Here is a 113,340-nt window from a genome sequence, read left to right on the forward strand (position 1 = left end):
CGCGGCAATACGCGGACCACCTATGCCGGCGACGATCTCTTCCTCTCGATCGCGCGCCCGGCCGACGTGACCGTGACCAAGGCGATCCGGCGCCTCGACATCCGCGCGCTTTGCACCAACCGAGATCTGCCGATCCTGGATGACAGCCCGAAGCTTTCCCTGGAAACCGGCGACCCTGTCGGCCGGATCGAACTAATCGCGCCCTTCTGCCGGCCGCGTGCTTCGGTCGCCTCGGCACTGCCGAACGTGGTCTCGGGCGGAGAAAGCCAGCTGGACGATCTCGCCTGGCGGCTGGTGGCGCAGCTCTCGCTCAACCACCTTTCGCTCGCCGAACCGGGACAGGAAGCCGGACCCCTGCGCGCCATGCTCGACCTCTACGCCGGGCGCGGTGATCCCGCGATGGCCCGCCACGCAAGATCGATCACCCAGGTCCGCTCGCGTCAGGTTGTCGAACGCCTGGGCATCCCTGGCCCAATCTGCTTTGGCCATGGCGTCGAGGTCACGCTTGACGTGGACGAAAACACCCTGGCGGGAGGCTCCACACTCCTCCTCTCCGCGCTGCTGAACCAGCTCTTCGCCCGCCACGCCGCGATCAATTCCTTCGTGCGCACGAAAACCCATCTCATGCAAAGACAGGAGGACGTGTCGTGGCCGATGACGCCGGGCAACCGCGCCCTGATCTGACCGGGGATGTGCCTTCACCCGAAACGATGAGCTTCTTCGAGCTTCTGCGTCGGCTCGAACGCGACGAGATGCGCTTTGGCCGGTCGGGCGGGCCATCGAAGGAACCCGCCCGCCTGGGCCAGCGCGCCCGGTTGACTTTCGGCACCCGCGATGTCGCGGGCTTCCACCCCGGCAGCCCACCCAAGGTGGATGTAGAGGTCATTGGGCTTCTCGGCCCCGAAGGTGCGCTGCCGTTGCACCTGACCCGCTGGGTCATGGGCCGCTTGTCGGACCGCTGGTTCACCGAAGGCAGCGATGCGGCCTCGGACACCACGTTCCTCGATTTCTGCAACCTCCTGCAGCATCGGATGATGGCGCTTTACTGGCGCGGCTGGGCCGATGCCCGGCCCGAGGTTCAGATCGAACACGGTCCTGCGGGCCGCGTGCAAGCCGTGGTCGAGGCGCTGGCTGGCGTCGCCCTTCCGGGAACCAGACCAAAGGCCCCCGATGCCCGGACCAGCCTGAAGATGCGCCACGCAACCGCGATTGGCCGCCAAGTCCATGGCGTCGAACGCCTGACCGCTTACCTGTCCGACGTGCTGGAAGCTCCGGTGTCTCTTGTCGAGTTCCTTGGCACCTGGACCGAGATCCCGCCCCGGCTGCAATCCCGCCTCGGCCAGCAGCATGCCAGGCTTGGCCGGTCCGCCGTGGTCGGCGCCCGCAGCTTCCAGCGCCAGACCCTGGTAGAACTCCGCGTTGGACCTTTGTCTCTGGCCCGCTTCACCGGCTTTCTCGCCGACGTCAAACTCATCTCCCGTCTCCGCCATGCAATCCGCCACGCGATGGGCCGCGAAATGGAGTTCAACCTGCGCCTCATCCTTGCCAAGGAGGACATCCCGGACACCCGTCTGGGCCACAGCCAGCTCGGCCGCACCGCTTGGCTCGCCCCGAAACGTCAGGAGGATGCCGACGACCTCCGCCTTTACCACATCGCGCAGGTGGAGGCCGCATGACCCTCCGCCTGACTATTGAACACAGCCCCCACCCCCAGGACCTCCGCGAGATGCGGCACCCGGGCGGCGAATTCTCGATCGGTCGCGGGGCCGAATGCTCCTGGCAGATCAACGACCCTGACATGTATGTCTCGCGCAAGCATTGCGTGATCACCGGCGAGGCCGGGCAGTTCATCGTCACCGACGCAAGCCGCGGCGGCCTGTTCATTGACGGCAAGGACCAGCCCCTCGGCCCGGGCAACGCAGTCCGGCTGGAATCCGGGATGCGCCTGCGTCTCGGCGATACGGTGATACGGGTGGAACTCGAGGCCGCTGCACCCGTCGCTACGCCTCGAACGCAAGGCCCGACGCGGCGCCAGATGACGCATGACGATTTCTTCTCATCCCCCGTCACGCCGCCGTCGCCCGTATCGCGCCCGCAGGGCCTGCCGCAGCCCTTCGACACCGGCCCCACGGATGCCCGCCGCCGTGACACGACGCCGTATCGCCCCGCGCCGCCCCCCCTTTTCGACGATCCCTTCACGCTTGACCGCTCCGTCGCGGCCCGCCCTACAGGCAGCGTGCCCGAACCGATCGCGCCGCGTAAGGACGACTTCGGCTTCGGCTCCTTTTTTGACGAGCCCGCAAAGCCCCGCACGCCCGATCCGCCGCCCGTTGAGCCCGTCACAGCCCCTGCGGCAGACGACTGGTGGTCCATTCCACCCCCCGTCGCCGCACCGGAACCTCCTTCGCCCGCCCCCGCACCAACCGGCCCCGCGTCGCCCGCCCCCGCATCGCCCGTGCCGGAACCGCTCCAACTGGTCCCGGACGCGCCCGTCGCCGCGTCAGTCGCAGCCCACAGCGTACCCCCCGTCGTCGACGAGGAGAACCGCACCCGCCAGCGCGGTGAACCGGCGCCACCCCCGGCGGCGCAGACCATCGCCTCCGACGCAGCACTGCGCGATGCCTTCTTCCGCGGCCTGGGGCTGGACCCATCCGCCACACCAGACGCCGAGGCCGAGATGGAGGCCTTGGGCCAGCGCTTCCGTCTGCTCGTCGAGGGTCTGATGCTCATGCTCCGAACCCGGGCGAAGGAAAAGCAGAACGCCCGGGTCGCGCAGACGGTGATCAGCAACACCGATGTCAACCCGCTCAAGTTCCTTGCCACCACCAATGAGGCCATCGCCGCCCTCGTCTCCCCGAAGGGCCCCGGCTACCTTGACCCCGAAACCGCGATCAACGGCGCTTTTCGCGATCTCGCTGACCACCAGGTCCGCTCCTGGGTCGCCATTCAGTCCGCGCTCAGGCGGATGATCGACCGCTTCGATCCCGCGTCGGTGGAAACGGACCTGGAAGACCTGGGGATGCTGGAAAGCCTTCTTTCGGGCGGGCGGAACGCCAAGCTCTGGAAGGCCTATACCGACCGTTACAAGGACATTGCCCGCGCCGCCGAGGACCGGTTCCTCGGCGAAGTGGGCGCCGATTTCCGCGACGCATACGAAGGCAACAGGGAGAAGACCAATGACCCATGAGTTTCCACGCCGTGCCTTTTTGATCGGCGGCAGCGCCGTCCTTCTCGTGGCCTGCGCCCCCGCCGGCCCCGGATCGGTGACCATCGTCGCGCAAGGGGCAGCGGGCATGAATCCAGGCCCCGATGGTGCCGACCGCCCGCTGATCCTGCAAGTCCTGCAACTGCGGGGCGCGGGGGCATTCGACGGTGCAGATTTCTTCGGCCTCCAGAAAGCTTCCGCCACTCTTGGCGGCGATCTCGTCAAGGCCGACGCCATCACGCTTGCCCCCGGCGGCAAAGCCACCAAGACCGTGGCACTCGAGGCCACGACCGCCCTCATCGCGGTCGTCGCCGGCTACAGGGACCCGGCGGGAAAGCAATTCCGTGCCAAGTCCTCGGTCTCGCCGACCGATGCGGTCACCTTCGCGCTTGACGTGACCGCCGGCGGGATCAAGCTGACCCCGATGTGATCCCTCGCCAGTGTGCGGAACAGGACGAAAGAATGAGTGACAAGAACAAGGTCGTCTGGTCCGAAGGGTTGTTCCTGCGCACCCAGCACCTGCAGCAGCAGGACCGCTATACCGAAGGCCTGGTGCGCGGCGCGCTTCAGGCCGCCCCAATGCAGGCCTGGGGGTTCCGGTCGCTGACGCTGGACGAACCTGCGCTGGACGCAGGCCGGGTCGCCATCGCCTCAGCCTCCGGCATCTTCCCCGACGGCACCCCTTTCGCAATCCCCGACACGATGTCCTCCCCCGCCCCGGTGCCGATCAAGGCCGACATGGCGGGCCATGTGTCGCTGGCGATCCCCATCGAACGCCCCGGGGCGGCCACCATCGACCCCGCCCATGCCGAACCCGCAGGCTCGCGCTACCACGGCGTGATCCAGACCGTCCGTGACGCCATCCGCGGCGGCGCTGAACCCGAAGAGCTGGAGGTGGCCCGCCTGTCGGCCCGGCTGATCCTGCCGGGAGAGGACGCGGCTGGCTATGTCGCCCTTCCCGTCGCCCGGGTCGAAGGGTTGCGCGCCGACGGCTCGGTCGCGGTGTCCGAGGGCACCCTTGCCCCGGCCCTGTGCCTGTCGGCCAACCCCTGGTACGCAGGCCTTGCGCAAGAGGTCGTCACCGGCCTGGACCGCATCGCCGAAGCGCATGGCAAGCTGGTCCTGGGCGGGGCCGGTCGGTCGATTGAAAACCTCCTCCTTCTGGAACTCGCCAACTCTGCCCGCCCGCGGGTGGCGCACATGCTGGCGCAGAACCTGCACCACCCGTCCGAGTTCTTCATGGAACTCGCGGGTCTTGCAGGGCGGATGGCGACCTACGGCTCCTCCTCCCGCCGCCTCTCCGACCTCCCCGCCTACGAACATCTCGACCCGCAACCCGCATTTGCCGCACTCGCCGACACGCTGCGATCGCTGATGCTGTCGCTGCGCCATGTGGAACCCAAATCCCGCGCGCTTCAGGTCGCAAGACATGCCCAGAACATCTGGAAGGTCCGCATCGACAACCCAGACCTTCTGAAAACCAGCCGCATCGTCCTGCGGATCGGTTCGGACATGTCTGACGAAAGCCTGCGGCGCATCTTCGTCAGCCAGGCCACCGTTGGGGCCGCCGACGCCTTCGAGAAGCTGTGGAAATCCCGCCTGCCTGGCATTCCGCTGAAGCCGCTGCACTCCCAGCCGCGCGAGATACCCTATGACGGGGAACGTCTGTGCCTTGAGCTTGACCAGAAGTCCGAACATTTTGCCCAGCTCACCGACGCGCCCGGCTTTGTGATTGGCGTCTCGGGCGCGCTGGACCGCGAACCCGAAATCGACTGCTACGCCGTGAACCGATGAGCAACGAAGACGACCCCTTCGGCCTTTCCAACGACGCCGGACGCACCCGCATCCGGCCGGTAAAGTCGAACGCGCCTGCCACCACGCCGCAGCCCCCGACCTACGGCGCTGAACGCCCCGCGCCTCCGGCGCAGCCTTTCGGAGGACAAGGCTTCAGCGGGCAATCCTACGGCCAACCCCACGGCACACCACCGCAAGACCTGGGCGGTCGCGGTCCGAAACCCCGCCTCACCCGCGCGCATCCGAACCCGCTGATCGTCGCCTTCGCCTCGCTTCTGGAACTCGCGCCCGAACTGGAGCGCGCCATGCCCCCGGCCAATGCGGAAGCCCTGCGCCTGCGGGTTCAGGAAAACCTGATCGACGCCCGCGACAGTGCCGTCGGTATGGGTGTCCCGATGACGCGCGCCAACCAGGCCGCCTGGTTCGTCGCAGCACTTGTCGATGACATCGCCCTCAACACCCCTTGGGGAGGCCATTCCAGTTGGCCCCGTCAACCGCTCGTCGTCGGACTGTCCGGAGAGGTCGACGCTGGCACCAAGTTCTTCGACCGGCTGGAGGAACTCCTCCGTTACCCCAACCGCGACCCGGAAATGCTGGAACTGGGTTTCCACTGCCTGAATCTCGGCTTTCGCGGCAAGTATCGGGTCGAGGGGCGCACCGGCGATGCTGCCCTCCTCGCGATGCGGTCCGCCATCGCCCGCGCCATCCGCAACCCCGAAGCCGAGGCGGCCGAGCTTTCCCCGCACTGGAAGGGCGTCATTGCCCCCGACGAGAAGCCCCGCTTCGCTGTGCCCTTGTGGACCATCGGCCTTGCAGCCGTCGCCGTCATCACCGCCATTTACGTCGGCCTTGGCATTCAACTGTCGAACAAGGCGACCCAGCTTTACGCCCTCGCGCGACTGCTTCCACCCGCCGAACGGGCCGAGATCTTCCGCCCTGTTCGCACCAACGCCGAACCCGCCGCGCCCGAGATCAAGATCGATCCGGTGGTGATCGAGCTTGTCCCCTCTTGCCTTGCCAACGCCCCGCAGGACACCGCCGTCGCCCTATCCGGCAAGGACGATGTCAGCTTTGCTTACCTCACCCTGCGCGGGTCGAACCCCGAGGTTTTTCGCAGCGCCAAGGCCGACATCAACGATGTCTACGGCCCGCTCGTGACCGGGCTTGCGGAGTGCATCAAGGAAAACATCGAGGTCATCGGCAAGGTCACGATCATCGGCCATACCGACAGTGTGCCCGTCCAGGCTTCGAACCCCTTCGCCTCGAACCAGGGCCTGTCCGAGGCACGCGCAAAGACCATAGCCGACCTTCTGACCGACGCCGGGGTGCCGCCCGAGCTTCTGGTCTCCGTGGGCCGCGCCGACAGCGAACCCGTGGGCGACAACGGCACCAAGGCAGGTCGGGCCGACAACCGCCGCATCGAGATCAAGATCGAGAAGAAACTCTAGATGAAAGTCCTCAAGGCCATCTTTCGGTTCCTCTTCTCCCGCCGCCTGTGGACCTTCATCGGCGTAGCCCTTCTTTGCGCGCTGATCTGGCTTTTCGGTCCACTGGTGTCGGTTGGGGACATGGTTCCGCTGGCCGACGACCTCGTTCGGATGATTGTCATCGCCGTCATCCTCGTCCTGTGGCTTTTCTCCCTCCTCCTCGCGCAATTGCGGGCCGCGAAGAAGAACCAGCTCTTTGTGACCGAGCTTGCGGCGCCCGAAAGGCCCGGGGTCTCGCTTCCCGGCGAGGCCAACGTCGCCGAGATCAACACGAAGTTTGCCTCGGTCCTGACCGAGATGAAAAGGTCAAAGCTCGGCGGCAAGAAGTTCCTCCGCGACATGCCGTGGTACGTGATCATCGGCCCCCCCGGTAGCGGCAAGACCACGGCGCTGCGCCAGTCGGGACTCCACTTTCCCGTCGACCTCTCCGACGACCTGAAAGGCGTCGGCGGCACCCGCAACTGCGACTGGTTCTTTACCGAGGATGCCGTCCTGGTCGACACAGCCGGTCGCTACGTCCAGCAACAAAGCGACCCCGAAATCGACTCCGCCGAATGGCTCGGCTTCCTCGACATGCTGAAGAAGCACCGTGGCAAACGAGCGTTGAACGGGGTGATCCTGACCCTTAGCCTCAAGGAACTTCTGGCCGGGGAAGCCGCGGTTCGCGAACATGGCCGCGAGATCCGCAAGCGCCTCGCCGAGCTGCGCGAGCGTCTTCAAATCCATCTTCCGGTCTACCTGATGCTGACCAAGGTCGATCTCGTTCCCGGCTTCGAGGCGTTCTTCGGGACCCTTCCCACCAAGGACCGCGAGCAGGTTTGGGGGGCCACGTTGCCCACCGACGCCCGCATCGACCGCACCACCATCGAGCGCGAGACGAAGGCGCTGCTGGCGAACCTGGAAACGCGTCTAGCCTCGCGCATGGCCGAGGATGTGCCGCTGGAGCAGCGGGCCGAAGTCTTCCGCTTCCCCTCGCAGGTCGAACGCCTGGAAGCGCCGCTCAAGCTTCTGATCGACACCGTCTTCGGCGAAAGCAAGTATGAGGAAAGTCCGTGGCTGCGCGGCTTCTACCTGACCTCGGCCACCCAGGAAGGCTCGCCCATAGACCGGCTGGTCGGTGAACTTGCAGGGTCCTTCGGCCTGAACGCCGAAGCAGCCCCGCGCCGGGCCTTTGGTGAGAAGCGGTCCTACTTCCTGCGCAGCATGTTGACCGACCTCATCTTCCCGGAGGCCGGCCTTGGCACTTTCGATGCCGCCGCCGAAGAGCGCCGCAAGTGGATCTGGCGCGGCTCCATCGCCGGGGCCTCGTTGGCGACCCTGATCGCCGGCCTCGTGTTCCTGTTCAGCTTCCTACGCTACTCCGGCGGCATCGATGACCAGGAACGCCTGCTCGCCGATCTTTCCGGCCGCCTTGCCAACGTCGCCGCGCGCCAGGCCCCAACGGATCCCCTTGACCTCGAACTCGCCCTGGAAGGCGTTACCGAGGTCAAGGCCGCAGCCACCGAAGTCCCAACGTCGCCGCTCACCTACATCGGCCCAACTGCCCAGTCGGAACTGACCGAAGCACAGCGCATCGCCTATGACCGGGGCCTGCGCAACATCCTGGAGCCCCGCATGGTCGCGATGCTGGAGGCCACGATGTGGCGCCAGATCCGCGATCCGGAGTATCTCCTGGGCGCGCTCAAGATCTACTACATGATGACCGGCCTTGCGCCCTATGACCGCGAGTTCGCTGCCCAGTGGTGGCAGGACCAGTTGCCCCTGAACGCGCCCACCGACCCCTTTCCGACCGAAGCCGCGCTGGAACATCAGCTGGCCGCCATCGACCGCATGGGCTCGGAGGAACAGAAGATCGCGCCTGACAATGCTCTTGTCCAACAGGCGCTCCAGTCGATCTGCACGATACCTTTGGCAGCCCGCGCCTACAGCGCCCTGATCTCCGACCCCACCGTCAGCGCGTTACCTGAATGGGTCCCGGCGGAAAAGGCGGGACCCAATGCCACCCGCGTTCTGACCCGGATCTCGGAGAAGACCCTGCGAGTCGGCCTGCCCGGCGCCTTCACCTATGACGGCTTCCACACCACCGTGCTGCCCCTGATCCCAGAGGTCGCCGCCACCGCTGCCCTTGATCAGGCCGTCTTCGCCGGGGGATGCGCCGAAAGCTCCGACGCTTCGGTCGCCACGCTTGAGACCGACATCCTCAAGCTCTATCAGGACGACTTCATCGCCCAGTGGAACGGCTTCTTGCGCGATATCCGGCTTGCCCCGATCACCGATCTGCCTACCGCCACTGCGAATATGAAGGATCTGGCAAGCCCTGACTCGACCCTCCGACGCCTGGTCCGTGCCGTGGTGGACGAGGTCGACCTGACCCGCGTCATCCCCGAAGAGGAAGGCAGCGCCGCGACCGACGGCGTGGTCAAGAAGGCAACCGCCAAGCTTGGCAAGGTCGGCAAGCTTCTGAAAGCGGGCAACAAGCTTGCCACTTCGACCGGCGGGATTGAAGGCCCGCCCCCCGGCACCGACATCGCCCTGCACTTCGCCCCCCTGAAAGCGGCGATCGAGGAGGTCGACGGTCTTCCCCCCCTCCTTGACGACGTTGGCCTGCAACTCGACGGCCTCGCCAAGGAACTTGCCAGCGCAATGAACTCGCCCGACCCCGAGGCGACCCTCCTTGCGCGTGGCGGTTTGGGAGAACTGACCGGCGCCGTCGCCAATGCCGCCAGAGCGCTTCCCGACCCGCTGGACGACTGGGTCGCGGGCATCGCAGGCGACACCATCGCCGTGACCAGGGATGCTGTGATCTCCCAGCTCAACGACCGCTGGCGCGCTGACGTCTACGACTTCTGCGTGAAGGCGACCGAGGGGCGCTACCCCTTCGACGAAGCCTCCGCCATCGACGTCAATGTCGCAGACTTCCGCGAGCTGTTTGCGCCCGGTGCCCGGATTGACAAGTTCGTCACTGACAACCTTCTGACTTACATCGACACCACCGTGAAACCATGGGCCTGGCGCGCCGACTTCGGCCTCGACGGGTCGCTCCTTGCCCCGTTCGAACGCGCCCGCTCGATACGCGATGGCCTTTTCCCGGGCGGCTCGGGCCCGGTGATGGCCTTCACGCTGGAAGCGAAGGACCTGACGCCCAACGCCGCCTCGGTCACCCTCAACGTTGACGGCCAAGCCCTGACCTACCTCAACGCCGCCACCCGCCCGATGCCGATGACCTGGCCCGGCCCCGACGGCACGAACCTGATCTCCCTCTCCTTCCAGCCCGCCGACGGCACCGGAGAGCTGTTGACCTCGGAAACCGGCTCCTGGGCCTGGCTGCGGCTGATCCGGAAAGGACGCCTGTCGGCGACCGACCTGCCTGAGGTCTTCAGACTTAGCCTCGGCCTCTCCGGCTTCTCCGCCAACTTCGAACTCCGTGCGGCATCGGTCGATAACCCGTTTGACCTGAAGATGTTCGGCAACTTCAAATGCCCGACGAAGTTCTGACGCCGCAGAAGTTGGGGGATGATGACCGCCGCCCGGTGGCCGGTGTCTTCGGTAAGATGCCGACCACGGGCGATTTCGTCTGGCGCGGGCTGCCGGATGCGTTCCGGAAACACTGGGACTTCTGGCTTACCCGGCACATCGCCCCTCTGGGCCGCGCGGGGGCCGTCTTCCCGCCCGGGGGGCTGCGGTTCAGCCTGCCGTCGGGCGGGCGTCTGGCGGCCGGGGTTGTGTTCCCAAGCCACGACAGCGCCGGTCGGCACTTCCCGCTGTCGCTGCTTCTGATTGCCGATGGCATCCTGAGCCAAGACCAGATCGATCCCTGGTGCGATGCGGCGCTGGCGCTTCGCCCGGACGGCCTGTCGCCGGACGCGCTTTGGGTCGCTCTCGACGCCCTACCCGCGCCCATGCCGGGCGGCGAACCCGCCTCGGGCGCGATGCTGCTCTGGACATGCGGCGGCCCCTCCATCGCCACGGACCCCGCGGACCCCGGCGATGCGCTGCAAAGACTGCTTCTGAGCTGACTCAGTTCTGGTGGATGTTCGACCCCTTCATCTTGATGTCACCACCTGCCTTGACGTTGATCTTGCCCGACCCGTCCAGCGCGATGTCCTTGCCCTTGATTGTGATCGTGCCGTCCTTCTTCATCGTTATTTCGGCATCGCCACATTTGAGGGTGATCTCGTCGGCGACGGTCAGCATGAACTTCTTGCCGACAGTCACTCCCATGTCCTTGCCAACACTCAGGCTTTCAGCCCCAGCGATGTTCGCGCCACGGTCCTTCCCAACCGAGACCGACACACCACCCCCCACGCTTTCCGACTGGTCACCGCCAATCGAAATGCCCTCTTTCCCGCCAACCGAAACCGTCCTGTCCGAGCCGATGGTCCAGCTGTCGTTCGATCCGATGGAATGACTCTCTGAGGCGCCAACGGTCACATCGCGGGAAGCACCGATGGTCATCGACTGTGCGGCCCCCACGGTCCGCGTCTCGGAGGCCCCCACGCTGTCCACCCGCGCAGCACCAACGGTGATCGTCTGGGCCACAGCGACGGTCTGGGTATGGTTAAGTCCGATCGTCTCGCTGGAACTCGACCCGACAGAGATCGTTTCGTTCGACCCCACCGTCAGCACCCGGTCCACCCCCACCGTCTCGGTGTCGTTGTTGCCGATGCTGGTGGTCTGGTCATGGCCCACGGTGACCGACTTGTCGTTGCCCACGGTCTCGGTCCGGTCGTGGCCGATGTCCTGCGTGGCGTCGTGGCCTACATCCTCGGCGAAGTCGTTGCCGATGGTGCGGGTCTCGTTGTTCTTGATCAGCTCGTTGTGGTCCTTCTCGGCCTGGAAGTAGACCTCCTCCGACCCCTTCTTGTCCTCGAATCGCATCTCGTTCCAGCCGCCGCCGCCGGGCGAGGAGTTCGACTTCCACCCCGACTGCGTGGCATTTGCAGGAAGTCCGTAGGGCGGCATCTGGGCGGCGTTGTATACCCGCCCGGTGACGATCGGCGCATCCGGGTTGCCTTCCAGGAAGTCGACGATCACCTCCTGTCCGATCCGGGGAATCTGGATGAACCCCCAGCCCGACCCGGCCCAGGCCGAGCTGACACGGACAAAGCAACTCGAGTTCTCGTCCTTGCCCCCAAGCCGGTCCCAATGGAACTGCACCTTCACCCGGCTGTACTCGTCGGTGAAGATTTCCTCACCCGAGGGGCCCACCACCACCGCCGTCTGCGGTCCCGACATCAGCGGCTTCGGCGTGCGGCGCTCTGGGCGGAAGGTCAGGCTCAGGGGCTGCAGTTGCAGCCGTACCCTGAACCCGTCGCCTTCCTGCTGCATCCCGGCGCGGTACTGGTCGTCCCACATCTCGTACTCTGACCGCAGCACCAGATACTTGACGTTGTCCGCCTCTCGCGGGAACTCCTCCAACTTGAAACTGACGCCCGACCAAAGACCGCGGACGTTCCCCTGTGCCTCGATGCGGACATGCGCGGCTTGGACTTCTTCCAGCCGGATCGCGGCAAGGGGTTCACCTGCGCCGACCTCGATGTAGGCCCCCGGGTAATGGTAAAGCTCGCCCTTTGCCGCCTCGTGCGACTTTGGCGCGTCCGACTTCGTCATCAGATCGGTGGCCGGCTTCTTGAAATCATAGTCGGTGTGGACATAGACCCCTGACCGAACCGAAGCCTGCGGCAGAAAGGCGGTGATCACGTCTTCCTCTCCGGCCGCTGTTCCGACCTCGCCGCGGAACTTCACGGACCCGAAGTCCTCGGCGTCCTTCACGCTTGCGTTTGCATCGGCCAGAACCAGCGTGTGCTCGCCGTCGGCATGGTCGAAGTGATAGAAGATCCCCTCGTGCTCCATCAGCCGCTGCACGAAGTCCAGGTCGCTTTCGCCGTACTGCACGCAATAGTCCCGCGGGGGATAGGACTTCTTCAGCCGCTTTTCGACCTTCACATGGGCATAGGGTTTCCAGACCTCCTCGATGATCTCGACCACACTCTTTTTCTGGAAGATGCGGTTGTCGCTGCGATTGGTCAGGAACCATAGCCACGGCCGCAAAACGACGCGATAACACGCGTAATCCTCGCGGAACCCCTGGAACGCGAATTCGGCGACGATGCCGTGGAAGAACCGCTTTGCACTGTCCGTCCGGACCAGGATTGTCGCCGGCGTACCAAGAATGTCCTCTGCCTTGACGTCGATATCCTTGCCGACCAGACCAAGTTCGTAGCGGAAACACTGGCTGATCTCGTCCGAACCCTCCATCTGCGAGAACACCAACTTGTCGCCCAGGGCCGTGCTGACCGTGATGTTGCGACCGTCAGCCATGCTGATCTCTCCTGTCCGAAAGCCGTTTCAAATCGCGTCGGGGCAAATGCACCATCACTCTAGCCGAAAATCGCGGCTGTGGGGCAAAAAGGGATCAAAGCGCGGTGGGGCAAGCCAGACCCTTCAGCAGGCGCCATCGCGACAGGGGGTTGGCTTCGGCCATGACTGTCATCTCCATAAAAAGCCGCGCATCGCCGGACTTCAGGTCGATCAGGAAACGCTTGCCGCCGTCACGTTCGCGCAGCCGGATACCGTCAAGGATGCGGAAGAGGCCCCATTCTCCGGGCTGCGCCAAGGTCACGTTTCCCGCCGTGGTTGTGAAACGCACCTCCGCTCCTGCCGTGGGGTTCGGGCCCGGCCAGGTCAGCTTTAGAGGCGCTGCCGTGGTCTCCACCGGCCCGCCCTGTCCCCCGATTGCCACGAATGTCCTGCCGCGTTCCGCCAGCGCCGCCAGTGTCAGTTCGGTGTCCTGTGATGAGAACCCGGCCGCGATGGCTTGGGTGCGTTGCAGGAACTCTGCGCTTTTCGGGTCAAGGCCGGCAAATCGCGCGTCCGGTTTCCAGCGCCACGGGGTGCTTGAGGTGTCGATAAAGGGCTCTGCCCGGGTGCGATAGAAGCGGTCGATGGCCCCACCGGCCCCCAGCAGCGCCGCGACCTCCGGCAACGTCGCATCAGCCCCTTCGGTAAAGGGATAGCGCGCTTCGGTCACCTGCTTGCACAGCGACAGGACTTCGGTCTGCCAGGCCTTCGTCAGCGGGTTTGACAAAGGGTCGGCCTGTGCCGCACTGGTTTCGGCCAGCACATCTTCGACGATCTGCACCACCATCGGCGGCGCGGTCCGCAGGGCGACGAGCGTGGCCCCGCGCGACTTCGCGGTCATCAGCCGCTGGAGACCGCGCGGCTCGTCCCGGTCCATCGCCCCAAGCGCAACGTTGAGGCTGGCGAAAAGCGCGGCGATCTCCTCCATCCGGTCATCTTCGGAATACTGGATCAGCGCTGCAAAGTCCGAGGCAATGCGCAGTTGCATGGCATGAGGGCGCTGCCGGTCCAAGCCACCGACCTGCGTCCAGACTTCAGGCAGCAGTCTGGCCAACGGCGAGTCCGGCGCGGCAAGACGGCCCGAGACGAGCACCGCGTTTTCCGGGTCGCTGAAGGGGCGCACTTTTACATCCGCCAAGAACTCTTTCCACCGTGCCAGCGTCTCGCGCTGGAGGATGTCCAGCACCTGGTCCGGGCTGTCGTTCTGTGTCGCCGGTGGCGCAGGGAACAGCCGCGCCGCTTCGGTCCGCGCGGTCTGCACCGCCAGTCCCGCCCCGACGTTGCGGGCATAGTCCCAGCCCGCTTGAGTAAAAAGGCCGGGCAGCGGACTGTCCATCGCGCCGCCCGACCGGCGTTGCAAGACGACCGAGATCCCCGGCACCGCCGTCTCGGGGACCCAAGGCAAAAGGTCGGAAGCGCCTTGCGAGCGCAAAAGCTCCAGATAGGCCCGCGCGGGCTCCCCGGCCTCGGCCGCATAGTTCCGCGCCTGAGCCAGAAGTTCGGGATCAGGTTGCGGAAGTGCCTCGGTCGGCGGGCGCAGCCGGTCGATGTGCGGGACAAGCGGTTGCAGGTCCGGCATCACCCCGACCCGGTCGGCAAGCCACCCTGCCAGATAGGCGGGCGACCAGTCGGCCTGCCCCGACAACACCGACCAGGCTCGAATTGTATCGTAGAGCGGCAGGCTTTCGCCCTCGCCAACCAGTGCCGCATCAACGGCCCGCGCAAGGGCTCCCGGCAGGTGCTTTTGCACCGCAATGTCATAGACCTCATCGGCATGGACCGCCGCATCGAACCCCAGCGGCGCTGCAAAAAGCCGGATGGGCGCCTTGTCAGCGGACCTGGCCACGTCCTGGGACGCGTCGCCAAGCCGCATCAGCCGCTGCGGCAGGTCCGGCAGCACCCCGTCGCGATCCAGCCCGATGTCCAGCGTCTTGGCATCGAAAAGCCGGGTCAGGTCGCGGTGGAAGCGCCATTCCACGAACCCCGCCCAGCCTGCCACCATAAGGACGAAGGCCAGGATCAGGACCAGCGTGATTCCCGTCCAGCCCGCACCGAGGTTTCGGTCAAAGGCCGTACGACTGCCCTCGAGCACCGCAAGCCGCCGCTCCATGAAGGTCTTTACGCCCCCGAAGTCCGGCCCCGCGAGGTCCGCCTTGCGGATGAATTCGCGCAAGATGGTCGCAGAAATGTCCCGCCCGTCGAAGATCAACCGATGCGCCCCGGCGCCCCAAAGCGCCACATCCACTGCCCGGTTCTTCCGCGCCGCCTGATCGAGAACAAGCCCCAGCGCATAGCGCGCCGGCTGGATCGTCGAAGGCGTGACCCCCGCCCGCTCGAGATCGGCATCGAAGCGGTCCAGCGCCTCGGCCGCGCGTTGAACGAGGGCCTGAGCCTCCACCCCCCGGATCGTCGCCAGCTGCTCGACCATCCGCAGCACCGCCCCGGCCGCCTGTTCATAGACCTCCGGGTCGGACCGCCGTGCCCCGCGCCGTGGCGGCAAGACCGTGCGCGGGTTGTTCAGGTCGGCGCTCATTGCGAGGGGATCAGGCCTTCATCAACCCATTTCTTCAGGGTCTCCTCACCCACCTCGAAATGCATTCCGTCCTCGCGATTGTAGCCGCCGCCCCAATACCAGCCTTCGGCGTTGAAATGCTCGGCGAGGATGACAAGACCGATCTGCATGGTGCCGTCGGCGAAGGGGTCAAGCTCGCCCTGCAGGGTGATGTCTATCGCCGTTCCGAAGGAGTGGTTCGAGACCGAAGAGTTCGACCCCCTGATCAGCCGAACACAAAGCGCGCCGGCCGTGCCCAGCTTGGCGGCGATGTCGGGCTCGTCCTCCTGCAGCTTGGCGACGATGCGCTCCAGGCTGTCCAGCGCCGGTTTCAGCATGGTGGCCTTGATCGTTCCGATCTGCCGCGTCTCGACGAGCGACTTCAGCCTCGGATTGCTGATCCCGCGGCAATCGGTGCCCAGATCCTCGCGCGGGCGGCCGAGAAGCGCCAGCATCGTCTTGTTGCGCGGCTGGGTGATGCCCTTGTTGAACCGGTCCCGCGCCGCGCGCATCTGTTCGGTCAGCGCTTCGGTCTCGGGTTGGTGCTGCCCGTCTTCGCCCGCCGACAGCCCGTCGGCGTCCACCGTGGGTGCCTCGACGGCCGACGGCTCGACCGGCGCGCGGTTGGCCAGCAGGCTCATGTCGTCGCGAAGCCGCGCGAGGTCGGCCTTCAGCGTGCCGATCTCGGCCTCAAGCCGCGCACGCTGCGCGGCTTCGGCATCGAAGGCCTCTTCCAGACTGGTCAGACGCAGATCGGCTGCACTGTCTGCCGATTCCAGAAGCGTCGTGACCATCGCAAAGGCCACCGCCGCGATGATGACTCCGATGGCGACGATGATGGGCGCAATCAGATTGTTCGACTGCATTCAGTCCTCGCAGATCTGAACAGTGATCGCCGACACATTGTCCGGAGCGCCGTTCTCCAGGGCCTCGCGCACCAGCCGTTGGCAGGCATCCTCCGGCCCGGCAGCCTCGCGCAACAGGGCTTCGACGGTCTGCTCGTAAACACAGCGCGTCAGCCCGTCGCTGCAGAGAAGGAGCCGGTCCCCCACCGCCAGCGGCACGCTGACCAGGTCGACCTCCAAGTCTTCGGCCCCGCCCACCGCTCGCGTCACCATATGCGATTCCGGATGGCTCTCCGCATCCTCGGGCGACAGTTCGCCCCGGTCCACCATCTCCTGCACCACCGAATGATCGCGGGTCAGCGGTCGCAGGTGCCCACCGCGGAGCAGATATGCCCGGCTGTCCCCGGCCCAGGCGACATGCGCCACCGCACGCGATACCAGCATGGCCACGACGGTCGAGCCCATCCGACTCATCCCCGGTGCCCGCTGGCGTTCCAGCACCAACTGGTTCGCCTCTTTCAGTCGGGCCACCAGGGCCGGGCCGGGGTCGGCTTCGTCGGGGATCTTCGCCAGACAGTCGATCACGATGTCGGACGCGACATCGCCGTTGCCATAGCCCCCCATCCCGTCGGCCACGGCCCACAACACCCCGGTCGGATCAGTCAGGATTGAATCCTCATTACGTTCCCGCACCACGCCTCGGTTCGTAAGCCCCGCCCCGACGGCCACCGGCATCGCGGGCGACAACCCCGGGACCACGGTGATCGGCGCGGTCATGGCCAGACCTCGTCCAAGAACTGACACGTCGGAAAACCGGTAGAGACATGGAGCATGGCAGGGGCCCGCCAAAAGGTGTGAATTGAATGCATCGCCATCATAGCCTAGACTTTCGCCAGTCATAAATCCGTTTTTTGGAAGGTGCTTCGAATATGCGCAACGTGCTTGCTGGCCTTGCATTCTGTGCCGCTCTCGTTCCCGCCGGGGCTTGGTCACAGGACCTTTCGGAACAAGAGCTTCTGGAGCTGTTTCTGGCGCAGCGTGACGCCTACAAGGCCGCGGTCGAGGGTAACACCAGCCTGACGCGCGGGTTGAAGCTTGTCACCGCCGACGATGTCGTGATCGCGACCGAAGTGGAAAAGACGGACACCGGCGCGACCGATAGCTCTACAGCGACATCGGAAAGCACCGAGGTCGCCGTGGCCCAGCCTGCGACCGAAACCGTGGTCAAGGAAACGGAAACCGCCACTCTGGTGAAGATGCCAGAGGACCTGGGCGTCAACATTCGCATCGAGTTTGCCTTTGACAGCGCCGCGCTTGACGATGCGCAGAAGCCCAAGCTTTCGAAGCTCTGCAATGTGATGAAGACCGCCGACATCCAGCTCTTCCGCATCATCGGCCATACTGATGCCTCGGGAACGGACGATTACAACGAGCGTCTGTCGCGTCTCCGCGCCGAAGAGGTGCAGCGCTTCTTCGTCAACGATTGCGGCATCGAGGCGTCCCGGCTCGAGGCCGTGGGCCTGGGCGAGCGCTTCCTCCTGGAAAACGCCGATCCCGACTCGGACGAGAACCGTCGGGTAGAGTTCCAGGCGCTCAGCTAATCCCGTCACGCCGAGCCGCCGTTGCCTGGATGGCAGGACTGTGGCATCATTCTTGCACTGTTTATGCCATTCTCGTTCCTTGCGACCCGCTCCCGCATTAGCAAATGGGTTCGTCATGCTTGCATCCTGGTCTCGCTGCCTTCTCCTGCTCTCCGCCATTGGCCTTCTCGGCGCCTGTGAAGAACTGACGCCTCCGCCACAGCAAGAGGCACCTGTCGTCGCCACACCGGTCAAGAAGGTCGCCCCCGTGGCAACTCCCGCTCCGGTCAAGACAAAGCCGAAGCCCGTCGTGATCGACTTCGACGACGGCGGTTCCGGTGGCGGCGGCTGGAGCGGCTAATGACCTCCCTCCGCGCTCTGGCGGGAAGCGCGGCTGCGGGGCTATTCATAGCTACCGTTGCCTCGGTCGCAGTGGCGCAGGACAGCGCGCTTGGACCCTTCCCGGATGGCCATATCTCCGCAAGCATGCGCAAGCTGGCCGAGCCGTCCGGCCCGCGTCAGAAGTATGCGATCGTCATCGGCAACCAGAGCTACGCCCATGCGCCGCAACTGCCGAATGCATGGAACGATGCGCTGGACGTGGCCGATCTCCTCGCCGACCAGGGGTATGACGTCACGCTGATGAAGGATGCCTCGAAGCGCGACTTTGAGGCGCTGATGCAGCGTGTGCTCTTCGACGTCGACCGCAATACAGAGGTCCTTTTCTATTACGCCGGCCACGGGGTGCAGATCGGGTCCGAAAACTATCTCATCCCCACCGACGCGGAGCTTGACCAGGTCGACGACCTTCCGTTCGAGACCATCTCAGTCGGCAGTCTCGTCTCGATCGTGGGGTCGCGAGCACGGCTGCAGATCATCATCCTCGACAGCTGCCGCAACAACCCCTTCGCCGGCGTCAAGCTGCAGGATTCCCTCGGTCCTGACGTCCGCGAGGTCGAAACGGGCTTCGCTTCGCTGGCGGCTCCGGTGAATTCCTACGTGGTCTTCTCGACCTCTCCCGGGGAGGTCGCCCTGGACGGGGCGGGCGAGAACAGCCCCTTCGCCAGCGCCTTCCTGCAGGCGGCGGCGCTAGGCGCAGTTCCGGTCACGGACGTATTCGAAGAGGTGCGCCGCAAGGTGTTTGTCGAAACCCAGGGGGTCCAGGTTCCGTGGGACAGCTCGACCATGGTGGAAGGGGCGACGATCTCACAGGTCAGCGCCACAACGGACACTGCCGCGCCAGAGGAAGCGACAGGCACCTCGGTTGCGCGCGGCCTGACGCTCTTCGCCAGTTCGGCCGAGCTTTTTCAAGCCGAAAGCATCCTGCCTACGCCCGACATCAGCATCGCCGCCCAACTGGCACCCGCCGTTCCCATCGGTGCGACACTGGTTCAGGACTTGGGCCTTGGCCCGTCGGACAAGGTGGGTCTGACCGAGCCTCCGCGCGGCGGCCGCCTAGTGCTGCTGGACGACCAGGGCCTGCAGTCCGCGCCAGTCTTCCCGCTGTCCGGTACAGACCTTGACCGTCTCGCCTTCGCCTATGTCAGCGGACCGGTGGTGCAGTTCGGTCAGGACCCGGTGCTGAAGGTCCAGTTCAAGATCGACCAGGGCGGCGCGCCGACGGTGGTGCAGGTCGACCTGACCCCCGACCCCTGCGACATGGCCGCAGCCGACCACCTCGATCCGGATGGCGTTGGCCTGGCGCGTTTTGCCAACGAAATTGCGCCCGAAGCTGCGGTGCAGGCCTGTCAGGCCGCTGTTGAACGCGAACCGCAGAACGCCCGCTTCCACTATCAGCTAAGCCGCGCGCTGACGGCACTGCGCCGTCACGACGAAGCGCGCGCTGCGCTGGATACCGCACGCAAGCTGGGCCATTCCCGAGCCTCGTATGCCATCGGCAATGCCATTCTGAACGAGGCGCGGGAAACCGGCGGTTCAGCGGTCGAGGCTGCTCCGGAAGAAGCGCTGACCTACTACCGCGAAGGTGTGGAGCTCGGGGACCCTTATGCATTCTACGCCTTGGGTCGTCAGTTTGTGCGGTTCGGCGAAACCTCTCAGGATCGCTTGCGCGGTTATGACCTCATGATGCGGGCGCTTGAGGTCGGGCACACCTACGCAATGAACGAACTGGGATATCTCTACCTTGATGCCGACAGCGAGTACTACGATCCGACCCGCGGGCTGCGCTATCTGAACGAAAGCGCGGCGCGGGGGGATATCTACGGCTACAACAACCTTGGCCTCGTCTACATGAACGGCCTTGGTGGGCAGGAGAAGGACGTCAAGGTCGCGCTGGACTGGTTCACCAAGGCGGCAGATGGCGGGCACCCGAATGCGCCGGGCAACATCGGTCAGTTGATCGCCTCGGGCGCGCTTGGCAAGGCGTCGGATCTCGGCCAGGCCGTCGAATGGTTCGACAAGGGCCTGGACCGCGGTGATGCAAATGCCGGGGCCTATGCCGCCTACCTGATCCTGACCGAAGGCGCCGGCGGCTTGTCCCCCACGGACGCTGCCCACCGCGCCGGCCGGGCCGCCGCCCTGCGAGACGCGAAGTCGGTCGAACGCGCCCGCAAGGTGCTGGACGCGCTCCCTGCCGAAGCCGTGAACGAGGCCGCGCAGCGCCTCTTGCAAACCCTTGGCGCCGACATCACCCCGGATGGTGCCTTCGGCGCGGGCAGCACGGCTGCTTATCAGGCCATTGCCGCCGACCATGGTGACACGTCAATCGAGACGAACCCAATCGAGCGGCTAGTCGACATCGCCCGCATCCACTGGTCGACCACGCCTTTCCGGGTGGATCTCTACTGATCAGAACTCCAGCGCGACTGCGACGCTGGCCTTTCGCGTGTCAAACCCGCTGCTGATCCGGTAGTCGCTCTGCGAATACTCGAAGTCCACCGAGACATTTTCGCGCGCCTGCCATGAGGCGAATACTGCTTGGGCCGTGCCTTCAAATACTCTATCCCCAAGCGGCCCTGGGGTCTGCGATGAATGGCCGAAGCCAAGGGTCAGATCTCTGAAATCATAAGACAGCGACAGGCCTTTGAAGGTCGTGTCATAGGCCCCCGTAATGCCGCTGTTAATGACCAGAGGTGCGCGATTAATTCGGTTCAGGACGACATTGAACCCGCCGCTCGTCAGGCCGAAACTGAACGATCGGAACCGGTCATCCTGTCCTTCGTCATAGCCCGCGGCAACGAACAAGACGGTATTCTCCAATTCACGTCGCCAGATTGCACCCAATGCGTCAACTTCAACCACTCTGCCCGCAGTGGTCTCTGCCTTGGACCGCGAGGCCGAAAACGTGACCTCACCAAACTGCAAATCCAGTCGCAGCGTCCGAAAGTCCAGACCTACAGCAGGACCTTCAAATGGGTAGGTCCGCACTCCGGTACTGCCAGCAGCATCGCCGATATTCATCCAGACCGCGTTTCCGCCGTCCACAAGTGAACTTCCTTGCTCGATCTCCCGCGTCGCCAGATCGAAGGCGGTTTCCATGTTGCCATAGCTTAGCGTCACACTCGGCAGCGCAGCGTAGACAGCCAGGTCAATCTCGGACCCGCCAAACTCTGATCCGCTCCCCCCCGTCGTGCTGCCTCCAAGCGTCAGATCGAAATTTGACTGGTTGCCCCGCAGATACGAGATGCGCCCCAGTGCGCCAAAGCGCAAATCCTCCATGGCCAGAATCTCAGCTCGTCCCGTCAGTTCGACTTTCGCCACCGGACCCACGTATTGATACCCGGCAGAAAGTGGTCGAGCCGTCTCCTCACTCAAATACCCCAATCCCACGCGCCCATTGAAACTGTAGGTCAGTGCATCCTGCGCCATAACAGCAGAGCCCGCCGTCGTGCCAATCAAAACGTACATCATCAAACTACGCATAGCCCGTCCCCGCGCTATCAAGTTGCGGAAGCTGACCACAAATACCGCTCTGCTTCAATCTATATGGGTCCCGCCCGATCATTGCCGACGGCTTTGTTGCCACACCGCACCAGGAACGGGTTGAACGTCTCTTTCCCACTACCATCGCTTAGTGATTATCCGCGGCCTCACAGCCGCAAACACGCGCAGCAAGATCATTGCCAACAGGTCTCGAAGCCAGCATCGTTGGCATGTCCGCCCAATGCACTGTCGAAGATCGGAAAAGGACCAGATCATGCCAGTAGCAATGAACTACGGCGAGATATCCGCAAGGCTGAAGGACTCGCAGGACTGAGGAAAGTATGTCACCGATGGCAATCGTTGTGCCCTAGTGGTCGGCGCAGCCCTAAGGTTGAAGCCCTATCCCCATCACAGAAGCTTCCGGGGACAACCCTCGGCCAATCCCGACCTTCGCACGATGCCCTTTCTTGAACGCTTGTTCCTGAAGGCGGCCGACGTCACCGATGTGATCCAGAAGACTTATGGGATGCCGGATCTAACCTCTTCTGGCGCCGACCTGGTTTCCTATGCCCGCTTGAAGACCATCCCAGAGCTTGTGACATTCTCGGACGCAACCGGAGATCACATCGACTTGTGGGACGGCCAATGTCTGGAGATATACCGCGAGAAAGGACGCAATGCCGTGATTACCGGGCTGATTGCAAATGCACGCAGAATACTTTTCTGGTCCGCCTTTTAGGGTCAGAACCCATTGAGTATGCCTTGGCAGCGTGATTCAGGCTCAGCAAGGACACATAACGCTGTGCAACCGCTGCGCGCGCCAGCCCATCGAAATTCATGATATACCGCTCCCAGCGGGGATGCCACGGGCGAAATGTCGACGGCAAGGGTCCGCAAGCGTCACATCTCCAATGAGACCGATTGAGGCGGCATGGCGAGAACGTCACATTGCGCGTCTTTCAGGACCTGTTGGGCCACGCTGCCCAGAACCATGCGGGCGACTGCACCTTTCCCTTGGGTCGCAACGACGATCAGGTCTGCGTTCAACTCCAGCGCCGCCTTGAGGATTTCGTTGGCGACAGTCGTTTCTTCCGGCCGCACGACCTTTTCCGCCGGTCCGATCCCGAGCCGCGCCGTGAACGCCGCCAGAGACTGAAGCGCTTCGGCGCGCAGGTCGTTCAGGTAATTCTCCCGTCCTGCCTTTCCGATGCTGTCGGACATCGCAAGGCGCAGGGCGGGGGCGTCGAAAACCGTCAGCACGGATGATCGCCCTCCGGCGCCAAGACCCAAACCGGTGAAACGCTTGAGGGCCTTCTCTGCAGTCTCAGAGAGGTCCGTTGTCTGAAGCACGTGGCGCCAAGGTCCGACGGGCGGGCCGTTCACCATCAGCACCGGGCATGACACCGCGCGGATCGTGCGTTCAGCCGTGGTGCCGACAAAGACATCCCGGAGGATCTGCCGGCGATGCGGCCCGATGACCAGAAGGTCGGGGCTCGCTTTGGCAACCTCCTTGACGATCCCGGCAAAAGGATCGTCCAGAACTATCTGCGTGCTGCAGGACACACCGTCCAGATCATTCAGGCTGCGGGTGAGTTCGCTCAGCAGTTGGCGTGCATCGTTCACTTCATGATCGACGATCCGGCGTGGTCGGTCGTCATCGACCACATGCACAATGTCCAGAACAGCATCATGCGCCCGGGAAAGGATGACCGCGCGTCTGAGCGCCCGATCGGACCGCTCGGAGAAATCGGTCGCGAGCATGATCTTTTTCATGGTCTGCCCTCCTGTCCTGAGACTGGAGGCAAGTAAGACATCAGGATCGTCTCGTGGATTGATGCAGGTCAATCAAAAGCGACAATCCTTCGCTATTCTTCACAAAACCTCACGAGAAACAGAAGGCCATGCCGCAGGACCAGTATCAAACCGTCAAGGAAGTCGCGGACCGCCTGAAGGTGGCCGAGGCGACCGTGCGCCATTGGATCAAGGTCGGCCAGTTGCGCGCGATCGACATCGGCAAGGGCTGGCGCATTGCCAATGCCGATTTGAACGAATTTCTGCGGCAGCATCAGACAGCCCCGAGGCAGCACAGCGATGGACCGAACGGTCTTGATGCAGAAGGGAAGCCCTAATGCCGATGCTGCCCCCCTTTGCCGAAGTGGCCCTGCTTCTGGTCATGGCGGCCGGGATCGGGCTGGTCGGCACGTTGGCGCGGCAACCCCTGATCGTCAGCTTCATCGCTGTCGGTCTGATCGCAGGTCCATCGGCGCTGGATGTCGTCCACTCGGACGCGCAAATCGACTTGTTGTCCGAGCTTGGCATCGCCGTCCTGCTGTTCCTAGTTGGCATCAAGCTGGACGTGCAGCTGATCCGATCGCTGGGCGTGGTGTCGGTAATGACCGGGCTTGGGCAGGTCATCTTTACCGCGTTCTTCGGCTATCTGATCGGTCTGGCGCTGGGGCTTGGTCACATCACCAGCCTTTACGTCGCGGTCGCCCTGACGTTTTCTTCGACCATCATCATCGTCAAATTGCTGTCCGACAAGCGCGAGATCGATGCGCTGCATGGCCAGATCTCGCTGGGGTTTCTCATCGTCCAGGACCTTGTCGTCGTGCTTGCGATGATCGTGCTGTCGGCCATCGGCATCGGCGCTGCGGATGCCGGGCATGGCGGCGGGTCGGTGGCGATGGTGCTGGCCTCCGGGCTGGCACTGGTGGCGGCGGTGGTCTTGTTCGTGCGCTACGTCGCCGATCCCTTGACGGAACGGCTGGCCCGCGCCCCCGAGCTTCTGGTGATCTTCGCCATCGCCCTGGCCGCGATGTTTGCCGCGGTCGGCGATTTTGTCGGCTTGGGAAAGGAGGTCGGTGGCCTGATGGCGGGCGTGGCGCTGGCCTCTACCCCCTACCGCGAGACCATCGCCGCCCGGCTGGCACCCCTGCGCGATTTCCTGCTTCTGTTCTTCTTCCTCGCCCTTGGGGCCACGCTTGACCTGTCGCTTCTGGGCACGCATGTCACCGGGGCGATCCTGTTCTCGCTGTTCGTGCTGATCGGCAACCCGTTGATCGTGCTGTCGATCATGGGGGCGATGGGCTACCGCAAGCGCACCGGTTTCCTCGCCGGGCTGACGGTGGCGCAGATCAGCGAGTTCTCGTTGATCTTCGTCGCGATGGGCGTGTCGATCGGGCATGTGACTGAAGACGCGCTTGGTCTTGTCACCATGGTTGGCCTCGTGACCATCGCGGCCTCGACCTACATGATCACCTATTCGCATCAGCTTTACGCGCTGTTCGAGCCGCTGCTTGGCGTCTTCGAACGCAAGAACACCCCGCGCGAGCCGTCCGAGGCTGGGGCACATGCGGCCGAGAGCTACAGGATCATCCTCTTTGGTCTGGGCCGCTTTGGCACCGCCATCGGGCTACGGCTCCACAAACGCGGCATCCGGGTGCTGGGTGTGGACTTCAACCCGCAGGCGGTGCGGCGCTGGCGCGATCTTGGGCTTGAGGCCGACTTTGGCGACGCAAGCGATCCCGAATTCGTCGCCGAACTGCCGTTTCGGGGGGCCGAGTGGATGGTCTCGACCGTGCCGATCCACCCGAGCGGCCTTAGCCACGAAGATACCCGCCGGACACTGATCCAACTGGCGCGCTCGGCAGGGTTCTCTGGCCGTATCGCCGCCGCCTCGCACAGCAGCGGTGACAGCGAGGCTCTGTTCGGCGCGGGCGTCGATCTGGTGCTGGAGCCCTTTCAGGACGCGGCCGACCGGGCGGTGGAACTCTTGTCCGGCGCCGTGACCGAGGAACGAACCGACTTCCCCGAAATCGCGGCCGAGGGCCGGGCAACGGGGTAACGCGAAGACTTCAACCCAGCACCGAAAGGACGACTGCCATGAACCGACTTGCAGGCAAGACCGCCATCGTGACCGGGGGTGCCGTCGGCATCGGCCGCGCCTGTGTCATCCGCATGGCTGAGGAAGGTGCCAATGTCGCCATCCTTGACATGCTTGAGGCCGAGGGCAAGGCGCTGGCCGCCGACCTGACGGCAAAGGGCCATGCGGTCGGCTTCTGGCAGGTCGATGTTGTGGACGAGGCCGGCATGAAAGCCGCCATCGACGCCGCAGCCGCCCGGTTCGGCGGCTTGCATGTGCTGGTGAACAACGCCGGCATTTCCGGCAGCCCCAAGCCCACCGATCAGGTGACTGAGGCGGAGTGGGACCGGGTGCAGGCGGTGAACGTGAAGGGCGTGCTCTTCGGCACCAAGCACGCGATCCCGCATCTGCGCGCGGCCGGGAAGGGGTCGATCATCAACCTTTCGTCCATCGCGGGGCTGATCGGTATCGGTGGCATCGCGCCCTATCATGCCTCAAAGGGTGCGGTGCGTCTGATGACCAAGAACGACGCCATCACCTATGCGGCCGAGAAGATCCGGGTGAACTCGATCCACCCCGCCTATATCTGGACCCCGATGGTGGAAAACCACCTGCGCGCCACCGCCCCGGACCTGGAGGCGGCAAAGGCGGCGGCAGGGGCCGCGCATCCCATCGGCACGATGGGCGAACCCGACGACATCGCCTGGGCGGTGGTCTGGCTGGCCTCGGACGAGGCGAAGTTCGTCACCGGCACCGAGATCGTCATCGACGGCGGCTATACGGCGCGATGATGGACCTGACCAATCTGCACGCTACCCCCGCCGCCGATTGCCTTGCCAGCCTTGCCGCAACGCCTGATGGCCTGACCGCCACCGAGGCGGTGCGGCGGCTGGCTGAGCATGGGCCTAACCGCTTGCCGGATGTGCGGGCGCGGGGGCCGGTCGTCCGCTTTCTGCGGCAGTTCCACAATGTGCTGATCTATGTGCTGATCGGTGCGGCGGTGGTGACGGGGGCGCTGCAGCACTGGGTCGATACCGGGGTGATCCTTGCCGTGGTGCTGGCCAACGCGGTCATCGGCTTCATCCAGGAGGGCAAGGCCGAGTCCGCGATGGCCGCGATCCGGGGCATGCTGGCACCAAAGGCTGCTGTGTTGCGCGACGGGCACCGGGTTTCGGTCGATGGTGCCGACCTCGTGCCCGGCGACATCGTTCTGTTGGAGGCGGGCGACAAGGTTCCCGCCGACCTGCGGGTGATCGAGGCACGTGGCCTTGCGGCGCAAGAGGCGATCCTGACCGGCGAGTCGGTGCCGGTCGAAAAGGACCAGACCCCGGTCGCCGCCGATGCCGCCCTTGGCGACCGCCGGTCGATGCTGTGGTCGGGCACGCTGGTCACCCAAGGCACGGCGCGCGGGCTGGTGGTGGCGACAGGCAAGACGACCGAGATCGGGCGCATCGGCGGGCTTCTGGCGGGTGTCGAGCAACTGACTACCCCACTGGTCGCGCAGATCGACCATTTCGCGCGCTGGCTCTCGTTTCTGATCCTGCTGGTGGCGGGGCTCTTACTCGTCTGGGGCTACTACGTCGGCCACATGCCCTTTGCCGATCTTTTCATGGCTGTGGTCGGCGTCGCCGTGGCCGCGATCCCCGAAGGACTGCCAGCGGTGATGACGATCACCCTGGCCATCGGCGTGCAGGCGATGGCGCGGCGCAACGCCATCGTTCGCCGCCTGCCTGCGATCGAGGCCATCGGCTCGGTCTCGGTCATCTGCACCGACAAGACCGGCACCTTGACCCGCAACGAGATGGTGGTGGCGGCGGCGGAGACAGCGGACGGCGCTTTTGTCGTCGGTGGCGAGGGCTATGCGCCCGAAGGGGCGATCACGCCAGCGGGCGACCTGACGCGGCTCGCCTGGGCGGCAGTCTTGTGCAACGACGCGAGCCTGCATCGCAAGGAAGGGGTCTGGACGGTCGAAGGCGACCCGATGGAGGGCGCGCTTCTGGCCTTTGCGGGCAAGGTCGGCGGCAATCCCGCCGCGCGCCGTCTGGACGCAATCCCCTTCGACAGCCGCCACCGCTTCATGGCGGTGCTGACCGAGGGGCCGCAGGGACGTGTGACCCATGTGAAGGGCGCGCCGGAGCGCGTTCTGCGAATGTGCGGCGGCATTGATCTACACCACTGGCACGACCGGGCCGAAGCACTTGCCCGCCAGGGCCTGCGGGTGCTGGCGCTGGCGGAGCGGGCCGAGACGGGTGACGCGATAGACCCGAAGTCGCTCGAAAGCGGGCTGACCTTCCTTGGCCTTGTCGGCCTGATCGACCCGCCACGCCCCGAGGCAATTGCCGCCGTGGCCGAATGCCGAGCGGCGGGCATCCGGGTCAAGATGATCACCGGCGATCATGCCGGAACCGCCGCCGCCATCGGCGCGCAGATCGGGCTGGCAAACCCCCTCCGGGTGCTGACGGGGGCCGATCTGGACAAGCTGGACGATGCGCAACTGGCGCTGGAGGTGGCGGATGTCGACATCTTTGCCCGCACCAGCCCCGAGCACAAACTTCGCCTTGTGACCGCGCTGCAGGCGCATGGCCTGTCGGTCGCGATGACAGGCGACGGGGTGAACGACGCGCCAGCCCTCAAACGCGCCGATGCCGGCATTGCGATGGGCCTGAAGGGGTCGGAAGCCGCGAAGGAGGCCGCTGATCTCGTGTTGGCCGACGACAACTTCGCGAGCATCGCCGCGGCGGTGCGCGAGGGCCGCACGGTCTATGACAACCTCAAGAAGGTGATCAGCTGGACCCTGCCCACCAATGCGGGCGAATCCATGGTTGTGGTGCTGGCGCTGCTGGTCGGAATGGCGCTGCCGGTGACCGCGGTCCAGATCCTCTGGGTCAACCTGATCACCGCCATCACGCTGGGCCTTGCTTTGGCCTTCGAGCCGACCGAGACCGGGACCATGGCCCGCCCACCGCGCGCCCGCCATGCGCCCATTCTATCGGGCAGTCTGGTCTGGCATGTCATTCTGGTCGCAACGCTGTTTCTGGCGGCGGTCTTCGGCATCTTCACCTATGCCATCGACAAGGGCTATCCACTTGCGCTTGCCCAGACCATGGCGATGAACACGCTGGTTGTGCTGGAAATCTTCCACCTGTTCTTCATCCGCAATATCCACAGCACGTCGCTGACATGGGCTGCAGCGCGCGGTACTCGCGTGGTCTGGACAGTGGTTCTCATCATCACCGGGGCGCAATTCGCTGTCACCTACCTGCCACCCTTGCAGGCAGTGCTGGGCACAAGCCCCGTCCCGCTGATGGACGGCCTGTTGATCGTGGCAATCGGCGCCGCGTTCTTCGCGCTGATCGAAATCGAAAAACAGATCCGGCTGGGGCTGAGGGGATGACCTGTGACAAGGCGAAGATGATCAGGTTGCGTTAGGATTTCCATTCTCAAGCGCAGCGTCCAGAAGGAACGAGGCCAAGATGACCGGAACCAGGAAGAAGCCGAAACCTTCCCCCCTTTCTCCGGCGGTGGTCACCGGGCTACCGGCAGTGATCGATCCGCCGCAACAAATCGAGCATCCGCACCAGAACTTCGACCGCGCGGCCCGGGCCGCCGTGGCCCGGCTTTCGGGCGGCGTCTCCACCCATGCCTTCATCGAAGCCTGGAGCGACTGGGGGCAGCACCTTGCCCGCGCGCCGGGCCGTCAGCTGGAACTGGCAGAACACGCGCAGCGCAGTCTGTTGAAGCTGATGGCTCTGGCCACCAGCCCCGGCGGCGCCCCGCCCTTCGTTCCCAAACCCTACGACCACCGCTTTGACCATGAGGGCTGGCAAAAGCCACCCTTCCAGATGTGGCAGCAGGGGTTTCTGGCGATGCAGGACTGGTGGGACCACGCCACCGAACCGATGCGCGGACTGCGTTCCGACGACGCCGAGCGCACCCGATTTCTGGCCCGGCAGACGCTGGATGTCCTGTCGCCCTCGAACCAGCCGCTTCTGAACCCCGAGATCATCGCCGAAACGGTCAAATCCGGGGGCCGCAACCTGGCCGAGGGTGCCGCGCATTTCGCCCACGACGCGCTGAAAACCCTGACCGGTCAACGCGACCCGGCCCCGGAGGGTTACCAGATCGGCAAGGATCTGGCCTGCACCCCCGGTCAGGTCATCTATCGCAACGACCTGATGGAGCTGATCCAATACACACCGCAAACGCCGAAAGTCCACGCCCGCCCGATCCTGATCGTTCCGGCCTGGATCATGAAATACTACATCCTCGATCTCTCGCCCGAGAATTCGATGGTGCGCTATCTGGTCGGGCAGGGTTTCACCGTCTTTATGATCTCATGGACCAACCCGACCTCCGATCAGCGCGACCTGTCGCTGGAGGATTACCGCACGCGCGGGGTCATGGCGGCCCTTGATGCCGTGACAACTATTGTGCCCGACACGCCGGTTCAGGCCGTGGGCTACTGCCTTGGCGGCACCATTCTGGCGATAGCAGCGGCGACGATGGCGCGCGACGGCGATAACCGGCTTGCCTCGGTTACGCTGATGGCGGCACAGGTGGATTTCGCCGAAGCGGGCGAGCTTCTCCTGTTCCTCGACGAAAGCCAGGTGGCATTTCTGGAGGATCTGATGTGGGAACAGGGCTATCTGGACCGCCCGCAGATGGCCCGCGCCTTTGCCGCGATCCGCGCCGAAGACCTGATCTGGACCCGTGCCGTACAGCGCTATTTTCTCGGGCGCGAAGATGTGCCGACCGACATCAGCGTCTGGCTGTCGGACACCACAAGGATGCCCGCACGGATGCATTCACAATACCTTCGCGGCCTGTTTCTGGAAAACCGGCTAACGGCGGGTCGCTTTGCGGTCGAGGGCCGGGTGATCGCGCTGAAGGACCTGTCGGTGCCGCTGTTCGTAATCGGCACCGAGACAGACCACATCGCGCCCTGGCGGTCGGTCTACAAGACCAAGCTGTTCACCTATTGTGACCTGACTTTCGTGCTGACCAAAGGCGGCCACAACAGCGGCATCCTCAGCGAACCTGGCCACACGGGGCGGCACTACCGCGTCTCGCACCGCCCGGCTGGGGCGCATTATGTCGGCCCTGACGCTTGGCTGGCAGAGACCGAGTCAAAGCCCGGCTCGTGGTGGCCAGCTTGGACTGACTGGCTGGCAGCGCAGGGTGGAGGTCTGGTGAAAGTCCCTGCAATAGGTGCGCCGGAGCGGGGTCTTGCCCCGCTTTGCCCCGCGCCCGGAAGCTTCGTGATGCAGCCCTGAAACCTGGAACCAAAGACAGGATGACACGATGCGCCGCCCGTACACGACGACATGGCTCGACCTGCCGCAAAGGGCAGTCCGCTGATCGTTGCCTCTGTAACCGCGCATTCGAAGCACAAAGCAGAAGGGGTCGGTCCACTTAATGCACCGTAGCGATTGGGTGCTTACACGGATTGCCGGACAAACTCAGTGCACACGTCGCCAAACCGTGCCATCCGAACTCCATCGAGATTGATTTTTTGATCTGGAGATGCAACGATTACGTGTATTTTGTTGTGTCCATTCTCACACGGGAATTGCCCCATGAGATTTGTCCAGCGTCCAGACGCGCCGTCTGAATCCCTTTCCGATCCCCAGTTTCAGAGAATGCGACAGGCCTATCTGGATTTCCTGGCACTTGACCCGCGCCGCCGCGCCCAGACGCGCCCGCCGGACCGGCACCTTCCGACGTCGGCCCCTGATCTGGACACTGCGATCCGACGCCTGTTTCATGAAAAATGTGCGTTCTGCGAACGTCGTGTGACCGTGACCACTTACCGGTTTCGCCCGACCTCGGAAGCGTTGCCCATTCTGGATCGCGAAGGGTCGCTGGCCTATGGCTGGCTGGCTGATGCCTGGCAGAATCTTTATACGATCTGCAATGAATGCCGTCCGTCGCGGATGAGCTATTTCCCCGTAACCGGCGCCCGGGTGCCCGTACCGACCGCCAAGGTCTATGAGGAGTATGTCACGGCCGGGAACGGACGCTGGCCCTATCCGATAGATGTGGCACCGTGGGCTGGGGGCATCGAAGAGGGACCGCAACTCCTTGACCCCTGCATCGATTCCGATCTCAGGGAACATCTGTTTGCAAGACCTGATGGGTCTTGGGCCAGCACAACCCCGCAAGGCGAAGAGACGATTCTGCATTTTCGGCTGAACCGGCCCGAACTGATCGCAAGCCGCCATGCCGCCGCCCAAGGCGAAAGCAACCGGTTTCAAGAGGCGCGAGGGTCCCTGACGGCGGATGGTTTCGCGGATTTGTCCGACATCTTTCCCCACCAGATGGAACATGGCGGTTTTCTGGAGAGCCTCGCTCGCAGGATGGTTGCGGATCGGGGCGCGCAGAACTTGCCGAAGGCTGCGAAGCCACGAACCACCGACTTGCCCGATTACTCCGACCCTCCCACCCTTACCCGGGTGGCCATCCGGGGTTTCAAGGGGATTGAGGACCTGGTCGTTACGCTGCCTGCCCTTGCCGGACCGACCGATCCCGCCCCGGCCCTGCTGATCCTGGGCGAAAACGCTGCGGGGAAGTCGTCGATCCTCGAGGCCATCGCCCTCACGCTCGGCTCGGCCAAGGCGCGTGACGAACTGATATCGCAACCTGCCGACCTGCTTCTTGATCCCGTCTTCATGGGTGGCAAGGAGGCACGTCACTCACACGGCATGGTGCGTCTCACCTTTCGGCGGCGCGACGGGAAAACCAGCACGCGCACCCTGCGCCTCAACAGCGCCGGCCTGTCCGGTCCCAGAACCGCCCGGGCCGATCTGCCGGTCTTTGCCTACGGGGCGTATCGCCACTACCTCAAGGATTTCCGCGACTGGACACCCGAGCGGGGTATCGTCAGCCTGTTTCGCAGCGACAATCTGCTTTCCAACCCCGAACAGTGGCTGCTTTCGCTGGAAACAACCCCTTTCAACGATGTCATCGCTGCGCTGCGATCCATCTTCGGGGCGGGCGGTGGCTTTGAACGGATCGACCGGCTGAACAACCGCTGCATGGTCGTGACTCTGCCCGACGGCAAGGGCGGGGCCGAGGCGATGACGCCGCTTTCGTCGGTATCGTCCGGGTTTCGAACCATCCTTGCCTTGACCTGCGATGTGATGCGCTGGTTGACCGATACACAGCGCAGCTGGTCCTTTCCAACGTTGAAGCAGGCACGAGGCATCGTTCTGATCGACGAGGTGGAGGCGCATCTGCACCCGCGCTGGAAGGTGCGGATCATGCGGGGGTTGCGCAAGGCATTGCCGCAGGTGACCTTCATCGCCACAACGCATGACCCGCTCTGCCTGCGCGGCATGCGGAACGGCGAGGTGATGGTCCTGCAACGCGTTCCCCGCGCCAAGGGGGCCGACGGGCTGCCCGTCAAGGTGGAACAACTGACCCACTTGCCGGATGTCACCAACCTGACCGTCGAGCAGCTTTTGACCTCGGATTTCTTCAGCGTCTTCGACCCCGACGATCCCAAACGCGGCGATGCTCTGGCCGAACTGACCGACGCGCTGGCGAAGATCGACGCCAGCAGCTCCGAGGGCCAGGCTCTGCGCGTCCGGCTGATCGGCACAATCGCCGACGATGTCGTGCATGCCCTGCCGGTGGGACGCGGCGAAGTTGCAATGTTGGTGCAGGAAGCGGTGGCCGACTATCTGATGCAGCGTGGACGCACCGCCGGGGCCGACCGCTTGGGCCTGCGCGATGCGACCCGCACCCGCATCGTCCGCATCCTGACCGAAGGCCGCGATCTTCCACAGGCGACAGCCGGGGGGCAAAATGCGCCGCGTTGATCGCAACAGCGTTCCGGTGCCCAAGTCGTTCAGCGGCCCCGAAAGCGCCGCGGCCAGGGAACGCTCCAAGGCAAAGGCCTACATTCAGGCCGCGAAAGAAACGGTGGAACAGGGCGGCAAACGCCCCAAGGCCTACGGCTTCTCGATCTACAAGGACGAGGCTTGTCGACTGGCGCTCGAGGCCCTTTTTCACGGCAAGTGCGCCTATTGCGAAACCTACTATGCTTCGCAGGGGCCGGTGGACATCGAACACTACCGGCCAAAGGGCGGTGTCGAGGATGACCCCGATCACTGGGGCTACTGGTGGCTGGCGGCGGATTGGAAGAACCTTCTGCCGTCCTGCATCGACTGCAACCGCCGCAGGTATCAGGTGCTGCCAACCCCCGATACGGCCAGCCTCATCGACCTGCGCGCTTTGGGCAGGCCGATCTGGCAAACCGGCAAGGAAAACGCCTTTCCGGTCAAGGAAGGCACCCGGGCCTTTGGGCTTGGCGATGATCCCGACACCGAGGTTTTGACCGAAAAGCCCTATCTCCTTAACCCATGCGACAGCGACGCCGATCCGGCCCAGCATCTCGAGTTTCTGGTGGACTCGCCGGTCCCCTTCGGCCTGATCCTGCCCCGTCGGCTTGATGATGCACATCCGGACGCCCCGACCCTTTCCACCACCGGAGCCAACATCAATCCCGCCGAAATACCCTCGCATCTCTCGGCCCGTGGCGCGGTGTCGATCCAGGTCTATGGCCTGAATCGCCTTGGTCTGGTGCAGGCCCGCACCCGCGTGCTGCGCCAGCTTGAAGCGTTGCGCATCATGATCGCCGAAGCCGACACTCTGGCCCGCAAGCTGGAAAAAAGCCGCAGCACTGCGGCACGGGACGCGGTGCCGGTGCTCGACGGGCTGATTGACCGTCTGGTCGAAGAAATCCGCCGCATGGGCGAAGCCGACCAGCCCTTTTCCGCCATGGTCGACCAATGGACGAAGCGGTGGCTGCACCACCTTACTGCACCCACCCCCGCTTGAAGGAGGCCACGATGACTGCCACCGCGCCCGCCCCAGCCCACCGCTGCGACCTCGTTATGAAGGGGGGCATCACATCCGGCGTGGTCTACCCGCGCGCGGTGGTGGCCTTGTCCCGGAAATACCGGTTCGAGAATATCGGCGGCACCTCGGCGGGGGCAATCGCAGCGGTGGTGACCGCCGCGGCGGAATACGGCCGCATGACAGGCGGCTTCGCCAAGGTCGAGGCGTTGCCGCAGGACCTGTCGAAGACGCTCCTGGAAAAGTTCCAGCCCACACCGCATCTGGCCCCGCTCTTCGGGCTGGCGCTTGCGGCCCTGTCTGGCAAACCCTTGGCCCTGCTGCGCGCCCTTCTGCAAGGCTACCCGCTTGCCGCCGCCGGCGCTGCCCTGCCCGGCGTCGTGATCGCGGTTCTGGCCGTAGCGCCAAACGGACCCACTGACTGGGGTTTTCTGGTGCTGGGAATCCTTTTAACCATTGCAGGGATCCTGATTGGCCCAATGCTTGTGGCCAAACGCCAGATCGAGCGTTATCTGCCTTTGCAAGATTACGGCCTTTGCACCGGTCTTACCCAGCCCGGTCAGAGCGGACCAGCGCTGACCAACTGGCTGTGCACCACAATAGACGATGTCGCAGGTCTTGCTCTCGGTGAAGGCCCACTTACGATAGGCCAACTCAAGGCGCGCGGCATTAATGTCCAGACCGTCACGACCGACATCACCACCCGACGCCCCTATGCCCTGCCGATGGGCAACAACCTGCACGCTTTTCACGAGGATGAATTCCGGCGCCTATTCCCGGGCGAGGTGGTTGATCACATGATCAAGCACTCCCGCCAAGTTCCTCCAGATTGGGGCGACCTTTCGGGCAAGCTGCATTATTTCCAGTCCGACGATCTGCCGCTAGTAGTTCTGGCGCGGATGAGCCTTTCCTTCCCAGGCCTGATCACCGCTGTGCCGCTCTACCGGATCGACTACACGCTTGAACGGCTTAACCCTGCGCAAAAGACGCGCCGCTGCCTCTTCTCCGATGGAGGCATCTCGTCGAACTTTCCGGTCCACTTCTTTGATCGCTTCCTTCCGCAAACCCCGACATTCGGCATTGCCCTTGCGGCTTACGACATTGCCCGCACAAGGGTGGGGGCCGAAGATGACCGCATCACCCTGCCCACTGCTCCGGATGGGGCGGGCCGCCTGCTGCCAACCCAGAACTTCAAAGGTGTGACGGGCTTTGTCATGGCGCTATTCGACAGCGCCAAAGATTGGCAGGACTCTCTGCAATCGGTTCTCACAGGTTACCGCGAACGCATCGTGACCGTGGCATTGAAACCAGAAGAAGGCGGAATGAACCTCGACATGCCTGCGTCAGTAATTGACATCCTGACTGACCTTGGCGCACAGGCTGGCGAAACCGTGCTGGATGAGTTCGATCTGAAGGAACACCGGTGGCGACGCTTCCTGACCGAACTGCCCCTGATTGAGGATCTTCTGATCTCCTATGCCCGCCACTGGGACGCGCCGGAACCAGGACCCGAGGACCTCAGCTACCCCGAGTTGCTGGCCGATGCGTCCAACCGCAAAGCCTATGCGCTGAAAGAAGCCACCCTGCGTCAGCAGGTGCTGCAGCGCGCCGAACGGTTGGCCGAACTTGGCCGCATCCTGACCGCTGACCCAATGCCCTCTGGTCTTGCCAGCGCATTACCGCTGCGCCGTGCGAGGCTTCGGGTGGTCGCCAACATGGATGACGCAGTCGCGAGACCGGCGACCGTGGCGGGAGCCAAGATCGAGCCAAATCCCGACAACCGCTGATTGCTGCAATATCCAAGAAGGTCTAGGCGAATTGACAAAACACGAAGCCAGATGCCGATTCATGTGATGCGCATGATGTAGAGAAAGCTCTCTTCAGTGATGTTGTCGCGGTCGCGATAAGGCGGGCAGGCGTCGGCCTGTCGAAGGAGAGCCGAATGAAACCAGCACGAAGGGTCGGTTAAGCAGAGCCGCGTCGGTGAACTCAATCCAGTCCGAATGGCTTCTTCTGGGCCGAAAGCGGACGCGCCGACCTCCCCGTCGTCTCTCCCGACTATCCCGGAGCATTCAGTTTCATGGGTGGCGCCGGGGGATGCGCGTCGGGCGCCACCGGGCACTTCTCGAGACGGCTTTATTTGCATCGGCATTCCTGATACGAACCGATCATTCGAACTGGCGTGCTGTCATGACCAACCAGATTCTCGTTGTTGACCCTCTCGAGCGGCCGGATATCCTGCGAAGCCTCGCCAGCGAGGTCCGGGTTCGTATCCTTGAGCATCTGACCCGACGGGGGCCGCGCAACGTCAACCAGGTTTCCGAAGAACTGGACCTGCCGCAGTCGACGGTTTCGTCGAACATCCAGATCCTCGTCGATGCGGGCCTGGTGCAGACCCGGTCCGAAAAGGGTCGCAAGGGCAGCCAGAAGATCTGCAATTCCACGTTCACGGAAATGCTGATCGCCTTCAAGGAACCGAGCCCGGCCCAGAATTCGAACGCGATCGAGGTCTCGATGCCCATCGGGCTTTACACCCGCTGCGAGGTCAGTGCGCCTTGCGGCTTGTGTTCACCCGAAGGGATCATCGGTCTACTGGACGTGCCGGACACTTTCCTGGACCCCGACCGGATGCGTGCCGGGTTGTTGTGGTTCAACCACGGCTTCGTCGAATACCAGTTTCCCAACAACGCAAAGCTTGCCGGTGCGTCGATCAAGGCGGTCGAGTTGACGATGGAACTGTCCTCGGAAGTTCCCGGAACTTCGAAGGACTGGCCTTCGGACATCACGGTGGCCATCAACGGACATGAAATCGGGACCTGGACCTCGCCGGGCGACTATGGCGACAAGCGCGGCAAGTTCACTCCGGACTGGTGGAAGCTGGCGGGGTCGCAGTACGGCGACCTGAAACGGTGGGAGGTCACCGAATCCGGGACCTTCCTGGATGGCGTCAGGTTTTCCGACTGCTGTCTGGGCGACCTGGAGCTGAACGCCCATCGGTCCATTCGGGTCAGGATCGGCGTGAAGGAAGACGCCCGCCACCCTGGCGGGATGAATATCTTCGGCCGCGGCTTCGGCAACCATGACCGGGACATCGCCCTGCGGCTGATCCGCGCCTGACCTGAACCATTTCGCTTGACCCGCGCCCGGTCATGGCAAACTATACCCATACTTCCGGTATGAACCGGATTGACGGATTCTCATGATCCGGTTGGGAGGATGCAATGAAGGCACGGGTTACGGCGCACAGCGCCTATACGATCGCGGACATCGACAAACGGTTGTATGGGTCGTTTCTGGAACATCTCGGACGGGCGGTCTACACTGGGATCTACGAGCCCGGCCACCCGACTGCCGATGCTCAAGGCATGCGCCGCGACGTGATCGACCTCGTCCGTGCCATCGACACGCCGATCTGCCGCTATCCCGGCGGCAACTTCGTTTCGGCCTACAACTGGGAAGATGGGATCGGCCCTAAGGATCAGCGGCCGAAACGTCTGGACCTTGCTTGGCGCACGACCGAAACGAACCAGGTCGGCATTCACGAATTCGCCGACTGGGCCGAAAAGGCCGGGACCGAGATGATGCTGGCCGTCAACCTGGGCTCGCGCGGCCTGGATGAGGCGCGGGCCTTCGTCGAATACGTCAACCACAAGGGCGGGACCTACTGGTCGGACCTGCGGGCGAAGAACGGGCGGAAAGAGCCCTGGAACTGCCGCCTCTGGTGCCTTGGCAACGAGATGGACGGCCCCTGGCAGGTCGGCCACAAGACCGCCGGTGAATACGGCCACCTCGCCAACGAGACCGCCAAGGCCCTACGCGGCCTTGACCCGACGCTGGAGCTTGTGGTCTGCGGCTCGTCGCATTCCAACATGCCGACCTACCCCCAGTGGGAGGCCACGGTGCTGGAAGAAACCTACGACCAAGTCGACCACATCAGCCTGCACATGTACTTCGAGAATTACGAGAAGAATTCTAACGAATTCCTAGCTTTGCCTCAGAAGCTGGATAATTACATCGGCACGATCTCGGGTGTGATCGACTATGTGAAGGCCAAGCGGCGGTCGAAAAAGAACGTCACGATTTCCTTTGACGAATGGAACGTCTGGTACCACGAGCGCAAGGCCGACGCCGAACGGATGCGGACCTGGGACTGGCCGGAAGCTCCGGTTCTGCTGGAAGATCAGTACAACTTCGAAGACGTCCTTCAGGTCGGCTGCATCCTGAACACCTTCATCCGCCGGGCCGATGTCGTGAAGATCGCCTGCATCGCCCAGCTTGTGAACGTGATCGCCCCGATCATGACCGAACCCGGCGGTGCGGCCTGGCGCCAGACGATCTACTGGCCGTTCCTCTTCGCCTCGAAGCACGGGCGCGGCACTGCGATGCAGCTCGCGGTCGAAGTTCCAACCTACGATGCCGATGCCGCTGCCGGTGTTCCGTGGCTGGATATTGCGGGCGTGCGCGACGACGACGCGGGCACGATCACATTCTTTGCGATCAACCGCTCGGGCACCGAGCCGATGGAGGTCGACGTTGCGCTGGATGGCTTCAGCGCGCGGACAGTCGAGCACACGCTAATCAAGCACACCGATCTTGAGGCGCGCAACAGCAAGGCCAATCCGGACAATGTCGCGCCGCAGAAAGGCAGCGGGGCCAAGTTGGCGGGAAAGGGCCTGCATCTGACCTTGCCGCCACATTCCTACTCGATGGTCCGGGTGGGACTTTAGTATCCGGCTTCCGGATACGTATCAGGTTTTCGTTGATCGAATCGGGAAAGGCGATACGCTTTTCCCAGGAGACGCGGCGAACCACGCCGCCATGAGGGAGGAAAAGATGACCATAAGTGGAATGCTGAAGGCCGCCATCGTTGCAACCATCGGCTTCGCCGGGGTTGCGCGTGCGGAAGAAACCGTTGTCTGGTGGGACTTTCTGGGCGGCGGCGACGGCGTACGGATGAAGAAACTGATCGAGGACTTCAACGCCGCCCATGCGGGCCAGATCAAGATCGACGCAACCACGCTGGAGTGGGGCGTTCCCTTCTATGCCAAGGTCCAGACCTCCGCCGCCGTGGGAGAGGCGCCGGACGTCATGACCTACCACGCCAGCCGTATCCCGCTGGCAGTGCAGCAAGGCGTTCTGCAGGAAATCACAGCAGATGACTGGACGGCGATGGGCGTTTCGTCGGCTGATTTTGCGCCTGCAACCTGGGATGCAGTAACGATTGACGGCAAGCAGTATGCGGTGCCGCTGGATACCCACCCGATCGTTCTTTACTACAACAAGGACCTTCTGGAAAAAGCCGGGATGCTGGACGAAAACGGCAAGCCCAAGGGCATGGACAGCCGCGAAGGCTTTACCGCCACGCTGCAGGCGCTGAAGGACAGCGGCGTCAAGTTCCCGCTCGGCTCGGTCACCGCCGACGGTAACTTCATGTTCCGCACCGTCTATTCGCTGATGGGTCAGCAAAGCGGCGAGCTGATGACCGACGGCGAATTCCTGGCCGGCGAAAACGGCGAAAAGCTTGCCAATGCCCTGTCCGTGCTGGCGGAATGGACCACTGCGGGTCTGCAATCGACCTACACCGACTACCCGGCGACGGTCGCGCTCTTCACCTCGGGCGAAGCCGCGATGATGATCAACGGCGTCTGGGAAGTCCCGACGATGACCGACCTCAATTCTCAGGGCAAACTCTTCAACTGGGGCGCCGTGGAACTGCCGGTGATCTTCGACAAGCCGGCGACCTATGCCGACAGCCACAGCTTCGCGATCCCCGCGAACAAGGACAAGGAGATGACCCCCGAGAAGCGCGCCGCCGTGCTTGAGGTGATCTCCTGGATCGAGAAGAACTCGCTGCTCTGGGCCACCGCCGGCCATATCCCGGCTTACGGCCCGATCACCGCTTCGGCCGAATACAAGGCGATGGAGCCCAATGCGACCTATTCGTCGCTGACGGCCAACATGATCTTCGACCCGAAATCCCCGCTTGCGGGCGTGGCCGGGCCGATGTTCGACGTCATGTCGACCTACTTCGTCCCGACCCTGAACGGCGAGATGGACCCGGCGGAAGCCGTGGAGTCGATCAAGGAAGAGCTGAACGCTCTTTAAGCTGACAGTACAGCGGGCCGTCCGACACCGGGCGGCCCCGACTTATTCCGGGGATGCAGGATGCTGACCAATCGCCGCAAGGATGCCTGGATCGCCGCCGTTCTGGTGGCTCCGTTTCTGGCGATCTACCTTCTGGTCTTCGTCTGGCCCACGATCCAGATGTTCGGAATTTCGTTCACCGACGCCCCGCTGATCGGCAGCGGTGACTGGGTCGGCACCGAGAACTACGAACGACTGCCGAAAGACCCGCGGTTCCGCACCGCCGCCTGGAACACGGCCTACTTCGTCGTGCTGACCGTCCTGCCGGGAACCCTGATCGCGCTGCTGATCGGAATGGGAATTTCGCGGCTGAAAGGTCGCTTGCAGGCTGCCGTGCTGGCGCTTTTCTTCCTGCCCTACATTCTGCCCGTGTCGGTCGTCTATTTCATCTGGGACTGGCTGCTGAACTTCCAGTTCGGCCTCCTGATGCATATCCTTGATCTCTTCGGCCTTGACCGCATTCCGATCATGAAAACGCGCGATTGGTTCATGCCCGCCGTCGCCGTGGTGACGATCTGGTGGACCGCAGGCTTCTCGATCCTGCTGTTCCTTGCCGGCCTTCGCGCCATACCGCCCGAGATTTATGAAGCCGCCGCGCTGGACAATGCCAGCCGCTGGACGACCTTCCGCCGCATCACATGGCCGCTCCTCTGGCCCGTGACCTCGCTGGTCTTCACCATCCAGCTCATCTCGCAACTGAAGATCTTCGACCAGGTCTATCTGTTTTCGGTCGGTGGACGCCCGAACGACAACATGGTGCTGGTCTATTATGTCTTCCAGCGCGCCTTTCAACAGGACCAGGGCGGCCGCGCCGCCGCCGTCGCCGTCACGCTATTCGTGCTGGTCGTCGTGGTCTCGGTGATGCAATTCCAACTGCTGCGGATGGCGGGGAACCGGAAATGACCAGACCACGCCTTCAGACCGTGAACTTGTGGGGCGGTATCATCACCGTCCTGACCGTGCTGGCCGCGGTCCTCTGGGCCTTCCCGCTGTACTGGGGGGTGATCTCCTCGCTCAAGCCTGAAGACGAGGTCGTGCGCCCCTATATCGAGCTTTGGCCCGAGAACCTGACCTTCGACCACTACATCACCGCCATCACCACCACGCAGATCGGCAGCTGGTATCTCAACTCTGTCGTCGTCGCGGTAGGTGTGACGGTGATCACCGTCGCGTCGTCCATGCTGTGCGGCTACGCCTTGTCGCAGCTCAGCTTTCCCGGCCGCAAGGCGCTCTGGTGGCTCATCCTTGCCAGCTTCATGGTGCCGACGCAGGCCCTGATCATCAACCACTTCGTCCTGGTGTCACAGCTTGGGCTGATCAACACCTGGGCCGGGATCATGCTGCCGCAGCTGATCCATCCGGTCATCATCATCGTCTACAAGCAGTTCTTCGACCAGGTCCCCAAGGACTTCCGCGAAGCCGCAGTGATGGACAACGCGGGCGAGTTTGCGATCCTGTTCAAGATCTACCTGCCGATGAACTGGGGGGTTACGACGGCGCTGTCCATCGTCTGCTTCATCTGGACCTGGAATGCGTTTCTCTGGCCGTTCCTGTCTGTCACGCGGACCGAGATGATGACCATGCCGGTGGGGATCACCCAGGTGAACGATGCCTTCGGCGTCTACTACGCGCGCCAGTTGGCGGCGGCAGTGCTGGCGGGCCTGCCGGTCGCTTTGGCCTATCTTCTGTTCCAGCGCAGGGTAACCGAGGCAATCACCCTGTCGGCCGGGATCAAGGGCTGACGTCCGGTCCCCCGAACGAAAGCAACAATCGCACCCAAGCTTTCAATGCAAACGACGCGGAGTCCTGAAGACTCCGCGTCGCACTGTTTCAGCAGATTTCGATACGGGCTGTCAGCCCCGGACCGCCCTGCCCTGCCCGTCGAAAAGGTGCAACTCGGCTGTGTCGAAGCTTAGGTCGACGCTGTCCCCGGCCTTCACCTGCGACTTGCCGCCATCCTGCGCGACGACCTGGGTGCCGTCCGACAGTTTCGCATAGACAAGCGTCCGGTCGCCCAGCCGTTCCACGACCGTAGCGGTGGCCTTGGTCAGCCCGTTCGCCACCACCGTCAGCGCTTCGGGCCGGATGCCCAGTTCCCAGGGACCCTCGCCCTTCGGCGTCGTGGCAAGCGGCACGATCGCCCCATCCCCAAGCCGCGCCGCCGCACGATCGCCCTGGCCGGTCAGTGTGACCGGCAGCAGGTTCATGGCCGGCGACCCGATGAAGCTTGCCACGAAGCGCGAGGCCGGACGCGTGTAGACCTCGATCGGCGTGCCGACCTGCTCGATCTGGCAGTTGTTCAGGATCACGATCCGGTCCGCCAGCGTCATCGCCTCGGTCTGGTCGTGGGTCACGTAGATCATCGTCGAGCCGAGCCGCTGGTGCAGTTCGGCCAGTTCCACCCGCGTCCTGACGCGCAGTGCCGCATCCAGGTTGGACAGAGGTTCGTCGAAGAGGAACGCCTTCGGCTCCTTCACGATGGCCCGCCCGATGGCGACTCGCTGCCGCTGCCCGCCCGATAGTTCCGCCGGCCGCCGGGCCAGCAGTTTCTCCATCTCGAGCATGCGCGCGGCTTCCGCCACGCGGGCCTTGATCGTGCCCTCCGGCAGACCGATGTTGCGCAAACCGAAGGCCATGTTTTCGGCCACCGTCATGTGCGGATAGAGCGCGTAGTTCTGGAACACCATCGCCACGTTCCGCTGACCTGGGGCCAACCCCTCGGACCGCACCCCGTCGATGGTCAGCCCGCCAGCGTCGATGCTTTCCAATCCGGCTATCATCCGCAGCAGCGTGGTCTTTCCCGATCCCGAAGGGCCAAGAAAGACCACGAATTCGCCTGCGGCTATCTCAAGGCTGACGTCGCGGATAACCTCGACCGAACCGAACGTCTTTGACACCTTTTCCAAGGCGATTCCGGCCATCTTATCCTCCCGAAGCTTTAGATCATAGTTTCGGGTATATATCCGATGTGTCAAGCCAAAGCAGGCCGTTTCCGTGCAGATCCGCTTTTTCCGGACCCATATTGCGGCAACCATTCCGCCTGGGCCGCCAGCATCTCGTCCACCATATCCCAAACCTCCTGCGGCGTGCAGACCGCTCCGACCAGGGGGTCGTGCAGCACGGCAAGCTTCAGCAGCTCCACATCCCCCGTCACCGCCGCCTGGACCGCCATCCGCTGCACGTTGACCGAGGCCTGGCAGGTGGCGGCACAGGCCAGAGGAAGGGTCACGCCTTCCACCATGTTGATCCCGAACCGGTCGACCCAGCCGGGGCTTTCGATGATGCAATCCTCGGGCAGGTTCTTGATCGTGCCGCCGTTCTTCACGTTGAAATGCCCGCGGTAAGGACGGCCGGTCTCCAAAGCCTCGATGATGTGGCTGGCATGTTCGTCCGTGCGTTTCCAGGACGACAGGGGCTTGTCTGCTTCGGCAAGAAGGGTGGGGAATTCGGTTTCGAACCAGTTGCGGGTTTCGCGGGTGTGCCGCAGGTAGCCCCCGGTTTCGCCGTGAATCCAGTCGTCGGTGCTGATCCAGTTCGGAATGTCCTCGCGGCGCTTCCTGTACCACGGCAGGTATTCGCTGAGATGCCCGTTGGATTCCGTCGAGTAGAAGCCGAACCGCCGCATCACGTCGATCCGCACCTTTTCCTGGCGCGAAAAGACTGGGTGGCGTTCGAAAGCCGCCAGAAGCTCATCCTTCTCGATCTTCCGGCCCTTGTGACGGATGTCGAGATACCAGGTCTGGTGGTTGATGCCCGAGCAGACGATGTCGACCTCGCTGAACGGCACTCCCAGCGCGGCAGCGATCTGACGATGGCCGTTCTGCACACCGTGACACAGCCCCACGGTATTGATCCCGCCATGGTCAATCGCGGCCCAGGTCATCATCGCCATCGGATTGGCGTAGTTCAAAAGCAGGTGGTCCGACGTCGCCACCTCGCGGATGTCCTTGCAGAAGTCCAGCATCGCCGAGATCCCGCGCTGACCGTACAGGATGCCGCCGGCGCAGATCGTATCGCCGACGCATTGATCGACGCCGTATTTCAGCGGGATGGAGATGTCCGTGGCAAAGGCCTCGACCCCGCCGATGCGGACCGTGTTCATCACGTATTTCGCGCCCTCGAGCGCGCGACGGCGGTCGGTCGTGGCGGTGATCTTCGTCTTCAGCCCGCTCACCTGCACCATCTTCCGCAGGATCTGGGCGATCATGTCCAGGTTCGTCTGACTGATATCGGTCAGGGCGATCTCGATCCCTTCGAACTCGGGCACCGACAGGATGTCCGAGCAGAGTTTACGGGTGAAACCGACACTTCCTGCGCCGATGATGCAAAGCTTGAATGGCATGGTTGGACCCTCCTCCAGTTGGGAAAAGGCTAGGCGCATGGGCGTCACGGGTGTAGAGAAATCTTGTGCCAACCCGGGTAACTTCATGCTGTCCAGTCTTCTGGCCCATGGCCACGACATCCGCGTGCTGTCCTCCCGCGGGTCCGTGCCGACCCTCGGGGTCCTGACCGAAGCCGCAGGCTATGAACAGCGCCGGAACGAGCTGTACAGCTGGGACGGGCTGAAGCGCGGAACCGAACCCTTTCTGGTCATCCAGCACACCATCCTTGGCGAGGGGCGACTGGATTTCGGCGGCGCGCCGCATCGGCTTGGCGTGGGTCAAACCATGCTGGTGACCATGCCGCACGCCCATCGTTACTGGCTGGAACGCGGGGGGCACTGGGAATACTTCTGGTTCATCCTCTTCGGCCGCGAGGCGTTGCGCATGGCGCGCGAGATCCTTGCCGTCGCGGGGCCAGTCCTGCGACCCGGCGACCACGGCTCCGCCCAACTGGCCGAGGCCTGCCACGCCCTGCTGACCCGCCCGTTGACCCCCGCACAGGCCTCGGTCCTGGGGTATCAGGCGCTGGCCGTCCTGCATGACGCGGCCTTCGCGGGCGCGGGGCCACGGCCAATGCTCGCGCCGGAAATCTCCCGTGTGCTCGCCCATGTCGAGATGAACCTCGGCGGCGATCTCAGGGTGGACAGGCTGGCCCAGGTCGCTGGCCTGAGCCGGGCGCATTTCGTCCGGCGCTTTGCGGCCGAGGCAGGTCTTCCCCCGTCAGACCACGTCTTCGCCCGTAGGATGGACCGGGTGGAGCGTCTTTTGACTGCCTCCGAGATGAAGATTGCCGACATCGCCAGCGCGACCGGGTTTGCCGATGCGAACTACCTGGCGAAAGCCTTTCGCCGCCATCGCGGGATGTCCCCGATGGATTTTCGGGCCATGCGGGACGAGGCGGTTTGATGGGACGCCTCGTGCGCCCAAGCGAGGAGAAGCCGAAGGCGCACGACGAGCGGCTCACGCCGGTTCGTGCAGTCCCTGCAAGAACGCGCGGTGCGGAATAGCCTGCCGCGCGGCCAGCCGGTATTCGGTCGCCAGCGACCGCGCCGACCGCCGCGCATTGGCACGCAGCTTCGGGTGATCGGCCAGCCAGTCCTTCGCGGCCTGCGGGTTCAGCAGCCCCAGACCATCCAGCATGGGGACATGCAGGTGGTGGTCGGTGTGCGGCAGGCCCATCGGGAAGGGCTGGAAGTCCTCCGGCCCCGGGACTTTCTGCTGCCAAAGCGCAAGGCGTTCGGCCAGCCGGTCGGGCAGCAACCCCGCGACGTCCTGCCAGAACGGCGTGTCCCGACGTTCGCTGACGTAATGCAGCCGGATGAAGTCGCGGAAGTCGTCCACCTGGCGGGCAGCAGAGGCATTGAAGGCAAGCCGCGCGCGGTCGTCGGGATTCGGCAGGACCGAAGACAGAAGCATAAGCTGGACGACGGTGCCGTGGATCGACGTCGCCTCCAGCGGCTCAAGGAAACTTGACGAAAGTCCCAGCGCCACGCAGTTGCCGATCCACTGCTGTTCAAGCCGACCAGCATCGATCCTGATGTCGTTCCGGACTTCGATGGGGTGACCGAGGACGCCTTCGATCTCGGCCTGGGCCTGGTCTGGCGTCACATGCGCGTCCGAGAAGACATAGCCGCAGCCATAGCGGCCCTGCGTCGGGATCTTCCACATCCAGCCCGCGCCTTGCGCCCAAGCGAGGGTGCAGGGCTCGATCTCCTCACCGTCCGGGATGTCCAGCCAGAACGGGATCGCCCGGTTGACGGGCAGAGTGCCCCGGTAGCTGACCCAGTTGCCCCCCATCGGCCCGATCAGGGCGCGGCGAAAACCCGTGCAGTCGACGAAAAGGTCGGCCTCAATCCGCGTGCCGCCCTCCAGTCCCAGCGAGAGGATGTTTCCGGTCTCTGCGTGCCGCTCCACCGTCTTGACCTGGTCGTCGATGGTTGCGATGGCCTTTGCCTTCGACCGCAGCCATTTCCCCGCCAGCGCCTGATCGAAGTGGTAGGCGTGGTGATAAGGGCCGACCGGAACCCGCCGCCCGCCCACCATCGCAAAGGGGCTGCGATTGCCGTTCAGAAGGTGCTGGAAAAGATGCGTCTCGCCGACACTCTCGCCCTGGCTCACCTGATAGACGTCCAGCGCGTTGACCTCGAACCCCGCGACCCGGTGCGGGTCGTCGATCGGGCCGTCGTAGCTATGACCCTTCCGCCGCCAGTCGCGATGGCGGATGCCGAACTTGATCGTGGCCCCGGTGGCCGCCAGGAATTCGGCCTCGTCGAGGCCAAAGTGTTGAAGCATCTGGCGGAAGACGGCGGTGGTCCCCTCCCCCACCCCGATGGTCCCGATCTTGGACGACTCGATCACCGTCACTTCGCAGGCATGGCCCCCGCGTCGGGCGCTGTCGCCCAGCATCATCGCGGCCAGCCAACCGGCCGTGCCGCCGCCCACCACACAGATGCGCCGGGGCCACATGCGCCTATCCCGCCTCCCGCACCGGCACCCGCGCCCATTCGGGCAGCCAATCACCGTGGGCCTCCAGAAGCTCGGTCGTAAGTTGCCAGATCTGGTCGAGGTCCAGTTCCGCCCCGGTGTGCGGGTCCAGCATGGCGGCATGGTAGATGTGTTCGGGGTTCTCGGTCAGCAGCGCCTGCACCGTGAGGTCCTGCACGTTGATGTTGGTCCGCATCAGGGCAATCAGCTGCGGCGGGATGTCGTGGACCACCGTCGGCTGCAGGCCGCTGCTGTCGACCAGCACCGGCACTTCGACCGCACAGCCTTCCGGCAGTTGCGGGATGAAACCGCGGTTGCCGATGTTGCCGTAGATCACTGAGGGCTCGCCCGTCATGACCGAATTCACGATCTCGGAGGCGTATTCATGGCTTTCCTTGACCTCCACCGTGTTCGCCGATTTCAGCGCCTCGGCCTCTTTCTTCCAGCGCGCGATCTGTTCGATACAGCGCTTGGGGTATTCGTCCAGCGGGATGCCGAAGCGTTCGATCAGGTCCGGCCGGTCGCGCTTGATGAACCACGGGGTATACTCGGCGAAATGCTCCGAGGATTCCGTCACGAAATACCCCAGCCGCGTCAGCATCTCATAACGCACCTTGTTCGGGCAGCGCGGATTCCAGTGGCTGGGCTTCGGGAAGCGCCCCTCGCGGTAGCCTTTCACCAGGTCGGGATAGAGGTTCTTGTACGACCCGTCCGCCTGCCGACGCTCGAAGGTCAGGTAGAAGGCCATGTGGTTGATGCCCGCCGCCCGATACCGGATCTCCTCGACCGGCAGGTCAAGGTCGCGCGCCAGCTCGTAGGCCGTGCCCTGAACCGAATGGCAGAGGCCGACCTGCCGGATCTTCGGAAACTTCGCCGCGATGGCCCAGGTGTTGATCGCCATCGGGTTCACATATTGCAGCATGATCGCGTCGGGTGCGACCTCGGTCAGATCCTCGCAGATCGACCACAGATGCGGGACCGTCCGGATGCCACGCATGATGCCGCCGATGCCCAGCGTGTCGGCGATGGTCTGGCGCAGCCCGAACTTCTTCGGCACCTCGAAGTCGGTGATCGTGCAGGGGTCATAGCCGCCGACCTGGAAGCAGCAGACGACGAAATCCGCCCCGGTCAGGGCGCGGCGCTGGTCGGTATAGGTCTTGATCTTCGCCTTGCCGCCCAAGGTCTGCGCCAGCTTGCCGACGATGATCTCGGATTCCTCCAACCTTTGCGGGTTGATGTCCATCAGCCGGATTTCCGCCCCCGCCAGTGCAGGCCGGGACAGGATGTCCCCGGCGATGTTCTTGGTGAAGACGGCCGATCCGGCGCCGATGAAGGTGATGACGGGGGTGGGCATTTCGGTTCCTCAGGCTGCGATTTCGAAGGCCGCCTCGACCAGGCGGCGGGTGTAGTCGGTTGTGGGGCGTTCCAGCACGGCGTCGACCGGTCCCTGTTCGACGATCCGGCCGTTCTGCATGACGATGACGCGGTGGCAAAGCGCACGGACGACCTTCAGGTCGTGGCTGATGAACAGGTAGCTCAGCCCCTTGTCGCGCTGCAATCCGCGCAGAAGCTCGATAATCTGCGCCTGCACGGAAAGGTCGAGCGCACTGGTCGGCTCGTCCAGAAGGATGAATTCCGGTTCCAGCGCGATGGCACGGGCGATGGCAAGACGCTGGCGCTGCCCGCCGGAGAATTCATGCGGAAAGCGCGACAGGATCGTATCGGGCAGCCCGGAGTCTCGCAGGGCCTGCTTGACCCGCTCCTCGCGTTCAGCACGGGTTCGGCCAAGGCCATTGACGATCAGCCCCTCCTCGATGATCTGGCGGACCGACATGCGCGGGTTCAGGCTGGCAAACGGGTCCTGGAAGACAACCTGCATCCGCTTGCGGAAAGGGTTCATCGCGCGGCGGTCCAGCCCGTCGATCCGGGTCCCCATGAACTCCACCGCGCCTTCTGTCAGCGTATTCAACCGCAGCAGCGCCTGACCGAAGGTGGTCTTGCCGCTTCCGCTTTCCCCGACCAGCCCCAAAGTCTCGCCCCGTTTCAGCTCCAGCGACAGACCGTCGACAGCCTGCAGGTCCGCCCATGTTCCGCGGAAAGCCCCACCCTTGCGCAGCCGGTAGGTGACGCGGATGTCGCGGCCGCTCAGAACGGTTTCGGTCCCCACCTGCGCCGGATCGGCCTGGCCTTTCGGCTCGGACCCCAGAAGCCTGCGGGTGTAGGGATGCTGGGGGTTGGTGAACAGCGCCTCGGTCGGCCCCGCCTCGCGCACTTCGCCGTGCTGCATGACATAGACATGGTCGGCGAACTGCCGGACCACGGTCAGATCGTGGGTGATCAGGATCACCGCCAACCCGGTCCTGTCCTTCAACGCCTTGATCAGGTTCAGGATCTCTGCCTGTACCGTCACGTCCAGTGCCGTGGTGGGTTCATCGGCAATCAGCACATCGGGGTTGTTCGCCAGCGCCATCGCGATCATCACCCGCTGTCGCTGCCCGCCGGAAAGCTGGTGCGGATACTGGTCCAGCCGTGCCTCCGGTTCCGGGATCTGGACATCCTTCAGCAGGGCCAGCGCCTTCGCCATCGCCTCGGCCTTCGACATCCGGTTGTGGATGCGCAGCACCTCGGCGATCTGGTTGCCGACGGTATAGACCGGGTTCAACGAGGACATCGGTTCCTGGAAGATCATCGACAGCCGGTTGCCGCGCAGCCGCCGCATCTCGGTCGGTGAGAGCGTCGCCATGTTGCGGCCGGCATACAGGATTTCGGTCTGCGGGTTGACCGTGGCCCGCTTCGACAGAAGCCGCATGATCGCCCGCGCTGTCACCGACTTGCCGCTACCGGATTCCCCGACCAACGCGATGGTCTGGCCTTTCTTCAGCGTGAAGGAGACGTCCTTCACGGCCTCGATCTCGCCGCCGTCGACCTTGAAGGTGACGCCGATCTTGCGGGCCTCGATGACGATGTCGTCGGTCATGTGCGCCCCCTCAATAAGGATCAATGGCATCGCGCAAGCCGTCGCCCAGCGCGTTGAAGGCGAAAACCGCCAGCAGGATGAAGCCCACCGGCGACAGGATCCACGGGTAGGACCCGATAACCGAGAAGGTCGAGGCGTCCTGCAGCATCAGCCCCCAGGAGATCAACGGCGGCTTCACCGCAAAGCCGAGGTAGCCCAGGAACGACTCCAGCAGAACGATGGCCGGAATGCCCAGGGTGATCGAGACGATCACATGGCTCATCACGTTCGGAAGAATGTGTCGCGTGACGATCCGGGCGTCCGAGGCCCCCACGGCCTGCGCCGCCCGCACATAGTCGATCCTCGCCATCGACATGGTCTTCGACCGCACCTCGCGCGACAGCTGCGCCCAGCCAAGACCCGCGATGACCAGGATCACGAAGCCGATGAAGACCGGCGACGGAGCCGTGACCGGGATCAGCGTGGTCAGCGTCAGGTACAAAGGCAGCTGCGGGAAGGCGAGCACGATCTCGACAAAGCGCTGGAACCACATGTCGAAGCGCCCGCCGATATAGCCCGACGTGATCCCAAGCAGCGTTCCGGTGATGGTGATCAGCGTGATCGAGGTCAGCGCGATGACCAGGGTGATCCGGCTGCCGATGATCCCGCGGGAAAGGATGTCGCGGCCCAGCTTGTCGGTTCCCAAGAGCCGGAGCGGCGTGCCATCCGACAGCCCGATGAAATGCGTATTCATCGGAATGAAGCCCAGATAGTTGTACTCCCAGCCGTCCACGAAAAAGGCCAGCGGACGCGGATTGTCGAGGTCCGGCCCCATCAGCGGCTGGAAGGTGATCGGGTCCAACTCCTCGCTTTCGGTGATGGCATAGACCACCGGCCAGAGGGTGAAACCGTCTTTGGTGAAGAAGCTGATCTGATCCGGCGGCGCGAATGAGGCACCATTGGCATTGGGGTTCTGCGGCGAGAAGAACTCGGCAAATATCGACATGATGAACAGCGTGGAGACGAGGACCAGCCCCAGCATCCCCGGCACCGACTTGCGGAACCGGCGCCACACCAGCGCGCGATAGCTTTGCGAGGTGGTCGAGACGGTGGACAGCCGCCCGTCTGCGGCTTCGCCTTCGTGGATCAGGGTCATTTGTCACCCCCCACCCGGATGCGCGGATCAAGCAGCGCCAGCAAGAGGTCGGCGATGATGTTGCCAATGATCAGCGTGGCGCCCAGGACCAGCATCAGCGTCGCGGTGACATAGACATCCCCGATCGCCATCGACCCCACGATCGCCGGGCCGATGGTCGCCAGGCCAAAGACGATGGCCACCTCGATCTCGCCGGTCAGCATGTAGGGCAGCACCACGCCCTGATAGGCCACCAGCGGATGGAGCGCGTTTGGCACCGCGTGGCGCATGATGACCGCGCCTTCGCCCAGACCCTTGGCCCGCGCGGTTTCGATGTATTGGGCGTTCAGTGTGTCCAGCAGGTTCGCCCGCATCACCCGCATGTTGTAGGCAAGGCCCCCGAAGGTCGCCACGGCGATCACTGGCCAGACATGCTGGATCAGGTTCCACAGCTTGCCCCAGTTGAAGTCGAGGAACCCTTCCCAATAGGGCTGCCCGCCATAGCGCGAGGAATAGAACGACCCGATCTCCTGCACGTTCAGCTTGAAGACGAGGATGTACAGAATGATCAGCGCCAGAAGGAAGCGCGGGATGGTCATGCCCATGAAGGACACGAAGGACAGAACCGTGTCGACCCAGGTGTATTGCCGGGTGGCGGCAAGGATGCCGAAACCAATGCCGATCACCGTCGCCAAAAGGTGGCAGACCAGTGCGATGGCAATGGTCGGGGGCAGGCGCTGCGCCAGGATCTCGGAGACCGGCTTGTTGTAGGCGTAGGACTGGCCGAAGTCGCCCTCGGTCACGATCCCCCAGATCCAGTAGCCGTATTGCATCAGCAACGGATCGTTCAGCCCGTGCTTCTCGCGGTATTCTTCGGCCGCTGCGGACGCGGCCTCGGGCGTGGCACCGCCCTGCACGATCATGTTGGTGCGGATGAAGTCGCCATAGTCGCCCGGTGGAGCCTGGATGATCATGAAGGTGATGAAGCTCATCACGATCAGGACCGGCACCGATTGCATCAGGCGGACGCCTAGGAAGCCCAGCATCGCGGGTCACCTGCAAGTGAAGGGGGGAAATCAGAGGGTGCCCGGGGGCGGCGGTCGTCTGCCGCCCCCGGACTTCGGGAGGAAACCCTTAGTTCGCCGCGATCGGCCCGGCCGAGCCCGGAGCGCCCGGCAGCGTCTGCGGATGCAGTTCGGCGCCGATCTGCTGGTCTGCCGGCACGAACACCCGTTCCCGGATGATGTTGTCCTCAGCCCAGTTGTACATGAAGATCGGAGCCCCCGCCGGGATGTTCGCGAAGCGCTTGTTGATGATCAGCGCCCCCGGATACGAGGTCAGGCCGACGGCCGTCACGTTTTCGGTGAAGGTCTTCTGCCAGGTCTTCATCGCCTCGATCCGGGCGGCCGGATCGCGGGTGCCGATGAAGGCCTTGATCGCATCCACAAGCTGCTGCTCGTAGGGCTGCAGATCCATCTCGCCCGCGCCGTTCGCACGATGCCAGACGGCAGTCATCGGCCCAATGGGCGCAAGGTTCGCCGTGCCCTGCACAGCCGAGACGTACTCCTGGTTGTTGCGCAGGACCAACCAGTCCCAGGCCCCGGCGTCGCGGGCGTTGTCGAAGTCCTTGCCGGTCAGGCTGTTGAGCGTGACCTTGATGCCGACATCGGACATCATCGCCACCACGCCCTCGGCCAGGTTGCCGTCCGTGGCATAGTCCGAGTTCACCAGCAGCGTCACGGTCAGGTCTTCGCCTCCAGCCACGTTGACCACGCCGTTTCCGTCTGTGTCGGACAGACCCGCCGCCTCAAGCGCCCCTTTCGCGCTGGCCTCGTCGAACGAATAGAACACGGTCGAGCCCGCATCATAGAAGCTGGTCGAGGTCAGCAGACCCCCGGCATAGGGTGCCGTGAACGGACCCTTCACCAGGCTGTCGCCAAGCCGCTGCCGGTCCATCGCGTAAGTGACGGCCTTGCGGAAATCGAGATTCCGGTTCAGCTCGCGCACCGCCTGGCCCCGGGCATCGGGTTCGCCCCAGCCGTTCGCGGACTGGTTGAAGAACAGCTGATAGCCGATGGACCGCGGTCCGAAGGCCAGCCGCGCCGGGCTTGCCGGATCGGCTGCCTTCTTCAGGCTTTCGACATAGTTTTCCGGCTGTTCGAGGTTCGAGAAGTCGCCCGTCCCCGCCACCGCCTGCACGTCGCGGTCACCCCAGGTGGACAGACGGAAGTGCATCTCGTCCAGGTAGGGAAGCTGCTGGCCGGTCTCGTCGACCTTCCAGTAATAGGGGTTGCGGCGCTTCACCACGATGTCATCGGGGCGGTGTTCCACCACGACCCAGGCGCCCATCGTCGGGAAGTTCATGAAGTCCGACGGGAAGGCGTTGAGGAAGGTTTCATAGCTTTCGCCGCCATGCTTCGGATGCTTCGGCTTCAGCACATGCGCCGGGCCGGGGCAGAAGTTGCCGTAGGCCATCGCGTAAAGCACCTGCTCGGGGAAGGCGTCCGGGAAGGTCAGCGTGAAGGTATAGGGGTCCACCACCGCGAAGGTCGCGTTGTTGTAGGTTGCAGGGCTTGCCCCCATCAGCGGAGTGACGTTCTCGTCCATGATCACGTCATTCCAGTAGAACTCGATGTCCTCGACGTCGAAGGCGTCGCCGTCCGACCACTTGGCACCCTCGATCAGCTTGATCGTCAGGGTCTTGCCGTCCTCGGACCATTCCCAGCTTTTCGCCAGGTTCGGCAGCGGTTGCAGGTCTTCCGAGTTCACGGTGAACAGGGGACCGGTCCGCGTCAGGCATTCGACCAGACCGATGTCGATCCCGCCCCAGCCATAGCTTTGTCCGGCCCAGAAGTTCCAGCCTTCGGGCCGCCCGCCGATTACATGGCGCATCACGTCGCCATAGACGCCCGGCCCGTCCGGCATGTTCGCGGCCTTGTAGATCAGCGGCTCCTTCGGCAGGCGCTCGGCCACCGGAGGCAGCTTGCCCGCATCGACAAAGGCCGTGACCCAGGCCGGTTCGGAATAGGCCGGCAGGGCCTTGAACTCGAAAATGTCCGAGCGGTTCACGTAGACCGGTTCGGTCTGCGCCTCGAACTTCGGCGGCTCTGGCGGAGCGGTCGGTGCGGCCATCTCGGCTTGCACTGCCCCCGCAGATACCCCCAACAACAGCGCCGCCATAGCGGCGCTACGGACCTGGAACGTCATGTGTCCTCCCTTGGCCAACACGTGTAGTCGGTTGATCATTATGCTGTGGCTGCCGGGCAGAGATATCCTCCCCCCTGACCGGCACAGTCCAAGGTTGCGGAATTGGCCGCCGTTCAGCAATATCGGTTTGTCAGATAGTTTTCCGGTTTTCTAAGATTGGATGGGATGAGGATGGACGACCCCCAGGCCAGAGCGCGCGCGCGGCGCAATCCGATGCCGGTGCCCAGCCACGACCGGCACTTCTATTCACACCTCCGCGCCTTCGGCCGTTTTGGCATCCGTATCTTTGAACCCGTGGTGATGCCCCAGCCGCATTGGCACGGGCATATCGAGTTGAATTTCGCCGCAAATTTCCGGATGGCCTACGATATCGACGGCACCCGGCTGATCCTGCCCGAGAACCGGCTGATCCTGTTCTGGGCAGGCGTGCCGCACCAGTTGACCGCCATCCAGCCGGTGGACGAGGGTCCGATCAAGCTGGCCAACATTTACCTGCCGCTCGACAGCTTCCTGCAGATGCGCCACATCATGGCGTTGCAGGCCGCCATGATCGGGCGCGGAATGGTCATGCTGCCCGAATCGCTGTGCGACGCAGGGTTGATGCAACGCTGGTATCTCGACTACCGCTCGGGGGATTTCGAGCGGGCCGAGATCGTCAAGATGGAGCTGAACGCCCTTTTCCGCCGCGCCTCGATCACCGGCTTCGACTTCCTCCGCCCGCCGCAGCACGAGATCGGCACCGACCGGAACCTCAGCTCTGCCCACGTCCGCCATGTGATCGACATGGTCCGCTTCGTACTGGAAAATCTCGACAAGCCACTTCTGAACGCCCAGGTGACGCAGGTCACGGGCCTCCACGAGAACTATGCCCTGACGCTGTTTTCCCGGACGATGCAGGTGCCCTTGAAGATGTTCATCAACCGGATGCGCCTGATGCGCGCGCGCGCGCTTCTGGTGGAAAGCTCGATTGCGGTGTCCGAAGTGGCCGAGCAATGCGGCTTCAGTTCGCTCACCCAGTTCTATGCGCAGTTCCGTGCCGGGTACGGCATGCCGCCCGCCGCCTTGCGGCAGCATTACGTGCAGATGGATCTGCGCTGATCCTACGGCGTCAGGCCTCGGCCGGGGCGATCAGTTCGGGCCCCGAGGCTTTGTTCGAATTCACTGCAACGCCGACGCGGAAGGGTCTGCTCATTACCCCTGCCTCCGATGCCTTCATCAGCACCGCAGCCCCATGCCCGCCCTCGCCAAGCCACAGCGGCCAGTCCGACTTTTCCAGCACGACCGGCTCGCGGTGGTGGATCTCGCCCATGCCCGGCCCCGCCTCGGTCGAGACGATCGCCACGGTGTCCATCTCGCCCCAGTGCTGCCAGACTCCGGCCAAAGCGATTGGTTCGCCATCCAGGCGGGTGAAGTACCAGGGCAGTCGCGCACCCTTCTCCCCCTCGTTCCATTCATAGAAGCCGGAAGCCGGGACGATGCAGCGCCGCGACCGGATGGCCTCGCGGAAGGCAGGTTTGGTCGCAACGGTGTCGGACCGGGCGTTGATGATCAGGGGGCCGTCGTTGGGAGCCTTGTACCAATACGGCAGGAACCCCCAGCGCATCGCGCGCAATCGCCGCACCCCGCTATCCGACGTCACCACGGCCACCGTGTTCGTCGGGCAGACGTTGTAGTTGGGAACCGGCGGCAGGTCATTGCCCTGCACGGCGTCGAACAGGGCGGCCAGCGCCTCGTTCGGGTGGGTGATGGTGAAGCGACCGCACATGGCTGCAACCTATCCCACCACAGCGGGGGTGCAACCCGCCACGACTTCGTTCAGTATACGATCGCAGACCGGAGGTGCCCATGCTTGCAGGCCCACCCAGCCAGATCGCCCGCCGGGTCGAAAATCTTGACCGCGCCCGACGCTTCTGGCGCGACACGCTGGGCCTGACCGAGCTTTACAGCTTTCCCGGCCTCGCTTTCTTCGACCTTGGCCCCACCCGCCTGATGCTGCGCGAGACCGGCACCCGCAATGAGGCCGACCTGCTATACCTGCCCACGCAGGACATCGTCGGCACCCACGCCGCTCTTGGACAACGGGGCGCCCAGTTGACCGGCACACCGCACATGATTCACAGGCATCCCGACGGCGCCGAAGAATGGATGGCATTCTTCAAGGACGACGAAGGCCGCGACCTGGCCCTGCATTCGGTCCGCCAGCCCTGACCTCGCGGGTTGACGCCGCCTCTCTCATGACAGGAGTGACGGCGCCTGCGCACAACTCCCTCGCGCCTACTGGCCCAGCTTCTTGATCCGCCCCTCGACGGCGATGTTCACCGTGCCCAGCTTTTCGACATAGGCCATCACGTCATTGGCCACGAGCTGGCCGGTCGGTCCATCGGTCAGGATGCGCCCCCCGCCCAGCGCGTCAAAACCGTCGCCACCACCGACGATGTAGTCATTGACCGCCACCTTGTAGAGCTTGTCCGCCTCCAGCGGGGCGCCACCGACCATGACCTCGCTGACCCGCGATCCCGCCGGAGCCGACGCGTCATATGCGAATGTCACCCCCGAGACCTGGGCAAACCGCCCCGCCCCCTTCTCGACCTGGCTGACCCCGTTCTCCAGCGCCAGCAGCACCTGGGACCCCGGCAGTTCCGTCACCACCGTGGTATTCCCGAAGGGCAGCTCGGTCAGGATGTCCCGCCGCGTCAGCTTGCGCCCCGCCTCATAGGTCGTGTCGCCCCGGATGCCGCCGCCGTTCATGATCGCGATATCGGCCCCCGTCGCGTCGCGCAACGCGTCGGTGATCAGGTTGCCCATCGTCGATTCCTCGGCGCGCACCACGTTCCGGCGGCTGTCCAGCGGCCCTTCGACCGTGCCGATCTCGACATTCAGGTTCTCGTCCATCGTCGCCCGCAGCTTGTCCGCCATCGCCACCGACTCCGGGTCCGGCGTCACTGCGGCGGTGTCGATGAAGCGGAACGCCGGGACCCAACTGATCTCGCGCTTGCCGTCTTCGGCCGTCTCGACCTCGACCGTCAGATCCACCGGCGACAGGAACTGTCCGTCGATCGAGGTTTCGACATAGGCCGTCCGCCCGTCATAGGCCGTGGCATAGGAATGGTCGTCTCCCGACAAGATCACGTCGAAGGCCCCGCTGGCCATCAGCGCCCGGTCGTTCTCCATGTTGGTCTGCACGACCCCGACGACGATATCCGCGCCCTCCTCCCGCGCCTTCTCGGCCGCGGCAACCCCCGTCTCGACCGTCGACAGGAACTTCAGGCTGCCGGTCGAACTGACCTCGGGCGAGGTATCCTGCGCCACCGGGATCAGCGCGACCTTCAGACCGCCGACCTCCTTCACCATGACACCGCCCAGCCCCTCGATGGCCGACCCGTCGCCGTTCGTGATGTTGATCGCCGCCCAGGGGTACTTCGATGCCTTCATCTTCTCGATGAAATTCTCCGGCCCGAAGTCGAACTCATGGTTCCCCGGCACCGCCAGGTCGAAGGGCACCAGGTTGGTGAAATCGATGGTATTCTGGCCCTTGTCGAAGCCCGACGCCAGCGAGGGTGACAGCATGTCCCCGTTGAACAGGTACAGCGTGTTCGGGTTGGCCGCCCGTTCCGCCTTGGCCACCGCGTTCAGCCGCGCAAAGCCGCCACGGCCGTCTTCTTCCTCGAAGTTGTAGACGTCGCCGACGCCAAGAAGGGTCAGCTTGACGGTCTCTGCTTCGGCGGTCGTCGCAACCAGGGCGGCGGCAATTGCCAGTCTCGAAATCATGCGCATCGCGAGTCTCCTGTGACGGGTTGGACCCCAAGACTGCGCCCAAGGCCGGGCCGCTGTCAAAGGCACAGCGGCCGGCGCGCAGACACTTGCCATGATTCGGCCACGATACAACCTGTGGTGAGTGCCTCTCACTTTGGACACAAATTCATCTTTCGTTAACCGTGAATTCGTCCCGCCGGAAACATGTCAAGCGCGCAAAAGGATAGCGGAAGCTTTCGAAAGGCATAAAAAATGAGACCCCTCCTGCTTGCATGCGCTTTCGTAACGATTGCCCCGGTTGCCAGTGCGGACACGAAAACTGTCGTTGAGTGCGAGTTTCGCGAAATCCGAAACCTAGAGGTCTTCAAGCGAACAATGCCCGGATGCTCGCTTGGGGCAGCCAAATCTGACGGCGCGGGCAAGTGGCTCACCCCGCCGAAGGCCGAGGCGGAACCGCCGGAAGTCATCGCGGAACTCCCGCCGGAAGCCCTGCCACCGGTCGTGAAGCCCGAGCCCGAGTCGACGCCGCCGGTCACCAATTCGGACCCGGAACCCACTCCGCCGGTCATCGATCCACTGCCGGTGCCCACGCCTCCCGTCGTGGAACCCGAGCCGGTACCGACCCCCACGCCGCAGCCGGAACCCACCCCGGTGGATGACGGCAACAACGGCCACGGCGACGACGAGGGCGGCATCGACTCCAGCAACCCCGGCAACGGTCCGAAGAACGGCACTGAACCGGAACCCACCCCGCCGGTCGTCGATCCGCTGCCGGTGCCCACGCCTCCCGTCGTGGCACCCGAGCCGGTACCGACCCCCACGCCGCAGCCGGAACCCACCCCGGTGGATGACGGCAACAACGGTCACGGCAATGACGACGGCGGCATCGACTCCAGCAACCCCGGCAACGGCCCGCAGGGTGGCGGCCAGACCGACCATGACGACAACGGCCACGGAAACGATGTTGGCGGCGTTGACTCGAGCAACCCCAGCCAAGGCGGCGGCGACACCGGCGGTTCCCAGAGTGGCAGCCAAGGCGGCGGTGACACCGGCAGCTCGCAAGGCGGCGGCCAGGGTGGCGGCTCCAGCCAGGGCGGTGGCGACACCGGCGGCTCGCAGGGCGGCGGCCAGGGTGGCGGCTCCAGCCAGGGCGGCGGTGACACCGGCGGCTCGCAGGGTGGCGGCCAGAGTGGCGGCTCCAGCCAAGGCGGCGGTGACACCGGCGGCTCGCAGGGCGGCGGCCAAGGCGGCGGCTCCAGCCAAGGCGGCGGTGACACCGGCGGCTCGCAGGGCGGCGACCAAGGTGGCGGCTCCAGCCAGGGCGGTGGCGACACCGGCGGCGGCCAAGGCGGCGGCCAGGGCCAGAGCAAGACCAAGTAACCGGCCTCACCAACCGACCTGACAACCGACACGGCGCGTTCCCCGCGCCGTGTCTTTTCCTTCCTGATACCAGCCAGTCGCGGCGGACCATTGCCAGACCCGTCAAGCTTCGCTATTCGCGCGTCATGCTGATCCTCAAGATCTTCCGTCGCTCCGAATGGGATGCCTTCCGCGCTGCCGGCGAGACTCGTGGCGCGCCCGTCGACCTCGCCGACGGCTACATCCATTTCTCCACCGCTGCCCAGGTTGCCGAAACCGCCGCCAAGTGGTTCGCCACCGAAAGCGACCTTGTCCTTGTTGCCTTCGACCCCGACAAGCTGGGCCCCCAGCTGAAATGGGAGCCTTCGCGCGGCGGCCAGCTTTTCCCGCACCTCTACCGACCCTTGCGGATCGCTGATGTCATCTGGGACAAGTCCCTCCCCCTTGGTGCCACCGGCCACATCTTCCCCGAGGGGCTCTGGTGACGATCGTCGAGCGGCTGGGCCTGACCCTGCTTCACCGCTTCGATCCCGAACGGGCGCATGGTCTGTCGCTGCTGGCCCTCCGTGCGGGTCTTGTCCCGCTGTCGGGCCCGGTCGATCTGCCCCGCCTGCACACCACCCTCGCCGGGATGCCGCTGCTGAACCCCGTGGGCCTGGCCGCCGGCTACGACAAGAACGCCGAGGCCGTGGCCCCGCTTTCCAGAGCAGGCTTCGGGTTCATCGAGGTCGGTGCCGCAACCCCGCTTCCCCAGCCGGGCAATGACAAGCCGCGCCTCTTCCGCCTGACCGAGGACCGCGCCGCGATCAACCGCTTCGGCTTCAACAACCAGGGAATGACTGCAGTCGGCGCCCGCCTCGCCGCCCGCGTCCGGGGACCGGTCCCCGTCGGGCTGAACCTCGGTGCCAACAAGACGGCGCAGAACCGCGCCGCTGATTTCGGCACGGTGCTTGCCCATTGCGGCGCGCATGTCGACTTCGCCACGGTCAACGTCAGCTCGCCCAACACCGAACGTCTGCGGGACCTGCAGGGCACCGCCGCCCTGACCGAGCTTCTGCGCCGCGTGATGGAAGCCCGGGCCGGACTGGCCCGACCGATACCGGTCTTCCTGAAGATCGCCCCCGATCTCTCCCCGGCCGAGCTTGAGGATATCGTCGAGGTCGCACTGAATGCGCAACTTTCCGGTATCATCGCCACGAACACCACGCTGTCGCGCGAAGGTTTGAATTCTGCAAGCCGTTCGGAAAGCGGCGGTCTTTCTGGCGTACCTTTGTTTGAAAAGTCCACGCGCGTGCTGGCGCAACTCTCCCGCCTGACCCAAGGTCTCATGCCCCTGGTCGGAGTGGGCGGCGTCAGTTCCGCCGAAGAAGCCTACCAGAAAATCCGCGCCGGCGCCTCGGCGGTGCAGCTTTACACGGCGATGGTCTACCAGGGCCTTGCGATGGTGCCCGATGTGGCCCACGGCCTTGACGCGCTTCTTGCCCGCGACGGTTATGCCAATGTCGCTATGGCGGTGGGCACCGGGCGCAGCGCCTGGCTCTGACCTTTCATCTTTGCGCAAGTATCCCGGGGTCCGGCGCAGCGCCCCGGGGCGTCCAACCTCAGAACGCCTTGAAGGTCATCGTCGTCAGTGTCCGCTGAATGCCCGGAATATCGAACAGCTTCGACGACAGGTAGTGCCCGGTATCCGCATCCTCGGGGATATAGACCTTGGCGATCAGGTCATAATCGCCGCTGGTCGAGTAAAGCTCGCTCACCACCTCGCGGTCCCATATCGCATTGGCCACCTCGTAGGTCTGACCAGGGGTGCAGCGGAACTGGACGAAAACCAAAGCCATCAGGGCCTCCTTGCTTGGCACGAATCCTACCCCGCCCGGCGGGGAAGGAAAAGCCTCACTCCTCGCCCAGGGCCAGGGGCGCGGGCGCGCGCTTCAAGTCGTCGATGGACAATGGCTCCGTCGGCCGTGCCAGCCGGTTGCGCACCACCCAATACAGCCGCGTCTGCGCCCGGGTGATCGCCACATAGGCCAGACGCTTCCACAAGGGCACCCCAGCCTCGGACCGTCCCGAAAAGGCGGCCGCCTGCAGATCGGGCGCAAAGACCTGGACCTCTTCCCACTGCGACCCTTGCGCCTTGTGGATCGTCACCGCCGCCCCGTGCAGGAACGTCGCCCCCATCCGGGCGGCGTGGGGAATGAACGGCTCCTCCTCGTCCGGCTTCTCGATCTTTATGATCGATGCCGCGCTGACCTGAGGCTCCTCGGCCCCGACAACGTGCAGCCGGGCAAACCCGTCACGGGTCCCGTCGCCCAGGTAGATCACCTGAGCGCCCTTGATCAGCCCCCGCGCCTCCAGGTCGATGCGCTTCTTGCGGTGCTTCAGGGGCAGCTCGATTCCGTCGCAGATCAAGGGCTCGCCCGGCAGCAGTGCATCCTCGGGCGCGCCATATGCGTTGCGGAAGGCCTGGATCAGCCTAACCCGCGTCGCATTGCGCCAGACAAGCACCGGCGACCGCGCCATCAGGGCCGCCTCGACGCGCTCTGCCACCACCACCCGTCCATCGACCCGCGCCTTTTCCTGCACCAGGGCCTCGAAGTCCGCGAAGCCCAGCCGCTCGTCGCCCAGCGCATGCGCCAAGTCCAGAATCGGGTTGTCCTGGGTCTGCCGGTGAATGCGGCTCAGTACCAACCGCCGCGTCTCGGGCAGCTTGTCGAAGACCATCTCGCCGGACAGGCCGACAGGAGCCAACTGTGCAGGGTCGCCGAACAGGACCAGCGTCGGGAAGATTTCCTTCAGGTCCTCGAACTGACGCTCGTCCAGCATCGAGGATTCGTCCACGAACCCCACATCCAGCGGCTCCTCCCGCCGCTTCCAGCCCTTGATGAAGTCACTGCCCTTCAACCCGGCCGCCGCCAGCGCACCCGGAATTGATGCGACCTGTTGGTAGAACGCATGCGCGCGATCCAGCGCGATCTCGGTCATTCCTGGAATGGCCAGACTGTCCACCACCGGGCGTGTCCCCGTACCCGCCAGCCATTCGGCGATCTTCTCGAATTCCGGGTCATAGACCGGCGTGTACAGGATCCGGTGGATCGTCGTCGCCGGGACACCCCGCAGACGCAGCACCGAAGCCGCCTTGTTTGTCGGTGCCAGGATCGCAAGCGTCCGACGGTCCTTGCGCTTCTTGCCCTCGTAATCGCCCGAAACGATGTCGACCCCGGCCGCCTTCATACCGCGGTAAAGCTGCGCCAGCAGCATGGTCTTGCCAGAACCCGCCTTGCCCACCACGGCCAAGACCGAGGTCCGACCTTCCGCCATCGGCGAAAGCTCGCCCTCGACAAGGTCGATCCCCGCCCCCAGGAATGCGGCGGCAAGTCGGTCATAGGCCTCGGCCTGATCGTCGGAAAAGGTCAGCGCGGTTGACTGCATCCTGCGATCATAACCGCAGCGAGCCCCAAGCGGTAGGGTCAGTGCATGCGTCGCCGTTTCGGCGCTGGCGATTGCGGCGGCTCTTCCGGACTCTCGCCCGCGGCAGCAATCTCGCTGCGCGCCTCGTCGATGGTTTCGGACACCTTGGCCGCCAGCCGGGGCAAACCGTTCTGGGTCGCGTAGGTAAGAAGATCCGACAGAACGTCGAAGACCCAGTCGTGGCGCATGCAATCCCTCGGCCAGAAACCTGTGCCGCCTTGGGTCTCCGTTGCCTGCAGCAGACAACAGAGCCCACTGCGACTCACTTAAGCACAGATATCCGGGCGAAGGGTGAATTCGTTGTTAAAGGTTGACTTCAACTCGCTTTGCTCGCCTCTAACGTGTCCTCCAGCGTCCGAAGACCGGTGCGAGGCGCCTGCACCAGAACCGCCATGTTCCCGGGCTTGTGCTGGTTCTTCCACATCAGCGTATGGGCCCGCGGGATCTCGGCCCAAGGGAAGACCTCGGACATGCAGGGGTCCAGTCGGCGCTCGACCATCAGCTTGTTGGCGGCGGCCGCTTGCTTCAGATGCGCAAAGTGGCTGCCCTGCAGGCGCTTCTGGTGCATCCACATGTAGCGGACGTCGAAGGTGCAGTTGAACCCCGTCGTCCCGGCGCAGATCACCACCATGCCGCCCTTCTTCACCACCAGGCTGGAGACGGGAAACGTCGCCTCGCCCGGATGCTCGAAGACCATGTCCACCGATACGCCCTTGCCTGTAATGTCCCAGATCGCCTTGCCGAAGCGCCGTGCTTCCTTGAGCCAGTCGTTGTATTCCGGGGTGTTGACCCTAGGGAGCTGCCCCCAGCACTTGAACTCGTTGCGGTTGATGACACCCTTCGCGCCCAGAGCCATGACAAAATCGCGCTTCGATTCGTCACTGATGACCCCGATCGCATTCGCTCCCGCCGTGTTGATCAGCTGGATCGCATAGGACCCAAGGCCGCCCGAGGCCCCCCAGACCAGCACGTTTTGCCCGGGCTTCAGGTCATGAGGTTCATGCCCGAAAAGCATCCGGTAGGCGGTGGCAAGCGTCAGCGTGTAGCAGGCCGATTCCTCCCAGGTCAGGTGCTTTGGCCGAGGCATCAGCTGCTGTGACTGCACCCGCGTGAACTGCGCGAAAGACCCGTCATGCGTCTCGTAGCCCCAGATCCGCTGAGAGGGCGAGAACATCGGATCGCCCCCGTTGCATTCCTCGTCGTCGCCGTCGTCCTGGTTGCAGTGGATCACCACCTCGTCCCCGACCTTCCAGCGCTTGACCTTGTCGCCCACCGCCCAGACGATCCCTGCGGCGTCCGAGCCCAGCACCGCATAGGGCTGCTTGTGGCCGTCGAAAACCGAGATCGGCTCGCCCAAAGCGGCCCAGACGCCGTTGTAATTGACGCCCGCAGCCATCACCATCACCAGCACCTCGTTGCTGTCGATGGACCAGGTGTCGACCACCTCCTGCAGCATCGCGCTTTCCGGGGCGCCATGCCGCTCGCGCCGGATGGTCCAGGCGTACATCTGCTTGGGCACATGCCCCAGGGGCGGCATCTCGCCCAGCTCGTACAGGTCCTTTTTCGGTGCGTCGTAGATCACGGGTGCGTTTTGCGTATCCAAAGCCACCACTGCCTCCAGTCAGATGCCGCGCCGCAGAATCGCCGCGCCCTTAGGGGCAGATGACAGTCTTGCGCGCAACTTTGCAATAGTATGATTGGGTATTCTTGAAATTTTATGTCTGCGGCGGCGCAGCAACGCCGACATCCGGCACCGAGGCCGCGTAGAAATCCAAGAGCGCCCGCTCGGCAGGCACCGGCTTCAGGTCCGCCGATACCAGCCCGCGCCGGATCAAGGGTTCCAGCCCCTCGTCCAGCACCGAGGCGCCGCCCATCGGTGGCAATTTCAGCACCGCACCGGCCGCTTGCAGCTGCCGGATCAACGCCTTCACCCGCAGGTCAAGCTCTTCCCGGCTGGCTGCCCCGTCCCCCAATGCGCGGGCCACCAGCGGCACCGGCAGCACCGGTACGACCGCCGCGATCGCTGCCATCAGCCGGTCGCCCAGCCCCTCGACAGTCCCGCCCGAGGCCAGATGCGCCCGCAAGGACACCGGTGCGCCAAAACCCGCCGCCGCCGTCCCGAAGCCCTTCGTGCGCCCCCGGAACCGCGCCCAGAGGAAGCGCACTGCATTTACCGCGACCTGGAAGGGCCGGTTGCGAAACCGTCGCGTCCCCGCCGCCGCCGCCTCGACCAGCACCCGGTCCTCCAGCACGCGGTCATAGCCAAGCCCCACCGGGACAAACACCACATCGCGAGCGTCGGGTGCCCAACCTTCGACGATATAACTGATCAGCCCCAGCTTTGGCGGCCCGACACGCCCGTCCAGGCTCAGTCCTCCCTCGGGGAAAATCGCCTGCGTCGTTCCCTCCTCGGTCGCCATCTGCACGTAGCGCGCCAGCACCTTGCGATACAGCGCGTTGCGGCTGCCGCGCCGGATGAAATAGGCGCCCATCGACCGGATCAGCGCGCTCAGGGGCCAGATCCGCGCCCATTCGCCGACCGCGTAACTGACCGCCGACCTGTCCGCGACCAGCCAGGTGACCAGCACGTAATCCAGGTTCGACCGGTGGTTCATGACAAACACCACCGCCGCTTTCGGATCGATCTGCCGCAGGGCCTGGTCCACCTTGCCGACCCGGACCCGGAACAACAGGCGGCTAAGCCACTTCGCCGCGCGCGTGCCAAAGCCGAAGTACACCGTGGCGGAAAACCCCGGAACGATCTCGCGGGCATAGCGCCGCGCCTCCTCGAACGTCACCTCGGCCGGCACTCCGGTCTCGGCCGCCTGCTGCATCGCGGCTTCCACGACCCTCTGGTCGTAGGCCAGCCGCGCCACCATGTCCGACCTCTGCGCCAGCTTGAAAAGGTCGATCTTGCGGTCCAGCCGCGCGTTCAGCCGCGTCAGCGCCCGCTCTGCCCTGCGGCGGAAGAACCAGCGTACCGAGGGGAACAGGAAATGCGTGGCGAAGCTGATCGCGGCGAAGCCAAGGATCAGGACCAGCAACCAGATGGGAACCGCGACGGTGCCGAACATGCGCCCACCCTGCCCGAAAGCGGAAACCTCGTCGATGACTTCGTCACTCCTCGAAAGGTCCGTCCCCGCGACGAGAAGCCGAAGGCGCACGAAGAGCGACGCCGCACCGCAGCGATTGACATCGGCATGATCTTTCTCGTATCCCATCCTGAGCGCAATAAAATTACCCGCCAGAACCGCACGCGAGGCCCCATGTCCGAGAAACCCTGGCTCTTCCGCACCTACGCCGGCCACTCCACCGCTTCGGCCTCGAACGCGCTTTATCGGGGCAACCTGGCCAAAGGTCAGACCGGTCTTTCCGTTGCCTTCGACCTGCCGACCCAGACCGGCTACGACAGCGATGATCCCCGCAGCCGGGGTGAGGTCGGCAAGGTCGGCGTCCCCGTCGCCCACCTTGGCGACATGCGGGCCCTGTTCCAGGACATCCCGCTGGACCAGATGAACACCTCGATGACGATCAACGCCACGGCTCCCTGGCTTCTGGCCCTCTACATCGCGGTGGCAGAAGAACAGGGCGCCGACATCGCCGCGCTGCAGGGCACCGTGCAGAACGACATCATCAAGGAATACCTCTCGCGCGGCACCTACATCCTGCCGCCGCAGCCCTCGCTCCGCCTGATCACGGACGTCGCGGCCTACACCGGCAAGCACCTGCCCAAATGGAACCCGATGAACGTCTGCAGCTACCACCTGCAGGAAGCAGGGGCCACGCCAGAGCAGGAACTGGCCTTCGCCCTCGCCACCGCCTGCGCGGTGCTCGATGATTTAAAAGTGAAAGTCCTCGCCGCGGATTTCCCCGCAATGGCCGGCAGAATGTCGTTTTTTGTAAACGCCGGCATCCGCTTCGTGACCGAGCTTTGCAAGATGCGCGCCTTCACCGCGCTTTGGGACGAGCTGCTGGAGACCCGCTACGGCATCACCGACCCCAAGTTCCGCCGCTTCCGCTATGGCGTCCAGGTCAACTCCCTTGGGCTCACCGAACAGCAGCCGGAAAACAACGTCTACCGCATCCTGATCGAGATGCTGGCCGTGACCCTGTCGAAGAACGCCCGCGCCCGCGCCGTGCAGCTTCCCGCCTGGAACGAAGCCCTCGGCCTTCCGCGCCCCTTCGACCAGCAATGGTCGCTTCGCATGCAGCAGATCCTGGCCTACGAGACCGATCTTCTGGAATACGACGACCTCTTCGACGGCAACCCCGCCATCGACCGAAAGGTCGCCGAACTCAAGTCCCAGGCCCTGGAAGAACTCGCGCAGATCGACGCGATGGGCGGGGCCGTCGCCGCCATCGCCTACATGAAGGGCCGTCTCGTCGAAGCCAACGCCGAACGGCTGGCCCGGATCGAAACCGGTGCCACCACCGTCGTGGGCGTCAACAAGTTCACCACCACCGAACCTTCCCCCCTTGCGACCGGCGAGGGCGCGATCATGCAGGCCGATCCGCAGGCCGAAGCCGACCAATGCGAACGCCTCGCCCGCTGGCGCAAGCAGCGCGACGCACATCGCGTGGCCGAAGCCCTTGCCGCGCTGCGGCAGGCCGCCCAGTCCGGCGAGAACATCATGCCCGCCTCAATCCTCTGCGCCAAAGCCGGCGTGACCACCGGCGAATGGGCCGGCGCCATGCGCGCGCTTTACGGCGAATACCGCGCCCCGACCGGCGTCAGCCAGAACCCGTCCAACCGCACCGAAGGCCTTGAACCCGTCCGCGACGCCGTCGCCGCCGTCGCCACAAAGCTTGGCCACCCGCTGCGCCTTCTCCTGGGCAAGCCCGGCCTCGACGGCCACTCGAACGGGGCCGAGCAGATCGCCACCCGTGCCCGCGACTGCGGGATCGAGATCACCTATGACGGCATCCGTCTGACGCCGCAGGAAATCGTCACCGCCGCGACCGAGAAACAGCCCGACGTTATCGGTCTTTCCATTCTCTCCGGCAGTCACATCCCCCTGATCCGCGAAACCCTCGATCTGATGCAGAAGGCGGGCCTCACCCAACCTCTCGTCGTCGGCGGCATCATTCCGGACGACGATGCGAAGACGCTGAAGGCGATGGGCGTGGCGCAAGTCTACACACCCAAGGATTTCCAGTTGAACCGCATCATGCTGGACCTCGTGGCCCTGGCCGACCCAGCACCGGTCGCGGCCCAAAAGGCACCTTGGTCCGTCCGCCATTCCGCCATGGCTAGCCCTTGATGCAAATCAAGGCGATACCGCCCGCCCGGCCCTATCCAGAAGGCCACACAGCCGTCTGGAGTCCCCAATGTTCGACCGTATCCGCGCCCTCATCCATCGCCTGCACGAGATGCAGGAGGTCAACGCGCTTTCCGACCGTGATCTCGACGACCTTGGCATGACCCGCGACCAGGTTCTGGACTTCCTGCGCATGCCCCGGGACATCGACCAGCGTGTAACCGCGATGGGTGCCATCTTCGGCCTCTCCGAAGCCGAGCTGAAGCGCGATCATGGCCTCTGGGTCGAGATCCTGTCGACCTGCGGCCACTGTACCGACCGTACCGCTTGCGCGAAGTTTCTGGCCAAGGGCAGCCAGGGCCAGACCTCCGAGGCGACCTTCTGCGGCAACCGCGAAGCCTTCGCCGACCTTAGGACCTACGCGGCCTGATCATGTTTCTGGCGCCTCTGGCGGTGCGGGCTCGGCCTGCCGCCAGACCGACGCGCCGTTCTCATACAGCTTGACGAGCCCCTGCGCCGCCCGGGCCTCGCGCCCGATGTCGACGATCAACTCGCGCCGCGTCGTCCCGCGCAGGAAGATGCAGCGCCTCGGCAGGGCATGCGCCTCCAGCTCCGGGTTGATCTGCCGGAAGAACTGCTTTTCCGGGTCCAGCCCCGGCCTCATCCGCCGCGCTGCCTCGCGCAGAAAATTGCCCTCGAACACCCCGGGCGACGTGGAAAAGGCGTTGACCAGGGTATCCTCGACGATCCGCCGCCCTTGCTTCACCACCCGGCGCGAGGTCTGGTAGGCCAGCCCCCGCGTGTGCTTGGTCAGGCACATGAAGGTCACCGCGCCCACGTCTGGCTCGAACAGCGGCTCGATCCGGTCCGGTCCAAGCGGCTCCAGCGCCAGCCAGTCATCCTCCAGATGCAGCACGCGCGGGGCCGTGGTCGCCGACCACGCCCGGATAACGGCAGAGGCAAAGTCAGGCGTCTCCGGCCTGAAGATCAGCGCATCGGGGAAATGCCGCCGGATCAGCGCCTCGCAGCGGTCCCCCTCGGCCCGGTCGCCCATGAAGGGGTCCAGATTGGCAATAAACCGGCGGACAGGAAAGTTCGGAAAGACATCCCTGGCAAAGGACTCCAGCGTCCGCTCCAGCAGGGCCTCGCGGTGGCCGGCAATCAGCGTGATGTCATAGTCCAAGCCTGGGGCCCCTTCCTTGCCTGTCCTCCGGATACCATGCCTCGGCCCTCCGCCTATCCGATTTTTCCGCTCTTGCCGCATCAACTGCGGCACCGCATTAATGGCGCGTCCGCGGGCGACGACGGACGCAGAAAAACCACGGGGACATGACCCCGGGCCGAGGGAAAGCTGACATGACCGTTCACATTGGCGCCAAGCCGGGCGACATCGCCGAAACCGTGCTTCTGCCCGGTGACCCCTACCGCGCCCGCTGGGCCGCGCAGACCTACCTCAAGGACCCGGTCCTGGTGAACGAGGTCCGGGGGATGCTCGGCTACACCGGCACCTGGAACGGCCACCGCGTCACCATCCACGGCTCGGGCATGGGGATGCCCTCCCTGTCGATCTACGCCAACGAGCTTGTCCGCGACTACGGTGCCAAGACGCTGATCCGCGTCGGCTCCGCTGGCGCCCTGCCCACCCACGTCAAGGTCCGCGACGTGATTCTGGCGCAGACCTGCTCCACCCTCGGCTCGCCCTCGCGGTCGATCTTCAAAGAGCTGAACTTCGCTCCCTGCGCCGATTTCGGCCTTCTGTCCAAGGCCTACGCCGCCGCCACCGCCGACGGCACCCCCGTCCATGTCGGTGGCATCTACTCCTCGGACACCTTTTACGACGAACGCCCCGACCTGTCAGAGCAGCTGCTCCGCCACGGCTGCCTCGGGGTCGAGATGGAGGCCGCCGAGCTCTACACCCTCGCCGCCCGCCACGGCGCCCGCGCGCTTGCGATCCTGACCGTCTCTGACCACATCACGACCGGCGAAGCCCTGCCGTCGGACCAACGCGAACGCAGCTTCGGCGCGATGATCGAGATCGCGCTCAAGGCCGCCTTCGCCTGATGCCTTCGCGCCGCTCTCTGCTCGTGACCATCGCGGCGCTTGCGTTCCGCCCCGGCACCGCGATGGCCGAAACGAGCCTCGACGCCGAAACCGCCTTCAAGCGGGCCGAGGCCGGAGATCTCCTCCTCATCGACATCCGCCAGCCCGAGGAGTGGGCCGAGACCGGGAGCGCCAAGGGCGCAACACGCCTGGACCTGCGCAGCCCGGATTTTCTTGACGCGCTGGCAGCCCTGTCCGGCGGGGACCGCAACCGACCGATTGCCCTGATCTGCGCCAGCGGCGGCCGCTCGGCGCGGATGGCCCGCGCTCTGACCGAGGCGGGATTCACCTCCGTCCTCGACGTGTCGGAAGGCATGCTCGGCTCCTCCGCCGGCCCCGGCTGGATCGCCCGCGGCCTGCCGGTCGTCACCGACTGAGCCGCGCTTCCGGCTTGCATCGGGCGGTGCGCACGGCTTTTCTCTCCCGACCTGATCGGAGTCGCCCATGCCCCACCTCATCTCCCGCCCCTGGGTCCCCGCCGCCTGCGAGACCTACATCCAGCGTCTTGCCACCGACGCGGGCCAAGCGTCGTCCAAGGTCGCCAACCGCCTAGACCACCTCATCGCGCGGAACCGCGAAATCCACGATCAGGACTGCTTCAACCTGAACCCGGCAACCAACGTGATGAACCCAAGGGCCGAAGCCGCGCTGGCCTCCGGCATCGGCTCGCGCCCCTCGCTTGGCTACCCCGGCGACAAGTACGAGATGGGGCTGGAAGCCATCGAAGAAATCGAAGTCATCGCCGCCGAACTCGCAGCAGAAATCTTCCACGCAAATTACGCCGAAATCCGCGTGGGGTCCGGCGCGCTGGCCAACCTCTACGGCTTCATGGCGCTAACAAAGCCGGGCGACAGCAGCATCGCACCCCCTGGCACCATCGGCGGCCATGTCACCCACCACAGCGCCGGCTGCGCGGGCCTTTACGGCCTCATGACCCACCCCGCCCCCATCGACGCCGACGGCTATACGCTTGATCTGAAAGGCCTCGCAGACCTTGCCCATGCCGTTCGCCCCAAGATCATCAGCGTCGGCGGCAGCCTGAACCTCTTCCCGCACCCGGTGGCCGAGGTCCGCAAGATCGCCGATCAGGTCGGGGCCAAGGTCCTTTTCGACGCGGCCCACCAATGCGGAATGATTGCAGGCGGCACCTTCCCCGACCCGCTCAAGGAAGGCGCGCATCTGATGACGATGTCGACCTACAAATCCCTCGGCGGCCCCGCCGGGGGCCTGATCGTCACCAACGATGCCACCATAGCGGAACGTCTGGACGCCATCGCCTTTCCCGGCCTCACCGCCAACTTCGACGCCGCGAAATCCGCCGCCCTCGCCTACACCCTCCTCGACTGGCGCGACCACGGCGCGGCCTACGCCAGGGCGATGATCGACCTCGCCCGTGCCCTCGCGGCAGAACTCGCGACCCTCGGCCTCCCCGTCTTCGCCGCCGACCGCGGAGCCACCACCTCGCACCAGTTCGCCATCGAGGCCGCCGCGTTCGGTGGGGGCCAAGCCGCCTCGAAAACCCTTCGCAAGGCCGGATTTCTCGCCTGCGGCATCGGCCTTCCCATCGCTGACGTCCCCGGCGACATGAACGGCCTACGCATCGGCACGCCCGAGCTTGTCCGCCGCGGCGTGACCCCCGCCGACGCCCCCGCCCTCGCCGCCCTGATCGCCGAGGGCCTCCGCTCCAACGCCCCGGAAAGCGTCGCCCCCCGGACCAAGACCCTTCGCGCCAGGTTCCAGGGCCTCCATTACGTCACCGCTTGACCATCCCCGCCCGGTCCCGTCTTCTGCCGCCAACAGGCAGGAGACGGCGATGAAACAGCGACACCTCGGCACCAACGGCCCTCTCGTATCGGCCATCGGCCTTGGCTGCCTGTCCTTCGGCGGTACCTTCGGCCCGACCACCGAAGCCGACAGCCTTGCCACCCTCGACGCCGCCTGGGAGTCCGGGATCACCCTTTTCGACACCGCAAACAAATATGGCGAGGGGATCAGCGAAACCGTCATCGGCACCTGGCTGAAGCACACGGGCCACCGCCCTTACATCGCCACCAAGGCCGCGTTTACCGACGACCCCAATCGCCGCATCGACAACCGACCTGAATACCTGCGCGCGGAACTGGAAGGCTCGCTGACGCGCCTTGGGGTCGATCACGTCACCCTTTTCTACGCACACCGCCACGACCCGCAAATCCCGGCCGAGGATCTGGCGGGCACCATGCAGCGCTTTGTCCAGGAAGGGAAAATCCTGGGCTACGGCCTTTCCGAAATCGGCCCCTACACCTTGGAACGTTGCCACGCCGTCCATCCGGTCATGGCGGTGCAGAACGAATACTCGCTCTGGACCCGCACGCCCGAGCTTGGCCTGATCCAGCGCTGCGCCCAGCTTGGCGTCGCCTTCGTGCCCTTCTCCCCCCTTGCGCGCGGCGTCTTCGGCACGCCGATGGCCGACCCGGCAAACTTCGCCCCGGGCGAATTCCGCAGCCGCATCCCGCGCTTCCATCCCGAAAACTGGCCCCACAACCGCGCCATCCTGGAAGCATTCCACCGGATGGCCCAGGACAGGGGCTTCACCCCCTCCGCCCTCGCCCTCGCCTGGCTTCTGGACCGCGCGTCGCACATCCTGCCGATCCCCGGCACCCGCACGCCCGACCACCTGCGCGCCTGGGCCAAGGCGACCGAGATCGACCTGACCGACGACGACCGCGAAGAGATCGACCGCATGCTTCCCGTCGGCTGGGCCTGGGGCGACCGCTACGACGACCTGCAGGCCCAGACGGTGGAACGCTACTCCTGACCGTGGCTCCGGTCGTAAGCGTTCGGCCCTGACGGAGCCCAGCCGACGGGCGGGGCTTTGGGCTGGAACACCTGCACCAGCAGGGGATGGCAGACTGCCACGTCGGACGAATGTTCGGCCGAACAATCGCCCCCCGGACAGGCCGAAAGCACACCCAGAAGGTCAATTTCAGCCATGAACTCCAAGTAGTCGCCGGGCCGGACTGGGCTGGCCTTCATGAAATACTGCCCGGTGTCCCGCGTGAACCCCGTGCACATGAAGACGTTCAGCACGTCATGCACATGCAACTCCGCCGCCTTGGCGGGCAGGCCCCAATGGTCGGCAACGGCGCGCGTCAGGTTGGAATGGCAGCAGTGGTGATACTGCTCGCCCCCCGACAAAAGCGCGTGGGTGTAGGGATCGCAGCGTGTGCCGATCACGTCGTGAACGCTGGCGCCGAAAGCATCGAACCCGTACCAGTCCAGAGTGTCCTCCGTCACCGTCGCCATCGGGCGCAGATAGGGCAGGCAGGACCACATCCGGTCGCCCGTGCTAAGGTGCGTCCCATGCAGCGCCCGTGTCTTGCCGCTGAAGAACCGCTCGCCCAGGTTCTCGGCCGCAAAGAGGTTCAGGTCGCCGACCTGCGGCCCCTCGACGCTGACGATCCGGAAAAACCCGCCCGCCGGCACCTCGAAGGTCCGCGCCTCGCGGGGTGGCACCAGCACCTCGGAGGTCAGGCTCCACCGCTCCCGCGCGGCGCGGTAGGCGGCCAGGTCCGGGCGCGGCAGGCCCTCGACCGGGTAGCATATGACAGGGCGGATGGCCTTGCGGGCAGCGCCATCGGCGGGGGCGGGGTGTTCGGGATGATCCAGCTTCATGCCGCCAAGGCTTGCCGGAAACCGTCGCCACTGCAACCCTCGTCAAGCACTTCGTGCACTCCCGGAAGGACCACAGCGAGGAGTGCTCGACGAGCGTCGCCTACCGCGGCCCGCGCAGACAATCCCTCGGCTCCGGACCCCGGGCCACCGCACCACAGGCCACGCAATGCCAGTGATCTGGAGCGACATTGCGGTCCAGCCGCCAGCGACAGTTCCGCGTCAGCGTCGAGTTTCGCCGGGTGATCCACAGATACAGGAACACCGACACCGCCAGGACCAGCAACAACAGCGGCATCAGCGCACCAGCCGGTCCCGCAGCCGCGCCAGCAGGGCATCGACCTGCTCCGCATCGTCCAGCCGCGCCTTATGGTGGGCGTCGCCGAAATCGGCGATGACGGCCGGATCGTTCGGCGCCGCCCGAAACTCCTCGCCCAAGGCAGACAGAAGCTGCGCCACGTGCCAGGCATAACCGGACTCGTCCATCCAGACCCGGTTCTTCGCATGCAGCTTTGCCGCCAATCCGGACATCAGCTGGGCGAATTCCTCACCCGATCCGAAGTCCGGAATGGCCAGAGGATCAGACAACCCGCTCGACCATCATCTTCTTGATCTCGGCAATCGCCTTTGCCGGGTTCAGCCCCTTCGGGCAGGTCTTGGCGCAGTTCATGATCGTGTGGCAGCGGTACAGCTTGAACGGGTCTTCCAGATCGTCCAGCCGCTCCCCCGTCGCCTCATCGCGGCTGTCGATGATCCAGCGATAGGCATGCAGCAGCGCCGCCGGGCCAAGGTAGCGGTCACTGTTCCACCAGTAGGACGGGCAGGACGTCGAACAGCAGGCACACATGACGCATTCGTAAAGCCCGTCCAGCTTGGAGCGATCGTCGATCGACTGCTTCCATTCCTTGGCCGGGCGGTTCGTCTTCGTCTCCAGCCAGGGCATGATGCTGGCATGCTGGGCGTAAAAATGCGTCAGGTCCGGGATCAGGTCCTTGATCACCGCCATATGCGGCAGGGGATAGATCTTCACGTCGCCCTTGATCTCGTCCAGCCCGTAGATGCAGGCCAGCGTGTTGATCCCGTCGATGTTCATCGCACAGGAGCCGCATATGCCTTCCCGGCACGACCGGCGGAAGGTCAGGGTCGGGTCGATGTCGGTCTTGATCTTGATCAGAGCGTCCAGGACCATCGGGCCGCACTGGTCCATGTCGACGAAATAGGTGTCCACCCGCGGGTTTTCCCCGTCATCGGGGTTCCAGCGGTAGACCTGGAACTTGCGGACGTTCTTCCCCTCCGGCTTCGGCCAGGTCTTCCCGGTGCGGATCTTCGAGTTCTTGGGCAGCGTGAACTGGACCATGAGGTCAGCCTTTCCTGGTCTTTGTCTTGGGCTTTGCGGGGGCCGCATCAGCGGGCTTCGTCAATTCGTACAAGGTTTCGCCGCGCATCAGGGCATAGGCGGCGACGTCAGGCTCGACGGCGACATATTCAAGCAGGTCAAACCCCGCCTGACGCATGTGGTCCTTGACGTCGCGCCCGAAGTATCGCGTGTGATCCTTCTGGCCGAAATGCAGAATACGGTCGCGCGGGGACTGGATCGCCGGATTCTCGTAGGTGGTCTCCCACGTCTCGATGACCGGAGTCGTCACGATCAGACGTCCGCCAGGCTTCAAGCAACGGAAACACTCTGCCAAGGCCTTGTGGTGGTCCACATGCTCCAGGATCTGATGCGCGATGATCAGGTCGAAACTCGCGTCCTCCAGATCCAGTGCTTCGATGTTCAGCTTGAGGTCGACCTTAGTCCGCATGAAGTCTGCGGTGACATAGGTTCCCGCCATCCCGCGAAGGATCGGCTCGAACGCGGGCTCGGGCGCGAAATGCAGGACCGACATGTCCTTGCTAAGGCCGCTCCGCCGGTTGATCCACAGCTTGAAAAGCCGGTGCCTTTCGCGCGACCGGCAAAGCGGACACATGCCATCCAGCCGCGGGGGCGACCCACAGGGCGCGAACTCGCCGACATAGCCGCAGACCGGGCAGGTCCGGGCGAACCCCGTGACCATCGCCGCCTCGTACTGGCGCATGCTCCGCCGCCGGATGCGTCCTAGCGCAGCTTGTGCAAAACGCACCTGCCTGGGCGCCGGCGTGGGAAGGTCGTCCGTCACGATCATCGCCAGTCCGGCCGCATGTACAGCGGGCGGCTTGGCGGCTCGCCAGCCTTCTGCATCACGCAGGACTCATAAACCGCCGCCGGGTCGCGACCCAGCAGGAAATCGGAACTCACGTTCAGCTCGAACGCCCCCGCAGTCCGCCCGTCCGAGCTTGCCCCGACCGACACCTCGCCCCGTGGCTGCTTGGCAAGCCGCGCACGCTCGAAGCACTGCCGTTCCGCCTGGGCCAGGGTCATCGGCCCGCAACCGGCCAGTAGCGCGGGGACCATCAGCATCAGTGCAAACCGTTTCATCCCGATCTCCCTCATGCGCTTTGCGCCATCGCGGGCGCCTCGGGCCGGATCGTGCCCAGAGCCACCAGTTCGCGCTTGCCCATCGGACCGCGGCCCGGCGTGAAATCCTCCAGCACCTGCAAACCGTTCGCGCGGACACGCGAGGCGCGCATGTGCATCGTCCGAACCCTTTGCCCGCCCAGCGCGTATTTCAGGAACCGCTCTGAATGCAGGCGCTTGCCCCGCGCGCAATACTCTCCCATCCGCTCCGCCCGTCTGCCATAGGCCGCCACGCCTTCGGCCCCCTTGACCAAAGCGAAACGGTCGTTGTGGCCGAACCACTGCGACCAGTCCGGCACCAGCACAAAGGACCGGTGCGCCCGCGCCAAAAGGTCCAGAGGCTCGGCCGCGCAATCGTGGTACAGCAGATCGGGTCGCGCGAAGATCACGATGTCGGGTTGAAACCCCTCGGCCAGCCGGGTTGCCCGCTGCAGCGAATGCAGCTGGTGCACCAGATTGCGGAACGAGGCGAAATCATCCCGCCAGATATCCCCCCACGCCTGCATCTCGGCCATCGGGTAAAGGTCCAGACAGGCCCCCGGCTCCTCCAGCTCAACCGCGTCCAGGTTCAGCAGCCGGTATTCCTCGGGGTCCAACTCGCCCATTTCCCCGGACCTCGGATTGCTGATCCCGGTCTGCCGAAAGAAATGCCCGAACAACCGGACCTCCCGCGCGATGGCCCGCGCGGGGTCGATCAGCTGCCCGGTGATCGACGGCAAGGTCAGCCGCAAGGCGCGGGTGATGCCGAAGAAGACGACGGCGATCTTCAGGTCCGACCTGACGCGCCCCTTCCCCGAAACTCCCGCTGCGGCCCCCGTTGCCATCGCCCGGTCAGCCCACCACCGGCGGCACGCCACTGGCCGCAAAGCACGACTGGGCTGCAGGCCGCACCGCGATCTGCCGGATCGTCGCCTTGGTTGCAGTGCCCGCCTCGACACCCACGTCCCGGGCCAGAAGCTGCAATTCCTCCTGGCTTGCCGCATCCAGGATGCAGTTCGTGGCCAGCCGGGCAGGTTCCGCCGGCATGTCGATGTTGACCACCGGGAACACCACCGAATGCGCCGTCCGCTTCAGCGCGGAATCCACCAGTTCACCGGGGTCGCAGGCCGTCAGAAGCAGCACCGCCAAGAACGGCAGAAGCTTGATTGTCACCTTGTGCAATATCCCGTTCCTCCCTGCATGAGACCGCCGCCGCGCGAGCAAGACGAACCGGTGACCGAGGCCGGACGGCTCGACTTCGGCAAAGCGGCGGCGGGCGATGCGGTGGCGGGCACGCCAGGTTGGCCTCCGTCGATGGTCCGGGCGATACAGGCGGTGGCAATGCGCGACTGCGCTTCGGTGACATTGGGCCCGGGGCGCACGATGAAGGTCATCCGGTCGTTTCTCAGTGTAGAGCTTGCCGAGTATGGTCCGGTGATCCCCGCCTCGCTGATGCAGGCCTGCATGGTCTCCTGAGTCAATCCGCCGTAGCTGCTGACACATCCGCCCAACAGACCCAGCCCTGCAATCACGGCAAGGCTATGTTTACCAAGAACCAGCACTCGGGACATCTTCAAAACTTCCTCTCCGCGGGGGCGATCTTCGCCAATGCGATGCCGCCCTGGGCTTCGGTCGTCAGAGGTTCGGTATGGACCGCCCGGTAGTCAAGCATGACCTTGTCGCCATCGACCCAGGCCAGCGAGTGCTTGCGCCAGTTGACGTCGTCGCGCTGCGGATGGTCCTCATGCGCATGCGCCCCGCGGCTTTCGGTCCGGGCATGCGCCCCGTAGATCGTCGCCAGCGCGTTCGGCATCAGGTTGGTCAGTTCCAGCGTCTCCATCAGGTCGCTGTTCCAGATCAGGCTGCGGTCAGTGACGTGCAGGTCGTTCATCTTGCCCGCAATCGCGGTCATCTTCTTCTCGCCCGCAGCCAGAGTCTCTTCGGCCCGGAACACCGCCGCATCGGCCTGCATGGTCCTCTGCATCTCCAGCCGCAGCTCTGCCGTCGGCACCGCTCCCTTGGCGTTCCGCAGGTCGTCGAACCGGCCCAGCGACTTGTCGACCTCGGCCGTGTTCGTCGCCGGAACGCTGGAGGCACGGTCCACCACCTGCCCCGCCCGGATCGCCGCCGCCCGGCCAAACACCACCAGGTCGATCAGGCTGTTCGAGCCCAGCCGGTTTGCGCCATGCACCGATGCACAGCCCGCCTCGCCCACCGCCATCAGGCCCGGGAAGATCGCATCGGGGCGTTCGGCGGTCGGGTTCAGGACCTCGCCCCAATAGTTCGTCGGGATGCCGCCCATGTTGTAATGGACCGTCGGCAAGACCGGGATCGGCTCCTTGTGCAGGTCCACGCCCGCAAAGATCCGCGCGCTTTCGGTGATCCCCGGCAGCCGCAGTTCCAGCGCCTCACGCGGCAGGTGCGACAGGTTCAGGTGGATGTGGTCGCCGTTGGCCCCCACGCCCCGGCCTTCGCGAATCTCGATCGTCATGCAGCGGCTGACATAGTCCCGCGGCGCGAGGTCCTTGTAGTGCGGCGCATAGCGCTCCATGAACCGCTCCCCGGCAGAGTTGGTCAGATACCCGCCCTCGCCCCGCGCGCCTTCGGTGATCAGACAGCCCGAGCCGTAGATCCCCGTCGGGTGGAACTGCACGAACTCCATGTCCTGCAGCGGCAGGCCTGCGCGCGCCACCATCCCGCCGCCGTCCCCGGTGCAGGTATGCGCCGAGGTCGCGCTGAAATAGGCCCGGCCATAGCCGCCGGTCGCCAGCACCACCATCTTCGCGTTGAAGACATGGATCGTGCCATCGTCCAGTTTCCAGGCCACAACCCCGGTGCAGGCCCCATCGGTGATGATCAGGTCCAGCGCGAAGTATTCGATGTAAAATTCCGCGTTGTTCTTCAGGCTTTGGCCATACAGCGTATGCAGGATCGCATGCCCCGTCCGGTCCGCCGCAGCACAAGTGCGCTGCACCGGCGGGCCGTTCCCGAACTCGGTCGTATGTCCGCCAAAGGGCCGCTGGTAGATCTTGCCCTCTTCGGTGCGCGAAAACGGCACCCCGTAATGCTCCAGTTCGTAAACCGCCTTCGGAGCCTCCCGCGCGAGGTACTCCATCGCGTCGGTGTCACCCAGCCAGTCCGACCCCTTCACGGTGTCGTACATGTGCCACTGCCAGTGGTCCGGCCCCATGTTACCCAGGCTGGCGGCAATCCCGCCCTGCGCCGCCACCGTGTGCGACCGGGTCGGGAAGACCTTGGTCACGCAGGCTGTCCGGAGGCCCTGCTCGGCCATGCCCAAGGTCGCGCGCAGACCGGCACCCCCGGCCCCCACCACAACCACGTCATACTCATGCGTCTCGTACGGATAGGCAGTCATCATCAGGTCCTTCACAGCGCCATGCGAGCCAGGGCGAACAGCCCCGTCGCGGCGATCACCCAGGAAAGCGCGATCACGAAGATGATCAGCAGCTTGCGATTGGTTCCCCGGGCATAATCCTCGATCATCGTTGTCGCGCCCATCGCGAAGTGACGCATCCCCACGACCAGCACCAGCGCGGTCAGGATCGCAGGCAGCGGTCGCGCGAACGTCTCCAGCACCGCCTCGCGGGTCCCGCCCAGGGCACTGCCGAAGATGTAAAGCCAAAGCGGCAGGAGGAAAGCCAGGCCAACGGACGAAACCGTCATCGCCCAGTGGTGCTCGGCCCCATGATGGGCGGCTCCACGACCTTCGGCACGCTTGCGGGGGGTCAAATAGCGCATGGGGGCGTCCTCACTGAACCAGAAGAATTGTGATCACAGTCAGCACGACCGATCCGATGATGCAGACCCAACCCAGCTTTTCTGCCGTCGGGATGTCCAGCCCCTTGCCCGAATCGAAGTAAAGATGCCGCAGCCCGGCCAGGTAGTGGTACCACACCGCCCAAAGCGATCCGGTGAACACCAGATCCCCGAACCAGCTGGTCGCCACCGCATCCGCCCGCGCGAAATAGGCGTCCGAGGTCGCGGCGGCCAGAAGCCACCACACCCCAAGGATAACCCCCACCATCATCGCACTGCCGGTGATCCGGGTCAGGATGGAACTGACCGAGGTCATCTGGATGCGATAGACCTGCAGGTGCGGAGAAAGCGGGCGGGCCCCGGAACCTGATGCGGGAGCGGCCCGCTTTGCGTCTGCCATGATCGGTCCTCACGTCTGGCGGTGCTTAACATGGACCAGCACCGGGCTGTCTTTGGTAATCTGAATAGCGCGGATTTCTCCGGTGTCACGCCACGAATGCCGCAATTGCAGCATGTTCCCGCTATCAGGTGCAGATTTCCCGGCTTTGTGATCACAGATTTTCTACCTGTGATCACAAGCTCGCCGCCAGCCGCATCCGTCCCGGATTCGCCCGCGGGGAAACCCCTCCGGACCTGACACGGCGCTGAACCCTTTAGCGCAAGTTCTCCATCACGATCTGCAGGTCGGTGTTCAGCGTGAACGAGATGACCCGGTGCCCATCCGGATTTGGCACGGCCAGCCAATAGCCGTACAGCGGCCCGGCCTTGCCGTTGAACATCACGACGTTCTGCACCATTCCGCCCAGGTCGCTGCGCTGCGCAATCGTGGAGCAACCCTCGAACCCGTCGGCATAGATGCCGGGCAGTCCGTTCAGACTATCCGCCAGATCGATGCCGATCTCGGTCTTGATCGCGGCGACGAAGCCGGCGACATCCAGATCCAGCATCATCTGGTTCATCGTCTCGACCTTCTCGACCACCACGCCACCATCGGGCGCACAGCCCGCGGCCACCGCAACGGAGGGAGCAACGGCGACAAGACCAGCAAAGATCACGGCTTTCATTGGCTTTTTCCTTGGGTTGATCGAAACGCAGTTTCAGACGATCAGGATGCCGCGTCTGTCAGACCGGCACCAGCGCCCAATAGTCCAAATCCAGCAGAACGTCGGAAAGATACTTCCCGTCCGCCCCGCGCAATTCTCCCGCCGCCCCCTTCGTCGCCACCAGCCGCAGCCGCAGGGCCCCGACCGACGGCACCGCAGTCTCCGCCCGGTCCAGCACCTCGGACCAGGCCCGCACCGTGTCGCCCGCAAAGCACGGGTTGGCATGTGCGCCCGCGTTCAGCGCCACGATCATCTGCGCGTTCGCCAGCCCGCTGAACGACAGCGCCCGCGCTAGGCTGATGACATGCCCGCCATAGATCAGCCGCCGCCCATCCTCGCGCTGGCTGACGTCGAAATGCACCTTCGAGGTGTTCTGCCAGAGCCGCGTCGCCAGCATGTGCTCGGCTTCCTCGATGGTCACCGCATCGACATGGTCGATCACCTCGCCCACCGCGTAATCGCCCCAGCGGTGCGGCTCACCGGCCAGCCCGAAGTCATAGGCGGAGAAATCCAGCCCCTCCGGCACCACCAGCGTCTCCACCGCCACCACCGGCGCAAGCTCCGGCACCGACACCGGCACCACCACCTCGCGCCGCCGTTTCCGCACCATCACCCAGCGCACATACTCCAGCACCACATCCCCGTGCTGGTTCAACCCGCGCGTCCGCACCCAGACCACCCCCGTCGCCCCGGACGAGGTCTCCTTCAGCCCGATCACCTCGGATTCCGACCGCAAGGTATCCCCCGGCCAGACCGGCTTCAGCCAGCGGCCCTCGGCATACCCAAGGTTCGCCACCGCGTTCAGGCTGATATCCGGCACGGTCTTGCCGAACACCGTATGGAACGCCACCAGATCATCCAGCGGCGAAGCCACCAGCCCCACGGACTTCGCAAACTCGTCCGAGGAATACAAAGCCCCCCGCGCCGGATACAGCGCATGATACAGCGCCCGCTCCCCCGCCCCCACCGTGCGCGGCACCGCGTGGCGGATCACCTCGCCCAGCCGGTAATCCTCGAAGAAGCGCCCCGGATTCGTCTTCATTGCTCGCCCAGCTTCACATCCGGGTGGTAGTCACCCGCCACCTCTTTCACCACCGCCTGCCCGCAGCGCATGACGCCATTGGCCGCGTCGAAGGCGTAGGTCGGAGCGCCATGCAGCTCCCACCCCTTGTTCAGCGCCGCCGTCACCTTGTGACAGAAGGCCGAGGTGTCATCCGCACTCAAGAACCGATAGAGCTTCACGCCCCCATCTCCCCAGCTTTCATCTTTGCCAAAATATCCCACGGGGGTGTGGGGGTGTGAAACCCCCACTCCGACCTCAACCCCAGGGCGGCACGCCAAGCCAGTTGTGCACCAGCATGATCGCGACCAGCACGACGACGGCCCCGACCACGGCGCCCACTTCCTTGCCCACCGGTGCAGGCTCCGGCAACGGCCCGCGCGGCACCGCCTTGTTGATCAGGATCACCTCCACGACCGCCCAGGCCAGGATGCCTCCAAACAGGATCACCGACGCCAGGTCCCCGTTGACCAGCAAATGCCCGATCGCCCAGGTCTTCACCGCCGTCAGCTGCGGATGCCGGATCACACGGGTGATCCGCGTCTTCATGCCCGAGGCCGCGTAAAGGTAGACCGCGAAGAACATCAGCAGGTTGTTCACATGGGTCAGGAACGCCGGCGGATACCACAGGTCGATGTGCTCCACGCCGCGGTAGCCCACGACCATCAGCACCACGCCCGCCAGCACGCCGACCGTCACCAGCCCCTTGCCCGCGTTCCCCATGGCGTCCCGCGACCCCGGAGCCAGCCGCTTCCACAGATGCGCCGCCCACCACAGTGCCAATCCCAGAACAATCAACGTCATCGCAGGCCTCCAGCCGGTTCATCGGCGTGCACCCTGCCTTTAAACCGCAACCGCCGCAATCGCCTCGGCCTTCCCGATCAGCGCCTCGGCCGTTGCCACATGCAGGTTCTCGACGATCTTGCCGTCCACCACCGCCACGCCCTCACCCCGCGCCCGCGCCTCGGCAAAGGCCGCGATCTGGCGGCGGGCCAAAGCGACCTCCTCCTCGGTCGGGGCAAAGACCTCGTTCGCCACGACAAGCTGCGCCGGATGGATCAGCGTCTTGCCGTCAAACCCCATGTCGCGCCCCTGCTCGCACTCCGCCCGCAGCCCGGCCTCGTCCTTGAAGGCGTTGAACACCCCATCGACGATCACGCGCCCCTCGGCCCGCGCTGCCAGCACGCAAGCCCCCAGCCCCGCCATCAGCGGCAACCGGTCGCTGCGAAACCGCGCGCCCAACTCCTTTGCCAGGTCGTTGGTCCCCATGACCATCCCCTCCAGCCGAGGATGCGCCGCAATCGCCCCCGCGTTCAGACAGCCCTTCGCCGTCTCCAGCATCGCCCAGAGCGGGGCCTTCACCTGCCCTGCAACTGCATCCAGATCGGCCCCGGAGTTCACCTTCGGCACCAACACCGCATCCACCCCCGGATGCGCCCCGAACGCCGCCAGATCGCCTGCGACCCACTCGGTCCCCAGCCCGTTGATCCGCACGATCCGCGCCCGCGGCCCATAGTCCGCACGGTCAAGAACCGATGCCAGCAACTCCCGCGCCCGCACCTTCTCCTCGGGCGAGACAGCATCCTCCAGATCGAAGATGATCGCGTCCGCCGCCAGCTCCCGCGCCTTCTCCAAGGCCCGCTCGCGCGAGGCCGGAATATACAGAACGGACCGATAGGGACGCGTCACGACTCACCTCCGCGCAACATTCTTGCGCTTGAAAGCACGGATCGGACACAAACGGCAAGCCCAAATCCGCCGCAGCGCAGAAAGATCGTGCATTCGCAGCGCAACCCGCCCGCCCCGTTAACCGCCCGTCATACCTCCCGCGGCAGCCTTGGCCCGTCCAAAGCCAGCAAGGCCCGCCCATGACCCAGCAGATGTTTGCCCTCTCCTTTGGCCTCGCCGCCGTCCTCGCCGCAACCCAGATCGCCCACTCCGCCCCGCAATGCGACCGGCGCGAAACCGTTACCGCGCTCCTCGCCGACCGCTACAACGAGACCAGCCGCGCGGTCGGTATCGCAGGCCAGGGCGCGGTGATGGAGCTTTACGCCGCCGAAACCGGCACCTGGTCGATCACCATGACCCTCCCCGACGGAACGATGTGCCTGATGGCCTCCGGCTCGAACTACGAGACGGTGGCCGAGGACCTCCCCGCAAAGGGTGACCCGGCCTGAAGGTGGCACCGCTTGCAGGCCCGGAACCCCGCCGCCTGACACGCCTCGGCAAAGGCGCGAAACTCCACGTTCCGCCGCAAGGGCGTCCGCGCCGGGCAGGTCATCCGGCAGAAGATCCCCGTCGTCTTCACACAGACGAGGACGTCGGGAAACCGCCCATCCCGCGCGACAAGACTTTCGTAAAGCGCATCCGCATCCGGCAGCATCGACACCCTCCCTGAAGCGCATCCCCGGTTACGGGCGTCCCCTCCCCACCGGGAAACCGGGCCAGCCCAAGGGGCCCATCCCGACCCTTGCACACCGCCGCAGAAAGGTCTGCCCTCCAAGCCGCGAACCCGCAGGATCCGGGTCAGATCAGCCCCCGCGCCCCGTCCCAGATCAGCTTCAGCGAGATCAGCGCCAGCGCCCAGACCACCAGCCGGAAGAACAGCTTTTCCGGCATCAGATGCACCAGCCGCACGCCCGCAAAGACCGCGATCACCGCGGGCAAGGCCAGCACTGCCGCAACCTTCAGGTTCCCGGTATTCAACTGCCCCAGCGCATAATAGGGGATCAGCTTCACCGCATTGATGATCGCAAAGGCAATCGTCGTGGTCCCCGCGAACACCGCCTTCGTCATGCCCAGCGGCAGCGTATAGACCTGATAGGGCGGCGCGCCCGCATGGCTCACGAAACTCGTGAACCCCGCCACCCCGCCCCAGAACAGGCCCGGGGCGACCTCGGCCCGCTTCGGTTCCACCACCGCCGGCTTGCGCAAAAGGATGTTGGCCGCAAAGGCCAGCCCGATCACCCCGACCAGCAGAGTCACCGCCGCCTCCGGCACCACGCTCGCCGTGGCCCAACCGACCCCGATCCCGACGATCGCCCCCGGCACCACGATGGTCAGCACCCGCCCGTCCCAGGCATGGCGGTAGGCGTAAAGCCCGAAGATGTCCGACACCACGTAGACCGGCAGCAGAAGCCCCGCCGCCATCACCGGGTTGATCACCAGCGCCAGAACCGGCACCCCCAGCATGCCCACCACCGGAACGCCGCCCTTCGACATCCCGACCAGCGCCGCCGCCACCAAGGCCGCAATCCAGAATCCGATCTCTTCCATCGCGCCCTCCGCACCAGTTACCGCTAACCCCTTCTCCCCCGGCCCGAAAGCCGGAATTTTTCGCATACAATGGTATACCGTGGCCGCCCCAAGACTGGACAGACGCCCGATAAGCCGCTACGCCTCCCTCCGATTCATCCCCCCGGACCACTCCCAAGGAGGCACAGATGGCCAGACCCAAGATCGCCCTGATCGGCGCCGGTCAGATCGGCGGCACGCTTGCGCATCTTATCGCGCTGAAGGAACTGGGCGACGTCGTCCTGTTCGACATCGCCGAGGGCACGCCGCAAGGCAAGGCACTGGACCTGGCACAATCCGGCCCGGTCGAAGGCTTCGACGCCTCCCTCCGCGGCACCAACTCCTACGCCGACCTGGCCGGAGCCGACGTCTGCATCGTCACCGCCGGCGTGCCGCGGAAACCGGGGATGAGCCGGGACGACCTCCTCGGCATCAACCTCAAGGTGATGAAGTCGGTGGGCGAAGGCATCAAGGCCAACTGCCCGAACGCCTTCGTCATCTGCATCACTAACCCGCTGGACGCGATGGTCTGGGCGCTCCGCGAATTCTCGGGGCTGCCGCACAACAAGGTCATCGGCATGGCCGGTGTCCTCGACGCCGCCCGCTTCCGCCACTTCCTCTCGGTCGAGTTCAACGTCTCGATGAAGGACGTCACCGCCTTCGTCCTTGGCGGCCACGGCGACACGATGGTCCCCTCCGTCCGCTACTCCACCGTCGGCGGCATCCCCCTGCCGGACCTCGTTCAGATGGGCTGGACCACGCAAGAGAAACTCGACGCCATCGTCCAGCGCACCCGCGATGGCGGGGCCGAGATCGTGGGCCTCCTGAAGACCGGCTCCGCCTTCTACGCCCCCGCCGCCAGCGCCGTGGAAATGGCCGAAGCCTACATCAAGGACCAAAAGCGCCTTCTGCCCTGCGCCGCCCACGTCAAGGGCGCCTACGGCCTTGACGGCATGTATGTCGGCGTCCCGGTCATCATTGGCGCCGCTGGGGTCGAGCGTGTGGTCGAAGTGAAACTGGACGCGACCGAAAAGACCATGTTCGACAAGTCCGTCGACGCCGTGAAGGGCCTTGTCGCCGCCTGCAAGGGCATCGACCCGACGCTGGCCTAACACGCGCCCTCTGGTGCGACATACCTGACCTTGAATGCGCAGCCCCGGCTGCGCATTCTTCATTTCAGCCGCAGTAAATGCCCCAGTGAAAGGTTGCCCGTGAAAGCCGCCCTCGTCGCCCTTCTGGCCCTCGCATCCCCCGCCGCCGCCCAGACCCTGTCCGACGAGATCGGCGCGAACGGCATCGCCCCCACGCTTTCCCGGCTGAAAGCCCAGCCCGAACCCGCGCTCGAGGATATCTTTGCCATCGGGGGGCTTCACTTCCTCGGCGCCGTCGAACGCGCGCTGCAGCTGCAATGGCGTACTGGGGCGGATCAGGTCACCGGCAACGCGGGCGACACGCTGGGTCTGCCGTTCCTGCGCCTGCCCGTGCCGCCCAACCCCGCACCCGAACCCTTCAACGGCGCGCTTGTCACCCAGTTTTTCACCGACATCGACGGCGACATGGCCGCCGCCCGCGCCGCCCTTGCCACCCTGCCTGAAGGTGAGGACTTCGGTCTCCAGCTTACCTTTGCCGACCTCTGGTTCGACGTGAACCTGAACGGCGCCCGCGAGCCAGACGAGGACGCGCTTGCCATCCTCGGCCCTCAGCTTCTGGGCTGGCAGTGGCAGGACCGCGACCCTGCCACCCCGCCGCTGACCATTCGCTTCGACGCTGCTGATGCCGCCTGGCTGACCGCCTACACCCATGTCATGTCCGGCATGGCGAACATCGTCCTCGCCTATGACCCCGCCGCCAGCATCGACCGCGTCATCGCGTCCCGCATCGCGCTGAAGGTGGCGCCGCCCTCGACCGACGCCTTCAACTTCGACGCCTCCTTCGGCCAGTTCCTTGACGCCTTCGCCATGCTGGAAGGTGCCGTGAACCAGCAACCGGACGCCGCCCGCGCCAAGGCCGCGAAAGAGCATTTCCTGGCGATGATCGCCGAAAACCGCCGCTTCTGGGCCCTCATCGCCGCCGAGACGGACAACGACCGCGAATGGGTCCCGAACGACACCCAGACCTCGGCGCTTGGCCTCGTCCTGCCCCCCGGCACCGGCAACACCTGGCTTGGCGTCCTGGCCGATGGCGAGGCGCTCCTCCAGGGCCGCCTCCTCATCCCCTATTGGCGCGGCCCCGAAGGCCAGGGCATCAACCTCGGCCGCATGTTCGACGACCCCGCTCCGATCTCGATCACCGGCTGGCTCCAGGGCTGGGCCGCCGTCCCCTACCTGGACCAGGGCCCGACCGTGACCCCCACCAGCCTGCGCCAGTTCGAAGGCCTGATGGGCGGCAATGCCGGATTGATGATGGTCTTCCTGAACTGACCCGGAAATCGCGGCGGGCCAGACCCGCAACTCTTTCACATTTGCCCAAATATCCCCGCCGGAGGCACGCCCGAGCCTGTCGCGCCCTTCGCGCGACAGGCGAGACAAGGTCTTGCGCCGCAAGGCGCTCCTTTGAAAAACCGCCCGAACCCCCGCGAACTGCGGTCCAATCCAGGTCGCGGCACGCAATTAAAGCGTTAACATCTCCCTAACACCGACGCCCAACCCCTTGATTTTACTCACCCGGCAATGCGCCCCACACGTGGCGCCCACGCCCCCCCTTGCCCCCCGCCCACAAATCCGGCATCCCCAAGTCCCACACATCCCCCGGAGGGACCTCCATGGACTACTCGAAATCCGGCAACCCCAAGGGCACCCGCCACACCCTGCGCGGCCCAGACCACAGCCAGAAGGGCGGACCGAAGTCGGTCACCCCCCCGCGCGAGACGAAGGAACAGCTTCTCGCCCGCATGAAAGCCGCCGCCGCCGAGAAGAAAGCCGCCAAGTCGGACGACAAGGCCTGACCAGGCTTTCTTCCCCCTACCTCGCCCCCGGCTTCTATGACGAGGCGATCGCGAAAGGCCGCCACCGCGACATTGTCGGCGGCCGCTGGGACGAGACCGCCCGCGTCCAGATGGCCGCCCTGACGGCCGCAGGCATGACCCCCGAGGATCACCTCCTCGACATCGGCTGCGGCTCGCTCCGCCTCGGCCACAAGGCCGTCCCCTTCCTTCGCCCCGGCCATTACTGGGGCACCGACGCCTCCCTCGCCCTGATGCGGCACGGCAGGCTCACCGAACTCCCCGACCCCGAGGTCCTCCACGAAGACCACCTGATCGAGGACGCGGACTTCGCCTTCCCCGGCGTCCCCGACAGCATCACCCTCGCCATCGCCTTCGGCGTCTTCACCCACCTCCCCCACGCCGACCTGCAAACCGCCCTCACAAACCTCCGCCGCTTTCCCAACCTCCGCAGCGTCCTCTTCACCGTCTTCCTTTCCGACGCCCCCACCTCAACCCGCCAGCCCGACGGCGTCGTCACCCACCCCGACCGCCCGCCCTACCACGTCCCCGAAGCCCGGGTCGCCCGGGCCATCGGCAACGCAGGCTTCACCCCGACCAGACACCCGACCCTCCTCCCCCGTGGCCAGGTCCTCTGGACCGCCACATAAGGGCTTCCCCACCTTGCGCGACCCAGTTCCCGCCGCCACACTCGCCTGAACCAACCGGAGGCCCCATGCGCACTCTCGCCATAGCCCTGCTCCTCGCGACACCCCTTTCCGCCGAAACCATCTCCGAGGAAATCGCCCGCACCGGCCTCGCCCCGACCGAAGCGCGCCTCGCCGCCCTCCCTACCCCCACCAACGAGGACCTCTTCGCCCTCGCAGGCCTCCACTTCCTCGGCGGCGTCGAACAGGCCCTGCAACTGCGCTGGCAGACCGGAGTGAAAGCCGACTGGTCCGAGCTTCCGATCCTCCGTCTCCCGATCCCGGAAAACCCCGATGCCATCCCCTTCCAGGCCGCCGATTTCACCGCCCTGATCCGCAACCTCGACGCCGACATGGACGCCTCCCGCGCGGCCCTGACCCAGCTTGGCGACAAGCCCTTCGCCCTGCCGATCCGGATCGCCGACCTCTGGTTCGACATCAATGCCAACGGCACCCGCGAAGCCGGGGAAAGCTTGGCCGAGGTCACCGGCATGGCCCTCGGCGGCGGGCGCGGCAACGGCGTCGCGGTCGAGGATCCCACCATCACCTTCGACACCGCCGACGCCGCCTGGCTGGCCGCCTACACCCACTTCCTCTCGGGCTTCGCCTCCACCGCGCTTGCCTACGACCCCGAACCCGCCATCCAGCGTGTCATCGACTCGTCGAAGGCCATCTATGCGCTCTGGGGCGACACGCCGCCCAAGAACGCGATGGACATGATGTTCGGCCGCCAGGTCGACCGCGCCGCGATGGCCCTGCACGCGCTCTCGACCACTCCCGACAAGGCGCTGGCGCAAGACGCCCACGGCCATTTCCTCGGCATGATCGAAGAGAACCGCCGCTTTTGGTCACTCGTGGCGCTGGAAACCGACAACACCGGCGAATGGGTCCCGAACGACGCCCAGGTTTCCGGCCTTGGTCTCACCATGCTCCCCGGCACCGGCGAACGCTGGCAGGCTGTCCTGGCCGACGCCGAGAAGCTCCTGAAGGGCGAAGTCCTGATCCCGCACTGGCGCTTCGGGGCCGAGGCGGGGATCAACCTGAATAAGGCCTTCGAAAATCCGCCCGCCATCGACCTCGTCACCTTCATCCAGGGCGAAGGCCTCCTACCCTACGCCGAGAAGGGCCCGCAGATGTCGATGCAGTCCTGGCGCGACTTCGAGGATTTCGTCCAGGGCGACGCGATGCTGTTCGCCGTCTTCCTGAACTAAGCCATTCATCTGTCCCCAAATATCCCCTGCGGAGCACGCCGAGCCTCTCGTGCGTCCTTCACGCACGAGGGGCGAGACAAAAGGCCTTCGCGCCTGCCAAGGCGCTCAATCTGATAACCGCCCCGACCGGGCTCAGCGCAAACCGTCCAGAACCGTCTCCAGCGTCGCCACCAGCTTGTCGGCGATCTCGTCCAGCTCGGCATCCGTCGCGTTGAACGGCGGCGCCAGGATCACCGTATCCCCCGCCGACCCGTCGACGTGCCCGCCCGAGGGATAGCAGATCAGCCCCCGCCGCAAACCTTCCGCCCGGATGCGCCCGTTCACCCCCAGGCTCGCATCGAACGGCACCTTCGTCTCCGGGTCCGCCACCAGCTCGACCCCGATGAAATACCCGCGCCCGCGAACCTCTCCGACCCCCGGAAGATGCTCCATCCGCGCCCGCAGGTCCGACCGCCAGCGCGGTCCCTTGTCCCGGATGCGGGCCAGCAACCCCTCTTCCGCGACGATCTTCTGCACCGCCACCCCGGCCGCCAGGCAAGCCGTGTGCCCGGTATAGGTATGCCCCGTCAGCGGCCCGCCATGCCCCACCGCCATGACGTCCGCGATCTCTTGTGTGTAGATCGCAGCCCCCAGCGGCAGGTAGCCGCCCGACAGCGACTTCGCCACGGTGATGATGTCCGCCGTGATCCCGTCCTCCTCGGACGCGCGCCAGACCCCGGTGCGTCCCGATCCGCACATCACCTCGTCGCAGATCACCAGCACCCCATGCCGCCGACAGACCTCGGCCACCGCGCGCCCATACCCCTCCGGCGCAGGCAAAGCCCCGCCCGCCGCGCCCACCACCGGCTCGAAGATGAACCCGGCCACCGTCTCGGGCCCCAACCGGACAATCTCCGCCTCCAGCTCGGCCGCCAGATGCGCGACCAGCCCTTCCGCCGTCACCCCCTCGGGAAGACGATAGGTATTTGCCGCACTCACCCGGCCCACGTCCGGCAAGGCCCCCGCAAATGCCCGCTGCCGGTCCTCGAACCCCGACAACGCCGTCGCCATCAGCGTGTTGCCATGCCACGACCGCTGCCGCGCGATGAACTTCACCCGCGCCGGATCACCCCGGTCAAAGTGATACTGCAGCGCGATCTTCACCGCGCTTTCCACCGCCTCGGACCCGCTGCTGGTATAGACCATGTCCGCCAGCCCCGTGGCCCGGCACAGGATCTCGCTCATCTCCTCCAGCGGGTCGGACGAGAAGAGATACCGGTAGCCATAGGCCACCCGTTCCATCTGCTTGGCCACCGCCTCGTTGACCCGGGGATCGCCGTGCCCGACGGAGAACACCGCCGGCCCGCCCGACCCGTCGATGTATTGCCGCCCCTCCACGTCCCACAGGTAGACGCCCCGCCCGTGGCTGATCTTCGGCAGGCGGTCTTGCGTGATGTCATTGGCGCTTGGGCGTGGCATGCTGGGCTCCTTGTCAGACCACAGGCTTCGCAAGCGCTCCGATCCTTGTCAATGTCGCCACCACTACGGTGATTCGCACGTGCTACTTGCGTTACCGCCACCATGTGATCACGCTTTTCCAAACTGTGATCACACTTTTCACGCCTGTGATCACATCTTCCATTTTCCCGGCATTTCCTCCGCATTACAGGCATTTGCTGTTTGGAACACGCGCGAACCCGTGCCAGAACCCCCCAGACCACTTCCCGGCCGTCAAATCCAAGAGGCGCCCCATGAACATTCACGAATACCAGGCGAAGGCGCTTCTGCGCAGCTACGGCATCCCGGTTTCGGACGGCCGTGTCGTCCTGAAGGCCGAAGACGCCAAGACCGCCGCCGGAGAGCTTGACGGACCGCTCTGGGTGGTCAAATCCCAGATCCACGCCGGGGGCCGCGGCAAGGGTCACTTCAAGGAACCCGAAGCTGGCGAAAAGGGCGGCGTCCGCCTTGCCCGCAGCGTCGGTGAAGCCGCCGAATTCGCCCGCCAGATGCTGGGCCGCACCCTTGTCACCATCCAGACGGGTGCTGCAGGCAAGCAGGTCAACCGCATCTACATCGAAGACGGCTCCGACATCGACCGCGAGTTCTACCTCGCCCTCCTGATCGACCGGCAGACCAGCCGCATCTCGATCGTCGCTTCGACCGAAGGCGGCATGTCGATCGAGGATGTCGCCCACGACACGCCGGAGAAGATCCACACCTTCACCATCGACCCAGCCACCGGCCTGCAGGACTTCCACGGCCGCCGCGTCGCATTCGCTCTGGGACTGACCGGCGCGCACGTGAAATCCTGCGTTGGGATCGTCAAGAAGCTGTACCAGATGTTCGTCGAAAAAGACATGGACATGCTGGAGATCAACCCCTTCTGCGTCCTGAAAGACGGCACCCTGCGGCTTCTGGATGCCAAGATGGCTTTCGACGGCAACGCGATGTACCGCCACGCCGACATTGCCGCCCTGCGGGACGAGACCGAGGAAGACCCGAAGGAACTCGCCGCCTCCAAATTCGACCTGAACTACATCGCGCTGGATGGCGAGATCGGCTGCATGGTCAACGGCGCGGGCCTTGCGATGGCCACGATGGATATCATCAAGCTCTACGGGGCAGAGCCCGCCAACTTCCTCGACGTCGGCGGTGGCGCCACGAAGGAGAAGGTCACCGAGGCCTTCAAGATCATCACCTCCGACCCGCAGGTGAAGGGCATCCTTGTCAACATCTTCGGCGGCATCATGCGCTGCGACATCATCGCCGAAGGCGTGATCGCGGCGGTGAAGGAAGTCGGCCTCAAGGTTCCGCTGGTCGTCCGTCTGGAGGGCACCAACGTGGAACTCGGCAAGGACATCATCCGAAAGTCCGGTCTGAACGTGATCGCAGCCGATGACCTGAAGGATGGCGCCGAGAAGATCGTGAAGGCCGTGAAGGGATGATCCGGATGCCGAAGACCCTCGTCCTCGCCAGCGCTGCGGCCCTGCTGCTCACCGCCTGCCAGACGACTGCGCCAACGGCCACCACCTCGACCAGCGCGGCGGCCCCGGCGGCCAGCGCGAACACGACCCAATCCGCCGTCGCCGCATTCATCGCGGCTTGCGTCAAGACTGCAGACAACCCCGACGCGGCGGGTCCCACGCTGGAATCGCTAGGCTTCCGCAAGACCGGCGGCAGCGGGTCGGGCGGCAGCTACTCCTCGTCCTTCGCCAGCGCGGTGATTTCAGTCGACACCCGCAGCGGTCGCGCCGGGCAATGCGTGGTCACGCCAAAATCGGCGACCTTCGCCGAGGTGGTCGCGCAGTTGAACGCACAGCTTCCCGCTTCGGGCGTGCAGGCCATGAAACTTGGCGGTGAAGAAGCCTGGATCCTTGGCAGCGGAGCCGTCGCCCTCGTCTCCCGCTCGAAGGGCGCCATGACCCGCACCCAGCCCGGCGTGTTCCGCGGCTAGACCCCAACCCAGGTGGAACCCAGATGGACTTCCTGACCTTCGAGGATCGCGAACAGGACCTGCCGGCGCTGATGCTGCTGGCCGTCAGCCTGCAGCGCACCTGTCCGGGGTCGCGCCTCCATCTGCCCGCCCGCGACCTTGGCGCGAAAGCCTTGGACTGGATGGGCCGCCAGCCCAACGTCGTCCTCCACCGCGACCTCTGGGCCGAGGATACGTTCTGGAACATCAAGCCCTACCTGCTGGAACAGATGCTCGCCCGTGGCATCCCCCGCATCACCTGGCTTGACGCCGACCTGATGCTGACCGCCGATCCCTCCGGCTACTTCGACGCCCTGCAGGACGACACGATCCTTGTCGCGCAGGAAGGCTTCCGCAGCCGCAACTCCGGGACCGGGGGCCGGACACTTTCCATCGGCCGCACCATCGCGCGCGAGCTGGGCTACACCGTCAACTCCTGCGTCGTCAGCGTCACCGCCCGCCACCAGCCGCTTCTGGACCGCTGGAAATCCTTCCTGCGCTCCGACCTCTATCAGACCGCCGACAAGCGCTTCATCGTCGGCGATCAGGATGTGCTGGGCGGTCTCCTCGGCTCGGACGAGTTCGGCCAGGTCCCGGTCGCCGCACTGAAGACGGGCCGCGACATCGCCCATGACATGCTGCCCGGCGATTTCGGGGCGTTCCAGCGGATCGCGACCCTCAGCCACGGCGAGCCGCGCTTTGTCCACGCCCAGGGCCGCAAGACCTGGCGCTATGCCACCGGCTCGGCGGACGCCACCGCGTTGCAAAGCCAGCTCAGCCTCCACCGGCACTGGGCCAAGACCCACCGCGCCGACCTGCCTTCGGATCAGACCGCCTGGATCACCCAGGACGGCCCGCTTTCCCGCACCATGCTCCGGGTGTTCCCGAACAGCCCCTCCTTGCGCGGCCTGCCCATCGGGCTGATCGGCAGCGCCCTCAACCTCGCCTACATCCTGCGCAACCTCATGCGGCGGAACCCGACCTTCCGGGTCGGCCAGTCCCCTGACGGCAACTCGCCCGCCACCCCCACCTGAAGTCCCAAGGAATACCGATGCTCACCCGCCTTGCCCTCGCGCTTCTCCTGGCCACGCCCGCCGCAGCCCAGGATGCCGACCCCAGAAACCAGCTGGTCGAGGGCTACATGGCCTGCATGTCCGGCGGCGGGGATGCGGACCTGACCGGCGAGATGCTTGATGCCGTGTTCTGGACACGTGAGGACGACAGCGAGATGGGCCTTGTCACCTTCTTGCCCGGCGCGGGCGACAGCACCGTGGTCTACATGGCCGACGACGGCAGCTTCTGCCACGTCGAAAGCCTGACCGTCGACAGCGCGACCGCGTCCGAGATCCTTGCCGCCAGCCTTGGCGGGGACGAGGGCGCGCCCTTCGACTACTCCAAGGACGACATGGGCTGCACCCGGCTGGATTTCGAGACCGGCGTGCAAGCGACAATCACCTCGGGCGGCAACGACCCGACCTGCGGCTCGGACACCGACTCGGGCGTCCGCTTCACCTTCTGATACCCTCCGGCCCGCTTCGGGCCTGCGACAAGCTGGATACAAGGAACGTTAAGAATGTCCGTCCTCGTCAACAAAGCGACCAAAGTGATCTGCCAGGGCTTCACCGGCAGCCAGGGCACCTTCCACTCCGAACAGGCCATCGCCTACGGCACGCAGATGGTCGGCGGCGTGACGCCCGGCAAGGGCGGGACCGAACACCTCGGCCTCCCGGTCTTCGACAGCGTCCACGACGCGGTTGCGAAAACCGGCGCCAATGCGACCGCGATCTACGTGCCCCCGCCCTTCGCCGCGGACTCGATCCTGGAGGCGATCGACGCCGAGATCCCGCTGATCGTCTGCATCACCGAAGGCATCCCGGTCCTTGACATGATGAAGGTCAAGCGCGCCCTCATCAACTCGCGCTCGCGCCTGATCGGCCCGAACTGCCCCGGCGTCCTGACCCCCGGCGAATGCAAGATCGGGATCATGCCGGGCAGCATCTTCTCCAAGGGCTCGGTCGGGGTTGTGTCACGCTCCGGCACCCTGACCTATGAGGCCGTGAAGCAGACCACCGACGTCGGCCTCGGCCAATCCACCGCAGTGGGCATCGGCGGCGACCCGATCAAGGGGACCGAGCACATCGACGTGCTCGAGATGTTCCTCGCCGATCCCGAGACGCATTCGATCATCATGATCGGCGAGATCGGCGGCGCGGCGGAAGAAGAAGCCGCCCAATTCCTCGCCGATGAAAAGAAGAAGGGCCGCTGGAAGCCCACCGCCGGCTTCATCGCCGGCCGCACCGCCCCCCCCGGCCGCCGCATGGGCCACGCCGGAGCCATCGTGGCCGGTGGCAAAGGCGACGCGGAATCGAAGATCCAGGCCATGCTCAGCGCCGGGATCGTCGTGGCGGATAGCCCGGCAGGGTTGGGTGAGGCCGTGCTGAAGGCGATTAAAGGCTAATTGGATCAGGGCGAGGGACGCCTCGCCTTTTCTCCTCGGCGGTGACCCCGCCCCACAAGGAACCGCGCGATGACCGACCAATCCCCCACCGCCGCCTTCACTGCCTCGTCCTTTCTTGACGGGGCCAATGCCGATTACGTCGACCAGCTGGCCGCCCGCCACGCCGCCGACCCGGCCAGCGTTGATCCGCAATGGGCGGAGTTCTTCAAGGCCCTCGGCGACAGCGAGCTTGACACGAAGCGCGCCGCGCAAGGCCCCAGCTGGGCCCGCGCCGACTGGCCGCCGCAGCCGGTGGATGACCTCACCGCCGCGCTCACCGGCGAATGGGCTGCCCCGCTCCCGGCGAAAGAAGCCAAAGCGGCGGGCCAGAAGATCGCTGCCAAGGCCGCCGAACAGGGCGTCCAGTTGACCGAGGAACAGATCCAGCGCGCCGTCCTCGACAGCATCCGCGCGATCATGATCATCCGCGCCTACCGGATCCGCGGCCACCTTGCCGCCGACCTCGACCCGCTTGGGATGACCGAACGCGGCAACCAGCCGGAGCTTGACCCGAAATCCTACGGCTTCACCGAAGCCGACATGGACCGGCCGATCTTCATCGACAACGTCCTTGGCCTGACCCACGCCTCGATGCGGGAAATCATCGACATCGTGAAGCGCACCTACTGCGGCACCTTCGCGCTGCAGTACATGCACATCTCCGACCCCGAACAGGCGGGCTGGCTGAAGGAACGGATCGAAGGCTACGGCAAGGAAATCCAGTTCACCCGCGAAGGCCGCAAGGCCATCCTGAACAAGCTGGTCGAGGCGGAGGGCTATGAAAAGTTCCTCCACGTCAAATACATGGGCACCAAGCGTTTCGGCCTTGATGGCGGCGAAGCCCTGATCCCGGCGATGGAGCAGATCATCAAGCGCGGCGGCGCTTTGGGGGTCAAGGACGTGATCATCGGCATGCCGCACCGCGGCCGCCTTTCCGTCCTCGCCAACGTGATGATGAAGCCCTACCGCGCGATCTTCCACGAATTCCAGGGCGGCTCCTACAAGCCCGAGGATGTGGATGGCTCGGGCGACGTGAAGTATCACCTTGGGGCCTCCAGTGACCGTGAGTTTGACGGCAACAAGGTCCACCTTTCCCTCACCGCCAATCCCAGCCACCTTGAGGCGGTGAACCCCGTCGTCCTTGGCAAGGTCCGCGCCAAGCAAGACCAGCTGAACGACACCACCGACCGCATCGCCGCCCTGCCGATCCTGCTGCACGGCGACGCCGCATTCGCCGGTCAGGGCGTCGTGGCCGAATGCCTGCAACTGTCGGGCATCAAGGGCCACCGCACCGGCGGCTGCATCCACATCATCGTCAACAACCAGATCGGCTTTACCACCGCCCCGGCCTTCAGCCGGACCTCGCCCTACCCGACCGACATTGCCTTGATGGTCGAAGCTCCGATCTTCCACGTCAACGGCGACGACCCCGAAGCCGTGGTCCATGCTGCCCGTGTGGCGACCGAGTTCCGCCAGAAGTTCCACAAGGACGTGGTCATCGACATCTTCTGCTACCGCCGCTTCGGTCACAACGAAGGCGACGAGCCGATGTTCACCAACCCGGCGATGTACGCCCGCATCAAGCGCCAGAAGACCACGCTGCAGCTTTACACCGAACGGCTGGTCGCGGACGGCCTGATCCCCGAAGGCGAGATCGAGGACATGAAGGCCGCCTTCCAGTCGCGCCTGAACGAAGAGTTCGAGGCTGGAAAAGCATTCCTCCCGAACAAGGCCGACTGGCTGGACGGCCGCTGGAAGAACCTGGCGACCAAGGACCTCAACAACTATCAGCGCGGCGAGACCTGGATCAAACCCGAGACCATGGCCGAAGTCGGCGCTGCCCTGACCCGCGTGCCGGACGGCTTTGACATGCACAAGACCGTCACCCGTCAGCTGGACGCCAAGAAGGAAATGTTCGCCAAGGGCGAAGGTTTCGACTGGGCCACCGCCGAAGCGCTGGCCTTCGGCTCGCTCCAGACCGAAGGCTTCGCCGTCCGTCTGTCGGGCCAGGATTGCACCCGTGGCACCTTCAGCCAACGACATTCCGGCTGGGTCGACCAGACGACCGAAGAACGCCACTACCCCTTGAACCACATCCGCCCCGGCCAGGCGCGGTATGAGGTGATCGACTCGATGCTGTCGGAATACGCGGTCCTTGGCTTCGAATACGGCTATTCGCTTTCGGAACCGAACGCCCTGACGCTGTGGGAAGCGCAGTTCGGCGACTTCGCCAACGGCGCGCAGATCATGATCGACCAGTTCATCAACTCGGGCGAGTCGAAATGGCTGCGGATGTCGGGCCTGGTGATGCTGCTGCCCCACGGCTACGAAGGCCAGGGCCCGGAACACTCCTCCGCCCGTCTGGAACGCTTCCTGCAACTCAGCGCGGAAGACAACTGGATCGTCGCCAACTGCACGACCCCGGCGAACTACTTCCACATCCTGCGCCGCCAGCTACACCGGACCTACCGCAAACCCTTGATCCTGATGACGCCGAAGTCGCTTCTGCGGCATCCGATGGCGATCTCCCGCGCGGAAGACTTCACCGACGGCTCCACGTTCCACCGCGTCCTCTGGGATGACGCGCAGAAGGGCAACTCCACTGCAAAGCTGCAGGCCGACGACCAGATCAAGCGTGTCGTCCTGTGTTCGGGCAAGGTCTACTACGACCTTCTGGCCGAACGCGACGCGCAGGGGATCGAGGATACCTACCTCCTCCGCGTCGAACAGCTGTACCCGGTGCCGACGATTTCCCTCACCCAGGAACTCAGCCGCTTCCCCAAGGCCGATTTCGTCTGGTGCCAGGAAGAACCCAAGAACCAGGGTGCCTGGTCCTTCATCGAGCCCGAAATCGAGGCCGTCCTGACCAAGATCAGGGCCAAGCCCACCCGGATGTCCTATGCGGGCCGCAAGGCCAGCGCCTCGCCCGCCACGGGCCTCGCCTCGCGCCACAAATACGAACAGCAGCAACTCGTCGCCCAGGCCCTGGGCCTGAACTGACCTCGAAGACCGGAGACTGACAATGACTGACGTGATGGTTCCCGCCCTTGGCGAATCCGTGTCCGAGGCCACCGTATCCACCTGGTTCAAGAAACCCGGCGACGCGGTGAAGCAGGACGAAATGCTTTGCGAACTTGAGACCGACAAGGTCTCGGTCGAGGTCCCTTCACCGGTGACGGGCGTCCTGGCCGAGATCATCGCCCCCGAAGGCACGACCGTGGCCGCCAACGCCCGCCTGGCCATCGTGACCGAAGGTGCCGCCGCCCCCAAGGTGGCCGAGCAAAAACCGGTGACGGAAGACCCGAAGATCGAAGCCGCCGCCGCCATCGGCTCCCCCTGCGCGGGACATGAGGAGATGACCCCCCGCGCCGACGTCGAGAACGCGCCTTCCGCCAAGAAGGCGATGGCCGAGGCCGGTCTTTCCGCCGACGCCGTCAAGGGCACCGGCCGCGACGGTCGGGTAATGAAGGAAGACGTCGCCAAAGCGGTCGCCACCCCGGCCCCCGCTGCCGCCCCCGCCCCCGCGCCCGCTCCGGCCACGGTCCCCCGCGCGCCCGTCCCCGCCGACGATGCCGCGCGCGAGGAACGGGTCAAGATGACCCGCCTCCGCGCCACCATCGCCCGTCGCCTGAAGGATGCCCAGAACACCGCCGCGATGCTGACGACCTATAACGAGGTCGACATGTCCGGCATCATGTCCTTGCGCAACGAATACAAGGACGCCTTCGAGAAGAAGCACGGCGTCAAGCTCGGCTTCATGTCCTTCTTCGTGAAGGCCTGCACCCACGCCCTGAAGGAAGTCCCCGAGGTCAACGCCGAGATCGATGGCCAGGACGTGGTCTACAAGAACTACGTCCACATGGGCGTCGCCGTCGGCACCCCCTCGGGCCTCGTCGTCCCGGTGGTGAGGGACGCCGACCAGATGGGCTTCGCCGCCATCGAGAAAAAGATCGCCGAACTGGGCCTCCGCGCCCGCGACGGCAAGCTGTCGATGGCCGAGATGCAGGGCGGCTCCTTCACCATCTCCAACGGCGGCGTCTATGGCTCCTTGATGTCGTCGCCCATCCTCAACCCCCCGCAGTCCGGCATCCTCGGCATGCACAAAATCCAGGACCGCCCCGTCGTGGTGAACGGCCAGATCGTCATCCGCCCGATGATGTACCTCGCGCTCAGCTACGACCACCGCATCGTCGACGGCAAAGGCGCGGTGACGTTCCTGGTGCGGGTGAAAGAAGCGCTGGAGGACCCGCGTCGGCTGCTGATGGATTTGTGAGGGGAGTCGGGATGAGCCCGACCTACGGTGATGCTTAGGGCGGGGCGTGCCCCGCCTAAGTGAGGAAACATGATCGACGAAGGTTCGTCATCAGGCAAAGACAACGCCGAGTACCGTCTTGCGGCGCATGACGACGCTCCGAAAAAAGCTGGCCCGAGAAAACTCAGCTCGAGAAGTCAGTACCTCCTTGCAGCTTCCTTTGGTGCTCCGACTTCGCTCTTTTGTTATGGGATAGCAAAGCTGATCGAGAACGATCCAGCTGACCCACAATACTACAAAGTGACCAAGTTCTATGTAATGGCTGGGATAGGTGTAGCCTTGACGGTGTTTGCACTTTGGAAGGCGTGGAAATCACCAAGTCGACCGGAACCTCCCACGTAGGGTGCGCTACAGCGCACCATCCGCCGGTGCGCTGTAGCGCACCCTACGCCAACCACAACCGTCCACATCCACCCCGGACCCCCATGCCCCACCCCGCCCCCACCGCCGCGACAAGCGCCCCACCTGCCCCCTTTTGGGGAGGATCGGGACGCTTCCCATTGGCCACCCTTGCCGCGCGGATCATGCTTGGGGTCTTCCTCTTCTTCATCCTCCTGACCGCCGTCCCATGGTTCTTCACCCGTGGACCAGAGGTCGCTTTCGGCGTTGTCATCTCGGCCATTCCCAACTTTCTGGTCCTCGCGGCCTTCGCTTTTCTCCTGCCAAGAGGAAACCTGATACTTGCGGCCGTCTTTGCCGTCTGGTGCCTGTGGGGCCTGATCGACTCTTTCTCCGGTGGTCCGAACCTGTTCGCGGCAATGATCGGATACGCCCACGGAGTCCTGAACTTTGTCGGCATTGCCGGCGTCGTCAAAGGCTGGCCGGGAAAAGTTAACCCATGACCCACACCCTGGCCGCCCTCGAACACACCCTCTGGGTCACGGAAACCCGCCACGACCGCGCTCTGATGGACGCCACCTTCGCCCCCGACTTCCACGAATTCGGCCGCTCCGGGCGTCGATACACGCGCGATGACCTCCTCCCGAACGGAGAGACGCAGGCCATCGACGCCACCCTCCACACCCTTACCGTCACCCAGGTCAGCCCCACAATCGCCCTCGTCACCTACCGCTCCGAACTCCGCCGCCCCTCCGGCACCGAATGGGCCAACCGAGCCTCCCTCTGGGACCGCACCTCAGGCCGCTGGCACCTCCGCTTCCATCAGGGCACCCCCTGCGAGGGCCCCGCATGACCCGCCTATCCACCCGTCAAGGCCAGGATGTCCGCCGCCACGGCGGCAAGGTCCGCGCCCAGCTGGTGGTCGCCGTCCGGCACCAGATGCAACACCGCCTGCGGCACCGCGCTCGCATAAAGCCGGGCGTGGTCGACCTCTACCACCGCGTCCGCCTCGCCGTGCCAGAGACTGACCGGCATCCCCTCGGGCAAGGCAAACTCCTCGCGCACCTGCATCTCCTCCAGCGTCCAGCCTCCGGGCCCGACGAAAGGTGCGCCGATCAGCACCAGCGCCCCCGGCCGGAAGTCCGGCGGATGCTCGGCCAGCGTGTGGATCAGCACCGTGCCGCCCGCCGAATGGCCAACCAGAACGTCGCCATCGCGCATCCCCGCCAGTTCCAGCCGCAGCACCGGACTCCAGCGCCGATACTCCGGATTGGCCTCGCCCGGCATCTTCGGATAGCGCAGCCGGAAACCCGGCCCGACCGCACTCTCCAGACTGGCGGCCAGCGTCGCGTCCCAGGCATCGTGCACGCCCTCGCCCGCGCCCTGCACGAACAGGATGGTCTTCGTCATCGCTGCACCTCCGATCCCAGGGCCAACGCCCGTCCCGCGCGCCCGTTCCCCTACCCCGACTTGGCTCTCGGCAGAGGTGCTGCATGACCCGCGCCACCCGGTCCGCCCTTACTCTGGCCACCCTCACTCTGGCCGCCCTCCTTGCCACCCCCCTGTCGGCCCAGGTCGTCCCCACCGGGTCGCCCGCCGCCGACATCCTGCTCTCGCAAGCCATCGCCGAGCATCGCGTCTTTCTCACCTGCTCCGCCCTTGACCCCGAAACCCACGCCCGCATCCTTGCCGGTTGGCAGGCCGACATCGCCTCGGCCACGGCGATCCTTGCCGCGCACAACATGCCCGGCGAGACCGTCGCCGCCTTCACGACCACCGCCGACCCCCAAGTCCTGATGCCCGGCGATGACACCCCCTGGGCCGAGGTTCAGGCGCTTTGCGCCACGCGACCCGATTGGCGTCAGGCCTATGACAGCCGCGACCGGCTCATCCTTGACCCGAAACTGGCGGAGGTCCTGAAATGACCCCCGTCGCGCTGATGTCCTGCATGCGGAACGAAGGCATCCACGTCCTGGAATGGCTGGCCTATCACCGCGTCATCGGCTTTGGCCAGGTTGTCATCTGCTCCAACGACTGCGACGACGGTTCGGATCGCCTGCTCGACCTTCTGGCCGACCACGGGCAGATCGACCACCTCCCGAACCCCGTCCCGACGGGTGAGCCGCCGCAGAAGCACGGGATCGCGCGCGCCCTTGCGCATCTTGCCGCCAGCCCTGCCGACTGGCTTGCCCATCTGGACAGCGACGAGTTCCTGAACATCGCCCCCGGCGCGGGTCCCGTCCAGGACCTTGTCAGACGGGCCGGGGACGCCCACGCCATCGCGCTGCCCTGGCGCCTGTTCGGCGACAGCGGCCACCAGACCTGGCCCGGCGAAACCCTCCGCGCCTTCACCGCCTGCGAGCGCGCGCCCGACCCGGCCACCGTCAAGTTCAAGTCGCTCTTCCGCCACCGCGCCTTCGCCTCGGCCTCCGACCACATGCCCACCGCGCCCCGCGTGGAAACCCCGCTCGCCGTCAACACCGGGGGCGAACCCCTGTCCTCGGCCCCTCTCTTCGGCAAGCCCGTCGCCCGCTACCAGCCCATCGACACAGCCCTGCGCGGCGGCGCCGTGGTGAACCACTACGCCATCCGCTCGACCGACAGCTTCCGACTGAAACAGGCGCGCGGCCGCGGCATGGGTCCGGCCTGGGAAAAGTATTTGCCCGGCTCCACCTGGCACCGCCGCGCCAACCGGAACGAGGCCCAGGACCGCACGATCCTCCGCCGCTGGCCCGAGGTCGAAGCCGAACTCGCCCGCCTCCGCGCCCTCCCCGGCGTGGCCAAGGCGGAAGCCACCTGCCACGACTGGTTCCTCGAAACCCGCGACAGCCTTCGCCCCGCAAGGACCACCGCATGACCCCCGAGCTGACCGCCCTCGCCCTCGCCGGCCTCCTCCAGACCGTGCAGTACATCGCCTTCGCGATCCCCGCGAACGTCGAGCTTGGCACCGGCTACACTTCCAGCCCCCGCGACCGCCCGCCGTCCCGGCAGCTTTCCACCCTGACGGGCCGCCTGCAACGCGCGATGAACAACCACTTCGAGGGGCTGATCCTCTTCACCCTCGCCGTCGTCGTGGTGACCCTCGGCGACCAGTCCACCACCACCACGCAATACGCCGCCTGGACCTACCTCGCGGCCCGCATCCTCTACATCCCCGCCTATGCCCTCGGCTGGCGCCCTTGGCGCTCGGCGATCTGGGCGGTAGGCTTCTTCGCAACCCTGACGATGATCGTGGCCGCCCTGATCTGACCCTTTCATCTTTGACCAAATATCCCACGGGGGTCCGGGGGTGTGAAACCCCCGGCTCCGCCGCCCGACCAAAGGAACCAACATGGCAGATTTCGACACCATTATCATCGGCGCCGGCCCCGGCGGTTACGTCGCCGCGATCCGCGCCGCCCAACTGGGCCAGAAGGTCGCCTGCGTCGAGGGGCGCGAGACCCTCGGCGGCACCTGCCTCAACGTCGGCTGCATCCCCTCGAAGGCGATGCTCCACGCCACCCACATGCTGCACGAGACGCATGAGAACTTCGAAAAGATGGGCCTGATGGGCGCACATCCCACGGTCGACTGGGCCAAGATGCAGGCCTACAAGGACGACGTGGTGAACGGCAACACCAAGGGGATCGAGTTCCTGTTCAAGAAGAACAAGGTCACCTGGATCAAGGGCTGGGCAACCATCCCCGCGCCCGGCCAGGTCAAAGTCGGCGACGAGGTCCACTCGGCCCGGAACATCGTCATCGCCACCGGGTCCGAGGCTTCCAGCCTCCCCGGCGTCGAAGTGGACGAGAAAACCGTCGTCACCTCCACCGGCGCCCTGACCCTCCAATCCGTACCGAAGTCGATGGTCGTCATCGGTGCAGGCGTGATCGGGCTGGAGATGGGCAGCGTCTACGCCCGCCTCGGCACGGAAGTCACCGTGGTCGAATACCTCGACGCCATCACCCCCGGCATGGACGCCGAGGTCGCCAAGACCTTCCAGCGCATCCTGACCAAGCAGGGCCTGAAGTTCGTCCTCGGCGCGGCCGTCCAGTCGGTCGCCAAGACCGCCGGCGGAGCCACCGTCTCCTACAAGCTGAAGAAGAACGACAGCGAAGCCTCGCTGGAAGCCGAGATCGTCCTCGTCGCCACCGGCCGCAAACCCTACACCGCCGGGCTCGGCCTTGAAGCCCTCGGCGTCGAGATGGGCCCCCGCGGCACCATCAAGACCGACGCCCACTGGCAGACCAACATCCCCGGCCTCTACGCCATCGGCGACGCCATCGCCGGCCCGATGCTCGCCCACAAGGCCGAGGATGAAGGCATGGCCGTGGCCGAGGTCCTCTCGGGCAAGCATGGCCATGTGAACTACGGCGTGATCCCCGGCGTGATCTACACCACGCCCGAGGTCGCCAACGTCGGCCTGACCGAGGAACAGCTGAAAGCCGAAGGCCGAGCCTACAAGGTCGGCAAGTTCCCCTTCATGGGCAACGCCCGCGCCAAGGCCGTCTTCCAGGCCGAGGGCTTCGTCAAGCTGATCGCCGACGCCACCACCGACCGCATCCTTGGATGTCACATCATCGGCCCCGCCGCAGGCGACCTGATCCACGAGGTCTGCGTCGCGATGGAATTCGGCGCTTCGGCCCAGGACCTGGCGCTGACCTGCCACGCCCACCCGACCTGGTCCGAGGCGGTCCGCGAAGCCGCCCTCGCCTGCGGCGACGGCGCGATCCACGCCTGACCACCCGCTCGTCGATGACGTCGTCACTCCTCGCTGGCAACCCAACGAGGAGAAGACGAAGTCGCACGACGAGCCGCCCCTACCCCCGCAACCGCGCCAGCGTCAGCCCTACCGCCTGCAGCTCCCGGCTTCCCGGTCGCAGCAACGATAACCCCGCCGCCAACCAGCCCAGCGGCCGCAGCCACCCTGCCAGCCGCCGGACCGAGGCCATGGCTCCCTCGGGTGCCGACACCGCATAGGCACCCAGCGCCGCCTCCAGCCAGCGCGGCTCATCCGGCCACAGCGTGAACGCCGTCTGCGCGAACATCACCACATCCGCCGCCTGCCAGAACCCGGCGCGCTTTGCCCGCCGGAACCGCTCCAGGTCGATGAACCGCGCCGCGCGACCATCCCAGCACACATCCCGAACGGCGGGTCGGCCATGCGCCATCCCCGCCCAGTGGAGCCGCCCCAATGCCCGACCGGCCTCGGCAAAGGCGCGCAGCTTTTCAGCCTCACCCCAAGTTGGGTCCGCCACCACTTCGGGCAAAATCGGTCCCGCGTCGGCCATCAGGACCCAGTCCACCCCCTCGGCGGCAATCCCCGCCACCGGCAGGCCCGCTGCTGCCAGCGCGTGCAACCCCTCCCGCTCTGCCGCAAAGGCCCGGCCCGGGTCGCCCTTCTGCAGCCGCAGCCGTCCCGTCAGCCGCTCCACCCGCTTCAGCCAGAACCGCTGCCCATCCGCAAGCTCCACCCGCCGCACCCTTTGGGGCGGCTCGGCCAGCGCTTTGCGCAAGGCATCGTCCAGCTGGGGATCAAGAGGCTTGGGCATGGGAGGGCTCTACCGGAGAACGGGCCGACTTGCACGACTGCAGCAAATCCGCTCGCAGCCCATCGGCAGGCCGACCTGCACTTTTCCGACTTCGGACGTCACGATCAGTCGAAGAACCCCGGCCCCGCGCGCCCAAGCAGTTCCTCTGCCAGCACCCGCCCGATCTCCACGCCCTCGCCGACCGGCCCCCGCCGCTCCCCGGCCACCGAGGCCGAGCCATCCGGCCGCAGGATTTCCCCCCGCAGCCACAACTCCGTCCCGTTGATCACCGACAAACCGGCGATGGGCGTCTCGCAGGACCCGTCCAGCGTCGCGAGGAACGACCGCTCCGCCGCCAGTCGCAACCCGGTCTCGCCGTGGTGGATCGCCGCCAGCAGCGCCGCCACGCGGGTATCCGCCAACCGCCGCTCGATCCCGATCGCGCCCTGCGCGACCGCCGGCAGCATCTCCTCCGGCGCGATTGCCCCCCGGGCCACCTCCGCCATCCCCAGCCGCGTCAGCCCCGCCATGGCCAGGAACGTCGCATCCGCCACCCGCTCCTCCAGCTTGCGCATCCGGGTCTGCACGTTCCCCCGGAACTCGACCAGCTTCAGGTCCGGCCGCCGCAGCGCCAGTTGCGCCCGCCGCCGCAAGGACGACGAGCCGACCGTCGCCCCTTGCGGCAAGTCCGCAATCGACCCGTAATGCGGCGAGACGAACGCGTCCCGCACATCCGCGCGCTGCAGATAGCAGTCCAGCACCAGCCCCTCGGGCTGCAAGGTCGGCATGTCCTTCATCGAATGGACCGCGATGTCGATCCCGCCGTCCAGCAAAGCCTCCTCGATCTCGCGAGTGAAAAGACCTTTCCCCCCGATCTCGCGCAAAGCCTTGTCCTGGATCTGGTCGCCGGTGACCTTGATCACCACGATCTCGAAGGCCGCTTCGGGCAGGCCAAACGCCTCCATCAGCCTGGCCCTGGTCTCATGCGCCTGCCACAGGGCCAGAGGCGAACCACGGGTGCCGATCTTCAGCGGGCGGGCGGGGGTGGGCAGATCATCGCTCATGGCGCTAGGCTTACCCGTGTCACGCGCGCCTGACAACTCTTGACAACAACGCCCCCACAGCCGACCCATGACGCGAAGCAAAGAGGCTAGACATGACCAAATTGATCCTGCGCGCGCTCAAGGGCGAGGTGCTGCCCACCCCCCCGATCTGGATGATGCGCCAGGCTGGCCGCTACCTGCCCGAGTACCGCGAAACCCGCGCCAAGGCCGGTGATTTCCTCTCGCTCTGCTACAACCCCGAGCTTGCGGCCGAGGTCACCCTGCAACCGATCCGCCGCTACGGCTTTGACGCGGCCATCCTGTTCGCCGACATCCTGCTCCTGCCCCAGGCGCTTGGCCCGAAGCTCTGGTTCGAGACCGGCGAAGGCCCGCGGATGGAGACGACGGATACCCCGGGTCAGGTCGCCAACCTGAAGCCGACCGAGGCGATCCACGACACGCTGAACCCGGTCTACGAGACCATCCGCATTCTCGTCCGCGAACTTCCCGCGGAAACCACGCTCATCGGCTTTGCCGGTGCCCCCTGGACCGTCGCCACCTACATGATCGCCGGCAAGGGCTCCAAGGACCAGGCCGCCGCCCATGTCCTGAAAACCCAGGACCGTCCCACCTTCCAGGCGCTGATCGACAAGATCACCGAGGCGACCATCGAATACCTATCGGCGCAGATCGACGCCGGGGTCGAGGTGGTGAAGCTCTTCGACAGCTGGGCCGGAAGCCTGAAAGGCCAGGACTTCCGCGACTTTGCGGAAGCGCCGGCGCAGCAGATCATCTCGGCCCTGAAAGCCCGCCATCCCGGCATCCCGATCATCGCCTTCCCGCGGGAAGCCGCCCAGGGCTACATCGGCTTTGCCCATCGCACCGGGGCCGATTGCGTCGCCATCGACAATTCGGTCAGCCCGGAATGGGCCGCCGCCAATGTCCAGATCGACGGCTGCGTGCAAGGCAACCTCGCGCCCGAGCACATGGTGACCGGCGGCCAGGCGCTGATCGCCGCGACCCAGCACGTCGTCCGCGCCTTCTCCAAGGGGCCCCACATCTTCAACCTCGGCCACGGCATCACGCCCGAAGCGCACCCCGACAACGTGCAGCTGATGATCGACACGATCCGCGGGACCTGACCGCCGTCCCCGATGCCATGATCGTGGGGTGGGCAGCATTGCCCACCCTACCCCTCCGCCCCGTTCCCAGCGTCGTGCCCCGATGGACTTCCTCTGGATTCCGGTCACCCTTGCCGCAGCCCTGGCCCAGACCGGCCGTAACGCCGCCCAGCGCGGGCTGACGGAACGGCTCGGCACCCTTGGCGCCACCAATGTCCGCTTCCTTTACGGCCTGCCCTTCGCCTGCGCTTTCCTCGTCCTGGCGCTCTGGGCCAGCGGCGCGCCTCTGCCCACCCTCACATCCAGCGCCCTGACCTTCGCCGCCCTTGGCGCCTTGGCCCAGATCGCCGCCACCGCCCTGATGCTGCAGGCGATGCGGACGCAAGGCTTCGGCATCGTCACCGCCTGGCTGAAGATCGAGCCCGTCCTCGTCGCCCTCATCGGCTGGGCCGTGCTGGGAGAGCCCCTGACCCTCCCGATGCTCGCCGCCATCGCCGTCGCCGTCGCGGGGGTCCTCGTCATGACCCTGAAGCCCGGTCAGGGCCGCAGCCTCCTGACCGACCTCCGCCCCGCCACCCTGGGTCTTCTCGCCGGACTTTGCTTCGGGCTCTCCGCCATCGGCTTCCGCGGTGCCATCACCGCCCTCCCGGACGGCAGCTTCCTGATCCGCGCGCTGACCATCCTCGTCCTCTCCCTCGCGCTTCAGACCCTCGTTCTCGGCGCCTGGCTCGCCCTTAAGGACCGCGCCGCCCTGACCGGCAGCGCCCGCGCCTTCCTGCCCTCGCTCGCCGCTGGCTTCCTCGGGGCCCTCGCCTCCGCCTTCTGGTTCACCGGCTTTGCCCTGACCACCGCCGCCAACGTCCGTACCCTCGCGCTGGTCGAGGTCGTCCTCGCCCTTCTCGTTGCCCGCGTCGCCTTTGGCCAACGCGCCACCGGCCGGCAACTCACCGGCATCGCGATCCTGCTTGGTGGAGTCCTCCTGCTTCTGCGCGCCCAGGCCTAGCTTTCCAGCGCCAGCCTAGCCTTCCAGCGCCAGCCTCGCCTCCACCACCCGCACCAGGTGCGCAGCTACGGCCTCCACGTTCGCGACCGTGATCAGGTCCCACAGCGCCGGCAGCAGCCAGACCGTTTCATAGGCCGTCGGCGCCATCCGGACCCCGTCCAGTTCGGCCCACAGGCTGTAGTGCAGTTGCCGCGACATCGCGCCCACGCCCTTGCCGCCCAACCCGAGGTTCAGCACCATCCGCCCCCGCGGCAGCGCCGCCTCCAACTGCTCCAGATCCGCACCCACCTTGCGTGCGGTCCCGCCGAACCGCGCCTGCAACGACCCAAGCACCGCCTTGCGCAACCGGCCCGGAGCCACCGGCACCGCCGCCTCGAAGGTCGGCACATGTGGCAGCGGAGGTTCCGCCGCCACTCCCGCCAGTCCCTGCATCCGGATGAAGGCATCGATCCCCCCCGGCTCTGCGGCAAGCCGCGCCAGCGACTTCACGCCTTGGAACCGCAGATCCGGCCGCCCCGGTGCCGCCGTCTCTACTCCCGCCACCAGCGGCAACCGGGCCAGCAGGGCCATCCGACCGGCCGGTGCCAATGGGGCGGCCGCCTGCGCCTCGGCAAGCACCGAAAGCTGGTCGGCATAGACCCGCCGTTCCAGGTCGCTCATGGTGTCCAGGAGCGCCAGCCGCCGCAGCACGACAGTCGAAGGACACCCCCGCAGCAGCGGAAACCCCTGCGCTGCCTCTTCCCGCCGATGCACCCGCGCCACCGCTGCCTTGTCCATCCCGCACCCTTTAAAAACTTCGCTAAATTCAGCGCAGACCAGCGGCCAAAATCAAGCCTGTCGCGGCTTTTGCAGGATCGGCGCATCCGCGATCAGCGCGAACGTTTTGCCTGAAGACCTCTGGGAGCACCCCAAGGGGTGCGCCGATGGTGCGGCACAGCGAGGCAAACACCCCACCCGCCCCCCTCGTGGCAGGCTGTCGCGCCCCCTGGCATCCGGCAATCGTTAAGAAACCCTGAACGCCCGCAGGCAAGCCGTTGAAAAGACGAAAGGAAGCAAGGACGCCCACCGTGGTCACTGCCAGCAGGCCGCCCCCGCCGGTTCGACCGCCTCAGACGACCTCGCCCCGATCCAGCCGCCCCAGCACCGCCTCCGCCCCGGCCAGAACCGCCGTCCGGTGGCCCGCGTCCATCCCGTCCCAGACCCGGTACATCTGCCCCATCCGCGGGTTCCCCTGGAACCGTTCCCGGTGCCGGTCCAGAAAATGCCAGTAGAGAAGGTTGAAGGGGCAGGCCCGCTCCCCGACCTTTTCCTTCACCCGGTACCGGCATCCCGCGCAGTGATCCGACATCCGGTCGATATAGGCCCCGCTGGACACGTAGGGCTTCGATCCCAGAAGCCCCCCATCCGCAAACTGGCTCATCCCGATGGTGTTCGGCGCCTCGACCCATTCGAAGGCATCGACATAGACCGACAGATACCACTCATGCACCTCCGCCGGGTCCACCCCCGCCAGCAACGCGAAATTCCCCGTCACCATCAGACGCTGGATATGGTGGGCATAGGCCAGGTCCCGCGTCTGCCCGATGGCGGCCTTCATGCAGGCCATCCCCGTCTCCGCCCCCCAGTAGACCCGAGGCAACGCGCGCCTGTGGTCCAGCGCGTTCCCCTCCAGATACTCCGGCCCTTTCAGCGCCCAGATCCCCCGCACATACTCCCGCCAGCCGATGACCTGCCGGATGAACCCCTCCGCTGCCGCGATGGGAATCCTCCCGGCCTTCCAAGCCGCCTCCACGGCCTGGCACACCTCCAGCGGCCCCAGAAGCCCGATGTTCATGTAAGGCGAGATCAACGCATGGCTGAGGAAAGCTTCCCCCTCCAGCATCGCGTCCTGTTCCGCCCCGAACCGCGCCAGCCGCTCCTCGACGAACTCGCCCAAAGCCTGCAGCGCCCCGGCCCGGTCCGTCGCCCAGCGAAACGGCCTGAGCCGCCCGAAATGCGCGAACCGCGCCTCGACCAGCGCCAGCACCTCCTCCACCACCGCATCCGGCGCGAAGTCGCCGGGCCGCGGACGCAGGAGGTCCGCCTTGGCAGGCTTCCGGTTGTCGTGGTCAAAGTTCCACTGGCCGCCGGCCGGCTGGTCCCCCTCCATCAACAGCCCGGTCTTCCGGCGCATCTCGCGGTAGAACCACTCCATCCGCAGCTGCTTGCGGCCCTCGGCCCAGGTCGCGAACTCGGCCTGCGAACAGATGAACCGGTCGTCCTCCAGCACCCGCACCGGCACCGGCAGCGCCTCCAGGTCCTGCAGAACCCGCCATTCCCCCGGTTTTGTCGCCAGCACTTCGGACGCGCCAAACTCCACCGCCCGCCGCAGAAGCTCGCCGGAAATCGTCTGGGAATTCTCCGCGTCGTCCAACCGGGAATAGGCGACCCGCCAGCCCGCTTCGCGCAGCGCCACAGCGAACTTCCGCATCGCCGCGAGGATCAGCGCGATCTTCTGCGGATGGTGGGGCACGCTGGTGCCTTCACCCATCACCTCGGCCATCACCACGACATCCCGCGCCCTGTCCGCCGCCTTCAGCGCCGCCACGTCCGCTGTCAGCTGGTCGCCAAGGACAAGGACCAGCCTCACCACGGCACGACCTCGCCCTTCCAGTCATAAAACCCGCCCGTATCCTCCGGCCCCAACCCCTCCAGCACGCGCAGAAGGTTCCCCGCCGCCGCCTCCGCCGTGACCGCCGGATGCCCCGCCCGCAGGGCCGGAGCCAGCCCCGTCTCAACCGTCCCGGGGTGCAGCGCCACCAGAACAGACTGAGGATGCGTGCGGCGCGCCTCGACCGACGCGGTCCGCACCAGCTGGTTCAGCGCCGCCTTCGCCGCCCGGTAGCCGTACCAGCCGCCCAGCTGGTTATCGCCGATCGACCCCACCCGCGCCGACAGCACCGCCAGCCGACTGACCCGATCCCGGGGCAGCAGCCGCAGCGCGTGCTTCATCACCAAAGCCGGCCCGATCGCATTGACCGCGAACTGCATCGCCAAAGCTTGCGGATCCAGCGCCCGCAGCGTCTTTTCCGGCCCTGCTCCATCGATGACCAGTGCCCCGGTTGCCACCACGATCAGATCGAAGCCCGGCTCCAACCCGCCCAGCGCCGCCGCGACCGAACCCTCGTCCGTCACGTCCAGCCCATCCGCAGACC

107 protein-coding genes (2 of these 107 only partly in view) are annotated in these 113,340 nt (G+C 65.3%); 59 read left to right on the top strand and 48 right to left on the bottom strand.

Annotated features, from left to right (window positions below):
- The 8 genes in view from tssF to tagF are tightly spaced (at most 32 nt apart) and all read left to right on the top strand, a layout consistent with a single transcriptional unit that may run on beyond the window.
- On the top strand, positions 1-684 hold the final stretch of the coding sequence (gene tssF / locus Q0C42_RS13125; protein WP_295076528.1) for a type VI secretion system baseplate subunit TssF. Its footprint begins 1,182 nt before the window's first position; the window shows 684 of its 1,866 coding nt (coding positions 1,183-1,866); its start codon lies off the left edge, out of view; its stop codon occupies positions 682-684.
- Positions 648-1,676, top strand: coding sequence for a type VI secretion system baseplate subunit TssG (gene tssG, locus Q0C42_RS13130; RefSeq protein ID WP_295076531.1), 1,029 nt, complete (start codon positions 648-650; stop codon positions 1,674-1,676). The genes tssF and tssG overlap by 37 nt, the downstream gene beginning before the upstream one ends.
- On the top strand, positions 1,673-3,187 hold the full coding sequence (tagH, locus tag Q0C42_RS13135; RefSeq protein ID WP_295076534.1) for a type VI secretion system-associated FHA domain protein TagH: 1,515 nt from the start codon (positions 1,673-1,675) through the stop codon (positions 3,185-3,187). Before tssG ends, tagH begins: the two co-directional genes overlap by 4 nt.
- On the top strand, positions 3,177-3,635 hold the full coding sequence (gene tssJ / locus Q0C42_RS13140; RefSeq protein ID WP_295076538.1) for a type VI secretion system lipoprotein TssJ: 459 nt from the start codon (positions 3,177-3,179) through the stop codon (positions 3,633-3,635). The genes tagH and tssJ overlap by 11 nt, the downstream gene beginning before the upstream one ends.
- A gap of 32 nt (positions 3,636-3,667) precedes the next feature.
- Positions 3,668-4,999: a type VI secretion system baseplate subunit TssK gene (tssK, locus tag Q0C42_RS13145; RefSeq protein ID WP_295076541.1), complete on the top strand. Its 1,332-nt coding sequence runs from the start codon at positions 3,668-3,670 to the stop codon at positions 4,997-4,999.
- On the top strand, positions 4,996-6,447 hold the full coding sequence (gene icmH, locus Q0C42_RS13150) for a type IVB secretion system protein IcmH/DotU (RefSeq protein WP_295076544.1): 1,452 nt from the start codon (positions 4,996-4,998) through the stop codon (positions 6,445-6,447). The genes tssK and icmH overlap by 4 nt, the downstream gene beginning before the upstream one ends.
- A complete protein-coding gene (gene tssM, locus Q0C42_RS13155) occupies positions 6,448-9,981 on the top strand; it encodes a type VI secretion system membrane subunit TssM (RefSeq protein ID WP_295076547.1) in 3,534 nt (1,177 codons plus the stop codon).
- Positions 9,963-10,502, top strand: a complete 540-nt coding sequence (gene tagF, locus Q0C42_RS13160) for a type VI secretion system-associated protein TagF (protein WP_295076549.1) — start codon at positions 9,963-9,965, stop codon at positions 10,500-10,502. The genes tssM and tagF overlap by 19 nt, the downstream gene beginning before the upstream one ends.
- Before the next feature lies 1 nt (position 10,503).
- On the opposite strand, the gene Q0C42_RS13165 is transcribed toward tagF, so the two are convergent.
- The 4 genes from Q0C42_RS13165 to Q0C42_RS13180 all read right to left on the bottom strand — a co-directional run bounded on the left by Q0C42_RS13165 (position 10,504) and on the right by Q0C42_RS13180 (position 17,019).
- Complete coding sequence (locus Q0C42_RS13165; protein ID WP_295076551.1) at positions 10,504-12,807, bottom strand: type VI secretion system Vgr family protein; 2,304 nt, start codon at positions 12,805-12,807, stop codon at positions 10,504-10,506.
- 94 nt (positions 12,808-12,901) lie between these two features.
- Positions 12,902-15,379 carry an ImcF-related family protein gene (locus tag Q0C42_RS13170; protein ID WP_295076554.1) on the bottom strand — a complete coding sequence of 826 codons (2,478 nt, stop codon included), beginning with the start codon at positions 15,377-15,379 and terminating at the stop codon, positions 12,902-12,904.
- Positions 15,376-16,263 (bottom strand): M15 family metallopeptidase, encoded by an 888-nt coding sequence (locus tag Q0C42_RS13175; RefSeq protein ID WP_295076558.1) that lies wholly within the window; start codon positions 16,261-16,263, stop codon positions 15,376-15,378. The genes Q0C42_RS13170 and Q0C42_RS13175 overlap by 4 nt, the downstream gene beginning before the upstream one ends.
- Complete coding sequence (locus Q0C42_RS13180; protein ID WP_295076561.1) at positions 16,264-17,019, bottom strand: protein phosphatase 2C domain-containing protein; 756 nt, start codon at positions 17,017-17,019, stop codon at positions 16,264-16,266.
- Positions 17,020-17,171: 152 nt separating this feature from the next.
- On the opposite strand from Q0C42_RS13180, the gene Q0C42_RS13185 reads away from it, so the two are divergent.
- The 3 genes from Q0C42_RS13185 to Q0C42_RS13195 all read left to right on the top strand — a co-directional run bounded on the left by Q0C42_RS13185 (position 17,172) and on the right by Q0C42_RS13195 (position 20,630).
- Positions 17,172-17,843 (top strand): OmpA family protein, encoded by a 672-nt coding sequence (locus tag Q0C42_RS13185; RefSeq protein WP_295076564.1) that lies wholly within the window; start codon positions 17,172-17,174, stop codon positions 17,841-17,843.
- Positions 17,844-17,958: 115 nt separating this feature from the next.
- Complete coding sequence (locus tag Q0C42_RS13190; protein WP_295076566.1) at positions 17,959-18,183, top strand: hypothetical protein; 225 nt, start codon at positions 17,959-17,961, stop codon at positions 18,181-18,183.
- On the top strand, positions 18,183-20,630 hold the full coding sequence (locus Q0C42_RS13195; protein ID WP_295076569.1) for a caspase family protein: 2,448 nt from the start codon (positions 18,183-18,185) through the stop codon (positions 20,628-20,630). Before Q0C42_RS13190 ends, Q0C42_RS13195 begins: the two co-directional genes overlap by 1 nt.
- Here the strand turns inward: Q0C42_RS13195 and Q0C42_RS13200 are convergent, their stop codons facing one another.
- Positions 20,631-21,704 carry a hypothetical protein gene (locus Q0C42_RS13200; protein ID WP_295076571.1) on the bottom strand — a complete coding sequence of 358 codons (1,074 nt, stop codon included), beginning with the start codon at positions 21,702-21,704 and terminating at the stop codon, positions 20,631-20,633.
- Positions 21,705-22,161: 457 nt separating this feature from the next.
- Between Q0C42_RS13200 and Q0C42_RS13205 the strand changes: the two genes are divergently transcribed.
- The gene (locus Q0C42_RS13205) at positions 22,162-22,443 is read left to right on the top strand and encodes a hypothetical protein (protein ID WP_295076574.1); all 282 of its coding nucleotides are present in this window, start codon (positions 22,162-22,164) and stop codon (positions 22,441-22,443) included.
- Positions 22,444-22,604: 161 nt separating this feature from the next.
- Here the strand turns inward: Q0C42_RS13205 and Q0C42_RS13210 are convergent, their stop codons facing one another.
- Positions 22,605-23,549, bottom strand: coding sequence for a universal stress protein (locus tag Q0C42_RS13210; protein WP_295076577.1), 945 nt, complete (start codon positions 23,547-23,549; stop codon positions 22,605-22,607).
- Positions 23,550-23,605: 56 nt separating this feature from the next.
- Here Q0C42_RS13210 and Q0C42_RS13215 point away from each other — a divergent pair, with 56 nt between their 5' ends.
- The 13 genes from Q0C42_RS13215 to Q0C42_RS13275 all read left to right on the top strand — a co-directional run bounded on the left by Q0C42_RS13215 (position 23,606) and on the right by Q0C42_RS13275 (position 42,311).
- Positions 23,606-23,833 carry a helix-turn-helix domain-containing protein gene (locus Q0C42_RS13215; RefSeq protein WP_295076579.1) on the top strand — a complete coding sequence of 76 codons (228 nt, stop codon included), beginning with the start codon at positions 23,606-23,608 and terminating at the stop codon, positions 23,831-23,833.
- Entirely contained in the window at positions 23,833-25,548 is a 1,716-nt protein-coding gene (locus tag Q0C42_RS13220) for a cation:proton antiporter (RefSeq protein ID WP_295076582.1), read from the top strand. The genes Q0C42_RS13215 and Q0C42_RS13220 overlap by 1 nt, the downstream gene beginning before the upstream one ends.
- A gap of 38 nt (positions 25,549-25,586) precedes the next feature.
- Positions 25,587-26,357, top strand: coding sequence for an SDR family NAD(P)-dependent oxidoreductase (locus tag Q0C42_RS13225; RefSeq protein ID WP_295076585.1), 771 nt, complete (start codon positions 25,587-25,589; stop codon positions 26,355-26,357).
- Entirely contained in the window at positions 26,357-28,960 is a 2,604-nt protein-coding gene (locus Q0C42_RS13230) for a cation-transporting P-type ATPase (RefSeq protein WP_295076588.1), read from the top strand. Before Q0C42_RS13225 ends, Q0C42_RS13230 begins: the two co-directional genes overlap by 1 nt.
- Before the next feature lie 79 nt (positions 28,961-29,039).
- Complete coding sequence (locus tag Q0C42_RS13235; RefSeq protein ID WP_295076591.1) at positions 29,040-30,839, top strand: alpha/beta fold hydrolase; 1,800 nt, start codon at positions 29,040-29,042, stop codon at positions 30,837-30,839.
- A 366-nt stretch (positions 30,840-31,205) separates the two neighbouring features.
- The gene (locus Q0C42_RS13240; protein WP_295076594.1) at positions 31,206-33,386 is read left to right on the top strand and encodes an AAA family ATPase; all 2,181 of its coding nucleotides are present in this window, start codon (positions 31,206-31,208) and stop codon (positions 33,384-33,386) included.
- On the top strand, positions 33,373-34,407 hold the full coding sequence (locus tag Q0C42_RS13245) for a hypothetical protein (protein WP_295076597.1): 1,035 nt from the start codon (positions 33,373-33,375) through the stop codon (positions 34,405-34,407). Before Q0C42_RS13240 ends, Q0C42_RS13245 begins: the two co-directional genes overlap by 14 nt.
- 11 nt (positions 34,408-34,418) lie before the next feature.
- The gene (locus tag Q0C42_RS13250) at positions 34,419-36,212 is read left to right on the top strand and encodes a patatin-like phospholipase family protein (protein WP_295076600.1); all 1,794 of its coding nucleotides are present in this window, start codon (positions 34,419-34,421) and stop codon (positions 36,210-36,212) included.
- A 403-nt stretch (positions 36,213-36,615) separates the two neighbouring features.
- Positions 36,616-37,542, top strand: a complete 927-nt coding sequence (locus Q0C42_RS13255; RefSeq protein WP_295076603.1) for a helix-turn-helix domain-containing protein — start codon at positions 36,616-36,618, stop codon at positions 37,540-37,542.
- Positions 37,543-37,646: 104 nt separating this feature from the next.
- Positions 37,647-39,152, top strand: a complete 1,506-nt coding sequence (locus tag Q0C42_RS13260) for an alpha-N-arabinofuranosidase (RefSeq protein ID WP_295076606.1) — start codon at positions 37,647-37,649, stop codon at positions 39,150-39,152.
- Positions 39,153-39,258: 106 nt separating this feature from the next.
- Complete coding sequence (locus Q0C42_RS13265) at positions 39,259-40,530, top strand: extracellular solute-binding protein (protein ID WP_295076610.1); 1,272 nt, start codon at positions 39,259-39,261, stop codon at positions 40,528-40,530.
- 60 nt (positions 40,531-40,590) lie between these two features.
- Entirely contained in the window at positions 40,591-41,472 is an 882-nt protein-coding gene (locus tag Q0C42_RS13270) for a carbohydrate ABC transporter permease (RefSeq protein WP_295076613.1), read from the top strand.
- Positions 41,469-42,311, top strand: coding sequence for a carbohydrate ABC transporter permease (locus Q0C42_RS13275; protein ID WP_295076616.1), 843 nt, complete (start codon positions 41,469-41,471; stop codon positions 42,309-42,311). The genes Q0C42_RS13270 and Q0C42_RS13275 overlap by 4 nt, the downstream gene beginning before the upstream one ends.
- A gap of 111 nt (positions 42,312-42,422) precedes the next feature.
- Here Q0C42_RS13275 and Q0C42_RS13280 read toward each other — a convergent pair whose 3' ends face one another.
- Both Q0C42_RS13280 and Q0C42_RS13285 read right to left on the bottom strand, forming a co-directional pair.
- Complete coding sequence (locus Q0C42_RS13280; protein ID WP_295076619.1) at positions 42,423-43,490, bottom strand: ABC transporter ATP-binding protein; 1,068 nt, start codon at positions 43,488-43,490, stop codon at positions 42,423-42,425.
- Positions 43,491-43,540: 50 nt separating this feature from the next.
- A complete protein-coding gene (locus tag Q0C42_RS13285; RefSeq protein WP_295076622.1) occupies positions 43,541-44,911 on the bottom strand; it encodes an alpha-glucosidase/alpha-galactosidase in 1,371 nt (456 codons plus the stop codon).
- A gap of 85 nt (positions 44,912-44,996) precedes the next feature.
- Between Q0C42_RS13285 and Q0C42_RS13290 the strand changes: the two genes are divergently transcribed.
- On the top strand, positions 44,997-45,857 hold the full coding sequence (locus Q0C42_RS13290) for an AraC family transcriptional regulator (RefSeq protein ID WP_295076625.1): 861 nt from the start codon (positions 44,997-44,999) through the stop codon (positions 45,855-45,857).
- Positions 45,858-45,911: 54 nt separating this feature from the next.
- Here the strand turns inward: Q0C42_RS13290 and Q0C42_RS13295 are convergent, their stop codons facing one another.
- The 6 genes from Q0C42_RS13295 to Q0C42_RS13320 all read right to left on the bottom strand — a co-directional run bounded on the left by Q0C42_RS13295 (position 45,912) and on the right by Q0C42_RS13320 (position 54,733).
- The gene (locus Q0C42_RS13295) at positions 45,912-47,417 is read right to left on the bottom strand and encodes a tryptophan halogenase family protein (RefSeq protein WP_295076628.1); all 1,506 of its coding nucleotides are present in this window, start codon (positions 47,415-47,417) and stop codon (positions 45,912-45,914) included.
- 4 nt (positions 47,418-47,421) lie between these two features.
- The gene (locus tag Q0C42_RS13300) at positions 47,422-48,789 is read right to left on the bottom strand and encodes an alpha-glucosidase/alpha-galactosidase (RefSeq protein WP_295076631.1); all 1,368 of its coding nucleotides are present in this window, start codon (positions 48,787-48,789) and stop codon (positions 47,422-47,424) included.
- 9 nt (positions 48,790-48,798) lie between these two features.
- On the bottom strand, positions 48,799-50,412 hold the full coding sequence (locus Q0C42_RS13305) for an ABC transporter ATP-binding protein (protein ID WP_295076634.1): 1,614 nt from the start codon (positions 50,410-50,412) through the stop codon (positions 48,799-48,801).
- A 10-nt stretch (positions 50,413-50,422) separates the two neighbouring features.
- Complete coding sequence (locus Q0C42_RS13310) at positions 50,423-51,547, bottom strand: ABC transporter permease (RefSeq protein WP_295076638.1); 1,125 nt, start codon at positions 51,545-51,547, stop codon at positions 50,423-50,425.
- The gene (locus Q0C42_RS13315; RefSeq protein WP_295076641.1) at positions 51,544-52,572 is read right to left on the bottom strand and encodes an ABC transporter permease; all 1,029 of its coding nucleotides are present in this window, start codon (positions 52,570-52,572) and stop codon (positions 51,544-51,546) included. The genes Q0C42_RS13310 and Q0C42_RS13315 overlap by 4 nt, the downstream gene beginning before the upstream one ends.
- Before the next feature lie 88 nt (positions 52,573-52,660).
- The gene (locus tag Q0C42_RS13320; protein ID WP_295076644.1) at positions 52,661-54,733 is read right to left on the bottom strand and encodes an ABC transporter substrate-binding protein; all 2,073 of its coding nucleotides are present in this window, start codon (positions 54,731-54,733) and stop codon (positions 52,661-52,663) included.
- Positions 54,734-54,904: 171 nt separating this feature from the next.
- Between Q0C42_RS13320 and Q0C42_RS13325 the strand changes: the two genes are divergently transcribed.
- On the top strand, positions 54,905-55,831 hold the full coding sequence (locus Q0C42_RS13325; RefSeq protein WP_295076646.1) for a helix-turn-helix domain-containing protein: 927 nt from the start codon (positions 54,905-54,907) through the stop codon (positions 55,829-55,831).
- Positions 55,832-55,841: 10 nt separating this feature from the next.
- Here Q0C42_RS13325 and Q0C42_RS13330 read toward each other — a convergent pair whose 3' ends face one another.
- On the bottom strand, positions 55,842-56,498 hold the full coding sequence (locus tag Q0C42_RS13330) for an SOS response-associated peptidase (protein ID WP_295076648.1): 657 nt from the start codon (positions 56,496-56,498) through the stop codon (positions 55,842-55,844).
- A gap of 80 nt (positions 56,499-56,578) precedes the next feature.
- Between Q0C42_RS13330 and Q0C42_RS13335 the strand changes: the two genes are divergently transcribed.
- On the top strand, positions 56,579-56,941 hold the full coding sequence (locus tag Q0C42_RS13335) for a VOC family protein (protein WP_295076651.1): 363 nt from the start codon (positions 56,579-56,581) through the stop codon (positions 56,939-56,941).
- Between the two features lie 66 nt (positions 56,942-57,007).
- Here the strand turns inward: Q0C42_RS13335 and Q0C42_RS13340 are convergent, their stop codons facing one another.
- Positions 57,008-58,507, bottom strand: coding sequence for a bifunctional UDP-sugar hydrolase/5'-nucleotidase (locus tag Q0C42_RS13340; protein ID WP_295076654.1), 1,500 nt, complete (start codon positions 58,505-58,507; stop codon positions 57,008-57,010).
- A 354-nt stretch (positions 58,508-58,861) separates the two neighbouring features.
- Here Q0C42_RS13340 and Q0C42_RS13345 point away from each other — a divergent pair, with 354 nt between their 5' ends.
- The 3 genes from Q0C42_RS13345 to Q0C42_RS13355 all read left to right on the top strand — a co-directional run bounded on the left by Q0C42_RS13345 (position 58,862) and on the right by Q0C42_RS13355 (position 61,388).
- Entirely contained in the window at positions 58,862-59,866 is a 1,005-nt protein-coding gene (locus Q0C42_RS13345) for a hypothetical protein (protein WP_295076657.1), read from the top strand.
- Between the two features lie 125 nt (positions 59,867-59,991).
- Positions 59,992-60,330, top strand: coding sequence for a DUF952 domain-containing protein (locus tag Q0C42_RS13350; RefSeq protein ID WP_295076659.1), 339 nt, complete (start codon positions 59,992-59,994; stop codon positions 60,328-60,330).
- Positions 60,327-61,388, top strand: a complete 1,062-nt coding sequence (locus Q0C42_RS13355; protein ID WP_295076661.1) for a quinone-dependent dihydroorotate dehydrogenase — start codon at positions 60,327-60,329, stop codon at positions 61,386-61,388. Before Q0C42_RS13350 ends, Q0C42_RS13355 begins: the two co-directional genes overlap by 4 nt.
- Before the next feature lie 58 nt (positions 61,389-61,446).
- Here the strand turns inward: Q0C42_RS13355 and Q0C42_RS13360 are convergent, their stop codons facing one another.
- The 5 genes from Q0C42_RS13360 to Q0C42_RS13380 all read right to left on the bottom strand — a co-directional run bounded on the left by Q0C42_RS13360 (position 61,447) and on the right by Q0C42_RS13380 (position 66,534).
- Positions 61,447-61,683 (bottom strand): Lrp/AsnC ligand binding domain-containing protein, encoded by a 237-nt coding sequence (locus tag Q0C42_RS13360; protein WP_295076664.1) that lies wholly within the window; start codon positions 61,681-61,683, stop codon positions 61,447-61,449.
- A 55-nt stretch (positions 61,684-61,738) separates the two neighbouring features.
- Positions 61,739-63,274, bottom strand: coding sequence for an AAA family ATPase (locus Q0C42_RS13365; protein ID WP_295076667.1), 1,536 nt, complete (start codon positions 63,272-63,274; stop codon positions 61,739-61,741).
- Between the two features lie 38 nt (positions 63,275-63,312).
- Positions 63,313-63,501 (bottom strand): hypothetical protein, encoded by a 189-nt coding sequence (locus tag Q0C42_RS13370; protein WP_295076670.1) that lies wholly within the window; start codon positions 63,499-63,501, stop codon positions 63,313-63,315.
- A 128-nt stretch (positions 63,502-63,629) separates the two neighbouring features.
- Positions 63,630-64,922 (bottom strand): crotonyl-CoA carboxylase/reductase, encoded by a 1,293-nt coding sequence (ccrA, locus tag Q0C42_RS13375; protein WP_295076673.1) that lies wholly within the window; start codon positions 64,920-64,922, stop codon positions 63,630-63,632.
- A 106-nt stretch (positions 64,923-65,028) separates the two neighbouring features.
- A complete protein-coding gene (locus Q0C42_RS13380) occupies positions 65,029-66,534 on the bottom strand; it encodes a 1-acyl-sn-glycerol-3-phosphate acyltransferase (RefSeq protein ID WP_367115739.1) in 1,506 nt (501 codons plus the stop codon).
- A 45-nt stretch (positions 66,535-66,579) separates the two neighbouring features.
- On the opposite strand from Q0C42_RS13380, the gene Q0C42_RS13385 reads away from it, so the two are divergent.
- Both Q0C42_RS13385 and Q0C42_RS13390 read left to right on the top strand, forming a co-directional pair.
- Positions 66,580-68,574 (top strand): protein meaA, encoded by a 1,995-nt coding sequence (locus tag Q0C42_RS13385; RefSeq protein WP_295076676.1) that lies wholly within the window; start codon positions 66,580-66,582, stop codon positions 68,572-68,574.
- A 67-nt stretch (positions 68,575-68,641) separates the two neighbouring features.
- Complete coding sequence (locus Q0C42_RS13390; protein WP_295076679.1) at positions 68,642-69,001, top strand: DUF6455 family protein; 360 nt, start codon at positions 68,642-68,644, stop codon at positions 68,999-69,001.
- Here Q0C42_RS13390 and Q0C42_RS13395 read toward each other — a convergent pair whose 3' ends face one another.
- Complete coding sequence (locus Q0C42_RS13395) at positions 69,002-69,754, bottom strand: hypothetical protein (protein WP_295076682.1); 753 nt, start codon at positions 69,752-69,754, stop codon at positions 69,002-69,004.
- A gap of 173 nt (positions 69,755-69,927) precedes the next feature.
- Here Q0C42_RS13395 and deoD point away from each other — a divergent pair, with 173 nt between their 5' ends.
- The 4 genes from deoD (at position 69,928) to Q0C42_RS13415 (ending at position 73,468) form a co-directional block, all read left to right on the top strand.
- Positions 69,928-70,632, top strand: coding sequence for a purine-nucleoside phosphorylase (gene deoD / locus Q0C42_RS13400; protein ID WP_295076685.1), 705 nt, complete (start codon positions 69,928-69,930; stop codon positions 70,630-70,632).
- Positions 70,632-71,048, top strand: coding sequence for a rhodanese-like domain-containing protein (locus Q0C42_RS13405; RefSeq protein WP_295076687.1), 417 nt, complete (start codon positions 70,632-70,634; stop codon positions 71,046-71,048). The genes deoD and Q0C42_RS13405 overlap by 1 nt, the downstream gene beginning before the upstream one ends.
- Positions 71,049-71,115: 67 nt before the next feature.
- The gene (gene glyA / locus Q0C42_RS13410) at positions 71,116-72,435 is read left to right on the top strand and encodes an aminotransferase class I/II-fold pyridoxal phosphate-dependent enzyme (protein WP_295076690.1); all 1,320 of its coding nucleotides are present in this window, start codon (positions 71,116-71,118) and stop codon (positions 72,433-72,435) included.
- Positions 72,436-72,484: 49 nt separating this feature from the next.
- On the top strand, positions 72,485-73,468 hold the full coding sequence (locus Q0C42_RS13415) for an aldo/keto reductase (RefSeq protein ID WP_295076695.1): 984 nt from the start codon (positions 72,485-72,487) through the stop codon (positions 73,466-73,468).
- Here the strand turns inward: Q0C42_RS13415 and Q0C42_RS13420 are convergent.
- From Q0C42_RS13420 to Q0C42_RS13455, 8 genes are all read right to left on the bottom strand, one after another.
- Positions 73,459-74,325 carry a DUF1989 domain-containing protein gene (locus Q0C42_RS13420; RefSeq protein WP_295076698.1) on the bottom strand — a complete coding sequence of 289 codons (867 nt, stop codon included), beginning with the start codon at positions 74,323-74,325 and terminating at the stop codon, positions 73,459-73,461. The two genes, Q0C42_RS13415 and Q0C42_RS13420, sit on opposite strands and share 10 nt — an antisense overlap.
- A 100-nt stretch (positions 74,326-74,425) precedes the next feature.
- Complete coding sequence (locus Q0C42_RS13425) at positions 74,426-74,620, bottom strand: hypothetical protein (protein ID WP_295076701.1); 195 nt, start codon at positions 74,618-74,620, stop codon at positions 74,426-74,428.
- Positions 74,620-74,910: a hypothetical protein gene (locus Q0C42_RS13430; protein ID WP_295076704.1), complete on the bottom strand. Its 291-nt coding sequence runs from the start codon at positions 74,908-74,910 to the stop codon at positions 74,620-74,622. The genes Q0C42_RS13425 and Q0C42_RS13430 overlap by 1 nt, the downstream gene beginning before the upstream one ends.
- Positions 74,903-75,679: a succinate dehydrogenase iron-sulfur subunit gene (locus tag Q0C42_RS13435; RefSeq protein WP_295076707.1), complete on the bottom strand. Its 777-nt coding sequence runs from the start codon at positions 75,677-75,679 to the stop codon at positions 74,903-74,905. The genes Q0C42_RS13430 and Q0C42_RS13435 overlap by 8 nt, the downstream gene beginning before the upstream one ends.
- 4 nt (positions 75,680-75,683) lie before the next feature.
- Positions 75,684-76,400: a class I SAM-dependent methyltransferase gene (locus tag Q0C42_RS13440; protein ID WP_295076710.1), complete on the bottom strand. Its 717-nt coding sequence runs from the start codon at positions 76,398-76,400 to the stop codon at positions 75,684-75,686.
- An 83-nt stretch (positions 76,401-76,483) separates the two neighbouring features.
- A complete protein-coding gene (locus Q0C42_RS13445; RefSeq protein WP_295076713.1) occupies positions 76,484-76,780 on the bottom strand; it encodes a hypothetical protein in 297 nt (98 codons plus the stop codon).
- A gap of 11 nt (positions 76,781-76,791) precedes the next feature.
- A complete protein-coding gene (locus tag Q0C42_RS13450; RefSeq protein WP_295076715.1) occupies positions 76,792-77,643 on the bottom strand; it encodes a hypothetical protein in 852 nt (283 codons plus the stop codon).
- Between the two features lie 7 nt (positions 77,644-77,650).
- Entirely contained in the window at positions 77,651-77,971 is a 321-nt protein-coding gene (locus tag Q0C42_RS13455; protein ID WP_295076717.1) for a hypothetical protein, read from the bottom strand.
- A gap of 27 nt (positions 77,972-77,998) precedes the next feature.
- Here Q0C42_RS13455 and Q0C42_RS13460 point away from each other — a divergent pair, with 27 nt between their 5' ends.
- The gene (locus tag Q0C42_RS13460; RefSeq protein ID WP_295076719.1) at positions 77,999-78,274 is read left to right on the top strand and encodes a hypothetical protein; all 276 of its coding nucleotides are present in this window, start codon (positions 77,999-78,001) and stop codon (positions 78,272-78,274) included.
- 97 nt (positions 78,275-78,371) lie between these two features.
- Here Q0C42_RS13460 and sdhA read toward each other — a convergent pair whose 3' ends face one another.
- The 8 genes from sdhA to Q0C42_RS13500 form a co-directional block, all read right to left on the bottom strand.
- Positions 78,372-80,174, bottom strand: a complete 1,803-nt coding sequence (sdhA, locus tag Q0C42_RS13465) for a succinate dehydrogenase flavoprotein subunit (RefSeq protein ID WP_295076721.1) — start codon at positions 80,172-80,174, stop codon at positions 78,372-78,374.
- Between the two features lie 11 nt (positions 80,175-80,185).
- Positions 80,186-80,557 carry a succinate dehydrogenase, hydrophobic membrane anchor protein gene (locus Q0C42_RS13470; RefSeq protein ID WP_295076724.1) on the bottom strand — a complete coding sequence of 124 codons (372 nt, stop codon included), beginning with the start codon at positions 80,555-80,557 and terminating at the stop codon, positions 80,186-80,188.
- 10 nt (positions 80,558-80,567) lie between these two features.
- On the bottom strand, positions 80,568-80,975 hold the full coding sequence (gene sdhC / locus Q0C42_RS13475; protein ID WP_295076727.1) for a succinate dehydrogenase, cytochrome b556 subunit: 408 nt from the start codon (positions 80,973-80,975) through the stop codon (positions 80,568-80,570).
- 253 nt (positions 80,976-81,228) lie between these two features.
- Positions 81,229-81,639, bottom strand: a complete 411-nt coding sequence (locus Q0C42_RS13480) for a hypothetical protein (protein ID WP_295076729.1) — start codon at positions 81,637-81,639, stop codon at positions 81,229-81,231.
- A 58-nt stretch (positions 81,640-81,697) separates the two neighbouring features.
- Positions 81,698-82,720, bottom strand: a complete 1,023-nt coding sequence (locus Q0C42_RS13485) for a MaoC family dehydratase (RefSeq protein ID WP_295076731.1) — start codon at positions 82,718-82,720, stop codon at positions 81,698-81,700.
- Positions 82,717-82,920, bottom strand: a complete 204-nt coding sequence (locus Q0C42_RS13490) for a DUF1737 domain-containing protein (RefSeq protein ID WP_295076733.1) — start codon at positions 82,918-82,920, stop codon at positions 82,717-82,719. Before Q0C42_RS13490 ends, Q0C42_RS13485 begins: the two co-directional genes overlap by 4 nt.
- 76 nt (positions 82,921-82,996) lie before the next feature.
- Positions 82,997-83,542, bottom strand: coding sequence for an NnrU family protein (locus Q0C42_RS13495; protein ID WP_295076735.1), 546 nt, complete (start codon positions 83,540-83,542; stop codon positions 82,997-82,999).
- Positions 83,543-83,581: 39 nt separating this feature from the next.
- Positions 83,582-84,427 (bottom strand): CoA ester lyase, encoded by an 846-nt coding sequence (locus Q0C42_RS13500; protein WP_295076737.1) that lies wholly within the window; start codon positions 84,425-84,427, stop codon positions 83,582-83,584.
- Positions 84,428-84,606: 179 nt separating this feature from the next.
- Between Q0C42_RS13500 and Q0C42_RS13505 the strand changes: the two genes are divergently transcribed.
- On the top strand, positions 84,607-84,915 hold the full coding sequence (locus Q0C42_RS13505; protein ID WP_295076740.1) for a hypothetical protein: 309 nt from the start codon (positions 84,607-84,609) through the stop codon (positions 84,913-84,915).
- Here Q0C42_RS13505 and Q0C42_RS13510 read toward each other — a convergent pair.
- A complete protein-coding gene (locus Q0C42_RS13510) occupies positions 84,867-85,121 on the bottom strand; it encodes an Ada metal-binding domain-containing protein (protein WP_295076741.1) in 255 nt (84 codons plus the stop codon). The genes Q0C42_RS13505 and Q0C42_RS13510 overlap by 49 nt on opposite strands.
- Positions 85,122-85,264: 143 nt before the next feature.
- The gene (locus Q0C42_RS13515; protein WP_295076742.1) at positions 85,265-86,014 is read right to left on the bottom strand and encodes a sulfite exporter TauE/SafE family protein; all 750 of its coding nucleotides are present in this window, start codon (positions 86,012-86,014) and stop codon (positions 85,265-85,267) included.
- Between the two features lie 167 nt (positions 86,015-86,181).
- On the opposite strand from Q0C42_RS13515, the gene mdh reads away from it, so the two are divergent.
- The 4 genes from mdh (at position 86,182) to Q0C42_RS13535 (ending at position 89,623) form a co-directional block, all read left to right on the top strand.
- Positions 86,182-87,144, top strand: a complete 963-nt coding sequence (gene mdh, locus Q0C42_RS13520) for a malate dehydrogenase (RefSeq protein WP_295076744.1) — start codon at positions 86,182-86,184, stop codon at positions 87,142-87,144.
- 99 nt (positions 87,145-87,243) lie between these two features.
- Complete coding sequence (locus Q0C42_RS13525) at positions 87,244-88,452, top strand: hypothetical protein (protein WP_295076747.1); 1,209 nt, start codon at positions 87,244-87,246, stop codon at positions 88,450-88,452.
- 341 nt (positions 88,453-88,793) lie between these two features.
- On the top strand, positions 88,794-88,976 hold the full coding sequence (locus Q0C42_RS13530; RefSeq protein ID WP_295076750.1) for a hypothetical protein: 183 nt from the start codon (positions 88,794-88,796) through the stop codon (positions 88,974-88,976).
- Positions 88,977-89,086: 110 nt separating this feature from the next.
- Entirely contained in the window at positions 89,087-89,623 is a 537-nt protein-coding gene (locus tag Q0C42_RS13535) for a class I SAM-dependent methyltransferase (RefSeq protein WP_295076753.1), read from the top strand.
- 884 nt (positions 89,624-90,507) lie between these two features.
- Here Q0C42_RS13535 and Q0C42_RS21640 read toward each other — a convergent pair.
- Entirely contained in the window at positions 90,508-90,669 is a 162-nt protein-coding gene (locus Q0C42_RS21640; RefSeq protein ID WP_367115743.1) for a hypothetical protein, read from the bottom strand.
- A gap of 333 nt (positions 90,670-91,002) precedes the next feature.
- Positions 91,003-92,328 carry an aminotransferase class III-fold pyridoxal phosphate-dependent enzyme gene (locus tag Q0C42_RS13545; protein ID WP_295076757.1) on the bottom strand — a complete coding sequence of 442 codons (1,326 nt, stop codon included), beginning with the start codon at positions 92,326-92,328 and terminating at the stop codon, positions 91,003-91,005.
- Between the two features lie 272 nt (positions 92,329-92,600).
- Between Q0C42_RS13545 and sucC the strand changes: the two genes are divergently transcribed.
- The 10 genes from sucC to Q0C42_RS13595 all read left to right on the top strand — a co-directional run bounded on the left by sucC (position 92,601) and on the right by Q0C42_RS13595 (position 102,322).
- The gene (gene sucC / locus Q0C42_RS13550) at positions 92,601-93,794 is read left to right on the top strand and encodes an ADP-forming succinate--CoA ligase subunit beta (protein WP_295076760.1); all 1,194 of its coding nucleotides are present in this window, start codon (positions 92,601-92,603) and stop codon (positions 93,792-93,794) included.
- A gap of 5 nt (positions 93,795-93,799) precedes the next feature.
- Positions 93,800-94,303 (top strand): hypothetical protein, encoded by a 504-nt coding sequence (locus Q0C42_RS13555; RefSeq protein ID WP_295076762.1) that lies wholly within the window; start codon positions 93,800-93,802, stop codon positions 94,301-94,303.
- Positions 94,304-94,326: 23 nt separating this feature from the next.
- On the top strand, positions 94,327-95,355 hold the full coding sequence (locus Q0C42_RS13560; RefSeq protein WP_295076765.1) for a hypothetical protein: 1,029 nt from the start codon (positions 94,327-94,329) through the stop codon (positions 95,353-95,355).
- 17 nt (positions 95,356-95,372) lie between these two features.
- Positions 95,373-95,840: a hypothetical protein gene (locus Q0C42_RS13565; protein WP_295076768.1), complete on the top strand. Its 468-nt coding sequence runs from the start codon at positions 95,373-95,375 to the stop codon at positions 95,838-95,840.
- A gap of 54 nt (positions 95,841-95,894) precedes the next feature.
- Positions 95,895-96,779, top strand: coding sequence for a succinate--CoA ligase subunit alpha (gene sucD / locus Q0C42_RS13570; RefSeq protein ID WP_295076771.1), 885 nt, complete (start codon positions 95,895-95,897; stop codon positions 96,777-96,779).
- 69 nt (positions 96,780-96,848) lie between these two features.
- Positions 96,849-99,818: a 2-oxoglutarate dehydrogenase E1 component gene (locus Q0C42_RS13575; RefSeq protein WP_295076774.1), complete on the top strand. Its 2,970-nt coding sequence runs from the start codon at positions 96,849-96,851 to the stop codon at positions 99,816-99,818.
- 22 nt (positions 99,819-99,840) lie between these two features.
- Entirely contained in the window at positions 99,841-101,091 is a 1,251-nt protein-coding gene (odhB, locus tag Q0C42_RS13580) for a 2-oxoglutarate dehydrogenase complex dihydrolipoyllysine-residue succinyltransferase (RefSeq protein WP_295076777.1), read from the top strand.
- 69 nt (positions 101,092-101,160) lie between these two features.
- Positions 101,161-101,472, top strand: coding sequence for a hypothetical protein (locus tag Q0C42_RS13585; RefSeq protein WP_295076779.1), 312 nt, complete (start codon positions 101,161-101,163; stop codon positions 101,470-101,472).
- 158 nt (positions 101,473-101,630) lie between these two features.
- Complete coding sequence (locus Q0C42_RS13590) at positions 101,631-101,972, top strand: hypothetical protein (RefSeq protein ID WP_295076782.1); 342 nt, start codon at positions 101,631-101,633, stop codon at positions 101,970-101,972.
- Positions 101,969-102,322 (top strand): nuclear transport factor 2 family protein, encoded by a 354-nt coding sequence (locus Q0C42_RS13595; protein WP_295076785.1) that lies wholly within the window; start codon positions 101,969-101,971, stop codon positions 102,320-102,322. The genes Q0C42_RS13590 and Q0C42_RS13595 overlap by 4 nt, the downstream gene beginning before the upstream one ends.
- Positions 102,323-102,327: 5 nt before the next feature.
- Here Q0C42_RS13595 and Q0C42_RS13600 read toward each other — a convergent pair whose 3' ends face one another.
- Entirely contained in the window at positions 102,328-102,879 is a 552-nt protein-coding gene (locus tag Q0C42_RS13600; protein WP_295076788.1) for an alpha/beta hydrolase, read from the bottom strand.
- An 83-nt stretch (positions 102,880-102,962) separates the two neighbouring features.
- Here Q0C42_RS13600 and Q0C42_RS13605 point away from each other — a divergent pair, with 83 nt between their 5' ends.
- From Q0C42_RS13605 to lpdA, 4 genes are all read left to right on the top strand, one after another.
- Positions 102,963-103,394: a hypothetical protein gene (locus Q0C42_RS13605; RefSeq protein ID WP_295076791.1), complete on the top strand. Its 432-nt coding sequence runs from the start codon at positions 102,963-102,965 to the stop codon at positions 103,392-103,394.
- The gene (locus tag Q0C42_RS13610) at positions 103,391-104,326 is read left to right on the top strand and encodes a glycosyltransferase family 2 protein (RefSeq protein ID WP_295076794.1); all 936 of its coding nucleotides are present in this window, start codon (positions 103,391-103,393) and stop codon (positions 104,324-104,326) included. Before Q0C42_RS13605 ends, Q0C42_RS13610 begins: the two co-directional genes overlap by 4 nt.
- Positions 104,323-104,718 carry an MAPEG family protein gene (locus Q0C42_RS13615; RefSeq protein WP_295076796.1) on the top strand — a complete coding sequence of 132 codons (396 nt, stop codon included), beginning with the start codon at positions 104,323-104,325 and terminating at the stop codon, positions 104,716-104,718. The genes Q0C42_RS13610 and Q0C42_RS13615 overlap by 4 nt, the downstream gene beginning before the upstream one ends.
- 82 nt (positions 104,719-104,800) lie before the next feature.
- The gene (lpdA, locus tag Q0C42_RS13620; RefSeq protein ID WP_295076798.1) at positions 104,801-106,189 is read left to right on the top strand and encodes a dihydrolipoyl dehydrogenase; all 1,389 of its coding nucleotides are present in this window, start codon (positions 104,801-104,803) and stop codon (positions 106,187-106,189) included.
- A gap of 79 nt (positions 106,190-106,268) precedes the next feature.
- Here lpdA and Q0C42_RS13625 read toward each other — a convergent pair whose 3' ends face one another.
- Together Q0C42_RS13625 and hemC are read right to left on the bottom strand one after the other, a co-directional pair.
- Positions 106,269-107,000 carry a serine/threonine protein phosphatase gene (locus Q0C42_RS13625; RefSeq protein WP_295076800.1) on the bottom strand — a complete coding sequence of 244 codons (732 nt, stop codon included), beginning with the start codon at positions 106,998-107,000 and terminating at the stop codon, positions 106,269-106,271.
- Between the two features lie 104 nt (positions 107,001-107,104).
- Complete coding sequence (hemC, locus tag Q0C42_RS13630) at positions 107,105-108,043, bottom strand: hydroxymethylbilane synthase (RefSeq protein WP_295076803.1); 939 nt, start codon at positions 108,041-108,043, stop codon at positions 107,105-107,107.
- Positions 108,044-108,135: 92 nt separating this feature from the next.
- On the opposite strand from hemC, the gene hemE reads away from it, so the two are divergent.
- Entirely contained in the window at positions 108,136-109,164 is a 1,029-nt protein-coding gene (gene hemE, locus Q0C42_RS13635) for a uroporphyrinogen decarboxylase (RefSeq protein ID WP_295076806.1), read from the top strand.
- Positions 109,165-109,246: 82 nt separating this feature from the next.
- A complete protein-coding gene (locus Q0C42_RS13640; RefSeq protein WP_295076809.1) occupies positions 109,247-110,146 on the top strand; it encodes an EamA family transporter in 900 nt (299 codons plus the stop codon).
- 15 nt (positions 110,147-110,161) lie between these two features.
- Here Q0C42_RS13640 and Q0C42_RS13645 read toward each other — a convergent pair whose 3' ends face one another.
- From Q0C42_RS13645 to Q0C42_RS13655, 3 genes are all read right to left on the bottom strand, one after another.
- Complete coding sequence (locus Q0C42_RS13645) at positions 110,162-110,923, bottom strand: hypothetical protein (RefSeq protein WP_295076812.1); 762 nt, start codon at positions 110,921-110,923, stop codon at positions 110,162-110,164.
- Positions 110,924-111,254: 331 nt separating this feature from the next.
- Positions 111,255-112,778, bottom strand: a complete 1,524-nt coding sequence (locus tag Q0C42_RS13650) for a cryptochrome/photolyase family protein (protein ID WP_295076815.1) — start codon at positions 112,776-112,778, stop codon at positions 111,255-111,257.
- Positions 112,772-113,340: the 3' portion of an SDR family NAD(P)-dependent oxidoreductase gene (locus Q0C42_RS13655; RefSeq protein WP_295076818.1), read on the bottom strand. The gene runs 91 nt beyond the window's last position; the window shows 569 of its 660 coding nt (coding positions 92-660); its start codon lies off the right edge, out of view; it ends in the stop codon at positions 112,772-112,774. The genes Q0C42_RS13650 and Q0C42_RS13655 overlap by 7 nt, the downstream gene beginning before the upstream one ends.

This window comes from Tabrizicola sp. (genome assembly GCF_022842145.1).
Taxonomy (GTDB): Bacteria; Pseudomonadota; Alphaproteobacteria; order Rhodobacterales; family Rhodobacteraceae; genus Tabrizicola.

Excerpts from the sequence above, each read along its gene's own strand:
- Q0C42_RS13190 (WP_295076566.1), top strand. The coding sequence starts at position 17,959 with ATGCTTGCATCCTGGTCTCGCTGCCTTCTCCTGCTCTCCGCCATTGGC.
- Q0C42_RS13600 (WP_295076788.1), bottom strand. The coding sequence starts at position 102,879 with ATGACGAAGACCATCCTGTTCGTGCAGGGCGCGGGCGAGGGCGTGCAC.
- Q0C42_RS13310 (WP_295076638.1), bottom strand. The coding sequence starts at position 51,547 with ATGACCCTGATCCACGAAGGCGAAGCCGCAGACGGGCGGCTGTCCACC.
- tagF (WP_295076549.1), top strand. The coding sequence starts at position 9,963 with ATGCCCGACGAAGTTCTGACGCCGCAGAAGTTGGGGGATGATGACCGC.
- Q0C42_RS13370 (WP_295076670.1), bottom strand. The coding sequence starts at position 63,501 with ATGCGCCACGACTGGGTCTTCGACGTTCTGTCGGATCTTCTTACCTAC.
- hemC (WP_295076803.1), bottom strand. The coding sequence starts at position 108,043 with ATGAGCGATGATCTGCCCACCCCCGCCCGCCCGCTGAAGATCGGCACC.
- Q0C42_RS13305 (WP_295076634.1), bottom strand. The coding sequence starts at position 50,412 with ATGACCGACGACATCGTCATCGAGGCCCGCAAGATCGGCGTCACCTTC.
- Q0C42_RS13195 (WP_295076569.1), top strand. The coding sequence starts at position 18,183 with ATGACCTCCCTCCGCGCTCTGGCGGGAAGCGCGGCTGCGGGGCTATTC.
- Q0C42_RS13285 (WP_295076622.1), bottom strand. The coding sequence starts at position 44,911 with ATGCCATTCAAGCTTTGCATCATCGGCGCAGGAAGTGTCGGTTTCACC.
- Q0C42_RS13360 (WP_295076664.1), bottom strand. The coding sequence starts at position 61,683 with ATGGCTTTGGTTTTCGTCCAGTTCCGCTGCACCCCTGGTCAGACCTAC.
- Q0C42_RS13425 (WP_295076701.1), bottom strand. The coding sequence starts at position 74,620 with ATGCCGCTGTTGTTGCTGGTCCTGGCGGTGTCGGTGTTCCTGTATCTG.
- Q0C42_RS13555 (WP_295076762.1), top strand. The coding sequence starts at position 93,800 with ATGCCGAAGACCCTCGTCCTCGCCAGCGCTGCGGCCCTGCTGCTCACC.
- Q0C42_RS13235 (WP_295076591.1), top strand. The coding sequence starts at position 29,040 with ATGACCGGAACCAGGAAGAAGCCGAAACCTTCCCCCCTTTCTCCGGCG.
- Q0C42_RS13415 (WP_295076695.1), top strand. The coding sequence starts at position 72,485 with ATGAAACAGCGACACCTCGGCACCAACGGCCCTCTCGTATCGGCCATC.
- Q0C42_RS13265 (WP_295076610.1), top strand. The coding sequence starts at position 39,259 with ATGACCATAAGTGGAATGCTGAAGGCCGCCATCGTTGCAACCATCGGC.
- Q0C42_RS13625 (WP_295076800.1), bottom strand. The coding sequence starts at position 107,000 with ATGCCCAAGCCTCTTGATCCCCAGCTGGACGATGCCTTGCGCAAAGCG.
- Q0C42_RS13205 (WP_295076574.1), top strand. The coding sequence starts at position 22,162 with ATGCCCTTTCTTGAACGCTTGTTCCTGAAGGCGGCCGACGTCACCGAT.
- Q0C42_RS13275 (WP_295076616.1), top strand. The coding sequence starts at position 41,469 with ATGACCAGACCACGCCTTCAGACCGTGAACTTGTGGGGCGGTATCATC.
- deoD (WP_295076685.1), top strand. The coding sequence starts at position 69,928 with ATGACCGTTCACATTGGCGCCAAGCCGGGCGACATCGCCGAAACCGTG.
- Q0C42_RS13255 (WP_295076603.1), top strand. The coding sequence starts at position 36,616 with ATGACCAACCAGATTCTCGTTGTTGACCCTCTCGAGCGGCCGGATATC.
- hemE (WP_295076806.1), top strand. The coding sequence starts at position 108,136 with ATGACCAAATTGATCCTGCGCGCGCTCAAGGGCGAGGTGCTGCCCACC.
- Q0C42_RS13530 (WP_295076750.1), top strand. The coding sequence starts at position 88,794 with ATGGACTACTCGAAATCCGGCAACCCCAAGGGCACCCGCCACACCCTG.
- Q0C42_RS13595 (WP_295076785.1), top strand. The coding sequence starts at position 101,969 with ATGACCCACACCCTGGCCGCCCTCGAACACACCCTCTGGGTCACGGAA.
- Q0C42_RS13565 (WP_295076768.1), top strand. The coding sequence starts at position 95,373 with ATGCTCACCCGCCTTGCCCTCGCGCTTCTCCTGGCCACGCCCGCCGCA.
- Q0C42_RS13405 (WP_295076687.1), top strand. The coding sequence starts at position 70,632 with ATGCCTTCGCGCCGCTCTCTGCTCGTGACCATCGCGGCGCTTGCGTTC.
- Q0C42_RS13560 (WP_295076765.1), top strand. The coding sequence starts at position 94,327 with ATGGACTTCCTGACCTTCGAGGATCGCGAACAGGACCTGCCGGCGCTG.
- Q0C42_RS13605 (WP_295076791.1), top strand. The coding sequence starts at position 102,963 with ATGACCCGCGCCACCCGGTCCGCCCTTACTCTGGCCACCCTCACTCTG.
- Q0C42_RS13645 (WP_295076812.1), bottom strand. The coding sequence starts at position 110,923 with ATGGACAAGGCAGCGGTGGCGCGGGTGCATCGGCGGGAAGAGGCAGCG.
- Q0C42_RS13365 (WP_295076667.1), bottom strand. The coding sequence starts at position 63,274 with ATGCAGTCAACCGCGCTGACCTTTTCCGACGATCAGGCCGAGGCCTAT.
- Q0C42_RS13185 (WP_295076564.1), top strand. The coding sequence starts at position 17,172 with ATGCGCAACGTGCTTGCTGGCCTTGCATTCTGTGCCGCTCTCGTTCCC.
- Q0C42_RS13320 (WP_295076644.1), bottom strand. The coding sequence starts at position 54,733 with ATGACGTTCCAGGTCCGTAGCGCCGCTATGGCGGCGCTGTTGTTGGGG.
- Q0C42_RS13505 (WP_295076740.1), top strand. The coding sequence starts at position 84,607 with ATGACCCAGCAGATGTTTGCCCTCTCCTTTGGCCTCGCCGCCGTCCTC.
- icmH (WP_295076544.1), top strand. The coding sequence starts at position 4,996 with ATGAGCAACGAAGACGACCCCTTCGGCCTTTCCAACGACGCCGGACGC.
- tssJ (WP_295076538.1), top strand. The coding sequence starts at position 3,177 with ATGACCCATGAGTTTCCACGCCGTGCCTTTTTGATCGGCGGCAGCGCC.
- lpdA (WP_295076798.1), top strand. The coding sequence starts at position 104,801 with ATGGCAGATTTCGACACCATTATCATCGGCGCCGGCCCCGGCGGTTAC.
- Q0C42_RS13435 (WP_295076707.1), bottom strand. The coding sequence starts at position 75,679 with ATGGTCCAGTTCACGCTGCCCAAGAACTCGAAGATCCGCACCGGGAAG.
- Q0C42_RS13300 (WP_295076631.1), bottom strand. The coding sequence starts at position 48,789 with ATGCCCACCCCCGTCATCACCTTCATCGGCGCCGGATCGGCCGTCTTC.
- Q0C42_RS13440 (WP_295076710.1), bottom strand. The coding sequence starts at position 76,400 with ATGCGCCAGTACGAGGCGGCGATGGTCACGGGGTTCGCCCGGACCTGC.
- Q0C42_RS13230 (WP_295076588.1), top strand. The coding sequence starts at position 26,357 with ATGGACCTGACCAATCTGCACGCTACCCCCGCCGCCGATTGCCTTGCC.
- odhB (WP_295076777.1), top strand. The coding sequence starts at position 99,841 with ATGACTGACGTGATGGTTCCCGCCCTTGGCGAATCCGTGTCCGAGGCC.
- Q0C42_RS13615 (WP_295076796.1), top strand. The coding sequence starts at position 104,323 with ATGACCCCCGAGCTGACCGCCCTCGCCCTCGCCGGCCTCCTCCAGACC.
- tagH (WP_295076534.1), top strand. The coding sequence starts at position 1,673 with ATGACCCTCCGCCTGACTATTGAACACAGCCCCCACCCCCAGGACCTC.
- Q0C42_RS13175 (WP_295076558.1), bottom strand. The coding sequence starts at position 16,263 with ATGCAGTCGAACAATCTGATTGCGCCCATCATCGTCGCCATCGGAGTC.
- Q0C42_RS13225 (WP_295076585.1), top strand. The coding sequence starts at position 25,587 with ATGAACCGACTTGCAGGCAAGACCGCCATCGTGACCGGGGGTGCCGTC.
- tssK (WP_295076541.1), top strand. The coding sequence starts at position 3,668 with ATGAGTGACAAGAACAAGGTCGTCTGGTCCGAAGGGTTGTTCCTGCGC.
- Q0C42_RS13345 (WP_295076657.1), top strand. The coding sequence starts at position 58,862 with ATGCCCGGATGCTCGCTTGGGGCAGCCAAATCTGACGGCGCGGGCAAG.
- Q0C42_RS13280 (WP_295076619.1), bottom strand. The coding sequence starts at position 43,490 with ATGGCCGGAATCGCCTTGGAAAAGGTGTCAAAGACGTTCGGTTCGGTC.
- Q0C42_RS13220 (WP_295076582.1), top strand. The coding sequence starts at position 23,833 with ATGCCGATGCTGCCCCCCTTTGCCGAAGTGGCCCTGCTTCTGGTCATG.
- Q0C42_RS13350 (WP_295076659.1), top strand. The coding sequence starts at position 59,992 with ATGCTGATCCTCAAGATCTTCCGTCGCTCCGAATGGGATGCCTTCCGC.
- Q0C42_RS13480 (WP_295076729.1), bottom strand. The coding sequence starts at position 81,639 with ATGAAAGCCGTGATCTTTGCTGGTCTTGTCGCCGTTGCTCCCTCCGTT.
- Q0C42_RS13390 (WP_295076679.1), top strand. The coding sequence starts at position 68,642 with ATGTTCGACCGTATCCGCGCCCTCATCCATCGCCTGCACGAGATGCAG.
- Q0C42_RS13385 (WP_295076676.1), top strand. The coding sequence starts at position 66,580 with ATGTCCGAGAAACCCTGGCTCTTCCGCACCTACGCCGGCCACTCCACC.
- mdh (WP_295076744.1), top strand. The coding sequence starts at position 86,182 with ATGGCCAGACCCAAGATCGCCCTGATCGGCGCCGGTCAGATCGGCGGC.
- Q0C42_RS13585 (WP_295076779.1), top strand. The coding sequence starts at position 101,161 with ATGATCGACGAAGGTTCGTCATCAGGCAAAGACAACGCCGAGTACCGT.
- Q0C42_RS13295 (WP_295076628.1), bottom strand. The coding sequence starts at position 47,417 with ATGTGGCCCCGGCGCATCTGTGTGGTGGGCGGCGGCACGGCCGGTTGG.
- Q0C42_RS13335 (WP_295076651.1), top strand. The coding sequence starts at position 56,579 with ATGCTTGCAGGCCCACCCAGCCAGATCGCCCGCCGGGTCGAAAATCTT.
- Q0C42_RS13640 (WP_295076809.1), top strand. The coding sequence starts at position 109,247 with ATGGACTTCCTCTGGATTCCGGTCACCCTTGCCGCAGCCCTGGCCCAG.
- Q0C42_RS13610 (WP_295076794.1), top strand. The coding sequence starts at position 103,391 with ATGACCCCCGTCGCGCTGATGTCCTGCATGCGGAACGAAGGCATCCAC.
- Q0C42_RS13460 (WP_295076719.1), top strand. The coding sequence starts at position 77,999 with ATGAGACCGCCGCCGCGCGAGCAAGACGAACCGGTGACCGAGGCCGGA.
- Q0C42_RS13170 (WP_295076554.1), bottom strand. The coding sequence starts at position 15,379 with ATGAGCGCCGACCTGAACAACCCGCGCACGGTCTTGCCGCCACGGCGC.
- Q0C42_RS13380 (WP_367115739.1), bottom strand. The coding sequence starts at position 66,534 with ATGGGATACGAGAAAGATCATGCCGATGTCAATCGCTGCGGTGCGGCG.
- Q0C42_RS13180 (WP_295076561.1), bottom strand. The coding sequence starts at position 17,019 with ATGACCGCGCCGATCACCGTGGTCCCGGGGTTGTCGCCCGCGATGCCG.
- Q0C42_RS13545 (WP_295076757.1), bottom strand. The coding sequence starts at position 92,328 with ATGCCACGCCCAAGCGCCAATGACATCACGCAAGACCGCCTGCCGAAG.
- Q0C42_RS13445 (WP_295076713.1), bottom strand. The coding sequence starts at position 76,780 with ATGAAACGGTTTGCACTGATGCTGATGGTCCCCGCGCTACTGGCCGGT.
- Q0C42_RS13420 (WP_295076698.1), bottom strand. The coding sequence starts at position 74,325 with ATGAAGCTGGATCATCCCGAACACCCCGCCCCCGCCGATGGCGCTGCC.
- Q0C42_RS13260 (WP_295076606.1), top strand. The coding sequence starts at position 37,647 with ATGAAGGCACGGGTTACGGCGCACAGCGCCTATACGATCGCGGACATC.
- Q0C42_RS13290 (WP_295076625.1), top strand. The coding sequence starts at position 44,997 with ATGCTGTCCAGTCTTCTGGCCCATGGCCACGACATCCGCGTGCTGTCC.
- Q0C42_RS13495 (WP_295076735.1), bottom strand. The coding sequence starts at position 83,542 with ATGACGTTGATTGTTCTGGGATTGGCACTGTGGTGGGCGGCGCATCTG.
- sucC (WP_295076760.1), top strand. The coding sequence starts at position 92,601 with ATGAACATTCACGAATACCAGGCGAAGGCGCTTCTGCGCAGCTACGGC.
- Q0C42_RS13215 (WP_295076579.1), top strand. The coding sequence starts at position 23,606 with ATGCCGCAGGACCAGTATCAAACCGTCAAGGAAGTCGCGGACCGCCTG.
- Q0C42_RS13340 (WP_295076654.1), bottom strand. The coding sequence starts at position 58,507 with ATGCGCATGATTTCGAGACTGGCAATTGCCGCCGCCCTGGTTGCGACG.
- Q0C42_RS13200 (WP_295076571.1), bottom strand. The coding sequence starts at position 21,704 with ATGCGTAGTTTGATGATGTACGTTTTGATTGGCACGACGGCGGGCTCT.
- Q0C42_RS13535 (WP_295076753.1), top strand. The coding sequence starts at position 89,087 with ATGGCCGCCCTGACGGCCGCAGGCATGACCCCCGAGGATCACCTCCTC.
- sdhC (WP_295076727.1), bottom strand. The coding sequence starts at position 80,975 with ATGGCAGACGCAAAGCGGGCCGCTCCCGCATCAGGTTCCGGGGCCCGC.
- glyA (WP_295076690.1), top strand. The coding sequence starts at position 71,116 with ATGCCCCACCTCATCTCCCGCCCCTGGGTCCCCGCCGCCTGCGAGACC.
- Q0C42_RS13245 (WP_295076597.1), top strand. The coding sequence starts at position 33,373 with ATGCGCCGCGTTGATCGCAACAGCGTTCCGGTGCCCAAGTCGTTCAGC.
- Q0C42_RS13250 (WP_295076600.1), top strand. The coding sequence starts at position 34,419 with ATGACTGCCACCGCGCCCGCCCCAGCCCACCGCTGCGACCTCGTTATG.
- tssM (WP_295076547.1), top strand. The coding sequence starts at position 6,448 with ATGAAAGTCCTCAAGGCCATCTTTCGGTTCCTCTTCTCCCGCCGCCTG.
- Q0C42_RS13575 (WP_295076774.1), top strand. The coding sequence starts at position 96,849 with ATGACCGACCAATCCCCCACCGCCGCCTTCACTGCCTCGTCCTTTCTT.
- Q0C42_RS13240 (WP_295076594.1), top strand. The coding sequence starts at position 31,206 with ATGCGACAGGCCTATCTGGATTTCCTGGCACTTGACCCGCGCCGCCGC.
- Q0C42_RS13485 (WP_295076731.1), bottom strand. The coding sequence starts at position 82,720 with ATGAAGACGAATCCGGGGCGCTTCTTCGAGGATTACCGGCTGGGCGAG.
- sucD (WP_295076771.1), top strand. The coding sequence starts at position 95,895 with ATGTCCGTCCTCGTCAACAAAGCGACCAAAGTGATCTGCCAGGGCTTC.
- sdhA (WP_295076721.1), bottom strand. The coding sequence starts at position 80,174 with ATGACTGCCTATCCGTACGAGACGCATGAGTATGACGTGGTTGTGGTG.
- Q0C42_RS13315 (WP_295076641.1), bottom strand. The coding sequence starts at position 52,572 with ATGCTGGGCTTCCTAGGCGTCCGCCTGATGCAATCGGTGCCGGTCCTG.
- Q0C42_RS13325 (WP_295076646.1), top strand. The coding sequence starts at position 54,905 with ATGGACGACCCCCAGGCCAGAGCGCGCGCGCGGCGCAATCCGATGCCG.
- Q0C42_RS13515 (WP_295076742.1), bottom strand. The coding sequence starts at position 86,014 with ATGGAAGAGATCGGATTCTGGATTGCGGCCTTGGTGGCGGCGGCGCTG.
- Q0C42_RS13510 (WP_295076741.1), bottom strand. The coding sequence starts at position 85,121 with ATGCTGCCGGATGCGGATGCGCTTTACGAAAGTCTTGTCGCGCGGGAT.
- Q0C42_RS13330 (WP_295076648.1), bottom strand. The coding sequence starts at position 56,498 with ATGTGCGGTCGCTTCACCATCACCCACCCGAACGAGGCGCTGGCCGCC.
- Q0C42_RS13470 (WP_295076724.1), bottom strand. The coding sequence starts at position 80,557 with ATGCGCTATTTGACCCCCCGCAAGCGTGCCGAAGGTCGTGGAGCCGCC.
- Q0C42_RS13165 (WP_295076551.1), bottom strand. The coding sequence starts at position 12,807 with ATGGCTGACGGTCGCAACATCACGGTCAGCACGGCCCTGGGCGACAAG.
- Q0C42_RS13450 (WP_295076715.1), bottom strand. The coding sequence starts at position 77,643 with ATGGCAACGGGGGCCGCAGCGGGAGTTTCGGGGAAGGGGCGCGTCAGG.
- Q0C42_RS13270 (WP_295076613.1), top strand. The coding sequence starts at position 40,591 with ATGCTGACCAATCGCCGCAAGGATGCCTGGATCGCCGCCGTTCTGGTG.